Source organism: Neomicrococcus lactis (genome assembly GCF_014200305.1).
GTDB classification, from domain to species: domain Bacteria; phylum Actinomycetota; class Actinomycetes; order Actinomycetales; family Micrococcaceae; genus Neomicrococcus; species Neomicrococcus lactis.
On sequence record NZ_JACHBL010000001.1, the window covers coordinates 2414004 to 2527064 of the forward strand.

General features: G+C 59.0%; 112 protein-coding genes and 1 tRNA gene (2 of these 113 running past the window's edge). 47 read left to right on the forward strand and 66 right to left on the reverse strand.

Annotated elements, in window-relative coordinates; genetic code table 11:
* Positions 1 to 217, forward strand: the final stretch of a protein-coding gene (locus BKA12_RS10915; RefSeq protein ID WP_183643726.1) for a PaaI family thioesterase. The gene continues 275 nt to the left of window position 1, outside the view; the window shows 217 of its 492 coding nt (coding positions 276–492); its start codon lies beyond the left edge, outside the window; it ends in the stop codon at positions 215 to 217.
* On the opposite strand, the gene BKA12_RS10920 is transcribed toward BKA12_RS10915, so the two are convergent.
* Both BKA12_RS10920 and BKA12_RS12560 read right to left on the reverse strand, forming a co-directional pair.
* The gene (locus tag BKA12_RS10920; protein WP_183643729.1) at positions 214 to 405 is read right to left on the reverse strand and encodes a benzoate/H(+) symporter BenE family transporter; all 192 of its coding nucleotides are present in this window, start codon (positions 403 to 405) and stop codon (positions 214 to 216) included. The genes BKA12_RS10915 and BKA12_RS10920 overlap by 4 nt on opposite strands.
* 117 nt (positions 406 to 522) lie before the next feature.
* The gene (locus BKA12_RS12560) at positions 523 to 657 is read right to left on the reverse strand and encodes a hypothetical protein (RefSeq protein ID WP_276510690.1); all 135 of its coding nucleotides are present in this window, start codon (positions 655 to 657) and stop codon (positions 523 to 525) included.
* Between the two features lie 302 nt (positions 658 to 959).
* Between BKA12_RS12560 and BKA12_RS10930 the strand changes: the two genes are divergently transcribed.
* Positions 960 to 1760 carry a TSUP family transporter gene (locus tag BKA12_RS10930; protein ID WP_221228086.1) on the forward strand — a complete coding sequence of 267 codons (801 nt, stop codon included), beginning with the start codon at positions 960 to 962 and terminating at the stop codon, positions 1758 to 1760.
* Here the strand turns inward: BKA12_RS10930 and BKA12_RS10935 are convergent.
* On the reverse strand, positions 1733 to 1969 hold the full coding sequence (locus tag BKA12_RS10935) for a hypothetical protein (protein ID WP_246361680.1): 237 nt from the start codon (positions 1967 to 1969) through the stop codon (positions 1733 to 1735). The genes BKA12_RS10930 and BKA12_RS10935 overlap by 28 nt on opposite strands.
* A 265-nt stretch (positions 1970 to 2234) precedes the next feature.
* Here BKA12_RS10935 and BKA12_RS10940 point away from each other — a divergent pair, with 265 nt between their 5' ends.
* The gene (locus BKA12_RS10940) at positions 2235 to 2825 is read left to right on the forward strand and encodes an NADPH-dependent FMN reductase (protein WP_183643732.1); all 591 of its coding nucleotides are present in this window, start codon (positions 2235 to 2237) and stop codon (positions 2823 to 2825) included.
* A 32-nt stretch (positions 2826 to 2857) separates the two neighbouring features.
* Here BKA12_RS10940 and BKA12_RS10945 read toward each other — a convergent pair whose 3' ends face one another.
* Positions 2858 to 3115, reverse strand: coding sequence for a metal-sensitive transcriptional regulator (locus BKA12_RS10945; protein ID WP_071894686.1), 258 nt, complete (start codon positions 3113 to 3115; stop codon positions 2858 to 2860).
* Positions 3116 to 3278: 163 nt separating this feature from the next.
* On the opposite strand from BKA12_RS10945, the gene BKA12_RS10950 reads away from it, so the two are divergent.
* The 4 genes from BKA12_RS10950 to BKA12_RS10965 all read left to right on the forward strand — a co-directional run bounded on the left by BKA12_RS10950 (position 3279) and on the right by BKA12_RS10965 (position 7090).
* A complete protein-coding gene (locus tag BKA12_RS10950; protein ID WP_183643735.1) occupies positions 3279 to 4715 on the forward strand; it encodes an MBL fold metallo-hydrolase in 1437 nt (478 codons plus the stop codon).
* 55 nt (positions 4716 to 4770) lie between these two features.
* Entirely contained in the window at positions 4771 to 4944 is a 174-nt protein-coding gene (locus BKA12_RS10955) for a hypothetical protein (RefSeq protein WP_183643737.1), read from the forward strand.
* A 116-nt stretch (positions 4945 to 5060) separates the two neighbouring features.
* Complete coding sequence (locus BKA12_RS10960) at positions 5061 to 6305, forward strand: MFS transporter (protein ID WP_338087511.1); 1245 nt, start codon at positions 5061 to 5063, stop codon at positions 6303 to 6305.
* Between the two features lie 110 nt (positions 6306 to 6415).
* Complete coding sequence (locus tag BKA12_RS10965; protein ID WP_183643740.1) at positions 6416 to 7090, forward strand: GNAT family N-acetyltransferase; 675 nt, start codon at positions 6416 to 6418, stop codon at positions 7088 to 7090.
* Positions 7091 to 7108: 18 nt separating this feature from the next.
* Here the strand turns inward: BKA12_RS10965 and BKA12_RS10970 are convergent, their stop codons facing one another.
* The 3 genes from BKA12_RS10970 to BKA12_RS10980 all read right to left on the reverse strand — a co-directional run bounded on the left by BKA12_RS10970 (position 7109) and on the right by BKA12_RS10980 (position 10533).
* Complete coding sequence (locus BKA12_RS10970; RefSeq protein WP_183643743.1) at positions 7109 to 8425, reverse strand: AI-2E family transporter; 1317 nt, start codon at positions 8423 to 8425, stop codon at positions 7109 to 7111.
* Positions 8426 to 8498: 73 nt separating this feature from the next.
* Positions 8499 to 9191, reverse strand: a complete 693-nt coding sequence (locus BKA12_RS10975) for a potassium channel family protein (protein ID WP_183643746.1) — start codon at positions 9189 to 9191, stop codon at positions 8499 to 8501.
* Entirely contained in the window at positions 9184 to 10533 is a 1350-nt protein-coding gene (locus BKA12_RS10980) for a TrkH family potassium uptake protein (protein ID WP_460691944.1), read from the reverse strand. The genes BKA12_RS10975 and BKA12_RS10980 overlap by 8 nt, the downstream gene beginning before the upstream one ends.
* Positions 10534 to 10836: 303 nt before the next feature.
* Here BKA12_RS10980 and BKA12_RS10985 point away from each other — a divergent pair.
* Positions 10837 to 10909: transfer RNA gene (locus BKA12_RS10985), tRNA-Ala, on the forward strand.
* Between the two features lie 95 nt (positions 10910 to 11004).
* Here the strand turns inward: BKA12_RS10985 and BKA12_RS10990 are convergent.
* From BKA12_RS10990 to BKA12_RS12565, 5 genes are all read right to left on the reverse strand, one after another.
* Positions 11005 to 12165: an IS1249 family transposase gene (locus BKA12_RS10990; protein WP_183639812.1), complete on the reverse strand. Its 1161-nt coding sequence runs from the start codon at positions 12163 to 12165 to the stop codon at positions 11005 to 11007.
* Positions 12166 to 12341: 176 nt separating this feature from the next.
* Positions 12342 to 13508, reverse strand: a complete 1167-nt coding sequence (locus BKA12_RS10995) for an IS1249 family transposase (RefSeq protein ID WP_183639878.1) — start codon at positions 13506 to 13508, stop codon at positions 12342 to 12344.
* 84 nt (positions 13509 to 13592) lie between these two features.
* Positions 13593 to 14756: an IS481 family transposase gene (locus BKA12_RS11000; RefSeq protein WP_221228087.1), complete on the reverse strand. Its 1164-nt coding sequence runs from the start codon at positions 14754 to 14756 to the stop codon at positions 13593 to 13595.
* A gap of 241 nt (positions 14757 to 14997) precedes the next feature.
* Entirely contained in the window at positions 14998 to 15522 is a 525-nt protein-coding gene (locus BKA12_RS11005) for a DUF1697 domain-containing protein (RefSeq protein ID WP_183643749.1), read from the reverse strand.
* Positions 15523 to 15870: 348 nt separating this feature from the next.
* Positions 15871 to 17607 carry a hypothetical protein gene (locus BKA12_RS12565; protein ID WP_183643751.1) on the reverse strand — a complete coding sequence of 579 codons (1737 nt, stop codon included), beginning with the start codon at positions 17605 to 17607 and terminating at the stop codon, positions 15871 to 15873.
* 151 nt (positions 17608 to 17758) lie between these two features.
* On the opposite strand from BKA12_RS12565, the gene BKA12_RS11015 reads away from it, so the two are divergent.
* Positions 17759 to 18316 (forward strand): NUDIX domain-containing protein, encoded by a 558-nt coding sequence (locus BKA12_RS11015; RefSeq protein WP_183643754.1) that lies wholly within the window; start codon positions 17759 to 17761, stop codon positions 18314 to 18316.
* Positions 18317 to 18345: 29 nt separating this feature from the next.
* Here the strand turns inward: BKA12_RS11015 and BKA12_RS11020 are convergent, their stop codons facing one another.
* Genes BKA12_RS11020 through BKA12_RS11045 form a run of 6 tightly spaced genes read right to left on the reverse strand, consistent with a single transcriptional unit; the run spans position 18346 to position 22890 of the window.
* Positions 18346 to 18672, reverse strand: a complete 327-nt coding sequence (locus BKA12_RS11020) for a CHY zinc finger protein (protein ID WP_183643757.1) — start codon at positions 18670 to 18672, stop codon at positions 18346 to 18348.
* A complete protein-coding gene (locus BKA12_RS11025; protein WP_183643761.1) occupies positions 18669 to 19292 on the reverse strand; it encodes an energy-coupling factor transporter transmembrane component T family protein in 624 nt (207 codons plus the stop codon). The genes BKA12_RS11020 and BKA12_RS11025 overlap by 4 nt, the downstream gene beginning before the upstream one ends.
* The gene (locus tag BKA12_RS11030; protein WP_183643763.1) at positions 19286 to 19990 is read right to left on the reverse strand and encodes an energy-coupling factor ABC transporter ATP-binding protein; all 705 of its coding nucleotides are present in this window, start codon (positions 19988 to 19990) and stop codon (positions 19286 to 19288) included. The genes BKA12_RS11025 and BKA12_RS11030 overlap by 7 nt, the downstream gene beginning before the upstream one ends.
* Positions 19987 to 21141, reverse strand: a complete 1155-nt coding sequence (locus BKA12_RS11035; RefSeq protein ID WP_183643766.1) for a thiolase family protein — start codon at positions 21139 to 21141, stop codon at positions 19987 to 19989. Before BKA12_RS11035 ends, BKA12_RS11030 begins: the two co-directional genes overlap by 4 nt.
* On the reverse strand, positions 21131 to 22264 hold the full coding sequence (locus tag BKA12_RS11040; protein WP_183643769.1) for a class I adenylate-forming enzyme family protein: 1134 nt from the start codon (positions 22262 to 22264) through the stop codon (positions 21131 to 21133). The genes BKA12_RS11035 and BKA12_RS11040 overlap by 11 nt, the downstream gene beginning before the upstream one ends.
* Positions 22264 to 22890: a biotin transporter BioY gene (locus BKA12_RS11045; RefSeq protein ID WP_183643773.1), complete on the reverse strand. Its 627-nt coding sequence runs from the start codon at positions 22888 to 22890 to the stop codon at positions 22264 to 22266. Before BKA12_RS11045 ends, BKA12_RS11040 begins: the two co-directional genes overlap by 1 nt.
* Before the next feature lie 225 nt (positions 22891 to 23115).
* On the opposite strand from BKA12_RS11045, the gene BKA12_RS11050 reads away from it, so the two are divergent.
* Entirely contained in the window at positions 23116 to 23613 is a 498-nt protein-coding gene (locus tag BKA12_RS11050) for a DinB family protein (RefSeq protein ID WP_183643776.1), read from the forward strand.
* Positions 23614 to 23632: 19 nt separating this feature from the next.
* Here BKA12_RS11050 and BKA12_RS11055 read toward each other — a convergent pair whose 3' ends face one another.
* Both BKA12_RS11055 and BKA12_RS11060 read right to left on the reverse strand, forming a co-directional pair.
* Positions 23633 to 25645 (reverse strand): heavy metal translocating P-type ATPase, encoded by a 2013-nt coding sequence (locus BKA12_RS11055; RefSeq protein WP_420826516.1) that lies wholly within the window; start codon positions 25643 to 25645, stop codon positions 23633 to 23635.
* Between the two features lie 232 nt (positions 25646 to 25877).
* On the reverse strand, positions 25878 to 26468 hold the full coding sequence (locus tag BKA12_RS11060; RefSeq protein ID WP_183643782.1) for a TetR/AcrR family transcriptional regulator: 591 nt from the start codon (positions 26466 to 26468) through the stop codon (positions 25878 to 25880).
* Positions 26469 to 26597: 129 nt separating this feature from the next.
* Here BKA12_RS11060 and BKA12_RS11065 point away from each other — a divergent pair, with 129 nt between their 5' ends.
* Both BKA12_RS11065 and BKA12_RS11070 read left to right on the forward strand, forming a co-directional pair.
* Positions 26598 to 27614, forward strand: coding sequence for an NADP-dependent oxidoreductase (locus tag BKA12_RS11065; RefSeq protein ID WP_183643785.1), 1017 nt, complete (start codon positions 26598 to 26600; stop codon positions 27612 to 27614).
* Between the two features lie 296 nt (positions 27615 to 27910).
* Complete coding sequence (locus BKA12_RS11070; RefSeq protein WP_183643787.1) at positions 27911 to 29071, forward strand: NAD(P)-dependent malic enzyme; 1161 nt, start codon at positions 27911 to 27913, stop codon at positions 29069 to 29071.
* Positions 29072 to 29175: 104 nt separating this feature from the next.
* Here the strand turns inward: BKA12_RS11070 and BKA12_RS11075 are convergent, their stop codons facing one another.
* Positions 29176 to 29853: a class I SAM-dependent methyltransferase gene (locus BKA12_RS11075; RefSeq protein WP_183643790.1), complete on the reverse strand. Its 678-nt coding sequence runs from the start codon at positions 29851 to 29853 to the stop codon at positions 29176 to 29178.
* Positions 29854 to 30090: 237 nt separating this feature from the next.
* Here BKA12_RS11075 and BKA12_RS11080 point away from each other — a divergent pair, with 237 nt between their 5' ends.
* Both BKA12_RS11080 and BKA12_RS11085 read left to right on the forward strand, forming a co-directional pair.
* Positions 30091 to 31149, forward strand: coding sequence for a ferredoxin reductase (locus BKA12_RS11080; RefSeq protein WP_183643793.1), 1059 nt, complete (start codon positions 30091 to 30093; stop codon positions 31147 to 31149).
* A gap of 12 nt (positions 31150 to 31161) precedes the next feature.
* Complete coding sequence (locus tag BKA12_RS11085; protein ID WP_183643796.1) at positions 31162 to 32355, forward strand: fatty acid desaturase family protein; 1194 nt, start codon at positions 31162 to 31164, stop codon at positions 32353 to 32355.
* A gap of 3 nt (positions 32356 to 32358) precedes the next feature.
* On the opposite strand, the gene BKA12_RS11090 is transcribed toward BKA12_RS11085, so the two are convergent.
* Positions 32359 to 32655: a hypothetical protein gene (locus tag BKA12_RS11090; protein WP_183643799.1), complete on the reverse strand. Its 297-nt coding sequence runs from the start codon at positions 32653 to 32655 to the stop codon at positions 32359 to 32361.
* 319 nt (positions 32656 to 32974) lie between these two features.
* Between BKA12_RS11090 and BKA12_RS11095 the strand changes: the two genes are divergently transcribed.
* Positions 32975 to 33829, forward strand: coding sequence for a DUF308 domain-containing protein (locus BKA12_RS11095; RefSeq protein ID WP_246361682.1), 855 nt, complete (start codon positions 32975 to 32977; stop codon positions 33827 to 33829).
* 73 nt (positions 33830 to 33902) lie between these two features.
* Here BKA12_RS11095 and BKA12_RS11100 read toward each other — a convergent pair whose 3' ends face one another.
* Positions 33903 to 34514 carry a HutD/Ves family protein gene (locus BKA12_RS11100; RefSeq protein ID WP_183643803.1) on the reverse strand — a complete coding sequence of 204 codons (612 nt, stop codon included), beginning with the start codon at positions 34512 to 34514 and terminating at the stop codon, positions 33903 to 33905.
* 83 nt (positions 34515 to 34597) lie between these two features.
* Between BKA12_RS11100 and BKA12_RS11105 the strand changes: the two genes are divergently transcribed.
* Positions 34598 to 35443, forward strand: coding sequence for an SDR family NAD(P)-dependent oxidoreductase (locus BKA12_RS11105; protein WP_183643805.1), 846 nt, complete (start codon positions 34598 to 34600; stop codon positions 35441 to 35443).
* A gap of 15 nt (positions 35444 to 35458) precedes the next feature.
* On the opposite strand, the gene BKA12_RS11110 is transcribed toward BKA12_RS11105, so the two are convergent.
* The 5 genes from BKA12_RS11110 to BKA12_RS11130 form a co-directional block, all read right to left on the reverse strand.
* Positions 35459 to 35929, reverse strand: coding sequence for an SRPBCC family protein (locus tag BKA12_RS11110; RefSeq protein WP_183643808.1), 471 nt, complete (start codon positions 35927 to 35929; stop codon positions 35459 to 35461).
* 26 nt (positions 35930 to 35955) lie between these two features.
* Entirely contained in the window at positions 35956 to 36963 is a 1008-nt protein-coding gene (locus BKA12_RS11115; protein ID WP_183643812.1) for an SH3 domain-containing protein, read from the reverse strand.
* Between the two features lie 336 nt (positions 36964 to 37299).
* Positions 37300 to 37566, reverse strand: a complete 267-nt coding sequence (locus BKA12_RS11120; protein ID WP_183643814.1) for a GlsB/YeaQ/YmgE family stress response membrane protein — start codon at positions 37564 to 37566, stop codon at positions 37300 to 37302.
* A gap of 279 nt (positions 37567 to 37845) precedes the next feature.
* Entirely contained in the window at positions 37846 to 39366 is a 1521-nt protein-coding gene (putP, locus tag BKA12_RS11125) for a sodium/proline symporter PutP (RefSeq protein WP_183643817.1), read from the reverse strand.
* 64 nt (positions 39367 to 39430) lie between these two features.
* Positions 39431 to 40828, reverse strand: coding sequence for an MFS transporter (locus tag BKA12_RS11130; RefSeq protein WP_183643820.1), 1398 nt, complete (start codon positions 40826 to 40828; stop codon positions 39431 to 39433).
* Between the two features lie 93 nt (positions 40829 to 40921).
* Here BKA12_RS11130 and BKA12_RS11135 point away from each other — a divergent pair, with 93 nt between their 5' ends.
* The gene (locus BKA12_RS11135) at positions 40922 to 41518 is read left to right on the forward strand and encodes an acyl-CoA thioesterase (RefSeq protein ID WP_183643823.1); all 597 of its coding nucleotides are present in this window, start codon (positions 40922 to 40924) and stop codon (positions 41516 to 41518) included.
* Positions 41519 to 41536: 18 nt separating this feature from the next.
* On the opposite strand, the gene BKA12_RS11140 is transcribed toward BKA12_RS11135, so the two are convergent.
* Positions 41537 to 42304 (reverse strand): hypothetical protein, encoded by a 768-nt coding sequence (locus tag BKA12_RS11140; RefSeq protein WP_183643826.1) that lies wholly within the window; start codon positions 42302 to 42304, stop codon positions 41537 to 41539.
* 87 nt (positions 42305 to 42391) lie between these two features.
* Between BKA12_RS11140 and BKA12_RS11145 the strand changes: the two genes are divergently transcribed.
* Both BKA12_RS11145 and BKA12_RS11150 read left to right on the forward strand, forming a co-directional pair.
* Positions 42392 to 44194 carry an FMN-binding glutamate synthase family protein gene (locus BKA12_RS11145; RefSeq protein ID WP_183643828.1) on the forward strand — a complete coding sequence of 601 codons (1803 nt, stop codon included), beginning with the start codon at positions 42392 to 42394 and terminating at the stop codon, positions 44192 to 44194.
* A gap of 90 nt (positions 44195 to 44284) precedes the next feature.
* The gene (locus BKA12_RS11150; RefSeq protein WP_183643830.1) at positions 44285 to 45514 is read left to right on the forward strand and encodes a glycerophosphodiester phosphodiesterase family protein; all 1230 of its coding nucleotides are present in this window, start codon (positions 44285 to 44287) and stop codon (positions 45512 to 45514) included.
* 204 nt (positions 45515 to 45718) lie between these two features.
* Here the strand turns inward: BKA12_RS11150 and pcaDC are convergent, their stop codons facing one another.
* From pcaDC to BKA12_RS11190, 7 genes are all read right to left on the reverse strand, one after another.
* Positions 45719 to 47155: a bifunctional 3-oxoadipate enol-lactonase/4-carboxymuconolactone decarboxylase PcaDC gene (gene pcaDC, locus BKA12_RS12765; protein ID WP_476703744.1), complete on the reverse strand. Its 1437-nt coding sequence runs from the start codon at positions 47153 to 47155 to the stop codon at positions 45719 to 45721.
* A complete protein-coding gene (locus BKA12_RS11165) occupies positions 47140 to 48579 on the reverse strand; it encodes a lyase family protein (RefSeq protein ID WP_183643833.1) in 1440 nt (479 codons plus the stop codon). Before BKA12_RS11165 ends, pcaDC begins: the two co-directional genes overlap by 16 nt.
* 94 nt (positions 48580 to 48673) lie before the next feature.
* Positions 48674 to 49255, reverse strand: a complete 582-nt coding sequence (gene pcaG, locus BKA12_RS11170; protein WP_183643836.1) for a protocatechuate 3,4-dioxygenase subunit alpha — start codon at positions 49253 to 49255, stop codon at positions 48674 to 48676.
* On the reverse strand, positions 49256 to 50095 hold the full coding sequence (gene pcaH, locus BKA12_RS11175; RefSeq protein ID WP_183643839.1) for a protocatechuate 3,4-dioxygenase subunit beta: 840 nt from the start codon (positions 50093 to 50095) through the stop codon (positions 49256 to 49258).
* A 43-nt stretch (positions 50096 to 50138) separates the two neighbouring features.
* Complete coding sequence (locus tag BKA12_RS11180; protein ID WP_183643842.1) at positions 50139 to 51350, reverse strand: 4-hydroxybenzoate 3-monooxygenase; 1212 nt, start codon at positions 51348 to 51350, stop codon at positions 50139 to 50141.
* 142 nt (positions 51351 to 51492) lie between these two features.
* Positions 51493 to 52266 carry an IclR family transcriptional regulator gene (locus BKA12_RS11185; RefSeq protein WP_183643845.1) on the reverse strand — a complete coding sequence of 258 codons (774 nt, stop codon included), beginning with the start codon at positions 52264 to 52266 and terminating at the stop codon, positions 51493 to 51495.
* Positions 52267 to 52300: 34 nt separating this feature from the next.
* Positions 52301 to 53374 carry an enoyl-CoA hydratase/isomerase family protein gene (locus tag BKA12_RS11190; protein WP_183643848.1) on the reverse strand — a complete coding sequence of 358 codons (1074 nt, stop codon included), beginning with the start codon at positions 53372 to 53374 and terminating at the stop codon, positions 52301 to 52303.
* Positions 53375 to 54000: 626 nt separating this feature from the next.
* Here BKA12_RS11190 and BKA12_RS11195 point away from each other — a divergent pair.
* From BKA12_RS11195 to BKA12_RS11215, 5 genes are all read left to right on the forward strand, one after another.
* Entirely contained in the window at positions 54001 to 54192 is a 192-nt protein-coding gene (locus tag BKA12_RS11195; RefSeq protein ID WP_183643851.1) for a hypothetical protein, read from the forward strand.
* 512 nt (positions 54193 to 54704) lie between these two features.
* Complete coding sequence (locus tag BKA12_RS11200; RefSeq protein ID WP_183643853.1) at positions 54705 to 55916, forward strand: thiolase family protein; 1212 nt, start codon at positions 54705 to 54707, stop codon at positions 55914 to 55916.
* Between the two features lie 57 nt (positions 55917 to 55973).
* Positions 55974 to 56663, forward strand: a complete 690-nt coding sequence (locus BKA12_RS11205; protein WP_183643856.1) for a 3-oxoacid CoA-transferase subunit A — start codon at positions 55974 to 55976, stop codon at positions 56661 to 56663.
* A complete protein-coding gene (locus BKA12_RS11210; RefSeq protein ID WP_183643858.1) occupies positions 56663 to 57319 on the forward strand; it encodes a 3-oxoacid CoA-transferase subunit B in 657 nt (218 codons plus the stop codon). Before BKA12_RS11205 ends, BKA12_RS11210 begins: the two co-directional genes overlap by 1 nt.
* Before the next feature lie 105 nt (positions 57320 to 57424).
* Positions 57425 to 58300, forward strand: a complete 876-nt coding sequence (locus tag BKA12_RS11215) for an IclR family transcriptional regulator domain-containing protein (protein WP_183643861.1) — start codon at positions 57425 to 57427, stop codon at positions 58298 to 58300.
* Between the two features lie 8 nt (positions 58301 to 58308).
* Here the strand turns inward: BKA12_RS11215 and BKA12_RS11220 are convergent, their stop codons facing one another.
* Positions 58309 to 59271, reverse strand: coding sequence for a LysR family transcriptional regulator (locus BKA12_RS11220; RefSeq protein ID WP_183643864.1), 963 nt, complete (start codon positions 59269 to 59271; stop codon positions 58309 to 58311).
* A 30-nt stretch (positions 59272 to 59301) separates the two neighbouring features.
* Positions 59302 to 59670, reverse strand: coding sequence for a DNA primase (locus BKA12_RS11225; protein WP_183643867.1), 369 nt, complete (start codon positions 59668 to 59670; stop codon positions 59302 to 59304).
* A gap of 162 nt (positions 59671 to 59832) precedes the next feature.
* On the opposite strand from BKA12_RS11225, the gene BKA12_RS11230 reads away from it, so the two are divergent.
* Positions 59833 to 60312 (forward strand): hypothetical protein, encoded by a 480-nt coding sequence (locus tag BKA12_RS11230; protein ID WP_246361684.1) that lies wholly within the window; start codon positions 59833 to 59835, stop codon positions 60310 to 60312.
* 39 nt (positions 60313 to 60351) lie between these two features.
* On the opposite strand, the gene BKA12_RS11235 is transcribed toward BKA12_RS11230, so the two are convergent.
* From BKA12_RS11235 to BKA12_RS11245, 3 genes are all read right to left on the reverse strand, one after another.
* Complete coding sequence (locus tag BKA12_RS11235) at positions 60352 to 61371, reverse strand: LLM class flavin-dependent oxidoreductase (protein ID WP_183643871.1); 1020 nt, start codon at positions 61369 to 61371, stop codon at positions 60352 to 60354.
* 197 nt (positions 61372 to 61568) lie between these two features.
* The gene (locus BKA12_RS11240; RefSeq protein WP_183643874.1) at positions 61569 to 61772 is read right to left on the reverse strand and encodes a cold-shock protein; all 204 of its coding nucleotides are present in this window, start codon (positions 61770 to 61772) and stop codon (positions 61569 to 61571) included.
* Positions 61773 to 62053: 281 nt separating this feature from the next.
* Entirely contained in the window at positions 62054 to 62827 is a 774-nt protein-coding gene (locus BKA12_RS11245; protein ID WP_183643877.1) for a TetR/AcrR family transcriptional regulator, read from the reverse strand.
* 134 nt (positions 62828 to 62961) lie between these two features.
* Between BKA12_RS11245 and BKA12_RS11250 the strand changes: the two genes are divergently transcribed.
* Positions 62962 to 63231, forward strand: a complete 270-nt coding sequence (locus tag BKA12_RS11250) for a ferritin-like domain-containing protein (protein ID WP_338087513.1) — start codon at positions 62962 to 62964, stop codon at positions 63229 to 63231.
* A 394-nt stretch (positions 63232 to 63625) separates the two neighbouring features.
* Positions 63626 to 65674, forward strand: coding sequence for an SH3 domain-containing protein (locus BKA12_RS11255; RefSeq protein WP_183643879.1), 2049 nt, complete (start codon positions 63626 to 63628; stop codon positions 65672 to 65674).
* Between the two features lie 86 nt (positions 65675 to 65760).
* Here the strand turns inward: BKA12_RS11255 and BKA12_RS11260 are convergent, their stop codons facing one another.
* Positions 65761 to 66222: a MarR family winged helix-turn-helix transcriptional regulator gene (locus BKA12_RS11260; protein ID WP_183643882.1), complete on the reverse strand. Its 462-nt coding sequence runs from the start codon at positions 66220 to 66222 to the stop codon at positions 65761 to 65763.
* 160 nt (positions 66223 to 66382) lie between these two features.
* Here BKA12_RS11260 and BKA12_RS11265 point away from each other — a divergent pair, with 160 nt between their 5' ends.
* The 11 genes from BKA12_RS11265 to BKA12_RS11315 all read left to right on the forward strand — a co-directional run bounded on the left by BKA12_RS11265 (position 66383) and on the right by BKA12_RS11315 (position 78520).
* On the forward strand, positions 66383 to 67309 hold the full coding sequence (locus tag BKA12_RS11265) for an SDR family NAD(P)-dependent oxidoreductase (RefSeq protein WP_183643886.1): 927 nt from the start codon (positions 66383 to 66385) through the stop codon (positions 67307 to 67309).
* A gap of 1 nt (position 67310) precedes the next feature.
* The gene (locus tag BKA12_RS11270) at positions 67311 to 68204 is read left to right on the forward strand and encodes an amidohydrolase family protein (protein WP_183643889.1); all 894 of its coding nucleotides are present in this window, start codon (positions 67311 to 67313) and stop codon (positions 68202 to 68204) included.
* Positions 68201 to 69376, forward strand: a complete 1176-nt coding sequence (locus tag BKA12_RS11275) for an acyl-CoA dehydrogenase family protein (RefSeq protein ID WP_183643892.1) — start codon at positions 68201 to 68203, stop codon at positions 69374 to 69376. Before BKA12_RS11270 ends, BKA12_RS11275 begins: the two co-directional genes overlap by 4 nt.
* 45 nt (positions 69377 to 69421) lie before the next feature.
* Positions 69422 to 69877: a MaoC family dehydratase gene (locus BKA12_RS11280; RefSeq protein WP_183643895.1), complete on the forward strand. Its 456-nt coding sequence runs from the start codon at positions 69422 to 69424 to the stop codon at positions 69875 to 69877.
* Positions 69878 to 70043: 166 nt separating this feature from the next.
* Positions 70044 to 71042: an ABC transporter substrate-binding protein gene (locus BKA12_RS11285; RefSeq protein WP_183643898.1), complete on the forward strand. Its 999-nt coding sequence runs from the start codon at positions 70044 to 70046 to the stop codon at positions 71040 to 71042.
* 249 nt (positions 71043 to 71291) lie between these two features.
* The gene (locus BKA12_RS11290; RefSeq protein ID WP_183643901.1) at positions 71292 to 72842 is read left to right on the forward strand and encodes an acyl-CoA synthetase; all 1551 of its coding nucleotides are present in this window, start codon (positions 71292 to 71294) and stop codon (positions 72840 to 72842) included.
* A 210-nt stretch (positions 72843 to 73052) separates the two neighbouring features.
* Complete coding sequence (locus BKA12_RS11295; protein ID WP_183643904.1) at positions 73053 to 73970, forward strand: ABC transporter permease; 918 nt, start codon at positions 73053 to 73055, stop codon at positions 73968 to 73970.
* Entirely contained in the window at positions 73970 to 74743 is a 774-nt protein-coding gene (locus BKA12_RS11300; protein WP_183643907.1) for an ABC transporter permease, read from the forward strand. The genes BKA12_RS11295 and BKA12_RS11300 overlap by 1 nt, the downstream gene beginning before the upstream one ends.
* Positions 74733 to 75677 carry an ABC transporter ATP-binding protein gene (locus BKA12_RS11305; RefSeq protein WP_183643911.1) on the forward strand — a complete coding sequence of 315 codons (945 nt, stop codon included), beginning with the start codon at positions 74733 to 74735 and terminating at the stop codon, positions 75675 to 75677. The genes BKA12_RS11300 and BKA12_RS11305 overlap by 11 nt, the downstream gene beginning before the upstream one ends.
* Before the next feature lie 247 nt (positions 75678 to 75924).
* Positions 75925 to 77349 carry a vanillate/3-O-methylgallate O-demethylase gene (gene ligM, locus BKA12_RS11310; protein WP_183643914.1) on the forward strand — a complete coding sequence of 475 codons (1425 nt, stop codon included), beginning with the start codon at positions 75925 to 75927 and terminating at the stop codon, positions 77347 to 77349.
* 169 nt (positions 77350 to 77518) lie between these two features.
* Positions 77519 to 78520: an ABC transporter substrate-binding protein gene (locus BKA12_RS11315; RefSeq protein ID WP_183643917.1), complete on the forward strand. Its 1002-nt coding sequence runs from the start codon at positions 77519 to 77521 to the stop codon at positions 78518 to 78520.
* Between the two features lie 78 nt (positions 78521 to 78598).
* Here BKA12_RS11315 and BKA12_RS11320 read toward each other — a convergent pair whose 3' ends face one another.
* From BKA12_RS11320 to BKA12_RS11330, 3 genes are all read right to left on the reverse strand, one after another.
* A complete protein-coding gene (locus tag BKA12_RS11320) occupies positions 78599 to 79852 on the reverse strand; it encodes an IS30 family transposase (RefSeq protein WP_338087527.1) in 1254 nt (417 codons plus the stop codon).
* Positions 79853 to 80303: 451 nt separating this feature from the next.
* Positions 80304 to 81152: a methylenetetrahydrofolate reductase gene (locus BKA12_RS11325; RefSeq protein ID WP_183643920.1), complete on the reverse strand. Its 849-nt coding sequence runs from the start codon at positions 81150 to 81152 to the stop codon at positions 80304 to 80306.
* Between the two features lie 74 nt (positions 81153 to 81226).
* On the reverse strand, positions 81227 to 81883 hold the full coding sequence (locus BKA12_RS11330; protein WP_183643923.1) for a PadR family transcriptional regulator: 657 nt from the start codon (positions 81881 to 81883) through the stop codon (positions 81227 to 81229).
* A gap of 262 nt (positions 81884 to 82145) precedes the next feature.
* Here BKA12_RS11330 and purU point away from each other — a divergent pair, with 262 nt between their 5' ends.
* Positions 82146 to 83039 (forward strand): formyltetrahydrofolate deformylase, encoded by an 894-nt coding sequence (gene purU, locus BKA12_RS11335; RefSeq protein ID WP_420826527.1) that lies wholly within the window; start codon positions 82146 to 82148, stop codon positions 83037 to 83039.
* 120 nt (positions 83040 to 83159) lie between these two features.
* Here purU and glsA read toward each other — a convergent pair whose 3' ends face one another.
* The 6 genes from glsA to BKA12_RS11365 form a co-directional block, all read right to left on the reverse strand.
* Complete coding sequence (glsA, locus tag BKA12_RS11340; protein WP_183643926.1) at positions 83160 to 84977, reverse strand: glutaminase A; 1818 nt, start codon at positions 84975 to 84977, stop codon at positions 83160 to 83162.
* A gap of 42 nt (positions 84978 to 85019) precedes the next feature.
* Positions 85020 to 85769: a MerR family transcriptional regulator gene (locus BKA12_RS11345; RefSeq protein WP_183643930.1), complete on the reverse strand. Its 750-nt coding sequence runs from the start codon at positions 85767 to 85769 to the stop codon at positions 85020 to 85022.
* A 57-nt stretch (positions 85770 to 85826) separates the two neighbouring features.
* Positions 85827 to 86438: a DNA-3-methyladenine glycosylase I gene (locus tag BKA12_RS11350; protein WP_183643933.1), complete on the reverse strand. Its 612-nt coding sequence runs from the start codon at positions 86436 to 86438 to the stop codon at positions 85827 to 85829.
* Positions 86416 to 87159: an alpha-ketoglutarate-dependent dioxygenase AlkB family protein gene (locus BKA12_RS11355; RefSeq protein ID WP_338087514.1), complete on the reverse strand. Its 744-nt coding sequence runs from the start codon at positions 87157 to 87159 to the stop codon at positions 86416 to 86418. Before BKA12_RS11355 ends, BKA12_RS11350 begins: the two co-directional genes overlap by 23 nt.
* Before the next feature lie 58 nt (positions 87160 to 87217).
* Positions 87218 to 88537, reverse strand: coding sequence for an AI-2E family transporter (locus BKA12_RS11360; RefSeq protein WP_338087515.1), 1320 nt, complete (start codon positions 88535 to 88537; stop codon positions 87218 to 87220).
* A 179-nt stretch (positions 88538 to 88716) separates the two neighbouring features.
* Positions 88717 to 90120: an aldehyde dehydrogenase family protein gene (locus tag BKA12_RS11365; protein WP_183643936.1), complete on the reverse strand. Its 1404-nt coding sequence runs from the start codon at positions 90118 to 90120 to the stop codon at positions 88717 to 88719.
* Positions 90121 to 90285: 165 nt separating this feature from the next.
* Between BKA12_RS11365 and BKA12_RS11370 the strand changes: the two genes are divergently transcribed.
* Both BKA12_RS11370 and BKA12_RS11375 read left to right on the forward strand, forming a co-directional pair.
* Positions 90286 to 90945, forward strand: coding sequence for an SDR family oxidoreductase (locus tag BKA12_RS11370; protein ID WP_183643941.1), 660 nt, complete (start codon positions 90286 to 90288; stop codon positions 90943 to 90945).
* A gap of 312 nt (positions 90946 to 91257) precedes the next feature.
* On the forward strand, positions 91258 to 92037 hold the full coding sequence (locus BKA12_RS11375; protein ID WP_183643944.1) for an alpha/beta fold hydrolase: 780 nt from the start codon (positions 91258 to 91260) through the stop codon (positions 92035 to 92037).
* Positions 92038 to 92141: 104 nt separating this feature from the next.
* On the opposite strand, the gene BKA12_RS11380 is transcribed toward BKA12_RS11375, so the two are convergent.
* The 4 genes from BKA12_RS11380 to BKA12_RS11395 all read right to left on the reverse strand — a co-directional run bounded on the left by BKA12_RS11380 (position 92142) and on the right by BKA12_RS11395 (position 96784).
* Positions 92142 to 93419: an acyl-CoA dehydrogenase family protein gene (locus tag BKA12_RS11380; RefSeq protein ID WP_183643947.1), complete on the reverse strand. Its 1278-nt coding sequence runs from the start codon at positions 93417 to 93419 to the stop codon at positions 92142 to 92144.
* 127 nt (positions 93420 to 93546) lie between these two features.
* Complete coding sequence (locus BKA12_RS11385; RefSeq protein WP_183643950.1) at positions 93547 to 94221, reverse strand: TetR/AcrR family transcriptional regulator; 675 nt, start codon at positions 94219 to 94221, stop codon at positions 93547 to 93549.
* Complete coding sequence (locus BKA12_RS11390) at positions 94218 to 95777, reverse strand: MDR family MFS transporter (protein ID WP_338087516.1); 1560 nt, start codon at positions 95775 to 95777, stop codon at positions 94218 to 94220. Before BKA12_RS11390 ends, BKA12_RS11385 begins: the two co-directional genes overlap by 4 nt.
* Positions 95778 to 95806: 29 nt before the next feature.
* Positions 95807 to 96784 (reverse strand): PhzF family phenazine biosynthesis protein, encoded by a 978-nt coding sequence (locus BKA12_RS11395; RefSeq protein WP_183643952.1) that lies wholly within the window; start codon positions 96782 to 96784, stop codon positions 95807 to 95809.
* A 121-nt stretch (positions 96785 to 96905) separates the two neighbouring features.
* Here BKA12_RS11395 and BKA12_RS11400 point away from each other — a divergent pair, with 121 nt between their 5' ends.
* The gene (locus BKA12_RS11400) at positions 96906 to 97988 is read left to right on the forward strand and encodes a mechanosensitive ion channel family protein (protein ID WP_183643953.1); all 1083 of its coding nucleotides are present in this window, start codon (positions 96906 to 96908) and stop codon (positions 97986 to 97988) included.
* A gap of 68 nt (positions 97989 to 98056) precedes the next feature.
* Here the strand turns inward: BKA12_RS11400 and BKA12_RS11405 are convergent, their stop codons facing one another.
* The 7 genes from BKA12_RS11405 to BKA12_RS11435 all read right to left on the reverse strand — a co-directional run bounded on the left by BKA12_RS11405 (position 98057) and on the right by BKA12_RS11435 (position 104248).
* Positions 98057 to 98815: an ATP-binding cassette domain-containing protein gene (locus tag BKA12_RS11405; protein WP_183643955.1), complete on the reverse strand. Its 759-nt coding sequence runs from the start codon at positions 98813 to 98815 to the stop codon at positions 98057 to 98059.
* The gene (locus tag BKA12_RS11410) at positions 98812 to 99840 is read right to left on the reverse strand and encodes an iron chelate uptake ABC transporter family permease subunit (RefSeq protein ID WP_183643958.1); all 1029 of its coding nucleotides are present in this window, start codon (positions 99838 to 99840) and stop codon (positions 98812 to 98814) included. The genes BKA12_RS11405 and BKA12_RS11410 overlap by 4 nt, the downstream gene beginning before the upstream one ends.
* Before the next feature lie 22 nt (positions 99841 to 99862).
* Complete coding sequence (locus BKA12_RS11415) at positions 99863 to 100927, reverse strand: ABC transporter permease (RefSeq protein ID WP_183643961.1); 1065 nt, start codon at positions 100925 to 100927, stop codon at positions 99863 to 99865.
* 4 nt (positions 100928 to 100931) lie between these two features.
* Positions 100932 to 101933 (reverse strand): siderophore ABC transporter substrate-binding protein, encoded by a 1002-nt coding sequence (locus BKA12_RS11420; protein ID WP_246361686.1) that lies wholly within the window; start codon positions 101931 to 101933, stop codon positions 100932 to 100934.
* A gap of 209 nt (positions 101934 to 102142) precedes the next feature.
* Positions 102143 to 102937 (reverse strand): SDR family NAD(P)-dependent oxidoreductase, encoded by a 795-nt coding sequence (locus BKA12_RS11425; protein ID WP_183643965.1) that lies wholly within the window; start codon positions 102935 to 102937, stop codon positions 102143 to 102145.
* 9 nt (positions 102938 to 102946) lie between these two features.
* Positions 102947 to 103753 (reverse strand): MBL fold metallo-hydrolase, encoded by an 807-nt coding sequence (locus BKA12_RS11430; protein WP_183643968.1) that lies wholly within the window; start codon positions 103751 to 103753, stop codon positions 102947 to 102949.
* Positions 103754 to 103780: 27 nt separating this feature from the next.
* The gene (locus BKA12_RS11435) at positions 103781 to 104248 is read right to left on the reverse strand and encodes a MarR family winged helix-turn-helix transcriptional regulator (RefSeq protein ID WP_338087517.1); all 468 of its coding nucleotides are present in this window, start codon (positions 104246 to 104248) and stop codon (positions 103781 to 103783) included.
* A gap of 109 nt (positions 104249 to 104357) precedes the next feature.
* On the opposite strand from BKA12_RS11435, the gene BKA12_RS11440 reads away from it, so the two are divergent.
* Together BKA12_RS11440 and BKA12_RS11445 are read left to right on the forward strand one after the other, a co-directional pair.
* Positions 104358 to 106220 (forward strand): ABC transporter ATP-binding protein, encoded by a 1863-nt coding sequence (locus BKA12_RS11440; protein ID WP_183643971.1) that lies wholly within the window; start codon positions 104358 to 104360, stop codon positions 106218 to 106220.
* 107 nt (positions 106221 to 106327) lie between these two features.
* On the forward strand, positions 106328 to 106921 hold the full coding sequence (locus BKA12_RS11445) for an NAD(P)H-dependent oxidoreductase (RefSeq protein ID WP_183643975.1): 594 nt from the start codon (positions 106328 to 106330) through the stop codon (positions 106919 to 106921).
* Positions 106922 to 107119: 198 nt separating this feature from the next.
* Here the strand turns inward: BKA12_RS11445 and BKA12_RS11450 are convergent, their stop codons facing one another.
* Positions 107120 to 107386 carry a hypothetical protein gene (locus tag BKA12_RS11450; protein WP_183643978.1) on the reverse strand — a complete coding sequence of 89 codons (267 nt, stop codon included), beginning with the start codon at positions 107384 to 107386 and terminating at the stop codon, positions 107120 to 107122.
* Between the two features lie 124 nt (positions 107387 to 107510).
* Between BKA12_RS11450 and BKA12_RS11455 the strand changes: the two genes are divergently transcribed.
* From BKA12_RS11455 to BKA12_RS11465, 3 genes are all read left to right on the forward strand, one after another.
* Positions 107511 to 108617: a glutathione S-transferase family protein gene (locus BKA12_RS11455; protein ID WP_183643980.1), complete on the forward strand. Its 1107-nt coding sequence runs from the start codon at positions 107511 to 107513 to the stop codon at positions 108615 to 108617.
* A gap of 249 nt (positions 108618 to 108866) precedes the next feature.
* Positions 108867 to 109901: a ribonuclease H family protein gene (locus tag BKA12_RS11460; RefSeq protein WP_183643982.1), complete on the forward strand. Its 1035-nt coding sequence runs from the start codon at positions 108867 to 108869 to the stop codon at positions 109899 to 109901.
* 4 nt (positions 109902 to 109905) lie between these two features.
* On the forward strand, positions 109906 to 111018 hold the full coding sequence (locus BKA12_RS11465; protein ID WP_183643984.1) for a serine hydrolase domain-containing protein: 1113 nt from the start codon (positions 109906 to 109908) through the stop codon (positions 111016 to 111018).
* On the opposite strand, the gene BKA12_RS11470 is transcribed toward BKA12_RS11465, so the two are convergent.
* The 3 genes in view from BKA12_RS11470 to BKA12_RS11480 are tightly spaced (at most 9 nt apart) and all read right to left on the reverse strand, a layout consistent with a single transcriptional unit that may run on beyond the window.
* A complete protein-coding gene (locus BKA12_RS11470) occupies positions 111008 to 111970 on the reverse strand; it encodes an FAD:protein FMN transferase (protein WP_183643986.1) in 963 nt (320 codons plus the stop codon). The two genes, BKA12_RS11465 and BKA12_RS11470, sit on opposite strands and share 11 nt — an antisense overlap.
* Before the next feature lie 9 nt (positions 111971 to 111979).
* Positions 111980 to 112573, reverse strand: coding sequence for an FMN-binding protein (locus tag BKA12_RS11475; protein ID WP_183643988.1), 594 nt, complete (start codon positions 112571 to 112573; stop codon positions 111980 to 111982).
* Positions 112570 to 113061: the final stretch of a ferredoxin reductase family protein gene (locus BKA12_RS11480; protein ID WP_183643990.1), read on the reverse strand. It continues 978 nt past the right edge of the window; only the last 492 of its 1470 coding nucleotides appear in the window; its start codon lies off the right edge, out of view — the gene reads right to left on this strand; the stop codon is at positions 112570 to 112572. Before BKA12_RS11480 ends, BKA12_RS11475 begins: the two co-directional genes overlap by 4 nt.

A 113061-nucleotide genomic window follows, 5' to 3' on the forward strand; every position in this document is an offset into this window, starting at 1 on the left:
GCAGACCACTCTTCCGCAAGGCAGCGGCTATACCTCGATCGAAATCAAGGTCAGTTACTTGCGCGGCGTGACCGCGGAAAGCGGCGAGCTGACCGTGACCGGTGTGGTGACGAAGCCCGGAAGCCGAGTCGCGTTCGCAGAGGGTCACGTGACGGACGGTGCGGGCAAGGTCGTGGCGACCGCAACCGGGTCCTGCCTGGTCTTCCCGATCGGTTAGTCGGCTGGCGCGTAATCGGCAGGCTCCAGCAGACGCGAAATCGCGTAACAGATGACGAGACCCCAGAACGCCGGGTGAATGTTCCAGATGCTGAGCCCGGAGATCGTCACGACGAACGTGGTGAGCGCGCCGAGCGTGAAGCGCGTGGAGAACGCGGTGACGAAGGCTTGCAGGAGCGCCCGGAGCATTTCGAGGCCTCCGAACGATCAGCATGGCTTTCATGACACGGCGCACCTGGCCGGACAACTCGCGCAGCAAAATCAGGATGCCGGACGTGAAGAACGCACCGACGATTTCCGGGAAGCTCAAGTGCTGGACTGGCCTTCCTTGGCGAGTACGTAGTTGTAGACAGCCTCTTCGCCTGCGCCACCATCGGTGCGTGGCTTCGGGTCAAGCATGAGCTCAGGCTTCACGGTGCCGCGCAAGAGCCACTCGGGCATGTTTGGCGCGTACTGCGAGTACAAGCGCGGTTGGCCGCACTGCCCACCGCGAACCTCGTGACGCGACTCGGAGAATCCATCGCCAACTTCTCTCAGCGGGCTGAGCGCTTGGCGGGGGAATCACCTTTGATGAGGTCAAACTCGGAAACCGCTCCATTTCCTCGACCTCGATTATGGTTGTCCCGCGGCGATGCTGAGCACGTGGAATCTGAGCAGCCTCTGCCCACTCCGCCTAGCTGGTAAAATACTCCCGGGGGTATATTTCACGCCGTTAACGTACCCCCTCTAAAGAGGGAGAAGCCGTGTTCATTGCCATTGTTGGCGGGCTATTCGTTGGTCTCTTGATGGGGGCCTTGGGCGGTGGTGGCGCCATTCTTGCCATCCCGCTGTTGACGTTTGGTTTGGGCATGCCAGTGCACGACGCCGCCGTGGCCTCCCTCGTGATTGTGGGCTTAGGCGCGCTCTCTGGAGTCTTTACCCATGCCCGCTACAAGCACGTGTGGTTCCAAGAAGGAATCCTGTTTGGCGTCTTCGGCATTGGCGGTGCGTTCCTCGGGACCTTGATGGCAAAAGGCATTGATAGCGCGCTCTTGCTCTCGCTGTTCTCCATCTTGCTAGTGGTGGTTGCGGGAACCATGATCCGCAAAGCCCTCAAGCCATCCACCAAACCGCCTACCCTCAACCGTTTGTTCGCGCGCGTGGACGGCAAGCTGGTCATCAATTTCCGAGGGGTTATTTACCTTGTCATCACCGCCACCATTGTGGGTTTCTTGACCGGATTCTTCGGAGTGGGCGGCGGCTTTGCGATTGTTCCGGCGCTCATGTTGGTCTTCGGCCTCGCAATGCCGGTGGCCGTGGGTACCTCGCTGCTGGTCATCTTCCTCAACAGCGTCACGGCGTTCATACTGCACGGCGAAGCGGCTATGCACCTGGACTGGGTTGTCGTGAGTGTCTTCACGCTGCTCGCGATGAGCGGCTCCGTGGTCGGCGGCAAGTTCGCGCACCACATTCCGAAGAAGGTTCTTCAGCTCAGCTTCGCGAGCCTGCTGATTGTTATCTCGATCTACACGGCTATTCAGAGCGTTCCGCAGCTTCTTTCGTGACGCTGGGATTGCTGGCGGCGCCAGGATCGATAGGGCACGTTGCCGCCCACGGCAGATACAGTACGACGACGCTGGGCCCGGCCCTCCCGCTCAGCACGTTCCATACGAAGCACCTTGGAGAACGAGGCCATCACGAGGTACGCAACAATCGTCACGGGCAGCGCGAAGATCAGGGTGGCGTATTCCATGGTGGTCACGCCGCCAGCCACGAGCAGGGCTATAACTTGAGTGTTTGCGACGCCTTTTGAGGTTGCTTGGAGCCGGTGAAACCGCCCCTCCGTCCACCGTCTTCCACCCCACTGTGCGGCCAATTTTCTACAACTTTTTCGAGATTCCTCGTCGAAAAGTGTTCTCACATGGGGGCGGAGCTGTGGTGAAATGGCCTCACTTCGGGGCGGAGCTGTGGTGAAATGGCCTCGCATCATTCACTAGGCTGGGACGAGTTGTTATTGGCGTCACATCCAGGAGGAAACCATGACGGAAACTCAGGCCACCACCGTCCGCGTCATCATCGCGAGTACGCGCCCTGTGCGCGTGGGTCCGCAGATCGCGGAAGAGGTCGTGAAGATCATCGGCGAAAACCGGCAGGTCAACGTGGAAGTGACGGACCTCAAGGAGCTGAATCTGCCGTTCTTGGACGAGCCTGAGATGCCGGCGCTCGGCAACTACGTGCACGAGCATACGAAAAATTGGAGCGGCCTCATAAAGGCGAGCGACGCCGTCGTCATTGTCACCGCCGAATATAACTGGGGCTACCCCGCAAGCCTCAAAAATGCCATCGACTATCTCTATTCAGAATGGCGCAAGAAGCCAATTCTGCTGGTGAGCTACGGTGCGAAGGGCGGCGCGAAGGCTGCCGAGCAGTTGCGTCAGGTGCTGGGCCGCATTCGGGCGAACGTGCTGGAGGTGGGAATTCAGATTCCGCTCAATAGCGAGGTTGACTACGGCAAAGATCATTTACTGAACGACGCCGCAGCTGTTGTCGGCGCGCACGCTCAGGACATTACGGCCGCCGTGGGCGAGCTGGTAGCTGCTGCTCAAGGGCAGGCTGAAGACAAAGCCTAAGTTCAGGCATGACGCCTGGTCGGGCGCGAAGCCTAGGCCAGGCTCATGAACATCTTTTCGAGATCCTTAGGGTCTACATCCGAATTCTCATCCGTCAAGCATTGCTGAAGTCCGCTGGCAATAATCGCAAAGCCGGCGCGATCCACGGCCTTCGATACGGCGGATAGCTGCGTAATGACGTCTTGGCATTCGCGGCCCTCTTCGAGCATGCGAATCACTGCGCCCATTTGACCTTGTGCGCGCTTGAGTCGGTTGATGATCGGCTTCATGTCTTCGGTATTGAGTTCCATGACTCTCCTTTGTTGCGCACGCTGTTGCGTTGCGCGGTAGTGCGCTGATTCAAGATTCAACTATACCCCCCGGGGTAACTTGACGTATACCCATGGGGGTATTTACTATGGAATCAACGGATACCCCCTCAGGTATTTCAACGACAGAGAACGGGGACAAGGAATGCTTCTTGAACGAATCTACGAAGAAGGCCTAGCTCAGGCCAGCTACCTTGTGGGCTGTCAGCGCCAAGGCAAAGCATTGGTAGTTGACCCACGACGCGACATCCAGGTCTATCTGGACCTCGCCGCCAAGCACGGCCTGACCATCACTCACGTGACGGAAACTCACATTCACGCGGACTTCTTGTCCGGATCTCGCGAACTCGCGGCAGCTACCGGAGCTGAGCTCTTGGTCTCCGGCGAAGGCGGAGCGGACTGGCAGTACGGCTTCGACGCTACGCGCTTAATGCACCAGGACACCTTCGCGCTGGGCAACATCACCGTCCAAGCACTGCACACCCCGGGGCACACGCCCGAGCACTTGTCCTACTTGATCACAGACGGCGCCGTCACGGATCAGCCAGGCTACTTGCTCTCGGGTGACTTCGTCTTCGCTGGCGATGTGGGACGCCCCGACCTCCTCGATGAGGCCGCTGGGGGAGTGAACACACGCTTCGGCGGCGCACAGGCCCTCTTCCAGAGCCTCAAGAACGTCTTCTTGGCGCTACCGGATCACGTCCAGGTTCACCCGGGCCACGGCGCCGGCAGCCCGTGCGGCAAGGCGCTTGGCGCTATCCCGTCCAGCACGGTTGGCTACGAACGCTTGTATGCGTGGTGGGCACCGTTCATGAAGGACGACGACGCCGCAGCCTTCACCGACGCTCTGCTTGCGGGGCAGCCGGATGCACACGCGTACTTTGCTCGCATGAAGCGCCAGAACAAGCAGGGTCCTGCGATCCTCGGTGAGCTTGCCGAAATGCGCGAGCTCACGGATACGCAAGTGACCGATGAACTGGCTGCTGATCAGGCGATCTTCATCGACACGCGTTCGCAGGCCGAAGTGCATGAGGGAACCGTTGTTGGTTCGCTCAACGTGCCAGCCGGAAACTCAGCAAGCAACTATGCCGCGTGGGTGATTGATCCTGACGAAGAGGATCGTGACCTCATTGTCCTGGCTCCGTCGCAAGTGGCGGCCGAGACCTTCCGGGACGCACTGCTTCGTGTAGGAATCGACGGCGCGAATGCATGGACCACGAGCATTGACGGGCTCGAGCAGTACATCCCGGAAATGATCACTCCAGAAGAGTTCATTGAAGCCCGCGAGTCCGGAGGCGGCGAGCTCGCTGAGTTGCCGTTGATCGATGTGCGCTCCAAGAACGAGTTTGCTGAAGGCACCATCCCAGGAGCTCAACAGCTCTCGGGCGGATCCGCCATGTGGCGACTCGACGAATTGCCAGCAAAGCGCATCATCACCTTCTGCCAGTCCGGAGTGCGTAACTCCGTGGTGGCAAGTGGATTGCGCCGGGCCGGCTACAGCGTGGTGGAACTTGAAGGCAGCTATGCCGGATGGTTCGCCGCTCAACAGCGAATTCAGCAACGCACTCCGCATCACGCGTAGTCATCACCAAATTTCCTCATTACCACAACAAAAATCATCGTAGGGAGAAACCAATATGTGCAGAGCAGTATCTTGCAAGAAGTGCGGAAAGACCACTTGGGCTGGCTGTGGCCAGCACGTGGATGACGTCATGCGCCACATCCCCAAGAGCGACCGTTGCCCAGGGCACGACAACGACCCGAAGGAACCTTCGCAGGGCGGCTTCTTCTCGAAGCTCTTTGGCCGCTAAACCAAGCGGAGCACTTCAACTACATCGCCACTAAGTGGCCAGTGAGGCCGGGAGAGATTAGTCACCTCTCCCGGCCTCACTGTGTTCATTAGCGCTGAAAAATTCTAGGATGGCGCGTGACCCAAAATCCTGAGCCTTCCTCCAGCACGCCTCTCACCAACACCGCTAGCCATGCCGTGGTGGAGCCGAAGCTCTATGGTTCGAAACTGTTCTGGGCTGTAGTAGCCCTCGCGATGGGTGGCTTCGGAATCGGCGCCACGGAATTCACCATCATGGGTCTGGTGCAAGAAGGCTCGAAGGACCTCGGCGTCTCACTGCCGGCTATGGGTGTTTTGATTAGTGCGTATGCGCTCGGCGTCGTCGTCGGCGCACCCATCCTGACCGCCATGCTCGCGAAAGCCCCGCGCAAAACCGCAGTCATCTGGCTCATGGTGGCCTTCACAGTCTTCAACTCTCTTTCCTTCTTCGCTCCCACCTACGAACTCATCGTGGCCGCGCGCTTCCTTTCCGGTCTTCCGCACGGCGCCTACTTCGGGCTAGCTGCAATCCTGGCTGCATCCTTCGTGGCTCCCACTAAGCGTGGCTCGGCCATCGCGTGGGTCATGATGGGGCTGTCCGTCGCGAACGTGGTGGGCGTCCCGTTCATCACGTGGCTGGGACAGAACTTTGGATGGCGCTGGATGTTTGCCTCCGTTGCTTTCGTGGGTGCGCTGACGTTGCTCTTGATCATCCTCTTGGTGCCGAACGTACCGGCTTTGAAGAACGCTTCCGTTCGTACCGAACTCTCCGCGCTCAAGAACGGCCAGGTCTGGATGGCGATCGCCACCGGAGTGGTGGGCTTCGGCGGCTTCTTCGCGATGTACTCCTACATCTCGCCGATTGCTACGGATGTCGCCGGGATCTCGCTCAAGACCGTTCCTGTTCTGCTGGCGCTCTACGGCGTGGGCATGGTTATTGGTAACTGGGTGGGCGGCAAGCTCTCCGATATCTCGGTCATCCGCACCATCGTGTGGTGCTGCATCGTGATGATTGCGTTGCAGCTCGGGTTTGGACTCACAGCGCACATCACGTGGTTGGTGTTCATCTGGGTGCCGCTGCTGGGCATCGCCGGTTCCGCCTTGGTGCCTTCGCTCCAGGCGCTGTTGATGGACTCCGCACCGAAGGCTCAAGCGTTGGCCGCGAGCCTCAACCACTCGAGCTTGAACACCGCAAACGCCCTTGGTGCTCTTCTTGGCGCAGCTGTTTTGGACGCCGGGTTTGGGCTCCGCGCACCGATGTTCTTGGGCGCCGCGCTCGCAGTCCTCGGACTCATCTTGGCCCTGCTGACCGCCATGCGTCAGCGCAAGATCGACGCCGCCTAACCTTCGATAACGCTGTCCATACCAAAGGCTAAGCTCCTAGCCTTTGGTATGGAGCAACTTTTCTGACGCGAAGCTACTCTTCGGAGGGGCAGGCAGGGCACACTGAGTAGATGTTCTCTCGTCGCGTCACTGACCACTGGATTCCCCAAAATATCGAGGGTCTTCCCCTCGAGCAGACGCCTTTTGGCGAAGCCGTGGTTCATGAAAGTCTCGAGCTTCCGGACAAGCGACCTGTTGAGCTGCTTCGTCCCGAATCAGGCCCCAGCATCCTGACGTTTCGGCCTGAATACAGGGACAGACTCGCTGACATCACGCTTCACGAAGCGGACTACGTTTTCTACATAGCGCTCGCAGATCAGGCCGCCTACTCCAGCCAGATGCCGCTGGCAGAGACACGAAAACTCACCGCCGAGGACGCGGTAGCCTTTGGCCGGTTTCAGCAATTGAACACCGAAGACGATCTCGACGAAGCGGAAGTATCCCTGGACGATCTGCTCGTGTACGGGACATTTCGAGGCGACCGGCTCGTCTCCGTCGCTAGCATGTACACCTGGCCCGCGAGCAAGGAAGGATCCGTGATTGCGGACATCGGAGTCATCACGGATCCGAATTTCCGCGGTCAAGGTCTGGGCGCACTCACCGTCCGAGGGCTGAGCCTGGAAGCGCTGAGCCTTGGACTCGAACCGCAGTATCGCTGCAACCTTGAGAACGCCGGCTCTCAGCGAGTCGCAGAATCAGCAGGCTTCACGCTCTATGCCCAGTGGCAAGCACTGGATCTCAGCTGACCCCAGAGTAACCGGAGGCTAGCCTTGGCGGCGAGCTGCGGCGTCGTCGTTTTTGATCTCATCCGCCTTCACGCCGGTGCCGCCCATTTGAGCGAGCATCAGCAAATCTGCGTTGGAGCGCGGGCGGGAATCCTGCGGCTTCGAGGAAATGAGGGCGTTGACCCAGCGGGCGCTCGGGTCCGCATCGACGAGGAGGGCCTTCAAGAGTAACGTGGCTGGAAGCGCGATGAGCGCGCCGAGCCAGCCCAAAATGATGACCCAGAACATGAGGGACAAGAAGGAAACCGTTGGCGTGACGCCCACGGATTCGCCCGTGAATTTGGGCTGAATGATGGACTGCACCGTGAAGTTCAAGACGCTGTAGGAGATGACAACAGCGAGCGCCGGAATCCAGCCGCCGTCCAAGAGCGCCAAAAGCGCTGGCGGCACCAGGCCAATGACAAAGCCGATGTTCGGAATGTAGTTGGTGATGAACGCGAGCACGCCCCATACCCACACCAAGTGCACGCCGATGATGCCCAGCACCATCACATCCAGCACGGCCACAATGAGACCGAAGATGGTGGTGACCACCCAGTAGCGTCGGACGCCGTGGGCGAAGTCAATGAGGGCGCCGGCGATGTGCGGGCGGTCCTCGGCAACGCGGGTGAGTCGGCGGATGATGCTCGCCGAATCCATCGAGAAGAAGAAGACTCCCATGATCAGGGTTGCGAGCATCGAGAGGATGCCGGTGACGTTGCTCAGGATCGGCGTCACGAGGCTCATGAGGTTACCGGCCGTGATGCCCTGAACACTGGACTCGATCATTCCGCTGGAAATGCCAATGCTTTCCAACCACGCGTAAGACTCATTAACGAGGCGCGTGAATTGCGCGTTGTACTGGGGGAGTTCGCGGATCAGCTCCGTCACGGACCACACCGCAAGCGTTACGAATAAGGCCAGTACTAACAGCACCACCACGAGCGCGAGCGCTGCGGCGATGTGTCGCTGAATCTTGGCGGCGAGCCAGCGCTGCAGCGGATACACCACAATGAGCAGGTTCAAACCGAGGAAGACCGGCGCGATGATGTCCTTCGCGCCCTGCACGCCCACCAGGATCATCAAGAGCGCTGCCGCGCCAATGACGATGCTTAAGTAGCGCGGGATGCCCGGAATCGGCTTGGGTGCGTCAATCGGAACCACTGGCCCGTCATCCGGATCCCGGAAAATCACGTCCCGCACGGTCAGCTCTTTCGAATCTGTACCGTTGGAATCTAACCCGTGCGTTACTGCAACGGTCTCTGGTACCGGTGCTGCGTCGTCGTACTGGATATCAGTTCGTGAATTCTCACTCACACGCGCCCTCGTTCTTCTAGTCCCCCCAACAATGACTTCATTCTAAAACGCTGGGAGCAATCTAGATCACACGTTAGGCGCTGGGTCGGAAGCTCTCCACGTTGCGGCGCGGGCCCTGGACCAGGATCTCATCCTCGGCTTCGATGATGGTCTGCGGGGTAGCGGACTCCCACTTGCCATCAGCCGGACGAATGGCCGTGATGGTGATGCCGTGCGTCTTCCGCAGCTCGAGCACGCTCAGCGGGCGGTGCAACGCGAATTCCGGTGCGCGCGTGCGGACCAACACGAAGTCCTGACCCAAATCGATGTAGTCAATGATGCCGCCGGAAATGAGGTGAGCTACGCGTCGGCCCATGTCGTTCTCCGGGCGCACCACGTGGCTGACGCCGAGCTGGCCCAGGATCTCCGCGTGCGGCTCGCTAATAGCCTTCGCCCAGATGGCGGGCTTGTTGAACTTGAGCAGTCGGGACGCGGTCAGGATGCTCGCTTCGATGTCCGAGCCGATGCCCACAATGGCGACATCGAACTCGTGGACGCCGAGCTGGCGCAGCACTTCTTCGCGCGTGGAATCGGCGCGCACCACGTGGGTGAGGATGCCGTTGAAGCTCTGCACGGTGTCTTCGCGGGCGTCGATGCCCAAGACCTCGATGCCGAGGGATTCCAGCTCTACCGCGAGGGCGCCGCCGAAACGGCCCAAGCCAATGACGGCCACCGTGCGCAGGGCGCGCGTTTCCGATGAACCAAAGAATTTGCGTGAGTTAGCCAATGAGCGGCCTTTCCTTCGGGTATTCGTAGAGCGGATGGCGCGTCTTCAGTGCCAGCGCGGAAGCAATAGTCACAGGACCCACACGACCAGCGAACATCAGCACAATCAAAATGTACTGCGCCGCGGGCGGTAGCGCTGCGGTGATGCCGGTGCTCATGCCCACGGTGGCGAACGCGGAGACCACCTCGAAGAGGATGCGATCCTGACCGAGGTCTGACATCAGCATGATGGCCATGGTGGAGCCCACCACCAAGCCCAGTGAGAGCAGCACAATGGTGAGCGCTTCGCGGTGCAGGGAGCGGGAGATGCGTTTGCCGAAGATGTTCACGGCGGTGCCGCCACGGATCTCGGTGAGCATGATGAAGAACAGGATGGCGAACGTGGTGATCTTCAGACCACCGGCGGTACCGGCGGGGCCGGCGCCGATGAACATGAGGATGTCCATGCCCAGCCAGGAGACCGGGTGCATTTGGCCCACGTCGATCGAGTTGAAGCCCGCGGTACGGGTGACGGTGGATTGGAAGAAGCCCGCGAGAATTTTCTCGCCGTCGCTGAGCGGGCCGAGAGTCTCGGCGTTGTTCCATTCCAGGACGGAGATGAACACGGTGCCGCCCACCAGGAGGACCACGGTGCCGATCAGCACGAGCTTGGTGTGGATGCTGAAGGATTTTGGCTTGCGGTAGCGGCGGCGCAGCTCCATGATCACGGGGAAGCCGAGGCCGCCGAGGATCACGCCGATGCTCAAGGGGATGACGATCCAGGGATCGCCTACGAAGCCGATGATGCTGTCCGTGTAGAGCGCGAAACCGGCGTTGTTGAACGCTGAAATCGAGTGGAAAACGCCGAACCAGATTGCCTTATCAGGCGCGTACCCGTACCCGAAGGCAAAACGAAGAGCCAGTACGACGGCGATCGCGGCTTCCGTCACGGCGCTAATCAACAGGACATTCACGATGACGCGCTTGGTCTCGCCGAGGCCTTGCGCTTTAGTTTCCTGCGCGGTGATCAGGCGGGAGCGAAGGCCCAGTTTGCGGGTGATCACGAGGCCGATCAGCGCGCCGAAGGACATGACGCCGAAGCCGCCGATCTGAATCAGCGCGATGATGACCGCGTGCCCAAACGGCGTCCAGTACGTGGGGGTGTCCACAGTGATCAAGCCCGTCACGCAGGTGGCGGACGTGGCAGTGAACAGGGCGTCGAGGAAGCTCGCGGCGCCATCGCCCACGCGAGCCGCCGGAGTCATCAGCAGTAGCGTGCCCACCACGATGGTGGTCAAGAAGCCGATAGCGATGATCTGAGCCGGAGTCTGCGGCTGGAGACGACGAAGGCGCTGGCCAATCACCGAACTTCTGCCGGTGGTATGTGAGTAGGGGCTGCGGTAGCCGGACCGCAGGTTGTCTACAGCGTCCGCCACGGGGGAGAAGACGGCCCGAAGTTTGCGTTTTAGACGCGCTCTGAAGAACACAATTTTGTAGCATACTCCCGATTTTCAAACGCGCGTTACAGCCCCTTCTTTTGATAGCTGCAGACGTGTACTGTTCTGGGACCTAGCCACGCGCGTTTGGCCGATTTGGAGCCGATTTGGACTCGTGCGGATGTTTGGAGTAAATTAGATAAGCGTTCCTGAACGATTCAGTTTGGGTGCGGGGGTATGGCGCAGTTGGTAGCGCGTCTGCATGGCATGCAGAAGGTCAGGGGTTCGAATCCCCTTACCTCCACAATTGTAATGTCCTGGGACATCGTTCTGAACGATGTCCCAGGACATTTTTGGGGTTATAGGACATAAATGTGTGTCTGGGTCGGGCGTGTCTTTTTAGGAGGCGCGGCCGGCCCATCCTTTTCGGTGCCAGAGTCCTTCGTTTGCGTTGAGTCCTGTTCCGAGTTCTGCGGGTCCGATGTGTTCCTCGATTTCTTGCGTGTAGGCGACGGGCTCGTAGTGTTCTTTTTTGATGAGTTGGTGGGCTGGTGCTGGGTTCTGGGAGTGCTTGTAGAGGAACCATTCCACGGCTCGTTTAGCGTGCTCAGGGGTCAGTCCGCGATGGTTGCGTAGAAGATTGCGTAGCTGCGCGTTGATGCCTCCTTCGATCCTGTTCGTTGTTGATGAGGCGTTCCGTGAGCGGTGCTCGTCTTTGAGATAGGTGAACAGGACTTCTTGTTGGCTGGCGCGCTCGAGGAGTTGGTAGGCCTTGCGTAGCCGGTCGTGTGTGAACCACCAGCGCTGGTGCGGCCTCACGCTTTGCGGCAGCGAACCACGGTGGTGCGAACGGTAGGTTTTCTCGTTCAGCATCTGGTGATGTTTTCCGTGCCACTGGTTGAGTGCAAGTAGCCATGCACGCGCTTGATCCTGGCTCGTGATCCGTGTCAGGGCAAGGGAAATAGCCCGTAGTTCGCGGCCCGCGGTCGTGCGGGGGCGCATCGTGATCAGCACGCGCACGTTGCGTTGAATATGCACCAGGCAGCGTTGAACAGGGGTCTCGGGCCAGCAATGTTTCAGCGCGGATGCCAGCCCGGAACCACCATCAATCACGACCAAATCTGGTGCGGGGAAACGAGTTAGGAGCTGTTCCCACGCCACGCGTTTTTCCGTGTCACACCATTGATAACCGATGACGTGTTCGCCAGCGATCGCGATCAAGCAACACCAGGAACCGAGATAGATGCCGTCGAGCTGGACTTCCGGATAGATCTCTCCGGTGACCTCGATCGCGGGAGTAATGTTCCAGCACCAGTGTGTGGAGCGACGAAACGAGCGTGGATCCACGCCCTGAGCGACTTGGGATTGAGTCTTGTTTCCCAGCAGCCATTCCAGGAATCGGGAGAGCTCGTGGCGTCGACGCACGTCGACGCGTTGTATCCGTTCAGAACTACTCGCGCCACACGATTTACAGCGATACCTGGTAGCTCCAGCACTCGTGGAACCGTTCCTTTTCAGCCCGCCACCACACAGGACGCATAAACGCTCGTTGTCAACCACGCTTCCCGAATAAACAACGAAAAGTATGCCAACACCCGTTTAGCCGCGCCGATAAAGGCAACCAAGCCCCATCAGACACACTTTAATGTCCTATAACCCCATTTTTGTTTAACTTGTGGCCTGGTGGGTGCTGGGTTTTGGGTTATAGGCCAAAATGTGTGTAAATGTCTGGCGTGTCATTGGTGGCGTCGGCCTCCCCATCCGTTTTGTAGGCCGTTTCCGTCTTCCCAGCTGAAGTGGTTGTCGTAGGTTGGTGGCGTGTCAGTTTCTTCGTTGACTGCTTGTTTTCTTGGTGGGTTGAAATGCTCTGGCGACACTAGGGTCCATGGTTCTCGTGGGAATTCGGTGAGTGAGTCTAGGAGCCAGTCCACCGCGGTTCGTGCGTGGGCCTCGGGTAGCCCGCGATGAAACCGTAAGAGGTCTTTGATGGCCTTGTTAGGGCCACCCTCTAGTGGGGAGGTCGTGCGGTGAACTTTCTGCCCCGAGTCTGGTTGAAGGGTGGTTTCTAACCACGTGAACAAACACTTGTCCTTGATCAAGCGTCGGTAAATGTTCCGGGCTCTGCGGAGGCGTTGATGCGTGTACCACCACTGGCTGGTTTGGGGAACGCTCGAGGGTCGTTCCTGCCCGGTCCGCGCGTAGGTGCGGTGGCGTAAGAACTCGTCCCATCTCGCTTCCCATCGCGCGTATTCACGCACCCACGAGGCGGCTTCTTCCTGGGTGCGTACTTTCATCAGCGCGCTCGTGAGAGCGGCAAGCTCTTTCCCGGCAGGTAAACGTGGCTGGTAGGTGAGTTCACGGCGGATGTTCCGAAAGATATGGAAATAGCAGCGCTGTACCCTCGTGCTCGGCCATGAATCCTTCAACGCAGATCTGAGCCCGGTACCACCGTCAATGATCGCGATTTTTGGTGCTGGGATGCGTTCGAGTAATGCCTGCCACGCGATCTTTTTCTCGGTATCGCACCACTGCCAATCAATCACGTGCTGACCGTTGAATGCGATCAGCACGCACCACCCGTTGAAATACGTGCCATCAAGCATGATCTGATGATGAATCTGTCCCGTCGCGGCCGGTGGCGGTACCCGAACATTCCAGCACCAACTGGTGTCGCGTCGAAAAGAGCGGCTCGAAGACCCAAAATCGGATTGAGAGCGGGAGCTCAAGATCCAGGACATGAACGCAGCCAATTCGGCCTTACGGGATACATCAGAACGAGTTCGAGTCGTTGACGCCCCACAGTCCAGACAACGCCACCGCGTTCGGCCGGCCGTCGTTTTCCCGTTTTTGACCAACACACGATCACATACACCACAACGTGGCCGATTCGAAGCAACAGGCACCCCATATGCTCCCAAAGCATATGCACACCCGTCTTGCCCTACTCACACAAGGGAAGCAAGCCTATTCGTTACACACTTTCTGGCCTATAACCCTTGGTAGTTCTTGTTGGGGTCGATTTCGAACTGTTTGAGTATTTCTCCGGTTTTTGTGTCGATGACGGTGATGTCGGCGTTGTCGATGAGCATTCGTATTTTGTGGCCGCGGTAGGCCACTCCCATTCCGAGGTGTCGTAGTTTGCCGTCGTAGCGGATGGTGAGTTTTCCGAATTTGTCGACTTTGTCTGTTCTGACTCTGTATTCGTTTTGTGGCAGCGGTTGTGGGGTTGCTTTGGGGCGTGCTTGGTAGGCGTGGATGGGTGGTTTGCGTCCGGCGCCTTTGTGGGGTCGCAGGGTGCTGTAGATGGTTTGGAAGTGTGTGAGTTGTGTGTTGAGTTCTGCGATGGTGTGGGCGGGTTTTTGGCGGGTGAGCCATTGTTTGAGGGTGCGGTGGAATCGTTCGATTTTGCCTTGTGTTTGGGGGTGGCCGGGTTTGCCGTTGATTTGTTTGATGTCCCATTTTTGGAGTGTTTTCTCGAAGAGGTTTTTTGCGGGTTCGATTCCTCGGGTGAAGTTCGTGAGTCGGGTGGTGTAAACGAGTCCGTTGTCGGTGAGCATGGATTGGGGTCGGCCGTGTTCGTGGGTGGTGTTTTCGAATTGGGTGACGACGTTTCTGCCTGTCACGCGCTTGTAGGCGGTGATGCTCAGGAGGTAGCGGGAGTGGTCGTCGAGGAAGTTGAGGATCTCGACGTCGGTGTTATCTGCGAGTCTGCAGTGGGTGAAGTCTGATTGCCACAGTTGGTTGGGTTGTTCTGCTTGGAAGCGTGTGTAGGAGGATTTCGGGCGTTTTTTGGGGTTATCGGTGACGAGTCCTTGGGTGCGAAGGATGCGGTGGATGGTGGATTTTGCGGGGACGTAGAGGTTTTCGTTGGCGAGGTGGGTGGCGATGGTTTCGGGGCCAGCGTCGAGGCCTTGTTGGGTGAGGTGTTCTCGGAGTTCTTTGATGCGTTCGCGGATGGGTTCTGGGGTGCGGTTGGGGGTTGTTTTGGGTCGTTTCGAGCGGGGTTGGAAAGCTGTTTGTCCTTCGCGGACGTAGCGGCTGAGGAGTTCTTTGACCCATCGTTGTGAAACGTTGAATTGCTGGGCTGCGGCTCGGGTGGACATCGAGCCTTGTTTGACGGCCAGGATGATGGCTTTGTTCCGGGTGCTCACGGTTTATCTTCGTGAACGATGTCCTAGGACATGGGTGTGAATCGCCCGGAAGTGAACGATGTCCCAGGTCTTTAGGTGAACGATCACTCGCCACCGATAAAAGCCCCGGAAAGAGAAACGTTCGGGGTGAAGGATGTCCCAGGAGATGGGGTGAACGATGTGGTGAGACTCAACACCCTTACCTCCACAAAAAGAAAGTCCCGGTAACAAGTTTCGACTTGTCACCGGGACTTTTCGTTTATTAGCTGTCGCTGAATTTCTTGACGAGCCTTCCCACCGTGCTGGCCGTCCGTGAAGTGACAGGAACGCCAAGGTGTTCTTCCAAGAGGCCGGTGACGTTACCGACGCTGCTGTTGGGCTTCCAGGTCAAACTCCAGGCGTGATTCCTTGAGATGCTGCGGACTTCCACGAGGTTGTTCTTGCTCCGTAGCGGGAGAGCGATCTGTGGCTCCTCGGGTGCATCAAAGAAGGACGCCATGACGCGGTACACGTTTCCGGCTGGATCAACTTGTGGTGCCTGGGCGGCGAATTCTGCCATCTCCTCGAGTGTGAGGACGGAAAAGCTCTGCAGATAGCCGGACTCCGCGAGACGTGTTTTCACTAAGTTCTTCGTTGACTCTAAGTCCGTGGTTTCGAAAACCACGGTGCCGTTGGTCTGAAAGTTGGTCGCGACTTCTGGGCCGCCGAAGGCATCGAGGAGTTCGCCGCTCGACGGGCTGCCTTTTTGGCCGAGGTTGAGGTTTCTAAAAAGTGCCACGTACTTCATTATTAGCTCCCCTTTACTGTGCTCTGCGCCTATGGCAGAGGTTACCCTCAGCCTCATAACACGTCACTCTTAGTATGCAGTAGCCGATTCCGACGACTTGCGCCGCTGTGGAAGCTCTTCGACCAACTGGGCGGCAGTTTGCGCGTTACCGCTGCGATCACCGAACTTCTGAATCTAGCGCCGAAGAAGTGCGTACCTCTGCCGATTCAGGGTCTGGACGATGCCCAGCGGGCAATTGTGGCTGAGAAGATCAAAGCCATAGGAAGCATTAATTAAGCCTGAGTCTCCGCAAGGTCTCAGATAGGACATCAAACGAAATGCCGAGCAACAGCCTGCTTTTAATGCCACTTATTTCGTGATTGCTAAATGAACGGTAAAGGGGATGTCGGACTTCTCAAGTTCGTCGATTACCTGACTACTAGGGCCAACCTGATTTGTATGGTCACTTGGGTAGAAATGCCAATGTGCGCCCTTGATCTGCCTCGTACCTCGGAGGTAAGCATCGGACGCTATTTGTTTCCGAATCATTGGTGTCAAGCTCACATATCCGACTTTCGACTCGTGAGCAACGCCGTCGCTTAGGGAGTCAACGATTCTGGCGTTGCGGTTACACGCATCAATGCATCCTGTTGTAGAAAATCGAACCTGATTCTGCACTTTCTGTCCTTGATGTTGAAGGAATGTGCTAAGCGCCCTTTCACCGGCCAAACCTCCACTCAAGAACACCGAAGCAGTGCCACTAATATGGCCAGGTCTCTTCATCCCCGAACTAATGCTGTCGGGACTCATTCGTGCGCTTGTTAGGAGTTTTAGTAGCCCATCCTCGTCAGCTCCGGCCCCCACAAGGTAATCCCAGTCTCTCCATAGGCTTCTTGCGACTGCCATTTTGAGATGATTGGGAACGTTCTTCAGCGATTGAACCAGCCCACCAACTTTCTCGGAGTGATTGGGATAAAGGGAGACAAACTTCTGGACCCTTGAAGGCACCGTTGTCGAATCTCCAGCAACTGGTAGAAGGCCCGCAATGCTAAAACCGGCGCCAACCCAGTCAGAGCGGATAGCTAAGGCCACAGCGTCGCGTGAATCAGCAGCGCTACCTACGATCCAACCAACTCCGGGAATGAAACTTGCTCCGCCGGCAATGAGATTCCCGGCAAGCCATGCAATGGATTCGGACGGCCACGCCTCTCCGGCAAGAGCCCCCTTCGCGAATTCGCCAGCGTAATCCCATGCAGAAACTTCAACATCCTCGAAGAGGGGATCAAGCCCCTTGGCAACGCGGTTTTCCTTTTCAAAGCCGTCATTGAAGCCGTCTGCATCGGTATCCCATACAGTTGGGTCCGTGCCAACAAGTGTCACTTCCTGAAGATCACTCAGACCATCTGAATCGCTGTCACTCGCGTGAGGATCTGAGCTGCTGTCAGCCTCTTGGGAGTCGTTCAGTCCGTCGTCATCAGTGTCGAGCACATGGGGATTGGAATATCCGGTGTACACCGCGGCGGATGATTCGCTCTCGAGCAGCTCCCCGGCTTCGTCGCTGTCGATCAAGCCGTCCGAATCGCTATCCGAAATCATGGGGTTAGTGAAGTACTTTTCGCCGCTCTGGACGGACCAGCCGTATACCTCGGCGTTATCCTGGAGGCCATCGTCGTCGGAGTCATTGTCCGTAGGGTTAGAAAGCCCGGTATAGGCAGTGGCTCCGTCTGATGCAGCTACGAGATCGCCAGCCTCTTCGCGGTCGGAGAGCCCGTCGTCATCTGAATCCGTTTTGAAGGGGTCAGTGGAGTAGACGCTTCCGTCGCTCACTTTCCAACCGGACAACTCTGCTTGGTCAGGGATACCGTCCGAATCGGAATCGAGGTCCGGATCAAGTATGGACAACCACTCGGAGGCAGAATTGGTCGGCTGCTCTGTCCGGAAAAATCCCGGCAAGACGCTCATACCAACTACAAGAGCAACTACCACCAACACCGAAATCAGCAGGAACCACAGTTGCTTTGGTCGAAGAAAAAATCTGGATGACTTCGAAGCTGATGAGGAAGCGTTCGAGATCTCGAAGGCATTCTTCTCGCGGCGATGTGGCATGGGCGGGCGTACCCCCTTGGGCGAAGCAAACACAGGAAGTTAACCGGAGAGATTCTTCGAAGTGTCGGCGAAACGGTACTGGTGGATACGAACTTACCGCCAAGTTGCTTTGTTGACAGTAGAGCCGTCAACAAACTGAGAAGATGAACGGGTGATTTCCGAAGATCTGATCAGCCGACTGTCCGCACTTCCAGCTTCAGTAGACCGCGACAAATACATCGCCTTCGTTGAAGCGCACGGCGACGCCGCGGTCCGCAGAGAAGGCGGCCCCCAACACATCACGGGCTCGTGCTTCGTGTTCTCGCCAGACTTGGACAAGGTGCTGCTGTGCTTCCATCGCAAGGGCCAGTTCTGGGTGCAGTTCGGCGGGCACATAGAGGACGACGACGCCACGGTTGCGGACACGGCCCAGCGTGAGGCCCGCGAGGAGTCGGGTATTGCAACGCTGACCTTGGCAACTGACAAAATTTTGGACCTCGACCGCCATGATCTCCACGGCGGGTTCAAATGCGCGGCTCACTGGGACGTCGGATTCGTGGCGCTCGCGGACCCCGCAACGGACATTGAGGTCAGCGACGAGAGCGAAGACGTGCAGTGGTTCCCGGTCAATGAACTTCCGGAGAACCTCGCGAACGGCTTCGAGAACCGTCTTGCCAACATCCGAGCTCGAGCCATCGACGCCGGAATTTCAGCGAAGCAACAGGCCTAAACAAGACCTAAACAAGGCCCAGACAAGTCCTAGCCCTGGAAATACAGCTCCGTATGCAACTTGCATCCGGGGTTGAATGCCGCGGCGCACTGGGGGCATGAATCCACGCCGAGGTATTCGTTGATGCCGAGTTCGTAGCCGCACACTCCACACAGCACCGCGCGTTCGTCTCGAGAAGACACAGGCCACTGCTGTGCTTCGTGGTCGGCAGTTTCCGCGTGGCATAAGTGGCACGGGTAGTACTCGCCGCAACACACGAACTTGATGGCTATGACGTCCAGCGCAGTCCTGTAGTGGACGCAGCGCGTCTGATCGTCCACAGTCGGACCAAAAACAGCAGGCTTGGAAACACTCATCGCACACCCCTCGCGGTCAGCGCATCGCCGAGTTCATCGGCGTGCTTGAGCGCCACAATCAAAAACGGCACCACGAACGTGCGCGGGCTCATCCGGGCGCCGCGAGCGCGTTGGGCATCGCGCACTTCGTTGGCTTTTCCGGCGAGCACCGGGATGATACTGATGGTCACGGTGAGCAATAGGGCGATCCGCTGCGAGTCAATGCCCACGCGGTCCAGAGGCCGCAGCCCACGCTCGATCGCATCCAGCAGAGCCGTCACTCGCGTGGTGAGCGCCAGCAACGCGGCCAGCACAATGGCTGATGTCACGCGCGCGGTGTTCGCCACGGCAGGCTCCGGCCCCATGAAAATCAGCTGGCTGATCAGCGTAATCGCGATAACCCAGCGCACCCCGTACACCTGATTCCACAGCTCCTTGAGTCCAGCAGAGAGCCCAGCAAACCTCGGTCCCAGTCCGGCCACGAGATACCCGAGAATCGCGGCACCGGTGGCCACACCCGCGGCCCAATACGTGGATGGCAAGAGCGAAACGGCGAGCACTACCACCACAATCAGCAGCAGCTTTCTGCCCGCCGGCATCCGGTGTAGCCACCCGTTCCCGGGTTTATACAGCGTCAGCATGCCAGCAGTTCTTCGTACCGAGCGATGACCGCGGCCGGTTCACCCACAGCGTCCACGCGGCCGCCGGCGAACACTACGGCTTGGTCGCAGCGTTCGGCGAGCGCGAGGTCGTGGGTGACCAGGACCAATCGGTGCCCGGAGTCTTCGAAGAGGTGGTCTGCCACGCGCCGGGAGTTGCGGGCGTCGAGGTAGGCGGTGGGCTCGTCCGCGATGACGAGTTCGGGGTTGCGCACGAACGCTCCGCAGAGTGCGAGCAGCTGCTTTTGCCCGCCGGAAAGGTCGTGGGAGGAGCGCTCGGCGAGGGCGGTGAGCCCGAATCGTTCCAGCGCCGTGTCCACTTTTTCCTTCACTGCGGCCGGGGGCAAGCGGTCCGCGCGCAGTGAGAAGGCGACGTCTTCAGCGACGGTGGGCATGATGATTTGCGCGTCCGGGTTGCTGAAGACCACTGCAATACGACGACGCAGCTCCGCGGCTTTGCGATTCGGGTCCACGCCCAGCACGCTCAGCTCTCCCGAGGTCCGGTGAATCAATCCGCTGATCAACCGGGCAAACGTGGATTTACCAGAACCGTTTTCGCCGATCACGGCAATGGTTCGCGCGTTCAGATCGAGGGAAATATCGCGCAGGACATCGGTGTCTCCCAGACGGACGCCGACTCCAGCAAGATGAATGGCGTTTGCGCTTTCAACGGTGCTCATCGGACTACCTCCACTACTGCTGCGATGCCCATGCCGCCACCGATCGACGCCGCGGCAACCCCCAAAGTCCCGGCGGGAGCACCGGAACGGACCAGTCGGCTGAAAAGTCGCACCACTGCAACGGCTCCGCTGGCACCCCACGGGTGTCCCAAGGCAAGAGCGCCGCCGTCGGCGGAGAGTCTAGAATCGTCCTCATCAATCCCGATCCTGTCGATCACGGCCAGACTCTGTGCGGCAAAAGCTTCCACGATCTCCAACGCGTCGATGTCCGCGAGCTCCACTCCGGCTGATCGCAAAGCCGACTGAATCGCTCCCGCCGCACCAATTCCAAGAAGCGCGGGATCGCAGCCCACCACCGCGGACGCGCGGATCGCGAGACCCGGAGCATTGATGGATCGAGCATAAGAAGCAGGGGCAATCACCACGGCGGCAGAGCCGTCGCCAATGCGCGTGGCGGTCCCGGCCGTCAGCGTGCCACCCGGAAACAACGCCGGTAGGCGCGGGAGGAGACGCTCGGCGGCACCGATGGCGTCGTCGTATTTCAAGCCAGCCATCGGAACCAACTCAGCGTCGAAGCAGCCCGCATCCCGAGCGGCCCGGGCGCGAGCGTGGCTACGGGCGGCGTGCGCGTCTTGGCGCTCGCGAGAAATGCCGTCCAGCGCCGCGAGGTTCTCGGCGGCCTGGGTCATGCTGGGATCGGAAAAACCGGTGGGGGCGAAAGGTGCGCGGTCATAGGCAACGCCATTCACCGAACGGACCGGCGCAGTGGACGGGCTTTCGACGCCACCGGCCACGCGAATGCGCTCGTCGCCCGCGCGGATGGCGGCGGCAGCGTCAACGATGGCGGCCAGGCCGCTGCCGCACTGTCGGTCAACGGTGGCGCCGGGAACTTCGTGTCCGAGGCCCGCGGCGAGGGCGGCGATGCGGCCCGGGTTTCCGCCAGGTCCCATGCAATTGCCCAGCACCACGTCAGCTACGGTGATGGGGGAGCCGCTCACGTTTTCGGCATCGAGCAGGGCGGCCTGAATGACGGGTGCGGCCAAGTCTTCGACGCGCAAGCCTGCCAACGTGCGACCCCGCGTGCCGATAGGGCTGCGTCGGGCGGCGATGATGAACGGCGCATCTTCTAGAGTGCCGTGATTAGGAGCCAAGGTGTGCAGCCTCTCCTGCTAGTACTGAGCGCAACACTTCGGCGCGAGCTGGTTTGCCGGACGCGGTGCGCGGAATCTGACCGCGGAACCAGCGTTTGGGTCGGTGGGCCGTGGCCAGCCGGGCGGAGGCAAGCTCACGAATCCTAGCAAGTGCTGGGGTTTCGCCGCACTCAGGCTCGAGCTCCAGCATCGTGGCAACCAGGGCGCCGACGCGCTCGCGGGGCAGCCCAAAAACGATCGCATCGCGCACCCCTGGAATCGAACGCAACACGGCCTCGACTTCCTCCGGCACGATGGTCGCCGAAGCGCTCAAGATGGCATCATCGGCACGTCCCAGAAGTCGAATGCGGCCGTCAATAATCTCCGCTCGATCGCCGACCGTCGCCCACGCGCCGTCGCGTCGCAACGGCCCGGCAGAACCCGCGTACCCCAACGCCACGTACGGCGAGCGAACCCACAACTCGTTGCCTTCGCGAATCTCCACCTCAACCCCGGGAAATGCTCGCAAGCCCGGACCCTCGTGAGGGGCGGCACTGGGGTGAGCTCCGTCGTCGTACGCCACGAAGGAAAGCTCTGCGGCACCGTAGTAAGCGGTCACGCGGATGCCGGCCGCCTCGGCGCGCTCGCGCAGGGCAGGATCCAGGTGCGAGCCGCCGATCAGCGCCGCACGCAACCGTGGGGGAGTGCCCGCCTCGAGCGCCGCGCGAAGAGCCTGCGGGGTGCCGTGAAGCGCATCAGTTTCGGGGGTGATGTGGGGGTGCGGAGTGGGCCCGCCGTCCAGCGCGTGCGCGAGGGAAAAGAGCGTGAGGGACGACGACGCAGGGGCGGGAAGTGCCACACTTTCCGTGCCGCTGCCGCCCAGAAATTCAGACACCGCGGCGAACGAGTCCCGCCACGAAGCCGCCGTACGGAGCACGATCCGCGGCGAACCGCTACTGCCCGAGGTCAGCGTGGCCCACGCGGTACCTTCGGGAATCTCCACGCTCGCTGCCGCAGAAACCATGGAATCCCGGTACTCGGCAGACCACCGCGGATCCAACACCAACGGCACATTGCCAGCGGTGCGGACCTCACGAAGCTGCTCGAGTAGACCGGGATGTCCACCGTCTAAAGGAACGATCATTAGACCCGTTCCGCTACCGACGCGTTCTGTGAAGCCCACGTGCGGCGGAAAGCGCGGGGGTAGGCCTTGACGAGTGTCATGACAATAATCGTAGCGATCACGGCCTTGATGAGGTCGCCCGGGATGAAGACGAGGCTAGTGAGGACAGTGTCGCCGATCGGCAGGCGCGTGACGGCGCTCTGGACCGGGATGCCAATGGCGTAGATGGCCAGAATGCCACCCACGATCATCGCGAGGAACGTCCGCCACGTGACCGGCTTGCGGTTACCCGCGTGCACAATCAGTCCGATCACTAACGCGGCCAGAATCCAGCCGAACAAGTAGCCAGCCGACGGGCCAAAGAACACGCCGATGCCGCCGCGGCCGCCCGCCAAAAGCGGCAAGCCGAGGGCGACGAGCGCCATGAAAACGGTCATCGAGAGCGCGCCGAGCCATGGGCCCAAAATGGCGCCGGTGAGCATGACGCCGAGCGTCTGGAACGTGATGGGGACGCCGCCGGCGACACTGAACGAGCCGGGCAGGCCGAGGACGGCAACGATGGCGGCGAAGATCGCCACGCGGGCAAGGCTGGTGGCATCGAGACGTCCGCGTCCCGGCTGCTCTAAGGAGGTGTGTGAAGTAGTCACGGTTGTAGACCTTCTGGGGTGAGGAGAACGAGTGCTTCGCTGAATTCACGGCCACGAAAACGATTTATTGAACGGTGTTCAGCGAATGCATGCAACGATAGCTACCCTGTGACTCATGTCGCAAAACCGGAGCCCAGCGTGAGCCCAGCGTGAGCGGAAGGATGCGCGCACGACTTACGCTGCGTCGTCGTAATGTCAGCGGAATCCGTCCGCCATACTGTCTCCATGAGTAACCCCGATCAAGTGCACGTGTACGCCGCGGATTTTGAGACGCAGATCCTCGCGTTCATCGATCAGCACCGAGCCATGCTTCTGGCTGCTCTTGAGGGGCTGACGGAAGAGGAAGCGCATCGGCGCCTGGTTCCGTCCAAGACGACGCTTCTGGGATTGCTCAAGCATGCGATTTTCGTGGAACGGGTGTGGTTTCAAGAGGCTCGAACGGGGATGTCCCGGGCGGATTTGGGGATTGGTAAGTCGCCGGATGAGTCCTTTGATCTAGAGGACTCGGACACGATTGAGTCTGTTGCGCGGGAGTATCTGGAAACCTGTCAGGCATCGCGGGAGGCTGTTGCGGGCGTCAGCGCCTCGACCGTCTGGTGCGGCAACCGGCGTGGACCGCTCACAGTGCGGTGGATCCAGGTGCACGTCCTACGCGAACTCGCTCAGCATTGCGGGCACGCAGAGATTTTGAGGGAGCAGATCTTGGCGGTGCGAGAATCGTGAGCCCGGCCGCCGAACACCTTTACTTGGCCAGCGTCTCCGGATTCAAATCCAGTCGGCGCAACAGTTGCGCGTTCAACGCCACCACCAGTGTGGACACGGACATCAAGATGGCGCCCACGCTCATGGGCAGCATGAACCCGATCGGCGCCAGGATGCCCGCGGCCAGCGGTACGGAGATGAGGTTGTAACCGGCGGCCCACCAGAGGTTTTGCTTCATCTTCTTGTAGCTGGCGCGTGAGAGTTCCACGATGGACAGCACGGCTCGAGGATCGGAAGACGCCAGGATGACACCCGCAGATCCGATCGCCACATCCGTGCCTGCACCAATCGCGATGCCGACATCGGCTTGGGCAAGGGCGGGAGCGTCGTTCACGCCGTCACCCACCATCGCCACCTTGCGGCCCTCGGCCTGTAGTTCGGCAACCTTCGCGGCCTTGTCCTCGGGACGAACGCCCGCGAAAACTCGGTCGATTCCCAGATCGCGCGCCACGGATTCGGCGACCGCCTGAGCGTCGCCGGTAATCATGACCACCTTGGTGCCCTGCTTGTGCAGCGCGTCGATCGCGGCGCGGGATTCTGGACGGATTTCATCGGCCAGGCTCAGCGCACCAATCACAGCGCCGTCCGCGAGCACGTGCAAAATGATGGCGCCGTTCTTGCGCCACTCATCGGCAACCGGCAACTCTTGGACGCCGTGCTTCTCGAGCAACAGCGGTCCGCCCACCTCAATCACGGCATTGCCCACGGTGGCGCGAACGCCTTGTGCAGGGGAAGACGTGAAATCGGTGGCTCGAGGAACATCGAGGTGACGATCCGTTGCAGCCCGAACGATCGCCCGAGCCAGCGGGTGCTCGCTGTCAGTTTCGGCGGCCGCGGCGAGTGCCACGAGTGAATCCTCGGTCAGATTCCCGATCTTTGCCGGCGTCGAAGAATCAACGTGAACGGCCGTAACCACGGGCTCGCCCTTGGTCAGCGTTCCGGTCTTATCAAAGATCACGGTATCCACGGAGCGCATGCTTTCAAGCGCCAAACGATCCTTGATGAGAACACCATTGCGGGCGGCACGCTCGGTCGCGATCGACACCACCAGCGGAATGGCCAGACCCAAAGCGTGCGGGCACGCGATCACGAGCACGGTGATGGTGCGGACCACCGCGTCATCCGGCAACCCCACGAGCGTCCACACGATGGCGGTGATGAACGCGGCGACGAGGGCAAACCAGAACAACCACGACGCCGCAGTGTCGGCAATGCGCTGCGCTCGGGACGATGATGCTTGCGCTTCGGCCACGAGCTTCTGAATTCCGGCCAGCGTGGTGCCGTCACCGGTTGCAGTGACTTCCACACGCAAGCCCGAATCCGTCGCGACGGTTCCGGCGATCACAGGGTCACCGACGTTGCGGCGTACGGTTTTCGATTCACCGGTGATCATGGATTCGTCCATGGACGCGGAGCCGTCCACAATTTTTCCATCCGCGGGCACGGAGGATCCGGGACGGATGACGACGACGTCGCCCACGCTTAGTTCCGACGGCGAAATCTTCACAATGTTTTCGCCGTCCACCTTTTCCGCTTCGTCGGGGAGAAGGGCAGCGAGCGAGTCCAGCGCGGAGGTGGTTTGGGCGAGCGATCGCATCTCGATCCAGTGACCCAACAGCATGATCACCACCAGGAGCGCGAGCTCCCACCAGAAGTTCAGTTCGTGATCGAGGATGCCCAGCGAGGCACCCCACGATGCCAAGAAAGCCACCGTGATAGCGAGGGCAATCAGCAGCATCATGCCGGGCTTACGAGCCTTGATCTCATCCACCGCACCGGTCAGGAACGGCTTGCCGCCCCACACGTACATGACGGTTCCGAGGATCGGTGAGACCCAGTGGGTCCACTCGGCGTCAGGAAGCGAATAGCCCAGGATGTGCGCGAAGGACGCGCTAAAAGCGACGGTTGGAATGGCCAGAACCAGCATGATCCAGAACAGGCGGCGGAAGATCGCCACGTGACCGGCATGACCACCGTGACCTGCGTGGCCCATGTGCCCGCTGTGGTTTTCATGTCCAGCATGTTCGCTGTGATCCATATGGTTCATGGACTGGGGCTGGGATTGTGCATGTTGCATCGTGGAATGGTCCATTTTTGAGTGGTCCATGTGGGAATCAGTGGCGTGCGTTGAGTGATCATGCTCCATGGCCAAAGCATATACCCACTAGGGGTATATGAGGAAGGGTAATTCTCATCATGACACAATGTGACGAAGGGCGCCCCAATTAGCTCGAAGGGTTCGTTTCGATGACCCGAAGCGCCGTCTCTAGATTCTGCACCGCGAGGTCCTTGCTGACCCGGACCAGGGCGAACGCCGAGATCACGAGCGCCGTGATGGATTCACTCTTGAGGGAAACATCGGCAGGGGAGATCCCGGGATAATGCGCCGCGACGCCGCGAGAAAAAGCGGACCCCAGCTCGGATCGGTAATCGGCGATGACCTGAGCAACATGAGCGTCTTTGGCGATCGGAGAGCCGGCCGTATTGACCAGGAGACAACCGTTCGAGGCAGTCCGAGGTGTCAACTCGGCGAACGTCTCCCGAAGATCCCGGAGATACGCCTCAAGAGCACCGGGTTCAACAACATCACCTGTCAGTGGCTGAATGCGCGGCCGAACCACTTCGTTCAGGTAGCTCTCCACGGCTGCTTCGAAAAGTCCCAGCTTGGATCCAAAGCTGTTGTAGATGCTGGATCGACTCAGCCCGGTAGCCGCTTCCAGGTCCGGAATTGCTGCGCCCTCGTAGCCTAGGGACCAAAAGACGGCGCGGGCAGCCCTGGCCACGTCGTGACGGTCAAACGATGCTGTGCGTGCCAAGTTTCCTCTTCTCACGGAATGATCCCAGCATAATCTGGAATACTCGTTACAGAAAGATTGTTGACGTAACCGAAGCCAGCGTCGTCGTACTTAATGACCCCGCGCAACGGACTAACGCAAGGAAACCGCATGAGCACCACCACCAGCACGCAAATCCAGCTCGCCTCCCGCCCCACCGGCTGGCCAACGCACGACAATTTCCAGACCGTGCAGCTCACCTACGAGGCCCCGAAGCCGGGTCAGGTGCGCGTGCGCAACGAGTTCGTTTCCGTGGATCCGTACATGCGCGGCCGCATGAACGACGTCCGCAGCTACACCCCGCCATTCCAGCTGGGAGAGCGCATCACGGGCGGCGCTGTGGGCCGCGTCGTTGAATCCGCCGCCGAGGAATTGCCCGTGGGCACCGTAGTCCTTCACCAGCACGGTTGGAGCGACTTCATCCAGGACGACGCCGCCACCTTCCGCGCCATTCCAGAGGTTCCGGGAGTGCCACTTTCGTTGAACCTGCACATTCTGGGCATGACCGGCATGACCGCTTACGTTGGTCTCACGGCGATCGCTGGACTCAAGGAAGGCGACACCGTCTTCGTATCCGGCGCTGCAGGCTCCGTGGGAACCGCCGTGGGCCAGATTGCGAAGCTGCTTGGCGCAAGCCGCGTCATTGGTTCCGCAGGTAGCGCGGAAAAGGTTGCGTTGCTGACGGAGAAATACGGGTACGATGCCGCTTTCAACTACAAGGACGGCGACGTTCGCGGACAGCTCGCCGAAGCGGCGCCCAACGGCATTGACGTTTTCTTCGACAACGTGGGTGGCGATCACCTCGAAGCTGCGCTCGCAGCGTTCAACGACGGCGGCCGCGCAGCTTTGTGCGGAGCGATCTCGGCTTACAACGAAACTTCTGCAGTGCCGGGCCCGAACAACATGAGCAACATCATCACCCGTGCACTCACGCTCAAAGGCTTCACCTTGGGCTCCTACCTGCACCTCGCGCCTGAATTCCAGGCCAAGATGGGCGAGTGGTTCCCTGCGGGCAAGATCTCCTACGACGAGACCATTGTTGATGGCATCGAGAACACCGTGGACGCGTTCTTGGACATGATGCGCGGTGCGAACACCGGCAAAATGTTGGTGCGCGTCACGAAGTAGCTTGATCGAATAACCGCTCGGTGAAACGGCCGTCGTCAAGTGACTTCTCTTCACAAAATGATGGCGGCCGCAAACTGTGACGCAATAAATATCCGGAATCGGGTTACCGCAAAAGGGTCTTTTATAGTTAGACGGCAGATTGCTGCCATCGCAGTGTGATCTGAATCTAGCGCAAGCTCCGTGCACCCTCGGACTGTTCGCGCACGTCGTTATGGCATTACCGGCCCAATCCGCCGTTGTCTCTTGTTGTTAGCCATAACCTCTTGCCCCCACAATTTCCGAAGGAACATACCCTCATGGCTCAGCCCATCATCATTAATGACGAAGAAATCTTTGAGTATCACCAAGGCGGAAAGCTCAACGCCACCCCCAAAGCCAAGCTCGAAACCAAGCGCGACCTATCCATCGCTTACACCCCGGGCGTAGCGCAGGTTTCCCGCGCCATCGCGAAGGATGAAAGCCTCGCCAAGGAATACACCTGGGCTAGCCGCCTTGTGGCCGTGATTTCCGATGGCTCCGCTGTTTTGGGCCTCGGCAACATTGGACCGCGCGCCTCCTTGCCGGTTATGGAAGGCAAGAGCGTGCTCTTCAAAGAGTTCGGTGACCTGAACTCGATCCCTATTGTCATCAACCAGTCTGATGTTGATCAGATGGTGGAGACCATCATTCAGATTGCACCGTCCTTCGGTGCCATCAACCTCGAAGACATCGCTGCGCCGAAGTGCTTCGAAGTGGAAGAGCGCCTCATCGAGGCACTCGACATCCCTGTGATGCATGACGACCAGCACGGCACCGCCGTCGTAGTCTTGGCCGCCCTCATCAACGCAGCCAAGGTGACCGGCCGCGAGCTGGAAGATGTGAAGATCGTGGTCTCCGGCGCTGGTGCCGCAGGCGTAGCCATCACCAAGACCCTGCTCACCGCGGGCGTCAAGAACATTGTGGTGTGCGATTCCAAGGGCATCATTTCCGCATCCCGCGAGGATCTGCACTCCTCTAAGCAAGAGCTGGTTGAGGTCACGAACCCGAACAACCTCTCCGGCGGAATCGACGTCGCGTTGGTGGGTGCCGACTTGTTCGTCGGTGTTTCCGCAGCGAAGGTTCCGGAAGAGTACATCGCCACGATGGCCGAGAATTCCATGGTCTTCGCGATGGCTAACCCGGACCCAGAAGTGGATCCAGAGGTGGCCGCGAAGTACGCAGCTGTGGTGGCAACGGGCCGCTCTGACTACCCGAACCAGATCAACAACGTCTTGGCCTTCCCGGGCATCTTCAAGGGTGCTCTGGACGCTGGCGCACGCCGTATCACTCCGGAAATGCGCGTAGCAGCCGCTCACGCTATCGCCGAATTGGTGGGCGACGATCTCGCGACGGACCGCATTGTTCCGAACGCACTGGACCCACGCGTTGCTCCAGCTGTGGCCGAAGCCGTGGCTGCTGCATCCAAGGTCAACGCCTAAGTAGCGGCAACTGAGCGCTCGGCCTCGAGCGTTACTCAAGCAAAAGCCCGCCTCCAGGCTGAATCCGTTTCACACGGACCAGCGATGGGGCGGGCTTCGCTTACTTAAGCAACGCGCTTCGCAAGGACCACAGTGTCGTCGAGCCGCGTCGTCGTACCGTCTGGCATTTGAGCGGAACGCTCGCGAAGTTCAACCGTGAGCACTTCCCACTTCGCAGGATCCAAGTTCAGGGCCGCGAGATCGCTTTCCGGGGTGGGGAATTTGGGGCCGTGAGAGTGGCCCGCCTGTCCGTCTCCGTGATGGTGCTCGTCGGCGTGTGCGTGTTCGGACCATGGTGGGGGAGCAGCATGTGCGACGACCAGGATGTGGCCGCCGGGAGCGACGAACTGCGTGGCGCGCTCGAGGATGGCATCGCGTGGAATCTCGATGGGCCACGAGAGCAAGAATGAGGCGGTGACCAGGTCAAAGCGCTCCTCGGTGGACCATTCGGTGAGGTCACCGGCTTCGAAATGGAAGCGCTCGGCGGGAATTCCGGCGGCAAGTGCGGCCTCGCTGGCGCGCTGGGTAGCGGTGGTGGAAAGGTCTACGCCCGTGACGCTCCAGCCATTCTGGGCGAGCCAGATGGCGTCGCCACCCTCGCCGCAGCCTAGATCCAGGGCGGTGCCGGGAGTCAGGTTTCTTGCGACGTCTTTCAGGACCGCATTGACGCGGCCGGACCAAATCTGGTCCGCGCTCGAATAGCGGTCTTCCCAGAACTCTTGAAGGTCAGATGTTTCTTTCATGCCTCAAGTGTCCGGCATGGATTGTCAAAAGTGCGCAAATCATGAGCATTTTCAGTGAGGAAGCGGCGCGCAATCACGCCAACAGTGCTCGGGACTTGTAGAGCGGCGGTGAAATGGCCTCAGGGATGCTGACTGTTAGCTGGACGTTGCCGGTGCGCCGCCTAGCAGTATCAAGTCTGAGGGATGAATGCCCGTCATGGAGCAAAAAGCATCCTCAAATCGACCTACACTTAGAGAATGAAACGGCTAAGGCCTTTGGCGCAGGCCGCGTCTATTGCAATTCATCCACTCGGCGTCGAGGAACTCTTCGGACTCTTCGATCCAGTGTTTTCGCGTCGCCAATTGCGCGGCGTAGTTACTGAAGTAGTACGCGAGACCCCGCAAAGCGCAACCATCTATTTTCGCCCCGGCTACGGCTGGCGCACTCACAAGGCCGGCCAATGGGCCCGTATCGGCGTAGAAATCAACGGTGTCCGTCACTGGCGCTCCTACTCGATTAGCTCCGCTCCCGGCCAACACCCATCCGTTACCGTGACGGACATCGGCGAAGTGTCTAGCACGCTGGTCCACAACACTCGCGTTGGCGATGTGCTGTTCTTGGCACCGGCTCAAGGCGAATTCACGCTTCCCGAAGAAGCCCGACCACTCCTGATGATGACGGCCGGCAGTGGCATCACACCCGTCATGTCCATGATTCGCACGCTCATTCCGCATCAAAAAACTGCGGACGTGGTGCTGATCCATTCGGCACGCACCGAAGAGGACAGCCTCTTCGTGGACGAATTGCGCGCACTTTCTGCGAAATTCCCCGGCCTTCGGTTGGTGGAAAACTTCACGGCTGAGAGCGGGCGCTTCGATATGAGCACCCCGGCGCAGTTGGATGCAGTCTGTCCAGATTGGCGAACGCGGGCAGCTTACGTCTGCGGACCGGAAGGATTTGTGTCCGACGCCGAAGCCTTGTGGACACGGTCCGGCACCGGAGCGGCGGGGCTCACCATAGAGAGATTTCATACTGACCTCAACGCTGGCGAACCCGGAGCTGGCGGTCTGGTGACGTTCGAACTGTCTGACAAAGAAGTGGAAGCCGACGGCGAATCAACGCTTCTTGAAATCGGCGAGGACGCCGGAATTTTGATGCCTAGCGGTTGCCGCATGGGCATCTGCCACAGCTGTTTGACCCCTTTGCGGGCCGGACAAGTCAGGGATCTGCGCACCGGTGAGGTGCACGGCGAACCCGGAGAATTAATACAGACATGCGTTTCGGCTGCGGCCGGTAGCGTGAATCTAGGCCTCTAAAAAGGAGCAACCATGAACCCACTAGCTACCTTGCAGAAAAAACCAACACCTCCGCGCATCGACACCACGTCCCATGCGCCACAGCGTGACAAGCGTGAATCGCGTCCAGGACTCTTGGCGGATAAGGGCTCACCAGCAGTGCGCCCACCGGCGGCTGCGCACTTGAGCGACGAGCAAGTTGCCGAGCTCTGCAAAGAGCTGGATACCATCAAGAGTGACATCTTGAAGAAGCGCGGCACCGAGGATGCGAAGTACATTCGCCGTGTCATCCGACTTCAGCGATACCTCGAGGTCCTGGGCCGCGGCGCCTTGATCCTCGATGGAAAGAACAAGGCGGTTTGGGTCGCCGCAACGGCAGCTCTGGCTTCTGCCAAGATCATTGAAAACATGGAGATCGGCCACAACGTTCTTCACGGTCAGTGGGACTGGATGCGCGATCCCGACATTCACTCCACCACGTGGCAGTGGGACTTCGCGACCCCAGCTCGCTCTTGGCAGCACACCCACAACGACCTTCACCACCGCTGGACCAATGTCCTCGGCAAGGACAAGGACGTGGGATTCAACCTCTTGCGGATGGATCCTGCTCAAGAGTGGAAGCCCGTCAACCTCCTCAACCCGGTCTTCAACATGGTTCTGGCACCCTTCTTCGAATGGGGAATCGCCATCTATGACTTGGAGATCGACCTCTACTTGGATGGCACCAAGCCCAAGGAGGTCTTCATGGATGACCTCAAAGCATTTGCCAAGTCAGGCGTCAGTCAGATCGCCAAGGACTTCGTGGTGACCCCCGGTCTGGCTCTTGCCACCGGCGCTCATAAGGAAGCGTTCTTGGGTACGGCCACCGCGAACCTCATCCGCAATCTCTGGGCACACTCGGTCATCTTCTGTGGCCACTTCCCGGACGGCACGGAAACGTTCACGGACGAAATGGTGGACGGCGAAGCCCGCGGTGACTGGTATATCCGCCAAATGTTGGGATCCTCCAACATCTCCGGCTCCAAGTTCTTGCACTTCATGACTGGCAATCTGTCTCACCAGGTGGAGCACCACTTGTTCCCAGACTTGCCATCGAGCCGCTACGGCGAGATCGCGCCAAAGGTCAAAGAAATCTGCGAACGTTACGGCCTCCCATACAACACGGGCCCGCTCTACAAGCAGGTTGGATCCGCGTGGGGCAAGGTCTTCCGCTTGGCTCTTCCCTGATCTCTAGCGGGTCAGCAGAAAGCTCACCATGAAGCCTGCATAGAGCGCTAACGCTGTGTAGGCGGTGACTTTCCGGATTTTCGCGGTGCCATTCACTTGGATCAGGGCGAACGTGATGGCCAGCAAGAACCAGCAGGCCGAGTGCGAGTATCGCAAGAGGAATTGCAGTAACGGTCCCGTCGTGGGCCGGTACTCAGGGACGACGAACAGATACAGCACGCCGATCCCGAAGCTCAGCACGGCAGCCACTGCGCTGAGCAGGGTTCGATGTTCTGCCCAAAAGCGCCGGAGCGATTCCATGATTCAAGTATGAATCACTTCGGGATACTTCGGAAGTGACAGCTAGTCCCGAAGTGTATGAAGAGCCGAAACGCATCAGTGAGCGTCAAATGGTGCGCTAGTTGCCAGAGTGATCCATTTCATATCGAGACCAAAGTCCGCTGACTTCGGTTGAATAATCAATCAATCGCGAACATACACAGCGTGCTGACGTTTTTATGACTTTCGGCTGTGGGAAAAATATGCATCCCTGATAGAGTTATAGAGGGTTTGAAGGCATATCATTTAAGATTATCTCCAGGCCCTTCATCTCTCGAAACACTCGTAGCTTGGGGAAATAATGAGCAACACCGTAATTCCCGGCACGGAATCTGCTGATAATACGCAGTCACCCGTTCCACCCGTAAATCAGAAGCCAAAGGCTGCCAAGAACAAGATTGGCCTGATTGCCCTTATCGTAGCCGTTCTCGGTTTTATCTTCTCTTGCATTCCAGGAGTGCTGGGCCTCGGTTGGTTCCTGCTTTTCGTTGGTTTTGTATTGGGTATTGTTGCCCTGTTCCAGCGAGACAAGGCTAAGGGCCTAGGTGTTGCGGCGATCATCGTTTCGATCGTCGGCACCATCGTCGGAATCATTGTTTTCATGGCTGTTATGGCGAATGCAGTGAGCGACGCATTCGGTGGAACCGAATCAAAGGTTTCCTCCCCTGAGTCGAGTGCAGCCGCTGGCGCATCGTCTACTGCTGAGGCTCCTGCAAATGACGCAGGCGAGACCGGAACGCGTGAAAACCCAGCCGCTTTGGGCTCGACTGTCGAGAGCGACGACTGGGCAGTAAAGATCAACTCTGTTTCCTTGGATGCTAATGCGGCGGTTGCGAAGGAAAACCAATTCAATGAGAAGCCGGACAAGGGTTCGGTTTACATCATGATTAACTACACCACCACCTACAAGGGTGACGACGCAGATGGTCAGATGCCCGCAATGGTTGGCGTGGATTACGTAACTGCAGGTGGCGAAACTTTCGATGGCACCGAAAAGATGGTGACTGCTCCAAAGCAGATTGACAGCACCAAGGTTCTCTACAAGGGTGCTTCGACCACGGGTAACACGGTTATCCAGGTACCAACCCCGGTTGACGGCGTCATTGCTGTTCGCCCAGGCATGCTGGCAGACAAGGTCTTTGTTGCTGTGAAGTAACTCTTGTAACCACAAGGAAAGTGGCGGGAAGCGTTTCGATGCGTCCCGCCACTTCTTTTTTGGTCGCTGGAATTTAGGGAAGATCGAAAGACACCACAGCCATGAATCCGCGGCCGGTGACGCGAGGCGAATCGTCTTCACCGCCCACCACGGTGTCGCGGACTTCGAGCCTGTGATCGGCCCCGGCGTAGGACATCGTTGCAGCACCTTGGAGGAGCACCCCAAACTGGGCTGCGAAGAGGTGCTGTTCCATTTTCTTGGACAACTCCACAATGCGGACGCTGGCCCGCGCTACGCCCGTGCGGGCAAAGACATTGAGTGCTAGAACATCGCCCGTCGGCAGGGTCGCTACGGTCGCGGCGCCGCCGGCAAACTTGAGTGGGCGGTACAGCTCCACGGGATGCGTCTCGCCATCAATGGTCAGCTCCAGCAACTCGCCGACGATGACCGTCAACGTGCGCTCAAAGTCCGGATAAGGCGTGAAGTCGCCGGCGCCCTCGATGGATGCCACGCTAAGTCGCCAGTCGAAGTCAGTGGCGCCCGCGCCAGTTGCTTCCAACGTGCCTTCGGGTTGCATTGAACCCGAAGCGATCACGCGAACATCCCCTTGACCCCAGGACTTCTTGGGGCTCGAAGCAAGGGAAATGACGGAGCCTGTGGTCAGTGACGCGGGTGAAGAAGTCATGAGTCGAGCATAGTTCGGAAACTTCCTCTGATAACTGCTCTCCGCGTCTAGATTCGTAGGTTACCTCCGGGTAACTTTAGGGCATGACTACAACTTTGGAGTCCGTTCGCGGGCTGACGGTCCTCATTACGGGCGCCGCGCTGGGAATGGGCAAGATCTATGCGCACAAGGCGGTCCTTGAAGGCGCAAAGCGCGTGATTCTCTGGGACGTCAACGCCGAGAACCTAGAGCAGGCCGCCACCGAACTGCGCACCCTCGCCGCCGGATCCACCAACGAAACCGTCATCGAACCGCAGCTCGTGGACGTTTCGCGAGCCAGCGTCGTCGTACAGGCAGCGCAAGAAGTCCTCGCCAACGGCACCCCGGATGTCCTCATCAACAATGCGGGAATTGTGCGCGGCAAGCCGTTCGCGGAGCACACGCATCAGGACATTGACCTGACCCTGAACATCAACGCGAGCGCCCCCATGCACATCACGCTCGAGTTCCTCGCCGCCATGAGCGAGGGCACGCAACCGCGCCGCATCATGAATATCGCGTCCGCGGCAGCCTTCGTGAGCAATCCGCGCATGAGCGTTTACGCGGCGAGCAAGGCGGCGGCGCTGGGGTGGTCGGATACGTTGCGCCTCGAGCTACAGGCAAGCGAGAGCAATATCGCTGTCACCACCGTTTGCCCGTTCTACACCACCACGGGCATGTTTGATGGCGCTAAGCCGGCCCGCCTCACCAAGCTGCTCTCACCGGAACAAGTCACGGATGCCGCTTGGAAAGCAATGCTCAAGGGCACGCCGATTCTGGTGATTCCAAAGATGACCAACGCGGCGCGAGCACTGCGTGGAACGCTCCCCACGGCCGCGTGGGATTACCTCGCCGAGAACGCATTCGGGGTCTATTCTACGATGAAAGCGTTCAAGGGCCGCACGCCCTAACAGCCCAGCAGAAAATTACTGACGGTAAGCGCGCGCTTGGTCCTCGAGTCCTGGGATCATGCGCGCGTTTCGTTCGAAGTTGGCAGCGAACGGCTTGCCGTTGGTCTCGGCGAACACCTTTGCGCCCAATCCCGTAAGGGTCACGGTCTGCGTGAGTTGCGTGCCAGCAGGCACAGCCTCGAGATCCCAACGAACTGTCATGCCGCCACCGGGCTGCGGCTGACGCCACTCAAAGGCGCGCTCCAACCGGAACTCCGTCACCACGGCTGGGGGAGCGGTAGCGGAGTGCACAGCGCCCATGAACGGTGGCTGCGGGACGAAATCTAAGCGGTCACCGGGCACCAAGCGGCGTCCGGACTTCTCTTGACGCTCCAGCTTGGACACCGCAGGGTTCCACGCCGGAAGGACCTCGGGCGTAGCGATGACTTCCCAGACATCGGCCATCGCAACCGGCAGGGTGACTACAGAAGAATGGGACCAACTCATGTCTCTAGATTACCGTTCCGGCCCTATCAGCACGGCAAACTTTGCGGGATGTAGAACGGAGATGTCAGGACCGCGCCCGCGTTGTCGTAGCCGCGGAATGGGCGGCAAACTCCCAATCCTCGCTCGGCCAGTCCGGCCTTGATTTGCCGTAGCGAATCGGGGCTAAATCCGTACCACTGCATATGCATGAGCACTGTGGAGCCGGCGCGCGCCATGTGCACCGCGTTGTAAATGGTGGCGGTCTTGGATTTGTTCTCCCAGTCGCGGGTATCCACGTCCCAGAACCACTGATACATGCCCTTGAGTGCGTAGGCGGAATTGACCGTAGTGTTCACCGCACCAAATGGTGGCCGCCCTATATTCGTGGCGACACCCGGCGAGCTGAGTTCGCGAAGGATGCCGGAGGTGCTGAGCCTCGTGAGTTCGGCGTGGGTGACGGAGTGGTTAATGACGTAGTGCCCACGCGCCCGTGCGCGGGACGCCAGATCAATACCGTACTTGGACTTGAAGCTGGAAAGGCACGTGCCGGACGGGGCGAGGACCAAGCCAATCCCGTTGTCTCGCGCGTAGATCGTAGCGTTATCGAACGAGGTGAGGGTGGAAGGGCAGTCGTCGAAGGTCAGGACCACCCGCGGGGTGCGGTTTGGTCCGGCGTACTTGTTCACGTACGGCGAGGCGCCAATGTTTTGGATGTACGAAGCGCTGACCCATCCCCAGTGGACGCCGTACTTCACGTGGTACCAGCCGGTGGTGGGGTGTTTGTAGTAGAGATTGACTGTGGTTCCGGCCGGAATGGAGGTCAGGATCGAGTAGTACGCGCTGGGTCCCGAGCGGACATTGAGGTTCGCGGAGGTGGTACCTAGGCTCAAATACGTGGTGGCGCCCGCGGGCAGCGCGGCGGCGAACATCGTGTTGAGGGTGCTAGGGGTCTGCGCGGTGGCGTTCATTGAGGACGATGCCGCAGCTTGAGTTCCGCTCTTCACTTCGGCTGCGGATTGGGCTTGCGCGCCGCTGCTGAGGGCGGTCGTTGCCATCAGCACGCCAGCGAGGCTGGCGGCGCAACGAATTGAAAGGTTTCTCTTAAAGCTGGACATTACTTCCCCCGAATGTCACTTGTCTTTTTGCTTGAAAACTCAATAGTTATACGAGGGATTTTCCATGCGATGCATTAACCCTCCGCTATGAGTGTGCGCTTCTGTGGGGCACTTAGCAAGAGCAAAAGGGTCACGTTTGGGGGAAAGTTTGGTGTCGTTTTGGCAAAGAAAAAGGAGCGCTTTCGCTAATGCGAAAGCGCTCCCGTCGTGCCCAATCCTCTAACCGAGGAGAAACACCATGTTCTTCGTCAAGCCGTTGGCCTGCTTACGCAGTCCTTAGGCGCGGCTGCGGCCCTTGGTTACAAAGCCCCAGATCACAAGAACGATCAAAGAACCAACGATGGCGAGAAGCCACGTGGAGATTGACCAGAACTCGTTGATGTTGACGTTGAAGAGTGCAGAACCGATCCAGCCGCCGAGGATTGCTCCAACGACGCCGAGGATCAAGGTCATGAGCCAGCCGCCGCCCTGGTTGCCGGGCATGATTGCCTTAGCGATGGCTCCTGCGATAAGTCCTAGTACGATCCAACCGATAAAACCCATTGTGTATTGCCTCCCTGACTAACACGTCCACCGAAGTGGACTCTTTTTGGTTTCATCTGGATGCGAGGGGCGAGTGATCATGCCTTGTGGGCAGTGACCGTAGGTCTCGTTCCAGACATATAACAATTTTACACTACTTAATAAATTTGCGCGCAAGTTGATCTTGAGTTGGCACTCACCAAAATAGGGAATAAAGCGGCTTGAAGAATCTTTCAACCAGCTTCCATTCCCGAGATGTAATGTCCAAGTGCCTTTCAAGACGCTCCGACTAGGCGGATCTTAAGCGGAAAAGGTTCCGCCTGCAGAGTGGCGTTTCATCTCATTGAACTCACGCTCAATAACCGGATGATGCTTCTGCGTCAGAAGGGAAACCACCACACCGAAGATGGTTGCAATGACGAAGCCGGGGACGATTTCGTAGAGGGTCTTGCTGAGCGCCTCATTGGTGCCCCAAATGAACACGATGATCGCGCCGCTCACCATGGCTGCCAGTGCACCCCAAGAGGTGAACTTCTTCCAGTAGAGCGAGAGAATGATGACCGGTCCAAAGGCTGCACCGAATCCGGCCCACGCGAAGGAGACCAGCTTCAGGATGCTGGAGGACGGATCAAGCGCCAGAATGCCGGCGATGATTGCCACGACCAGCACGCCAATACGGCCCAAGATCACGTTGGTGCGGTCAGAGGACTTGCGTCCCATGATGCCGTAGAGGTCCTCCACAAGCGCCGAAGAGCAGACGATCAGCTGCGAAGCGATGGTGGACATGATGGCTGCAAGAACAGCGGCGAGTACCAGGCCTGCCACGAAGGGGTGGAAGAGGATCTGGGACATGCGCAAGAACACCGTCTCTGGATCTTCCAGAGTCTCTGGGTACTTGTGGAACCACGCGACACCAATGAGCGCGGTGGCAATGGCGCCAACGGCGGTCAGAACCATCCAGGCAATACCGATGCGGCGTCCGGCCTTGGCGTCCGCAGGTGAGCGAAGGGCCATGAAACGAACGATGATGTGCGGCTGGCCGAAGTAGCCCAAGCCCCAAGCGCAAGCAGAGATGATGCCAAGAGCGGTGCCGCCGAAGAGTAGTGACGTGCGGTGCAGTTCCCTGCTGGGGTCAGCGGCGTTTGCGGCTGCATCGGCAAGGTTGATGTTGTTGATGACTTCGCCTACGCCACCCATGGAGATGACAGCGACCACCGGAACGGCAACAAGAGCGGCCAGCATCAACAGGCCCTGAGCCACGTCAGTCAGCGATGCGCCCAAGAAGCCGCCAAACAAGGTGTAGAGAAGGGTGATGCCAGAAACCAGCACCATGCCCCAGAAGTACGGAGCACTGAAGGTGGACTCAAAGAACTTGCCGCCAGCCACCATGCCGGAAGATACGTAGAAGGTAAAGAACACCAAAATGATGACGCCTGCGATGATGCGTAGCACGCGAGTGGAGTCTTTGAAGCGGTTCTCGAGGAAGCTCGGGACGGTAATGGAGTTGTTGGAAATCTCCGTGTAGGAGCGCAAGCGCGGTGCTACGAACTTCCAGTTGAGCCACGCGCCGATGGTCAGACCGATTGCGATCCAACCTTCTACAAGGCCCGCCAGGTAGATAGCGCCGGGGAGGCCCATGAGCAGCCAGCCGGACATATCCGAAGCGCCGGCGGAGATAGCCGCAACGCCAGGCTTGAGGTCTCGCCCCGCCAACATGTAGTCGTCAAGGTTGCTGGTTTTGCGGTAAGCGTAGTAGCCAATGCCAAGCATGGCTGCGAAGTACAGTCCTACCGCGAGGAGCTGAAAATTTGTATCAGACATGCCTGACACTATGCCAAGAAAGGGCCCTTAATGCTTCCTTTTGGCCAGAAAGATTGCTATTTTTTCACCGTTTTTCTTGGTAGGTGCCCTTTAGATCATGGGTCGAAGCCAGATCGGATGCGCCCGTGACTGCTGTGGCGTCGGCGCCAAGAGTCACGCCCACGCCGCCGTGACCAATCACGGTGTCTTCGCGCTCGTCACTCTCCGGTGGGGCGTCGTTGAGTGGGTGGCGAATTTCGTCGTCGTACATTTTGCCCGCAAGCCAAGCGATCACCGCAATTACAGGGGAAACCACCCCGGCAATAATGAAAATGACCGGAATAGGAATGACATGGGAGAGCGGGCCCGCAAGCGCCATGGAGACTGGCAAGAGTGCGAGCGAAACGAAGAAGTCCAGGCTCGAAACGCGGCCCATCATGTGCGGCGGAACGCGGCGCTGCAAAAGCGTTCCCCAAATGACCTGGCCAATTCCGCCTGTGATTCCCAGCACAACGAACAGTGCGGACATGATCCAGAACTGATAGATGTAGCCCACGGCGGCCAGCGGCAGGGAGCCGAATCCCCACACTGCGAGCATGAGCGTGAGGTAGCGGCGAGGCAAGCGCAGGGACGCGGTGCCGAGTGAACCGATCGCCGCGCCGATGCCGTAAGACGCCAAAAGGAAACCGAACATCGAGGCGTCGCCGAGGAGCTGATCCGTCACCACGAACGGCAAGAGCACCTCGATAGGCCCCATCATCGACAGCACCGATATGACCGCGAAGAGCAACGTCCAGAGCAGCCACGGCGTCTTGACCGTGTAGTTCACGCCTTCCTTGAGGTCCTCGAGGACGGAAGGGCGTGTTTCGTTGGCCGCGAGGTGGGCGTCGTACTCAGCCTTGTGGGGGAGCTGGAACAAGATGATGACCGCGATCAGATGGCAGATCACAATGCCGGCCACCGCAATCGCGGGCGAATAGGCGGCCACAATCATGCCAGCTACGGCTGGACCAGCGGCCTGCTGCAAGACGGGACGGAACGTGCCCTCCATGCCGTTGGCCGCGAGCAAATCCTCGGGCGGAAGCATTTTGGGGAGCAGCGCCGAATACGAAGGGAAGAAGAATGCGGCACCGGCGCCGTGAATGAAGCCGGCGATCGCGAGGTGCCAAATGGCAATTGTTCCCGTGAGCGCGAGTGTGGAAACGGTGGCCATCACCAGGAGCGAGGCGAATTCCACCGCTATGATGATCTTTCGCTTCGAGAGCCGGTCGGCGGCGATGCCGCCCGCGAGCACGAGCAGCACAATGCCGAGGCTCGTGGCGGTCGCGACAACGGAGAGTTCTACCGGTCCGCCGCCCAAAGTTTTCACTTGGTACACCATGGCCACGGCCCACATGCCTTGGCCGAAAACGCTTGCGATCAACGCTGTGACCAGCACTCGGTAATCGTGGTGAGCAAATGGCCGCAGAGCGCGCGGAGCCATGGGGGACCTCCTCTTTCACCTGAAAGTGTGAATGAGTGATTGAGATTTGTCAATCTGTTTCGGGTATCGGGAACTACTCGATACTCTGCGTCTATGCATTTGCTCTTGCGAACCCTCTTGCTCCTGATCACTTCACGCAAGCGATCCAAGGTCTCCGTCTTTGACGAAACCTCGCTGCCACTGCGCGCGCTCGTGACGGATATCGACATCGCGATGATCGTGAACAACGGCATGTACTTGTCTTTGTGCGACCTCGGTCGCTTCGACCTCATGGTTCGCTCCGGCGGCTGGGATGTGATGCGCGACAAGGGCTGGACGCCCGTAGTCCAGGCCGAAACCATCACGTTCCGCAAGTCCATTCGCTTACACCAAAAGTTCACGCTCGAGACCAGGATCATCGGCGTAGATGAGAAATGCATCTACTTCGAGCAGCGCTTCGTCTCCGACGGCGAACTCTACGTTCGCGCCTTCATGGCAACCCGCATCATCAGCAAAAACGGTCCCGTGGAGATGGACGAGATCTTCGAAGCGATGGGCGTTGAAGTTCCTGCTGACTTGGTGCTTCCCGAGTTCTTGCACTCGTGGCGCGAGCAAACAGCATTGCCGTCTGCGCGCAAGCCAGCCCCTCATTCGTGGGCTGACTCGCACCTTGGCAAATACTTGCCGTCGCCGCTGCGCTCGGGCGAATAGCCCCTTCGCTCGCCGGGCTTACGGCACGCGATATTCCACGGTTTCCACACCGAGATCCGCGTAGGTGAGGTTGCCGGAACCTCGGGCGACATCCAGCACGACGACGCCGCGAACCGGCTTGCTCGCCGGTATCTGTCCGGCGGGGAATTCAGAAACCTGCTGGTTTCGCATGCAGGGGCTGGGGAAGGGCGTATCTTCCGCAGGCAGGGCAGCCTTGGTTCCGCCGCCAGGATAGAAGAGCCATGTTCCTTGATGCACCCAGATGGGCTGAGGGCTGGTCTGTTCCGAGAACTGGTTCCAACCGGAAATGCCCAAAATGATGAACTGTCCGTTGACCGGCTTGATGCTGGTGTTGGACGGACACGTGGTGCTTCGCTGGATGGACGAGATCGTGAACGACGCCTTGACCTGCTCCGTTCCGCTGGATCCATCAAGGAACTCGACCGCTTCACCCACCCTATAGATCTCGAGACCGCGAACGCTCTTCTGGCGTGCTGCACTCGTGCGGCTCGGTTTCACGCTTGGTGGGGCGGTGGCCCGTGTGCTCGACGCAACCGACGGCGGCGCGGTAGATGTCACCGGAGCCGGGGCGGTCGCCGTCGTACTGGCCACAGTGGTGTGAATTGCTGTCGCCGAGGCGGTTGAAGGAGTGCCGCTTGGTTGGACCGTGACGAAAGCCGAGGAGGACTCTTGCGGCAACGGATCATTGCGCGCGCCACAACCCGCGAGCATTAACGTCACCATGCTGAGTGCAACCGTCGAAGCCAGAAAAGCTGATTTTTTCATCCCCATGCCCCTTTCAAGAGCAAGTTTGAGCGCCTTCAACCTGTTTATGTTCGGAATTGCAGACTTTTTGACACTACGCTTCAGTACATGGTCCGTTTTTTGATCTTGATCCTGTTGGCAACCCTTGGTTTCGCGACGATTGTGGCGGCCGCCTTCGGCTCCACCGGTTGGCTAGTGCTAGCTGTCGTCATGATCGCACTGTTTGGACTCGCGATCTACGATTCCTTGCAAACTAAGCATGCAATTCTTCGCAACTTCCCCGTGCTGGGCCGCATGCGCTTTTTGCTGGAATCGATTCGCCCTGAAATCCAGCAGTACTTCATTGAGCGCAACTTCGACGGCCGGCCCTTCGACCGCGATACCCGCTCACTCATCTACGCGCGCGCCAAAGGTCAGGACAGCCACAAGGCGTTCGGCACCGAGCGCGATGTGAACCAAGAGGGCTACGAGTTCTTGCTGCACTCCACGGCACCCGTGAGCCCTCTCGAGAAGCCACGCAAGGTCATGATCGGCGGACCAGACTGCACACAGCCCTACGGTGTGGCGCTCATGAACATCTCCTCGATGAGCTTCGGTTCCTTGTCCAAGAATGCCGTGCTCGCGATGAACAAGGGCGCCGCGATGGGCGGGTTTGTTCATGAGACCGGTGAAGGTGGACTCACGAAATACCACTTGGAGCACGGCGCGGACCTGTTCTGGGAAATCGGTTCCGGCTACTTTGGCTGCCGCAATGACGACGGCACGTTCAATCCGGAGAGCTTCGCCGAGAAGGCCGCATACCCGCAGGTCAAGGCCGTCACGCTCAAACTCTCGCAGGGCGCTAAGCCGGGTCTCGGCGGCGTGCTGCCGGGCAAGAAAGTGACCGCGGAGATCGCAGAAGCGCGTGAAGTGCCAATCGGCATCGACTGCATTTCCCCAGCCTCCCACTCCTCCTTCCGCACGCCGCGCGAACTCATGGAGTTCGTAGGCCGCTTGCGCAAGCTCGCTCAGGGCAAGCCGATCGGCTACAAGTTCTGCGTGGGTTCCCGCACGGATGTGTTGGCAATGGTCAAGGCCATGCTGGAAACCGGAATCACGCCGGACTACATCATCATTGACGGCTCCGAAGGCGGCACCGGCGCGGCGCCTCTCGAATACGAAGACCACATGGGCACTCCTTTGACCGAGGGCCTCATGCTGGTGCACAACGCTCTGGTGGGCGCTGGTCTGCGCGATCGCATCCGTTTGGGTGCCGCTGGCAAGGTGGCCACCGGTTCTGACATCGTCAAGCGACTCATCCAGGGCGCCGACTTCACCATGAGCGCTCGCGCCATGATGATGGCCACCGGCTGCATCCAGGCTCAGAAGTGCCACACCAACGAATGCCCTGTGGGTGTTGCCACGCAGGATCCGCGCCTCATGCGCGCGCTCGATGTCACTGACAAGGGCAACCGCGTGCACAACTACCAAAAGCTCACGGTGGCCGAGGCGGAGCAGATTATCGCGTCCATGGGTGTTACCGATATCAAGCACCTCAACACCCGCATGTTGCGCCGCCGCACGGACCATTTGACCACCAAGTCCTACGCTTCCATCTACAACTGGTTGCGTCCGGGCGAGCTCCTCGTGGAGCCACCGCGAGGTTGGGCTGCGGATTGGGAAGAGGCAGACGCGGACCATTTCGGTGAGTTCGCTGCCCTCGGTTACTTGGAACCAATGAACGCGGAGGACGACGACGCCGCTTACGTTAACCCGCAGACCAACGAGATGCCGTCGGTTGCGAGCCGCAACGGCAAGGTGGTTCCTCAGCCACCACGCGATGACACGCGTGAAAAGGCGACCGATGGAGCGACCCTAGTAGTTTCAGGTTCTGGTGCACGGCCCGAAGGGAAGACCGCAGCTCGCAAGTGATGTTTAGAGCGAGTTCATTTAGATTTCGCAAAACGTCCACGTCAGCCTTTCACGATGGTTGGGCCACCCCAATCCATGTGAAAGGAAGAAATGAAAAAGCGATTCTCGCTTGCTCTAACCACCGCCATCACCGCAGGTGCTCTCTCGGTTGGTGCTTTCGCGGCGCCGGCTGCCTTTGCGACTGACTCCTTATTTGGAACTCCTGAGTCTGAGCAGCCTGTGGTGATTGGCCACCGCGGCGCCGCTGGCACCGCGCCTGAGAACACCGTTGCCGCGTTCAAGGACGGCCGCACTTCTGGCGCGGACTTTATTGAAGCCGACGTGCAGCTTTCCGCCGATGGTGTGCCGTTCTTGTTCCACGATGACACCCCCAAGCGCACCACCAATGTGGAAGAGGTGTTCCCGGGCCGCGAAAATGACCCGATTACCTCCTTCACGTGGGCCGAGCTCCAGCAGCTCGATGCAGGATCCTACTTCTCTGAGAAGTTCGCGGGGGAGAAGATCCCACACTTCAACGACATCGCTCGTGTAGCCACCAAGAACACCGGTGTGTTCATGGAGATCAAGTCGCCAAAGAACTCTCCTGGCGTGGAGAAGGTTGTGGCTGACGCGCTCCACAACGACCCTGCGTGGATTAAGCTCGTTGAAGCCGGCAAGGTGGAGATCCTCAGCTTTGATCCGGAATCCAACATGCGCTTCGCTGAGCTCGCTCCGGAGATTCCGCTGCAGCAGCTGTCCTCGACCGTTCCTGATTCCGCAACCTTGGCGCAGATCGCCACCTTTGCTGACTCGGTGGGAACTAGCTACCGCACGCTCGATCAGGCTGGCGTTGACCGCGTGAAGGCGGCTGGACTTGAAATTGGTGTCTACACGGTCAATGACACGGACGCGATGGAAGAGTCCGCGGCGATGGGCGTCCAGCGCATCACGGGCGATTACCCCATTCAGTTCGAGCGCTACCTCGATGGTGTGAAGCCGTTCCCTGCTAGCAGGGGCTTGGTCGTCACGGACTCCGTCAATGACGTTCCCGGCAATGACATTCAGCCTGAAAAGGGCGAACACATCATCATCACCAACACCGGAAAAACTAGGGTGGATGTCTCCGGCTACTATGTGCGCGATGCCGCGAACAACCTGCTGCACATCGGCGAGGGCTACGTCATTGAACCTGGCGCCTCATTGCAGGTGTTCACCGGTCCGGGCACCAACACGGACACCAAGTACTTCAACGGTGAATCCGTCGCCATCCTCAACAACGGCGGCGAAGCAGTGGGTTTCTGGAGCGCTAACCACACGCTCTTGGACACCTTCGCGAACTAGCTAAGTTCAGCTATCGCGTAGCGTCCATCAAAGACGTAGCGTCCAACTCTCAAACAGCAATGGCTGCCTCGCTCCCGTACTGGGGATTGAGGCAGCCATTGCTGTGTGTATCCCGTCTGTGCTCACATTGACGTCATTTGGAACCAGCGAATTGCTCTGAAGCTGGACTCTTTCGACGTCAAGATCGCGCGACCCGGGTGAAGATTAACCTTCGTACTCTTCGAGGACCTTCTTACCGATCTTGAATGCTACGTTGGCGGCAGGAACCGAGCAGTAGATGGCCGTCTGCAAGAAGACTTCCTTGATCTCGTCGGGCGTCATGCCGTTGCGCAGGGCAGCGTGCACGTGCATTTCGAGCTCTTCCCAGTAGCCACCGGCGATCATGGCGGTCAGCGTGACGGCCGAACGGGTGACGCGGGTTAGGCCTGGGCGGGTCCAGATGGTGCCCCACGCGTAGCGGGTGATCATCTCTTGGAACTCGTCCGTGAAGGCATTCGAGGACGCAGACGCGCGGTCCACGTGCTCGTTGCCCAAGACTTCGCGACGAACCACCATGCCGGCGTCGTACGTATCGCCCGGAAGGCGGCCGGAAGCCGAGGCTCCCTCGGAAGCCGCAGCACCCTCGGAAGCGGCGGCCCCAGCAGCGGCAGCTGCGACGCCCATGGTTCCCACGGCTGAGTCCGCGACGGTTGCCTCGGAGACAGCGGAGTCAGCGGATCCAGCGGCAGCATCGGCGGCCGGTGCGGCGGCGTCCGAGTTAGCGTCGGCCTGCTCGCCGAGGAAGAAGTCGATCAGCAACTGGGACGTTGCCTCGGGATCTTCGGCGGGAGCCAAGTGAGCGGCGGATTCGACGACGGCCGAGTGGCCCTGCTGGACTTGGCTCGCGGCGAACTCGGCGTCAGACGGTGGGCACACGGCGTCGTGGCGGCCGGCGATGGCGATGAGCGGATCCGAGATGCGGCCCAGCTGCTCGCGCACGTCATAGCCGGCAAGAGCGCGGGAGACGAAGGCATAGGAGACGCGGTCGGCGTCTTGGAGCGTGTGGAGCAGATCCGTGGAGACGGTGGGGTTCTTCTCAATGAATCCCGGTGCGAACCAGCGCTGGGCAGAACCAACCACCATGGTGGGCGTGCCGGCCTTCTCGACCAAGTCAGCGCGCTCGTTCCACGCTTCAGGAGTGCCGATCTTCGCGGCGGTGCAGATGGGTGCGATGCCGTTGAAGAATCCTGGGAAGGAGATGCCGAGCTGGTAACCCGTGGCACCGCCGACGGAAACGCCTGCGTAGTAGAGACCCTGGGAAGCGTCGAGCTCGTGCTCTGCTTGGAGCTTTTCGACGAGCGTCTTCACGGCTGCCGCGAGTTCCTCAATGCTGAAGCCTTCGGTGACGGGGGTGCCGTCGCCGTGGCCTGGGAGATCCCAGCCCACCACGGTGAAGTGCGGTGCCAGCGCTGGAATAGCAGGACCCCAGAGGGCCTTGACTCCGGTTCCGAGGGACGGACCCACAATCAGTACGGGCTTCCGTGCCTCGTTTTGCGGGACTACGACGGCGAAGTTGTCCTCTTTCGCGGTCGAGGTCTTCTCACTGGTGGTTGCGCTCAGCAAAGTAGCGACAAGTTGAGGCTGGCTCATGATTCCTTCCATTCTGCGAGTCGATCAGAAACGCTGTCGATCAACGAGTCGGCTTGTCCCAAGTAGTTCGCGGGATCAAAAATTCGGTGAAGTTCTTCGGTGGAGAAACGCTCAGCCGGAATAGCCTCGCGCAAGAGTTCGCTCAACGGACGGTGCTCGGTGATGGACTGACGCACCAATTCCTGGATGCGCTTCTTGCCGCCCTCGATGATGGAGGACAAGCGAGACATCACGCGTTCCGAGACCAGCAGGTCGCCCGAGAGCGCTGCGTTGCGGTACATCGCACGTGGGTGCACTTCGAGTCCGTTCGAGAGCTGCGCGAGCTTGTCCACGGAGCCACCGGCCAAACGAATGAGCTCGCGAAGCGAGGACCACTCGGCGTGCCATGAACCGTCGGGACGCTCGTCATCGGCGGTGCCGGCGGACAAGTACAACTGCCCCACATGCTGAGGCGCGGCCAAAGCAGCGGAGCGGATGAGTACCGAGAGCACGGGGTTCTGCTTCTGCGGCATCGCGGACGAACCGCCCTTGCCAGCGGCATGGGGTTCAGAGACCTCGCCGATCTCGGGGCGAGAGAGCATCAAGACGTCGTTGGCTACGTGACCACACGCGGCGATGACATCGCCTAAGGCGGCCGCCAGCTGCGTGATGGGGAGACGGTTGGTGTGCCACGGGATGGCGGTGCGAAGACCCAAGCTCGTCGCCAGCTCGGCCACGAGACCGCGGACGGTAGCCGCAACTTCGGCAGCGTCTGCCCCGTAATGGGCCGCAGCCTCGGCACCTGGGAGAGCTGCGTCGTCGTCATGGCGTAGGAATGAATCCGTCAAGGAAGCGAGCGTACCCACGGCGCCACCCCACTGGAGCGGAAGGGATTCGAGAGCCGCCTGCAAGCGCTGGCCGGCCTCGATGAGACCGCTGAGCCAGTTCGCGGCGCGCAAGCCGAACGTGGTGGGGAGTGCGTGCTGAGTGAGTGAGCGTGCCACGCACAATTGGCGGCGATGCGCAGTGGCGAGCGCGTTCAGGCCGTCGGCGGCGCGCATAAGGTCCGCGAGGATGATGGCGCCGGAGCGGGCGGCCAAGAGCATGAGCGCGGTGTCGATGATGTCCTGGCTGGTGGCGCCCTTGTGGACCACGGACGTGCCGTCAAAGTTCTTGGCGATTTCGCCGCGCAGATCGCCCAGCAATGGAATGAGCGCGTTGGCGCCATCCTGGCCGCGACGGGCCAAATCTTCGAGATCGTAGAGCTCAACGTTCGCGGCGGTGAGGACTGCTTCTTCATCTTCGGTGCTGGTGATTCCGGCGCCGGCGAGAACGGAGACCCATGCGGCCTCGACGTCCAACATCGCCTGGGTGAAAGCGCCGTCGCTCGTGGCGTGAGCTACTGCGGTGCCGGCCCACGAGGGTGAAAGCAAACCGTAATCGGCCGAGAAAGTCATGCAATGAGCCTATCGGGTAGGAAGTTGTACTAGTCAGACATGAAGCCGGGGCCCGCGGTAAAAACCGCGTGCCCCGAGTTCATTTATGTAGCGATTATTCGCCGTTGCGTGGGTACTGCAAGAAGACCGTTTCGTTCTCGCCCTGCAAGTGAATGTCGAAGCGAAGGTCGCCATTCTCTTCACGGGTTGCGATCAACGAATTGCGGCGATCCTCAGGAAGAGACTTCAAGAGCCAGTCATTCTCGAGAGCTGCCGTGTCCTCCGGCAAGTAAATGCGGGTGAACAAGCGGTTCAGCAAACCACGTGCGAAGACCACCAGCATGATGAACGGGGCCTTGCCCTCATCCGTCGCGCCTGGGTTCACGGTCTGGAACGTGTAGTGGCCAACGTTGTCCACTGCCACGCGGCCCCAGCCGGTGAAAGTGAAACCGTCGCGGATCAGCGAGCCGTCCTTCTGCGGGATCTGACCGTTTTCGTCAGCCTGCCAGATTTCCAGCATGGAGTCCGGAACCGGAACGCCATTTCCGTCATACACGGTGCCGTGCAAGCGGATGGAGCCTGGGTGTGCGCGGTCTACAAGCTTGTGGCCATCCTTGAATGGAAGAGCGAAGCCGTAGAACGGGCCAATAGTCTGTCCCGGCGTGGGGACAAGCTTGAGGTCTGGTGCCTGTGCCATTTAGTGTTCGTCCTCTCCGGTTTCCATCCAGGTGCGGTTGCTACCCGTGAGCACGATGTCCCACGAGTAACCCGTGTTCCATTCGTGCGAGGTGACCGAGTGGTCGTACTTCGCGACGAGGCGGTCACGGGCCTTCTGATCAGTAATGGACTGGTAGATCGGATCCAAGCTGAACAGTGGATCGCCCGGGAAGTACATCTGGGTGATCATGCGCTGCGTGAAGTCCGTGCCGAAGAGCGAGAAGTGAATGTGCGCTGGACGCCATGCGTTGTGGTGATTCTTCCACGGGTATGGAGCCGGCTTGATGGTGGTGAACTTGTATTCGCCGTTAGGGCCTGTGATCGCACGGCCAACGCCGGTGAAGTTCGGGTCAATCGGGGCTGGGTGCTGATCGCGCTTGTGCACGTAGCGGCCTGCCGCATTCGCCTGCCACACCTCAATGAGCTGACCAACAACCGGGCGGCCGTCGCCATCGAGGACGCGTCCCTGCACCACGATGCGCTCGCCAATAGGCTCGCCGTTGTGCTGGATGGTCAGGTCAGATTCCAAGATGTGGACATCGCGCTCACCGAAGGCTGGGGACCACAACTCGATGGTCTCCGGGTCAGCGTGGTGCAGATCCTTGGTGGGGTGGCGGAGCAAAGAAGAGCGGTATGGCGCGAAGTTGATGCGCGGCTGCGTCTCTTCCTTGGCCTCACCGGATTCGACCTTGGCTCGGTATTCGCCGTGAAGGTCTGCCATCTCCTGGTCAATTTGCTCTTGCGAGTCAGCCGTAGCTGCGGGGTCAAGCACGTGGCTGTTTTCGAAAGACTCTTCTTGAGGCGTTTCTTGAGCGCTCACAGGCTTCTCCTTTCGGGGGTGCAGGTTGGTTGTTGGTAGTTGATTAGCTCGTGGATCCGTGCGGCCAGCCCGTGTAGGACTCAGCCAAGTATTGGCGGCCGTAGCGGGAACCCGTGATGGTTTCCAGCTCGCCGAGCGCGCGCTTCTTTTCGAACGGGGTGATGTCATTGCGCGTGTGCATCATGGACGTCATCCAGTAGGAGAAGTTCTGAGCCTTCCACACGCGCTTGAGCGCGGTGTCAGAGTAGGCGTCCAGGAGGCCAACGTTCTTGGCGCTTCCGGATCCGTAGAAGGTATCCAAAGCCTCGAACAGCACCTTGACGTCGGCAAACGCCAGGTTCAGGCCCTTGGCTCCGGTCGGCGGGACGGTGTGTCCGGCGTCGCCCACCAGGAACATGTTGCCGTAGCGCAGTGGTTCGCGGACGAAGGAGCGGAACTGAAGAACCGTCTTGTCGAAGATCGGGCCGGTCTTGAGCTGGAAGCCGTCCGGTCCGTCCACGCGGCGCTGTAGTTCGGACCAAATGCGGTCCTCGCTCCAGTTGTCCACGTTCTCTTCGGGATCGCACTGGAAGTACATGCGCTGGACGGTTTCGGAACGCTGCGAGATGAGGGCGAAGCCGTGCTCCGAGTTCGCGTAGATGAGCTCTGGCGCTGATTTTGGAGCCTCACACAAGATGCCGAACCAAGCAAACGGGTAGTGCATCGTGAATTCGCTATACCTGCCTTCCGGCACTTGGCGGCGGCAGAACGAGCGCGAGCCGTCAGCTGCCACCAAGAAGTCTCCGCGGACTTCGTGCGTCACGCCGTCCTTGTCCTGGTAGCGGACGCCGGGGTGATCGCTTTCCACGTCCAGCACTTCGGTGACGTCACATTCGTAGCGAACGTCGCCGCCGTCGCGCTTGCGAGCCGCGGCGAGGTCGAAGAACACTTCGTTCTGCGCATAGAGCGTCACCGTTGCATCTACGAGATCAGGGAAGTGTAGCAAGTGGGATTCGCCGTTGAAGCGCAGATCAATGCCGTCATGCTCGTCGCCGACCGTGAGAACGCGGCCGTCAATGCCGGTATCGGTGAGCATCTTGACAGCCTGCTGTTCCAAGATGCCGGCGCGGTGGGTGTTATAAATAGTGTCGTGATCGCGCTTTTCGATCACTACGTTGTCAATGCCGCGCTGTGCCAACAAGTGGGACAGCATCAGACCAGCGGGACCCCCGCCGACAATGACTACGCGCGACTTCGTCGTCGTGCCTTCACTCAAGAGCGCAACCTTTCCGTGCTTCCATCAGCCCTCGCCGCAAGCGCGGGGGAGCCGTTGGTTCAAGTGTGCGGTTTCGCTTGTGGCATACGCCACGGGTGTCCCATTGAATGAGATTTGTTGCGTTCGTGAACAGTTGGGATTTTCACTGAGTACGACGCCGCAGCTCACCTTCGTCGGGCACGCTCGCTAGGGCTCGGCCGATGCCGCGGGCTGCCGTCCGTAAGGCCGCGATTGCGGTGGGGAGCTGATTGGAATCGCGTGGCACCACGATGCCCATCGCGGCAACGGCGCGGTTCTTGTAGTCCAAGATGGGGACGGCGGCGCCCGTGGTTTCTTCGTCGATGAATCCGTCAAAGGTGGCGTAGCCGTTGCGGCGAATGTGGTCGAGGGAGCGGCGGAAGTCCTTGTGGAACTCCTCGATCTCCTCCGCGTGACGCTTCATGAACTGTTCGGCGACGTTAGGCGCGGAGAACGCGAGCAGCACCATACCCATCGAGGTGCGGTGCAGTGGCATGCGCGCGGCTATGCTCGCGGAGTTCACTGCGTGGCCCGGGCGGGAGAGGCGTTCAAGCACGAGGACTTCGTCATCCACCAGGATGGAGAGCTGCGTGCTGTGCTGCACCACTTGGTTGACGTCTTCCATGTACGGCATGGCGATGGTCTTGAGGTCATTCGCGCTCGCAGAGCGGTTCACGATTTCCCACAGCCCCAGGCCCACGGCGATCTCACCGTTTTCGCGACGCTCGAGCAAACCATGGTTCACCATGGAGTCCACCAGCCGGTATGCGGTGGCACGTGGGACGTCGGCGCGGCGCGCAAGAGAGCTCACTGTGAGTGCTTGTTGTTGCGAGTTGAAAGCGCCCAAGATGCGGACCAGACGATCAAGGACGGAGTCGCCGGACGATGAATTGGCCATGCGTGCAGTGTTCTTTGCGGAGTTTCGGGCGTCTTTAGGCGACGTCAGGTACGTCGTGAGCGACTCGCTCAATCTCTGCAAGGTTGAGGTCTTCAGGTCCCTTGACCGTCCACTGCGGGTTGCGATCCTTATCAACGAGCTGCGCGCGTACGCCTTCGGTGAAGTCCGGGAAGGAAATCACGTACTTGACCATGTTGTATTCGCGCTCGAGGGCTTGCGACAAGTTGTTTCCATCCCGCGCTGCGCGGATGCATTTGAGGGCGCACTCTTGGCTCAAGTACGAATGCGTCTTCATTTCCTCGAGTGCCGCTCGAGGACCTTCGCCTGGCATGTCTTCGAGGGCCGCCATGATGCTCTCGACGTCATCTTGGCTGAAAGCGCGATCAATCCACTGCTGGTTTGCCTCGAGAACTTCGGGGAGAGCCTTACCGGTCTTCGCAGCGGCGGTGGGCGAGGAGCCAAACATGACTTCTAGAGCGGCCAACAAATCGGCGGCGGGGAGGCCGGAGAGATCCGGGAGAGTGGAGATGACGTCGTCGTAATTCTCGGAAGAAATCATCATGTCCGCAAAGCCCGCGTAAATCGCATCCCCGGGGCCCATCGTGGAAGAAGTGAGGCCCAGGTACTCACCGGCGCGGCCCGGCGCGTGGCCGAGCAAGTGGGTGCCGCCGACGTCCGGGGTGAGGCCAATGCGCGTCTCGGGCATCGCGACTTTCGAGCGCTCCGTGACGATACGAATGTTTGCGTGGCCCGCCAATCCCACGCCGCCGCCCATGCACATGCCGTCCATGTACGCGATGACGGGCTTGGGGAAGTTGGCGATGGTGCGGTTCACGTTGTATTCAGCGCTCAAGAACCCGAGCATCTGGTCAGCGGCGCCCTTCGTGAGGGAATCGTAGAAGGAACGTACGTCGCCACCCGCGCAGAAACCGCGGTCGCCGGCGCCTTGGAGAAGAAGGAGTTTGACCTCGGGGTGGTTGGCCCACTCGTCGAGGACTTCGGCGATGGCCTTGATCATTTCCAGGTTCAGCGCGTTGAGCTTTTCGGGGCGATTCAGCGTGAGGACGCCAATGCCTTCCACGATGGCCGTGTTAATCAGAGTGCTCAACGGTGATGCCTTTCGCTGGGTTGCCTGGCTGTATGCCAAGTTTGAGCCGAGTTTGAACGCAGAGTTTGTTCGCTAGGTGTTCGTCGGATGGTCAATTTGCTGTTCGCTTAGTGGACACGAGCGCGTCCCTGCTAAATGATGCGGTCTGTTGCAAAAGTCCATTCAATGGGACGTCTTTGAGAGACGTTACTCGGAATCGGCGTTTTCGGAAAGAGACCCCCCCTATGAAATCCTCTTCGACGTCAATGTGCGCCACTAATGCGCGTTCGGAACTGGCCTCACCACTACTTTGACGTCAATGTGCGCCACTATGGAGCGCTAGCAACTGGCCTAACTGCTATTTTGACGTCAATATGGACCATCTTGGGACGCTCGCGGCTATCCTCATACCACATTGACGTCAAAAAGTGCCACCGAGATCGCATTACTGCGGCGTCTTTTGACGGCAATCTTTAGATAGGAGTCAGCGGCCGTGTGGGCTTGACGGAACTGGTTACTAAGGACGGATCAAATTCCCTGAGATTCACGGCTTCTATCCGCTCGTGATCACTATTGGAATCGGCCAAAAATTCCCCGACGTCAGTTGTTAGCTCTATCACAATGGCGCCCTGCGCGAACTAAAAGAAATGACTTCAACTCTCGTTGCTGCTTCCACGCCGGAACCGAATTCATATTTGGAAGAGGCTAAGAGCTTGCTGTCCGAGCTAGAGCCGGCGAGGAAGGCTGAAGTTCTAGCTGACTTGGCAATCACCGAAGAGCTTCGCCGCTTGCGGGATTTGGTCGACAGGCTGCGGTCGAGCGTTACTTCCTCTATCTAAGCCAACCTGACCATCTAAAACTATTCGCGGCGTGGTTTTTCTATAGCCGTCGAATTTCCGCGCCATGTCCTGTGGCTCGGGTATGCATGCGTGATCAATAGCGATTTGTTTCACGCCTAGCGCTCCGAGTCTCATGACATATGTATTGCTGACGTGCATGGGTGCTCTGCCGAGTTCGTTTCGACGTCAAATTGGACCACCTTGGGACGCTCACGCCTGGCCTCAGACCTACATTGACGTCAATATGAACCAGTTAGATCGCCTTAAGGTGGCGCCTTTTGACGTCAATCTTCAAGGGCGCCCTCCATATGCGGGTTCTAGTTGCGGCAAGTCCTAGGGGTGGCAAGTCCTTGGGGCAGCAAACGGAGAGGACTCGGCGCAGGAAATATTGAGCAGACCGCTTGTGACCCACCTCAATCCACGGTAAAGTTCAACATACGAACAGAAGTTCACTATGTGAACATTCGTAATTACCTAGACGCGGGAATCAGTCCCCGATCGCAGGAGATGCAATGCAGCAGGCCTACCTTTACGACGCCATCAGGACGCCATTCGGAAAGATCGGGGGAGCCCTTTCCGGCCACCGCCCGGATGATCTCGCAGCCCTCGTCATCAAGAAGCTCGTGGAGCGCGCCCCAGGACTCGACGCAACGAAGATTGATGAAGCCATCTTCGGCAACGCCAACGGTGCTGGCGAGGAAAACCGCAACGTAGCCCGCATGGCTTCGCTTCTTGCTGGTCTTCCAACCTCTCTTCCGGGAACCACGGTCAACCGCCTTTGCGGTTCTTCCCTTGACGCAGCGATCTTGGCGTCCCGCCAGATCGAGACCGGCGAAGCTGACCTCATGTTGGTTGGCGGCACGGAATCCATGTCTCGTGCTCCTTGGGTTCTTCCCAAGACCGAGCGTCCGTTCCCGATGCAGAACCTTGAACTCGCCAATACCACGTTGGGCTGGCGCCTGGTCAACCCTGCAATGCCAGGTGAGTGGACCGTCTCCTTGGGTGAAGCCACGGAGCAGTTGCGCGAGAAGCACGGCATCACCCGTGAACAGCAGGACGCATTCTCCGCGAACTCCCACCAGCTCGCCGCAAAGGCGTGGGACGAGGGCAAGTACGACAACCTCGTGGTCTCCGTTCCACCAGCTTCCAAGAAGGGCACCGAGTTCACTCGCGACGAGACCATCCGTGGCGATTCCACGCCAGAGTCTCTCGCCGCTTTGCGCACCGTCTTCCGCTCCGCTGACAACGGCACGGTCACGGCCGGCAACGCATCCCCCATGAGCGACGGCGCCTCGGCCGGTTGGTTGGGTAGCGAACGTGCAGCTGACGTCCTGGGCATCTCGCCGATCGCCAAGATCATTGGCCGTGGAGCCGCTGCGAACGAGCCACAGTTCTTCGGTGAAGCACCGGTTGAGGCCGCCAACAAGGCACTGCGTCACGCAGGTCTTGAGTGGAGCGACATCAGCGCACTCGAGCTGAACGAAGCCTTCGCCGCACAGTCCTTGGCTTGCATCGATCAGTGGGGTACTGACCCAGCGATCGTCAACCAGTGGGGCGGCGCTATTGCTATCGGACACCCCTTGGGCGCGTCCGGCATGCGTATTCTCGGCACTGTGGCACGACGCTTGCAGGAGAGCGGCGAAAAGTACGGCATGGCTGCTATCTGCATCGGTGTGGGCCAGGGCCTCGCCGTCGTAGTGGAAAACCCCAACTCCACCAAGTAATCCCGCGCAACCCCGCGCATCAAGAATTCCCACCTCACTTTAGATAGGAAGGACACCATGGCTCCTCGCTTCGCAGCTGACGCGGCGGATGCCGTCTCCGAAATCACTAGCGGTTCAACCGTGATGATTGGCGGATTCGGTAACGCCGGACAGCCCATGGAACTGATCGACGCACTTTTGGATTGCGGCGCCACGGATCTCACCGTGGTCAACAACAACGCAGGCCAGGCAGACGCTGGCCTCGCACTGCTCATCAAGGAACGCCGCGTGAAGAAGGTTATTTGCTCCTTCCCACGTCAGTCCGACTCGTGGCACTTCGACGCGGCCTACCGCGCTGGCGAGCTCGAGCTTGAACTCGTTCCACAAGGCAATCTCGCCGAGCGCATCCGCGCCGCAGGCGCTGGCATCGGCGGCTTCTTCACGCCAACCGGCTACGGCACGCTCCTCGCCGAAGGCAAGGAAACGCGCGTCATCGACGGCAAGGGCTACGTGCTAGAGTCCCCAATCCACGCTGACTTCGCACTCATCAAGGCACTGCGCTCTGACAAGCTCGGCAACTTGGTCTACCGCAAGACGGCCCGTAACTTCGGACCGATCATGGCAACCGCAGCAAAGAAGACCATTGTTCAGGTCTCCGAGGTCGTGGAAACCGGCGGCTTGGATCCCGAGAACGTGATCACCCCTGGCATTTTCGTTGACACCGTGGTGACATTGAACGGCGCCGCTACTGAAGAAGGAGCCAAGTAATGACTACTTTTGCTTCCACCGACACCACGCTGGACAAGAATGCTTTGGCTCAAGTTGTTGCCGCGGACATCGCCCCGGGCGCGTTCGTGAACTTGGGCATCGGCCAGCCGACCCTCGTCTCCAACTACTTGACCGCCGATCAGGGCGTCACGCTGCACACCGAGAACGGCATGTTGGGCATGGGCCCGCAGGCTACCGGTGACCAGATTGACGAAGACCTCATCAACGCCGGCAAGATTCCTGTGACCGAACTTCCGGGCGCTTCCTACTTCCACCACGCTGATTCGTTCGCGATGATGCGCGGCGGCCACTTGGACGTCTGCGTGTTGGGCGCTTTCCAGGTCTCCCGCGAGGGCGATCTCGCGAACTGGCACACTGGTGCTCCGGACGCCATCCCAGCTGTGGGCGGCGCGATGGACCTCGCCATCGGCGCGAAGGAAACCTGGGTCATGATGACCTTGCTAGCCAAGGACGGTTCATCGAAGCTCGTGGACACCTTGACCTACCCGGTCACCGGCTTGGGTTGCGTCAAGCGCGTCTACACCGAGCAGGCAATCTTCTTGATTGAAGAAGGCCGTGTCGTAGTGCGTTCCACGCATGGCACCACTTTCGAAGAGCTGCAGGAGAAGGTTCCGTTCGCTCTCGAGCGCGCCTAACCGCAGATTGACTGCGAACCGCGCCGCTTCACAAACATGAAACGGCGCGGTTTTGCGTATTCTTGAGTGTCACTTTTGAGCCAGAACAGGAGGGAAGCTGCCGCTATGGTTTCTCAGAATTACGACGACGCAGCTTCCGTCGCGGAGCTATCCTCCGAAACGCCGGGGGTTGAGTCCGCAGCGGGGTCCGAATCAGCGCTCGGCTCCGAATCAGCGCTCGGCTCCGGCGCCGTGCAGTCGTTGGCACGCGGCCTAGAAGTGATCCGTTCCTTCGACGCCGAGCATCCATCGATGACTTTGACCGAGGTTGCGAAGCGCACCGGCTTGTCTCGAGCTACTGCTCGCCGCTTCTTGTTGACGCTTGCCCAGCTGGGATACGTGCGCTTTGACGGCAAGTTCTTTGAACTGACCTCACGCGTTTTGCAGTTGGGGTATTCCTACTTGAGCTCACACACCCTGCCGCAAATGGTGGAGCCGGCGCTCGAGCAGCTCTCCGGTCTACTCAACGAATCGTGCTCCGCATCTGTTTTGGACGATGACGAGATCGTCTACATCGCTCGCGTGCACACACGCCGCATCATGCGCATCGGTATCTCTGTGGGCACTCGATTGCCCGCTTATGCCACCAGCATGGGTCGCGTGATGCTTGCGTATCTACCGGAGGCTGAGCGCGATGCCGCGATTGAGCGCGTCTCCACGAATGCGTTCACGCCTGCCACCATCACCACGCCAGAAGGGCTCAAGAAGGAGCTCGAACTCGTGCGACAGCAGGGCTATTGCGTAGTGAATCAGGAGCTGGAAATTGGTTTGCAGTCCGTTGCTGTGCCGGTATTCGGTGCAGATGGCGACGTGGTCTGTGCACTCAACGTTTCCATGAGCGTGATGCCGCGTGCTCAAGTGGCACCGGACCTCGATGTCATTGTGCCCGCTCTTCAGCAGACGGCTCAGCGCATTGGAGCTGATCTGCGCGCGAAGCGCTGACAGAGGTTTTAGCGTGGTGCTTCAGCGAGCAGTGCCGAGACGCGTTCCACGAAGACGGCCGCTGCATTCTGGACCGAGGGGACACTGGCACGTTCGTTCTCATGAACGTCTCGAGCTGACCGCGCCGGTGGCTTGTTCGTCAATGAGAGAACACTGCGGGAGAGCTTTGCCTCGGGGATGTTGATGGACTGGGTGCCGTTAGGGATGTTCGTGAGCGCCAACTTTGGAACCAGCGCAGCACCGAGTCCTGATGCGACCAGTGAGAGCGTCGAGTTGAAGTCGTCCGAGTAGGCCACCACGCGTGGTTGCATTCCGAGGGACGCAAACAGGTTGGCGATGACTACGGCGTCGGAGGCGCCGGGGTGGTGCATGATCCACGGCATGTCCGCGAGCTGGGCAGGGGAGAGGGCGGTGTTTGCCTCGAAGCCCCATGCCTCTGGAATCACAAACACAAAAGGATCCTCGGCCAACCAGGTGCGCTTGAGTGCGGCTGGCCAAGCCAGTCCACCTTGACCCACTTGGAACACCAAAGCCACGTCCAAGCCATTTTCAGACCGCAGACCGCGCACGCTGTGCGCAGGTTCGCCCACGCTCAACTGCAACTGAATTCCGGAAGCCAGCCAGGCGTCGTCGTGCATGAGGCGGGGAATCAGGTAGGAAGCGAGCGAAGGGAAGATGCCTACGCGCAACTCAACGTGCGAGCTACTGCGCTCCGCAGCGGAGGACGCCGCCACGAGCGACTCGAGTTCCGTCAGAACAATGCGGGCATGACGCGCCATTGCGTCCGCAGCAGGGAGCGGGACGGCGGCGCGGGCGCTACGTTCAAAGAGTTTGACGCCGGACGCTCGCTCGAGCGAACTGATCTGCTGGCTCACCGCTGAGGCCGTGAGATTGAGGCGCGGAGCGGCCGCAGCAAACGAACCGGCGTCGAGGACCTCGAGAAGAATACGGAGCTGATGAGGATTGATCATGGCGACTTTCGATCATAGTCGCCAGTGAGGCTACTCCTCGTCTTCTTCCTCTTCGTCGAACTCGTCATCCTCTTCTTCGTCGTCGTAATCGTCGTCGAAATCCTCATCTTCGTCATCATCGACGTCGTCATCGTCTCCATCATCCAGGCCGGCCTCGACGTCCTCATCGGATTCGTCGTCGCCCCAGTCGGCAACATCTTCTTCGTCGGTGCCGTCGTCCACCATGTCCTCTTCGCCGTCGATGAGGTAGGTGTGCTGGCGCAACGGATCGATGCGGTTCATGGAGTCCGGATCATCTGAGGAACCTTCGGGAGGCGTGCCATCGCGGCCGTCTTCGGGATCCTCGTAATCGTCTTGGAACTGATCATCAAACTCGGTGTCTTCAAATGGATCGCTCACGACTATTCCTCCTTGATGTGCCCTTTTGCGTCCGGCTATGGTTCGCGTCTCAATGCGGCGCTTGTTGTCAGCCTATGCGCTTTTTGCCGTTCGCGGGAGGGGTGTGGAGAACCTTTTAGGGCACAGTTTGGGGGTCATTTCTATCGAGCGTAGAATTCGGCTATGACTCGAGAGTCCTTGCCTACGGAAGCCAAAACGTCCCGCGATTCATATGACTGGTTAGGGATGCGTTTGGTGCTGCCGGCGCTCTGGCTGGGCCTCATTGTGGGAATCTCGCTCATTGAAGCGCCCTTGAAATTCACGGCGCCAGGAATCACCATCCCTCTGGGACTTGGAATCGGCCGTTTGGTCTTCGGGGCCATGAATATCGTGGAGATCGTCATTCTCGCGGCATGGTTCTTCGCAACGTTTGGACGCGGTCTCGCGAGCAGTTACCAGCGCATGGTTTCCGCGGCGGCAGCTGTGCTTCTGGTCAAGGTTGCGTGGATTCGTCCGCAACTCAATCATGAGACGGACTTGGTGTTGAGCGGCGCATCCCAAGGTGGATCCTTGTGGCACTACGCCTACATTGCATGCGACGGCGCCCTGATCCTCTTGTTGATTGCCGCTTTGTGGGCTGGGATCAGGGCGCTTCGTCGCTAGTTGGCTGGCCTAGCTAGTTGTCATAGGTAGATGGCCGCTTTAGTTGGTAGCAGCAATTTCCTGTGCGGAGGTCTTTAGGCCCATGGCCTCAGCAGTGATCTCAATGGATCGCACGCGGTCCTCATGCTCCACGGCGGAGTGCACGGTGATGAGCTCATTCACGCCGGTGGCCGAGACAAAATGATCTAGGTATTCCTTCACGCGTTCGCCCGTGCCGACAGCCAGATAAGTGAGCATGCGAAGGACCTGTTGTCCGGCTGGGGACTCCATGACCATGTCCGCTTCCTCGTCCGTGAACGGCTCGGCGCGGCCGCGGCCCAGCATCTGACGGATCCGCTGACGCTTGCTCTGCTCCAGAATCTCGAAGGCTTTCTCGTCCGTATCGGCGGCAACAATGTTGATGCCCGCGCTCACGTATGGCTCTTGCAAAACTGAGCTTGGGCGGAAGTTGTCCTTGTAGACCTGCACGGCCTGCATGAGGGCATCCGGCGCAAAGTGGCTCGCAAACGAATACGGCAGACCCAACTGTGCCGCCAATTGTGCGCCGAACAAGCTGGAGCCAAGAATGGTCAGCGGAACGTTCGTGCCTTGACCTGGTGTTGCGGCGACGCCCTGGATGACGGACTTGCCCTGCAGGTAGCCCTGAAGTTCTAAGACGTCGTTCGGGAATGCATCTGCGGCGGCAAAGTCGCGGCGCAGTGCGCGGAATGTTGCTTGATCAGAACCGGGCGCGCGGCCTAGGCCAAGGTTGATGCGGCCCGGGAAGAGTTCTTCAAGAGTGCCGAACTGTTCGGCGATCACCAAGGGGGAGTGGTTGGGCAGCATGATGCCGCCGGCGCCGACTTGAATGGTGTTCGTATGGTTTGCCACGTGGCACATGAGCACGCTCGTGGCGCTCGAGGCAATGGTGGACATGTTGTGGTGCTCGGCGTACCAAACGCCCTTGTAACCAAGCTGTTCTGCGCGCTGAGCAACCTCCACAGATTCTTTGAAGGACACTGCGGCGGTGCTGTTGGGGCGAATAATTGCGAGGTCCAGAATGGAAAGTGGTGTGCTCATATCCAGTGACAACTCGCTAAGGCGGCTGCGCATTCCCGGAAATGACGACGACGCTGCCTCGCGTGAGTCGCGGAGCTTGCGGAATCATTCACGGGACAAACGAAGAACCTCCCGTTCGAAGGCGTGAAGCCTAAGAACGAGAGGTTCTCGTGGGGGACGTTAGCGTCCCAATGTTCGAGGATTCGAACTATCTAAAATTAGATAGCCTGAATGTCTACTGCCTGAGGGCCCTTTTGGCCATCGGTGATTTCGAACTCTACGCGCTGTCCTTCTTCAAGAGCGCGGAAGCCCTTGGACTGGATTGCGGAGTAGTGAGCGAAAACGTCTGCTGAGTTATCGTCTGGAGCGATAAAGCCGTAGCCCTTTTCAGCGTTAAACCATTTTACGACGCCAGTTGCCATTTTGATTGTTTCCTTTCGGATGTCCTTGCGGACGTAGGGGTGCAGGTCCCAGGATTGAAGACCTACATGCAGCTACGTGATGTACCGCTAACAGGAAAGGATGACTCTCGAAAGAAAGTCAGGCACTACCAACTGCGGGAACTACTGAAACTACTTAATTGAGATTACGCCACATTCGGAAGAATAGCTATACGGATCTGAGATATTTTGGCGAGTTAACCCAAAGTTCATCTTTGGGATGAAATACGAAAGATGATTGTTTCGTATTTCTAGGCCAAATTCTACTTCTTTTTATCCGATTTCCGAGCTTGTCCAGGCGCGAGGCTCTCCGGGGATTCGAGGTAGTCATCCAGCACTTTAGTGCTGTGACTAGGGGCTGTTCCGTTCGCCTCAAGCTGGTAGGTGTGAATGAGCCCGCGAGTGAGGCTGCGAATTGCATCCGCATAAAGCTTCTCGCCATAGTCGACATCAGAGAGTATGACGAGTCCACTCTGTGTGCCGGAAGTCTCAGCGCTGATTTCCATGGAGACGAGTCCGTGCATGCATGCCCAGGAAGAGATCAAGAAGGTGGACACCTTGTTCTCAGGGATGGGCAGCTGTCCCAGCTCGATCGCACGCCGGACCGCGTCCACGGACGGCTTGGCCAAATCCGCCGAGAACTTCATGTCTGCAACCGGAATGCCGCCCTGAGTCTCGGGAAGCGAATGGTCCAGCTTGAGAGCACCGTCAAAGAGGATGCTGTACAAGTTGGGATTAGCAAGAGCCCAGTTGCGGTACATGAACATAGCTTCGTCCATGTACTTCAGTGGCCGGTCGGGGTCATACTCAATTGTCGAGAAGTCCGCGTGATAGCTCTCGGCTGCCCGGCGATACAAGGCAAAGCGAATGCCGTCCATGCCACCGAAGAGAGTGTAGACAGCCGTGGTGCTGGTGTTGACGGCACTGCAGAGTCGGCGTGCGCTCAAACCATCGACGCCTTCCGTGGCGGTGATGCGCGCAGCCTCGTCCAGCATCTGATTCCTCAAAGATATGTCATGAATGCGGGGTCGAGCCATAGCGGAAAGTATGTCACGGTATGACAACTTATAACACTGGTGCAACGACCGTATCCAGAACTTTTTTTGCTGCGAGTGATTCTTTCTAGATCTCGATTCCCGATCGCCGTAGGCTGTGGACTGGCAACTAAAAGGTGAACTCGAAAAAAGCATTCAATAAGCAAGTGACCCTTGAGATGGAAGCCTCAATCGTCTACCGCCAGATGGCAATCGCGATAAAAGTTCTCAATTTGCCGGGCATTGCCCAGTGGTTTCGTGCGCAATCTGAAGAAGAGATTGTGCACTGCGAAAAGTTCATTAAGCACATGACGGATCGTGACGCTCACCCGACCTTCTTGGCGACTTCCGCCGTCAAGATCAAGGTAGCAGCGGCTCTCGAGGCGAGGGTCCAGCCAGCAGAATAAGTGCCGTCTGGGGAGGAATGCCTCCCGCTAGATTTTTTGCATATATAACTGCATTAAGTACGACGCCGCAGCTCACCCACATGCGTAAGCTGCGGCGTCGTCGTATTTAAGAAATAGGGCGAAACTCTACGGTGGATGTTGAGGGTGAAGATTGACCCATTTGTCAAGGCGAAACCTGAATCACCGGCGAGTTCAAGACGACGCGCCGCCTGTTAATTATTTACTTGCACAAATCGTTACTTTCGTGTTTAACCTTATTGTCGAGGCTTCAAGTAATCCCCAATTTTCTTTGAGGCCTCACACAGGTGATTTCTGGCACCCCAATCCGGTTATCACTTGCACCTAACCGTTCATTGTTCGGCGGGAAACCGCCGACTCCGTGAGGAAGTTCCCCATGGCTGTATACGCCCGTGCCTTTGTTGTGCCAACAACAACGGCGCTTGCAACCGTAATGCTCGTTTCCGGTCAGGCAGCTCAAGCAGCTGCGGCCGTTCCGCTCATCCAGCCAGGAGCTCAGCCCGCTGGCACCCCGACCGCCTTGAATGGCGCGAAGGCTGGCATGGTATCCATGGCAACGACGTCCACTCGCGTGGTCTCACCGCTTGCGTCCGGAACTTACCGCTACTCCTCTGAGTACGGACCTCGTTGCATTCCTGTAGTCGGTGGCTCCACGTGGCACTTGGGCCAGGATCTTCCTGCCGACAGCGGCTCACCAATCTTCGCCGTGGCAGACGGCGTGGTCACCAAGACCAAGAGCGGAACGTCCTCTTCTTCTGGCTACATCGTGGTCAAGCACGAGATCGACGGCCAGGTTTTCTATACCGTTTACGTCCACATGTGGAACGCCAACACGCACGTAGCGGTTGGCCAGGCCGTCCGCGCGGGACAGCAGATCTCCGTAGTGGGAAGCTCCGGCCCCTCCACCGCACCGCACTTGCACTTCGAAGTGTGGAAGGGCGCTTGGTACACGGGCACGCACATCGACTCGGCACAGTGGCTCTTGGAGCGCGGCGTCGACTTGAAGTCGAACGCATCCCGCGTTTACAACACCACCGTTCCTACGAGCTGTGGCTACTCGGCTAACGGAGGACAGAACTTGAAGGCCTCGGCGTCTTCCACGTCCTCGACCCTCGCATACTTGCCATCCGGCACGCTCATGACCGGTATTCCGGGCGAAATGAGCAACGGCTACGTGCGAGTCAGCGCGAAGGGCTTTGTGGGTTGGGTTCCTCACCTCGGCGTACGTCCGTACACCGGCACCAGCGGATTGCCGCCGGCGCCGACTCCACTCGATCCAAACTTCCCGATTAGCCCAGGTGTAGGCGGCGGTTCTACCGCTCCCACGCAGCCAACCGGATCCGTTGCCTCTGGCACGTACCAGACCACCGCGAACGTCAACATGCGCACCGGCGCTGGCACCACCTACGCTGTGCTGGCCACCGTTCCATCCGGAACGAACGTGTCCGTGATCGGTTCTGCCAACGGCTGGTACAAGGTCACCTACAACGGCAAGACCGGCTGGATGATCGACGATTATCTCAAGGCTGTCACTGCTGCACCTGCTCCAACCCCGCAGCCAGTTCCTGGTGTGGATACGCCAGCGCTGGGTACCTACAAGGCCAAAACGGACGTCAACATCCGTTCGGGTGCCGGCATGACCTATGGTGTGGTCAAGGTACTTCCAGTTGGTGCGCAGGTCACGGTCTCGGCATCCTCCAATGGTTGGCTCAAGGTGTCTTACGGCACCACCGCCGGCTGGGTTGCCGCAACCTACCTGGCTGTGGTGTCTGCACCAGCTCCGGCACCGGCTCCAACGCCTGTGACCTCCACCCCGACGCACGTCACCACGGTCAACCTCAACCTTCGCACCGGTCCTTCGACCACGAAGACTGTGATCACCGTGTTGCCAAGCGGCACGAAGGTCTCAGCACTGAGCACCTCCGGCAGCTACACGCAGGTTCAGGTCAACGGCAAGACCGGCTGGGTTGCTACCCAGTACATCAAGTCTTTGACCAGCACTTCGACTCCCGCTCCGGCACCGGCGCCAAGCAGCGGCACCACCATTGAGCTGCAGGACTCTGTGGCCATGAGGACCACCGTGAGCCTGAACATGGTTTCGGCACCTCGCGATGGCGCTTCCCGCGTACGCATCTTGAGCGCGGGCGTGACGGTCATGGTTGACGCCACGAGCGGCAACTACTCGCGTGCCACCTACAACGGCACCACAGGCTGGATCCCAACCTCCCAGCTCAAGGAAGTTCTTGCTCGCACCATGACCGCCACCACGGCAGTCTTCTTCCGCACGGGACCGGGTAACACCTACGCGAAGGTCGGCACCATTCCTGGTGGCGGTTCCGTAGTGGTTGACGGTGAGCAGGGTGGCTGGATGCGCGTGACCTACCAGGGTAAGACCGGCTGGGTTTACCAGACGTTCTTGAAGTAAGCCTTAACAACAAAGAGCCCGACGTTACCTTTGAGGCAGCGGCGGGCTCTTTTGTGCTTTAGGACGGCGTGAAAGTGCCAATGGTTTTAGGCGTTGAAGGACAAGCGGACCATCATCTCGCGGAAAACCACCTGCTCTTCGGGGCTGAGCGGAGCGAGGCTCTCGGCTTGAGCTTCTTGCGTACGCTTGCGCGCTTCTTTGAGGAGCTTGATGCCGTCCGGGGTGGCCGAGATGACCTTTTGGCGGCGATCGCGTTGATCTTGCTCGCGCAGGATGAGGCCGTTGGCCTCGAGGTCATCCACGAGGGAGACGATTTGCGACGGATCCAGTGAAAGCATCTGCGCGAGTTCGCGCTGGGTTGGCTGGAGGTCGCTCGCCGCGAGGTTTAGTACCGAGTAGGAACGTACTTTCAACCCAAGATCAGCAAGTGCGGCGTTGGCCTTGGCGTTGGACACCGAGGTGACGCGGGCGATGAGGAACGTAACTTCTTCCGCAAGCGGACTGCGCGCGAGACGATCTAACTCCGTCTCAACGGGACTCTGTGTCATGCGGCGTGCTCCTTAGGTCTGAAGGCAAGTTCCATCCTAAGAGAGAGCGTCGCTTCGGACTGAATTTTAGTTGATGAAAATAATCGTTGACTTTTTCAATGATATTAGTGCAAAGTGGTTTTAGGCAAGGAATCTACAAGCACAATTATCAAGGAGCAACATGTCTGCACTGTCGGGAAAAGTCGCCATCGTCACGGGCTCGGGTCGAGGACTCGGTCTCGCATACGCTCAGGAATTGGCGCGCCAAGGCGCTGCGGTGATCGTCAATGACGTTGATCAAGCAGTAGCTGACGCTGCCGTTGCAACCATCACGGAGGCAGGTGGCCAGGCTGCCGCCGTCGTGATCCCAGTAGGTACCACCGAAGCTGCACAGGCCCTCGTCAAGGGAGCCCTCGACAACTTTGGACACCTCGATATCCTCGTGACCAACGCCGGAATCCTGCGCGACAAGTCCATCCTCAAGATGACCGACGACGATTTCGACGCAGTCATCAACGTGCACCTGAAGGGCACGTTCACGTGTGTTCGCGAAGCTTTCGCCTACTTCAAGGAAAACGGCGTGGCCGGCCGCATCATCACCATTGGTTCTCCAACGGGCCAGCGAGGCAACTTCGGTCAGACCAACTACGCTGCGGCCAAGGCTGGCATCGTGGGCATGACCCGCACGTGGGCCATCGAAATGAAGAAGGCTGGCGTCACCGCCAACACCGTCATTCCAGTGGCTGCCACCGAGATGACCCGCACGGTTCCTTACTTCCAGAAGGCTGTTGAAGCTCAGGACCGCGGCGAAGCAATGCCAGACTTCTTCCGCAAGGAACTGGGTTTCGGCACCGCTGAAGACGTTGCTGGCTTGATCGCATTCTTGGCATCTGATGCTGCGGCGAACATCACCGGCCAGGCCATCGGTGCCGGCGGAGACCGCTTGCAGTTGTGGTCCCACCCTGAAGCCATTGAGTCTGCTTACAACGACGGCGGCTGGACCGTAGAGGCGCTCACTGCCGGCTACCCATTCGCTGACAAGGCGCAGTCCGTGGGCGAGAAGTTCCCAGAGCTTCCAGCTGAATTGCAGCCAGAGGTTGCCAAGTAGCATGAGCGTTCGTTACGAAAGCGCTGTTGACGTCAGCGCGATTGTTGCACTGGATACCCATGTGCACTTGGAATGCGATAGCCATGGTCACTTGGCCATGCCGGATTCGTTCTTTGAGGCATCGGCAAAGTACTTCAAGGCTGAAGAGCGCACGCCCACTTTGGATCGCATCGCGGGGATCTACCGCGAGCGAAAGATGGCCGCCGTCGTCTTCACCGTGGATGCTCGGACCGCGCTCAAGCACGATCCGAACTCCGTGGATGAGCTTGTGGCGGATGCCCAGCGCAACAACGACGTGATTATTCCGTTTGGCACCGTGGATCCTTTGATGGGTGCGGAGGCGATTTCCGAAGCGCGTCGTCAGCACGAAGAGCTGGGTGTGCGGGGCTTCAAGTTCCACGCATCCCTGCAGGCTTTTGACCCATCAGCCGCCGAGCACTACCCGCTGTGGGAAGCGCTCCAGGAAATCGGACTGCCATGTGTATTCCACACCGGCCAGAACGGAATGGGCGCAGGTCTTCCCGGCGGTGGCGGCATCAAGCTGAAGTATTCGAATCCACTCTTGTTGGATGACGTCGCAGCGGACTTCCCCAACCTGCCGATCATCATGGCGCACCCATCGGTGCCGTGGCAGGAAGAAGCGAACTCGATCGCCACCCATAAAGCGAACGTCTACATTGACCTGTCCGGCTGGAGCCCGAAGTACTTCCCAGAGTCGCTCGTGAAGCTCGCGTCCAACGTGCTCTCCAACAAGCTGCTCTTCGGTACGGACTTCCCGCTCATTACTCCGGATAAGTGGCTGGACGCCTTTGCAGCATTGCCAATCAAGGATGAAGCGCGCGCCAAGATTCTCAAGGACAATGCAGTTCGCTTGCTAGGGCTGGACGCGAAGTGACTGAGTTCTACCCGAGTGATCAGTACGGCTTCTCGAACTTGTTGAGTGAAGCCGAGCTTTCCGTCCTGGGCCGTCTGCGGACAGTTCTAGATGAGAAGGTTCGTCCGGTCATCAATGATTATTGGGAACGCGCTGAATTTCCTACCGAGATTCTGCCGGACCTCATCAATCTGAACCTGATGGATCCGGAAGAGCTCAACGGTGAGGCGCCGTCAGCGTTGTATGGCGGGTTCCGCAACTTTGAACTCGCTCGCTTGGACGCCTCGATCGTCACGCTCTACAACGCGCAGTCTGGACTCTTTCGCACCACTGTGAATCTCGGCGGCGACGCCGAGCAAGTTACGGAGATGGATCCCAAGATTCGTTCGTTCGAGCTCACGGGCGTCTTTGCGCTCACCGAGCCGGACCACGGATCTGACATCGCTCGCGGTTTGGCCACCACGGCTCGCCAAGAAGCGAACGGCGACTGGATCATCAACGGCGAGAAGCGCTGGATCGGTGGCGCGTCCATGGTTCAAGTGCTGGCAACCTTCGCCCGAGATGAAGCGGACGGCCAGGTCAAGTGCTTCTTGGTGCCCACGGACTCCGAGGGCCTCGAGATTTCCAAGATGCACGGCAAGACCGCCTTGCGCATGATGCAGAACGCGGACATCACCTACAACGAAGTCCGGGTCTCTGATGATGCGCGCTTGCGCAACATCAACACGTTCGCGGACGTGGCCGCGTGCTTGCGCAACATGCGTTCCGACGTCGCCTGGATCGCCACGGGTTGCGCGGCCGGTGCCTACGAAGAGGCGCTCAAGTACGTGCTCCATCGCGAACAGTTCGGGCGTCCCATCGCTGGCTTCCAGCTGATCCAAGAAAAGTTGGCAACGATGCTGGCGAATGTCACCGCAAGCCTTGGCGTCGTCGTACGGCTTACCCAGCAACAAGCGGAAGGCGTCTATAAAGACGAAAATTCCGCCCTCGCAAAAATGTTCACGGCACGCATGCTGCGCGAAACCGTAGCTCTCGCCCGCGAAATTATGGGCGGCAACGGCATCTTGCTGGAAAACAATGTGGCTCGCTTCCATGCGGACGCCGAAGCCATCTACTCCTACGAGGGCACGGATGAAATCAACGCCCTCGTAGTAGGCAGAGCCATTACCGGGCTGAGCGCTTTCAACCGGTAATCCCACCAACCTCGATCTACAACAGACCACTAGAAAGGCACCACCATGACGCAGAAAGTCATTTCATACGACGAGCTCAAGGATGCAGCGGGCACGGACCTCGGCTACTCCGAGTGGCGCGCCGTCACCCAGGATCAGGTCAACCTCTTCGCTGACGCAGCGGATGACCACCAGTGGATTCACACGGATCCAGAAAGGGCCAAGGACGGCCCATTTGGCGGCCCTATTGCTCACGGCTACCTCACCCTCAGCCTGCAGATCGCTTTCTGGTCAGAAATGTTTGATGTTGAAGGCGTGACCACCAAGGTGAACTACGGCCTTGAAAAGGTTCGCTTCCCATCCCCAGTGCATGTTGGCAAGCAGATTCGCATGAAGGCCACCATCGCCGAGGTTGAAGAAGTTAAGGGCGGTTACCAGATCGCTGTTGACCAGGTTGTTGAGGTTGAAGGGTCCGAGAAGCCAGCCGTGGTTTCCCGCGGTTTGTACCGTTTCTACGCGTAATATTTCACGCCTTTTGCCTTGAAATTCCGGCCCTTTCGGGGGTCGGTTTTTCTTTGCCAAATATTCGTTGTGTTATTCAACGATTGAAGATACTATCTATTTATCATGTGGCGCAGATCACGTTGGTTCGCGCCATGCACACACTCTCTCTCTCCAAGGGGAAACAATGAAGCGTCTCTCAGCAATCGCCGCCGGCATGGCCGTTGCGGCAATCGCCCTCACGGGTTGTGGCGCGGGCTCGCCATCTGCGGCAACGTCCGGAACGGCATCTTCTGCTGCCGGCTCGAGCGCTGCTGGTCTCGAAGAAGTGACCGTCGGCCTCCTTCCAATCGCACCTTCCGTCGCTGTTGAATACGGCGTCAAGGAAGGCATTTTCGAAAAGCACGGCCTGAAGGTCACCGTTCAGTCCGCAAACGCAGGTGCGGCGATGTTGCCGGCCGTCTCCACTGGCGACATCGACTTCGGCGTGGGCAACCCACTCTCCGTCATGACCGCTGCGGACAAGGGCCTCGACATGCGCATTGTCACCGGCTACTCCAACTCCAAGGCCACTGGCGATGACATCAACGGTGTTGTCACCAAGAAGGATTCCGGCATCAATTCCTTCAAGGATCTTGCCGGTAAGACCACTTCCGTCAATGCACTCAAGACCCAGGGTGACCTCACCATCATGGAGTCCACTGCTCTTGATGGCGGCGACGCAAATGCCTTGAAGTTCTCTGAAATGCCATTCCAGGACATGGAAGCTCAGCTTTCCCGCGGAAACGTTGACGCTGTCTGGCTCCCAGAGCCTTTCCTGTCCCGCGCATTGGCTGACACCAACAACAAGCTCGTGGGCTACCCGAACCAGACTGCTGTTGCAGGTCTTCCAACCATGGTGACCTTCACTTCCGGCAAGATGGCCACCGAGCAGCCAGCTACGGTGAAGAAGTTCCAGGAAGCCATGACTGAGGTTCTCAAGGAAGCTGAGGGCGACCAGACTGGCGCCAAGGCTCTCTTGCCAGAATTCATGAAGATGGATGCCAAGGTTGCTTCCGGTTTGAAGATGGAAACCTGGGATGCCACCTTCCCAGAAGAGCAGCTCAAGAAGCTGGGCGACTTGGCTGCAAAGTACAAGTTCATCTCCCAGGCTCCTGACTTGAGCAAGCTCAAGGCTATTCAGTAGTCGTTAGTTTCGTGAGAAGGCGCCGGCGGTCCTGCTAGTCAGGGCTACCGGCGCCTTCTGCTTTGACAAGGATCTTTTGCGCTATCGCCCCCGATTTTGGCGCCGAGTCGGTGCTGCCGAAATTGAGGAAAAAACCACTCATTATTCGTTGTATTTTTCAATGATTGAAGATACTATCTAAATAATGTGGCGTCGATCACGCGCGAAGATCACCGCGGCAACGGAGAAAAGTCTAGAAAGCGAAGCGCAATGCAGAACAAAGGTCTGGGGAACTGGATTCACCGGCGGCGAGTCAAGAGTGCTGGCCGTCCAGCCGTTACTGGCATGGGACTTTCCTACACGTATGACCAGCTGGCGGGCAGGATTGATCGCCTAGCGACCGCGCTCGAAGAGCGTGGCGTCGCCCCGGGCGACCGCGTTGCTTACCTCGGTAACAACCACCCTGCGTTCCTCGAAGTGCTCTTCGCATCTGGTCTCCTTGGCGCCATTTTCGTGCCGCTGAATACGCGCCTTGCGCCGCCGGAAGTGCAGTTCGCGCTTCAGGACTCCGGATCAACGGTTCTGGTTGTTGACGCCTTCTTGGCTGAGCTCGCGCAGCGCGGTGCCGTTGAGACTTCGGTGGAGCACACGCTCGTAGTTCCTCGTGAAGGCGCCACGGTTGAAGCGGATTTTGAGGATTACGACGCCGCCGTCTCGGCTGCCGCTCCCGCGGTGCGCGATATCCCGGTTTCGTTGGAAGACGCAGCCATCATCTTGTACACGTCTGGCACCACGGGTCGTCCGAAGGGCGCCGTGCTCACGCACGGCAACATGACCTGGAACAGTGTCAACGTGCTGGTCGATTACGACGTCACCTCTGATGCGGTGGGCCTCATGATTGCCCCGTTATTCCATGTAGCATCTTTGGGCATGGGCGCTTTGCCGCTCTTGCTCAAGGGAGCGCATGCAGTCTTGCAGGACCGGTTTGAGCCAGGTGCAGTGCTGAGTGCGATTGAAGAATTCGGCGTTACTTCTTTGTCCGGTGTGCCGACCACGTATCAAATGCTTGCCGAGCATCCTCAATGGGCGGACGCCGACTTGTCCTCGTTGCGCATGCTCACGTGCGGCGGATCCGCTGTCCCTGTGCGCGTCATGGATGCGTATGAAGAGCGAGGCTTATCCTTCTCTGGCGGTTACGGCATGACGGAGACGGCGCCCGGAGCCACGAGCGTGCCACCGCATTACTCTCGCGAGAAGATGGGCAGCGCAGGCTTGTCCCACTTCTTCACGGATGTGCGCGTGGTGGATGCCATGGGCAACGAACTGCCTGCTGGTTCTGTCGGCGAAATCATCATTCAGGGCCCTAACGTCATTCACGAATATTGGAACCGCCCGGATACTGCCGCTGGCATGTTCCAGGATGGCGACTGGTTCAAGTCCGGTGACATGGGGTACTTGGATGATCAGGGCTTCCTCTTCATCTCTGACCGCATCAAGGACATGATCATTTCCGGCGGCGAGAATATTTATCCGGCCGAGGTGGAGCAGATCATCATCGAGCTCGATCAGGTCTCAGCGGTTGCCGTCATTGGACTCCCTGATGAGAAGTGGGGAGAGATCCCTCATGCTGTCATTGCGGTTGCTGAAGGCAAGTCGCTCACTCAAGAGGAAGTCTTGGCGCATTTGGATGGGCGACTGGCTCGTTACAAGATCCCGAAATCGGCGTCGTTCGTTGATGAGATGCCGCGAACGGCTAGCGGCAAGATTCGTAAAGCTGTCCTGCGTGATCAATATGCGAACGCGCGGACGTCGAAGAAATAGCAGTTTTAGCTTGCTAGCCATGAACGAAATAAATGAAAAAATTTCATCTAGTGGTAACCGAGTTTCAGAAAAATCATCTAGGCTCATAGTGAGACGCGGATCACGATGGTGGAACAATGAAGCATCAGCGTCTCCTCGTGATCGCGTACCCAAAGGAGAATCACTTCTCATGTCCCGTCAACACACACCATTGCAAGGAGGTGGAACGTCATGACCGTGGAAAATAACAACCCGTCATCTGAGTCGCCCAGCCCTAGCGCGGCTGCTCAGAGCGCCACGGCATCCTCCGTGGTTCCTCAAGAAGAGGCACGCATTCCCGTTCCCGTTCGAACAGCTACCAAGAAGCGCAAACGCAATTCGCCGCGTCGCTCTCTGTTGGGTCTCGCGGGCGTCTTGACGTTCTTCCTGATCTGGGAAATTACGCCCCGCATCGGCCTGTTGCCGGCAAAGTATTTGCCGCCTGCTTCTGAAGTGTTGGCTGTCTTCATCCAGGACTTGGGAATGGCGAGCTTCTGGAAGTCTGTTGGCGACACGATGCTCGCTTGGGGTATTGGCCTGAGTGTTGCCATTATTGCCGCCACGGCAATCGGCTTGGTGGTGGGCATGAGCCCGTTCTTGCGGAAGTTCACGAACTCCACCGTCGAGTTCTTGCGTCCTATCCCATCCGTAGCCCTCATTCCTATCGCCGTGCTGTTGTTCGGTGTGAAGATCGAGTCCTCATTGATGCTCATCATCTACGCGTCTTTCTGGCAGGTCCTGATCCAGACGCTCTACGGCGTGGCTGACGTGGACAACGTGGCGATGAATACCGCGAAGTCTTATGGATTCTCCTACTTCCAACGCTTGCGCGACGTGGTCTTCCCGACGGTGTGGCCGTTCCTCATGACGGGCATCCGTTTGGCGGCCGCTGTGGCGCTGATTCTTGCCATCACCGCCCAGTTGGTGATTGGTTCTCCAGGTCTTGGTAACGAGATCTCTCGGGCGCAGTCCGGTGGCGCAATCGCCGGCATGTACGCGCTCATCTTGGCCACTGGCCTCCTCGGCGTTCTCATCAACTTGGTGATGCGCTATATCGAAAAGAAGACTCTCGGATGGCACCCATCCGTTCGCGGTGAGGTGGTCGTCTAATGAACGTCCTCAAGCAGATTTTTTACATCCTAGCCTTGCCCCTGATCCTCGTGGGCACGTGGTGGGTCGGAACCAGTGGAGCGAAGAATTTCTTCGTCCCTACGCCCGCACTCCTTGCCGAACGCTTCGCCGCCACGTGGTTTGGCGAGCGCATCATGACGGACGTGCTGCCTTCGATCGGACGCCTCGTCACTGGCCTGCTGATCGCTATCGCTTTGGGCATCATCCTTGGCCTGCTCATTGGTTTGAACAAGTGGCTGCGCGACTTCACGGAGCCAGTCTTCGAGTTCTTCCGCGCCATCCCACCGCCAGTCTTGGTGCCAGTTCTCATGATCATCATGGGCATCAACGACTCCATGAAGGTTGCGGTGATTGTCTTCGGTTGTATCTGGCCGGTCCTGCTGAACACCATTGAAGGTGTGCGCTCGATTGACCCAGTGCAAAACGAGACCACGCGTTCATACGGCATCCACGGATTCGCCCGCATTCGTTACCAGATCCTGCCATCCGCAACTCCGCAGATCATGGCCGGTATTCGCCAGGCGCTTCCGATTGGTCTGATCCTGATGGTGATCTCGGAGATGTTCGCATCTTCCTCAGGCCTTGGCTTCACCATTGTGCAGTTCCAGCGTTCCTTCGCAATCCCAGAAATGTGGTCCGGCATCGTGGTGCTCGGCCTGATCGGTGTTGCGATGTCCTTCATCTTCCAGTTCATCGAGCGCCGCGTCCTGCGTTGGTACCGCGGTCTTAAAGAGGTAGAAAATGCCAGCTAATAACGAAAATCTCAACAACGAAAACCTCAACGTTCCTGGCGATCACATCCAGCAGCCTGCACGTTCTCGAGCGCTTCAGACCACGTCTACTGAGGCAGGCGGACCGGCGGGTCGCACGCTTCCAGATGATGAAACGTTGCTCCGCGTCCGCGGACTCAAGAAGGTTTACCACACGGACGGCGGCGACATTGAAGCTGTCCGCAACCTGACCTTCGACCTCGGCCGCAACGAGCTCGTCTGCTTGGTGGGTCCATCAGGTTCCGGTAAGACCACCTTGCTCAAGTGCATCGCCGGTCTACTTGCTCCAACCGAAGGCGAAGTAGTGCTCGCCGGCAAGAAGATCACGGCTCCGCCCAAGAAGATGGCCGTGGTGTTCCAGGAATACGGCCGTTCACTCTTCCCGTGGTTGCGCGTTGCAGACAACGTCGAGCTTCCTCTGAAGAACGCCGGCGTCCCGAAGGCCGAGCGCACCCGCTTGGTCAATGAGGCACTCGAGGCAGTGGGCTTGGCACACGTGCCGAAGTCCTACCCATGGCAGCTCTCGGGCGGTATGCAGCAGCGTGTGGCCATCGCCCGCGCCGTCGCTTACCAGCCAGAGGTGCTCCTCATGGATGAGCCTTTCGCAGCCGTCGACGCGCAGACGCGTGCCGACCTCGAAGACTTGGTGCGCCGCATTTGGAAGCAGCTCGGCATGACCGTGCTCTTCGTGACGCACGATATCGATGAGTCCGTCTACTTGGGCCAGCGCGTCATCATCCTGTCTTCTTCTCCCACCGTGGTGCAGGAAGACTTGGTCATTGACCTTCCGGCAGAACGCGATCAGCTGGAAACGCGTGCAGATCCTCGCTTCACCGAGCTGCGTCACCATGTGTATGAGCAGATTCAGCTCGCCAAGAAGGGCCACCGCCCGGACGCGGAGAAGGTCAACCGGTAGTAGGTGCATTGACGGGCAGCTCGTCTACGCAGCAAGACGAGCGGCGCCGTCGTCATCAATAAAAATCAACAGAACGCGCAGCGGGATCGTCACGAACGAACCGGCTGCGCGTTCTTTTTCGTTGAATTATTCATCTACCTCTGGACATACCTATGAACATAGGTATATCGTCAAGACTAGTGGCGCGGGTCACATTTTCGAGTGATGTCCGCCGCGAATTGACGATTTAGTCGAAAGGCAAGAATCAATGGCGAACAACTTGCAAGAAGTCCTCGATCAGGCCGGAAATACGGTCGAATTTCTCCGTAACTCCCAAATCGGCGCCTACATCTACCCAGTGGTGGCACCGGAATTCTCCAACTGGCGCTCGGAGCAGCGCGCTTGGCGTGAGACCGCCGTTCTCTTTGACCAGTCCCATCACATGGACAACCTCATCCTCCGCGGCCCGGACGCTATCAAGCTCATCTCTGACACCGCCATCAACTCCGTGGCCAACTTCCCGGTCAACAAGGCCAAGCAGTATGTGCCTGTCACGCCTGCTGGTCACGTGATCGGTGACGGCATCCTCTTCCGCCAGGACGAAGATGAGTACGTGTACGTGGGCCGCGCACCGTCCACCAACTGGCTCTTGTACAACGCTGCAACCGGAGGCTACAACAACCTCGACATTGTCGAAGACCGCCGCTCTCCATCACGCCCTATGGGTAAGCCCGTGTCCCGCGAATACTGGCGTTTCCAGATTCAGGGCCCACGCGCATGGGACATCATCGAGAAGCTCCACGGTGGACCTCTCGAGCAGCTCAAGTTCTTCTCGATGGACTACATGAACATCGCTGGCGAGAAGGTTCGCACTCTTCGTCACGGCATGTCCGGTGCTCCTGGCCTTGAGATCTGGGGTCCATACGCCACGTATGACAAGATCCGCGACGCCGTCTTGGAAGCTGGCGCAGAGTTCGGCATCGCCGCCGTGGGCTCCCGTGCTTACCCATCCAATACGCTCGAATCCGGCTGGATTCCTTCGCCATTGCCAGGCATCTACACGGGTGAAGAGTTGCGCGCTTACCGCGAGTGGCTCCCAGCTACCTCCTACGAGGCCAACAACGCTGTGGCCGGTTCCTTCGTCTCGGATAACATCGAGGATTACTACCTCAACCCGTGGGAGCTTGGCTATGGCTCCTTCGTGAAGTTCGATCACGACTTCATCGGCCGCGACGCCCTCGAGAAGATCGATCCAACCAAGCAGCGCCGCAAGGTCACGCTGGCTTGGGAGAACGAGGACTTCAAGAAGATCCAAGATTCCATCCTCAAGCCGGCCGGCGAGAACTACAAGTACTTCGACTTGCCGTTGGCTAACTACGGTTCTTCGAACTACGACAAGGTCGTGGACGCAGACGGCAACGTCGTGGGCTTCTCGATGTTCACGGGCTACTCCTCCAACGAGCAGCGCGCGCTTTCCCTCGCAACCGTCAACGCGGATGTGCCAGAAGGCGCCGAACTCAAGGTTGTCTGGGGCGAGGAAAACGGCGGCACCAAGAAGACCACCGTTGAGCGTCACCAGCAGATCGAGGTCAGCACCATCGTCTCGCCAGTTCCGTTCTCCACGGTGGCTCGCGAGTCCTACCAGGGCGGCTGGCGCACCGGTTACAAGGACGGCGTAGCCATCTCCGAGTAATACCTATGTCATATCCCCGGAGCTAGTGACTAGCGTCATAGTTAGACGTAGCCTTGGGGTATGCCGGAACGTTGCCGGTTCTCAGTGATGCGAACCGGCAACGTTCTTCCCATTTTCAATCAATTCCAACGACTCTCTCCAAGTAGTCACCAATCACAAAGGAATCTCCATGAAAAAGCTGGCATCTGCGTTAGCGGCAGTGGCGCTCTTAACGCTTACTGCATGCGGAAGTGGATCTCCGTCCGGTTCATCAACCTCCGGTGCTCCATCCTCGGCAGCCTCCGGGGCTGCTGCGGGCCTTGAAAAGTCGAGCATCGAAGTGGGCGTTATCCCCATCGTTGACGTTGCTCCTATCTACCTCGGCGTGCAGGAAGGCCTCTTCAAGAAGGAAGGCCTGGACGTTAAGCTCACACTCGCTCAGGGTGGCGCTGCGATTGTTCCAGCCGTTACCTCCGGCCAGATGGACTTCGGCTTCTCCAACGTCACATCGTTGATCGTTGGCCGCCAGAAGGGGCTCCCGCTCAAGATCGTCGCAGCTGGTCCGCAGACCACTGGCGATGAAAAGAATGACTTCGCTGCTGTGGTGACGAAGGCCGATTCCGGTATCAAGGACATCAAGTGTCTTGAAGGTAAGAAGGTCGGCGTGAACACGCTTGCCAACATCTCTGACTCGACCGTCTCCGAGGCCGTCAAGCAAGCTGGCGGCGATCCGTCCAAGGTTCAGTTCGTGGAAATGGCTTTCCCAGACATGCCTGCCAACTTGGCTAAGGGCAACGTGGACGCCATCGCTGCGGTGGAGCCTTTCGTGACGCTCGCTAAGAATGACGGCGCCGTCCCTGTCTTCTCCAACTACGCGTACCCGGTCAAGGACCTCATGGTTGCCACGTATTTCACGTCTGACCAGTACGTGCAGCAGAACCCTAAGACCGTTGCTGCCTTCACGAAGGCTATGAAGGCTTCGCAGCAGTTCGCTCAGGACAACCCTGACAAGGTTCGCGCAGTGCTTTCCACCTACACAAAGATCGATGCAGCTGTGGCTGCCAAGCTCACCTTCCCGAAGTTCCCGCAAGAAGTGAACAAGGAATCGACGCAGAAGATCGCCGAGATCTCCAAGGAGCGCGGCTTGATTCCTGAGCTCCCAGATATGAACGCGCTGCTTCCAACGGAGTAACGCTTTCGTCAGTACCCCCTTAACGAAGGACGACGACGTAGCTCGGCGGTTTCTATCGGTCGTTGCAACACTAGCGGTCTAGGGTTCTGATAGTAATTCATGTAATCGCTCGGCTGGAGTTTTCCAGTCGAGCGATTTTCTTGGGCGCCCGTTGAGTAGTATCGCCACTTGTTCGAGATCTTCCGGACCGTACTGACTTAGGTCTGTACTCTTTGGAAAATACTGGCGTAGTAGCCCGTTGGTGTTTTCGTTCGAACCACGTTGCCAAGGGCTGTGGGGATCACAGAAATACACGTCCATGTCTGTAGCGGCGCTGAATGACTTGTGTAACGCCATTTCGATTCCTTGATCCCATGTCAGTGAACCGCGTAGGGCTTCAGGTAGCTTCAGCATCGTGTTGATCAGACCGTCGCGCACCGTCTGGGCGGTGTGATCTCTGGGTAAATGCACGAGCATCACGAACCGGGTGGTGCGCTCGACTAGGGTTCCGATCGCGGACAGATTCCCGGCGCCCATGATCAAGTCGCCTTCCCAATGGCCAGGCACCGCACGGTCCTCGACAGTGGCGGGTCGTTCGCTGATGTTAATCATTCCATCGCGGAAACGCGGCTGACGTTCATCAATCTTTTTCTGTGGTTTACGTCGTGCTCTGCCAGAACGTAGCGCTTGCGTGACTTCCCGTTTTAGACCGCCACGAGCCTGCAGATAGATCGATTGATACACCGTTTCCTGACACACCTGCATCTCCAAATCATCAGGGTGATCAGCCACCATCCGACGGCAGACTTGTTCCGGAGACCACCCTAGGCGCAAACCATAAGCAACGTAATCACGCAGCCGTCCTGGGCGCGCAAGTTTTGCTTCCTTCGGTCGTGACCTGCGAGCGACCGCTTGCCGGTGCGCAGTATGAGGATAGTAAGCACCGCCTATAGAGCAGTTCCTGCGGACCTCTCTGCTGATGGTGGACGGTGAACGCTGTAGCTTCACGGCGATTTGACGATATGAATGTCCTGCAACGGTCATCGCGTAGATTTCCTCCCGTTCAGTCATGGACAGGAACCGCGCATCAATCTGTTGCTCCAACGCACGCAAGCTCGGACTGGCACTCGTTTGATGCTGGCCGGCGATATGGGTATAGGTGGTCACCCCACTTTTGTAGTTCACTACACGACCATCGGGATAGACCCTCCCGTTTCCATTCTTGCGAACACCGTTATCCCAGTCCTTGGCCGTGCTGGGATGAATGCCTACCAGTTCGGTAGCCTCACGACGGCTCATGCCTTGGGCTCGTAAACGCACGAACTCTTCGCGTTGACGCGCACCGCGTCTGATAGTTTTCAACCCGGCTTCCGCGGCCCACAGGTAACAAGTAGGGTAAGGAATATTCACTTCGCCAGCCGCTTTACTGACGTTCTGGTGTTTTTCAAAAGCAGCGAAAAACGCAGCTTTTTGTTCCGGCGTGTACTTCGAACGCGACCGACCAATGGAACCCGGACCCGAAGATCCCCACCCATATTTCCTAGCCAACTGGTACGCCGTGGGCAACGATATCCCGATAACTTGGGCAGCGTCCTTAACACGCCCAGTTTGACCAAGGACAACAGCGAAGCGCTGCTTCTCTTCAACAGTGATCCTGGCCCCACGCGATCTTAACGACCTCGTTAAACGGTTCTCGGAAAAAACAGACACGGTCGTTGCAACTCCTGAAAATTCAAGGTGTTGCAACGACCGTTAGAATCCGCCCCCAAGCTGCGTCGTCGTCCTTCAGTATTTAAGTGCTCAATTAGCGGCGGAAATCCTGGATCCATTCCGCGGTCGCGGAGAGGCCGCCAAAAGTGTAAAAGTGCAGCTTGACGTCGCCGGATGCCTCGGTGAGCTCGCTCGCGAGGTCGTTGATGAAGCGGTCTGGGCCGGCCGTGCCCAGCAGGTTGGTGAGGGAGAGGCCGTACTTCTTGGCGATGCCTGCACTCGATGCGACGCCAAAGCGCTGCGCGTAATTGAGGAGGCGTTTGATGCCGGCGGGGCCCGGGACGCCAACGCGGATAGTCAGGTCCACGCCGTGGTTGCGGACGTCGGAAATCCACTGAGTGACCGGGTCGGTATCGAAGCTGAACTGCGTCAGGATGATGCCGTCGAGGCCCTGCTCCTTGAGTGCCCGGTCCTTGCGCTGGAGGTGATCCCAAAGGACGTCGTCGGCGATAACCGGGGTGCCCTCGGGGTAGCCTGCGATGTTCACCTCGGTGATGCCGTATTGCGGGAAGAGGCCGGTCTCGATGAGCGAGAGCGAATCCTCGTAGGGTCCCATAGGAGTTTCCGGGTCGCCGCCAACGGCGAAGACCTTGGTAGGAGCCGCAGCCTCTTTGAGTGCCTGCAGGAAGTCCGTGAGTTCTGACTCGGAGCTGATGCGGCGAGCCGAAATGTGGGGGACTGGATCGAAGCCGAGTCGGCGCACGGAGGCCGCGGCGTTCGTGCGCATGTCAAGATCTTCGTTCCCAAGGAACGTGACGTTGATGCGCGTTCCCTGGGGGATCAGGTGCGCGGCGGCCTCGAGTGCCTCGACATCTTTGCCGGTCATCTCAAGTGAGAAATCGTCAACTAGCTTCTTTGCTGGGGGAGTTGCGGAAGTGCTCATAGGGAGTCCTTTCATCCGGCGCCTGCTGTGACGGGGCGCACATCCACAACACTATCTATGCAGATAGTGAGTGTCTAGACCTTTTCGGGAATCTCATCCGCCGTGCGCAGTGGTTGTGTAGCTTTTCGCGTGGAGACTTTCTTGCCGAACTTCTTCTCGAGCTTTGCGGCTTCTTCCTTTGCCTCCTCCGCCCAGGCGACTTCAGCTAAGGCGCGCGATACGAGGCCGCGGTAGGCAAGCGTCTTGTATCCGGTGATGAGTGCCCATTCATCCTTGTTGCTCGCGCCGAGGCGGTCCATGAGCACCTCGTCAGTCTGAGATTCAAGGGCGGCGATGGTGGCCTGCCACTGATCTACGAGGTTATTGTGGAAGGCAATGTGGTCATCGAGCTGGGTTTGGAGGCCCTGAGGGTCTCCCCACTCCATGTAAGCCGTCTTGAGTGCAAGCGGATCGCGAGTGAGCGAGTAGTCGAATGGGGTCTCGAGCCACGTGCGGAAGTCCTTGATACCGGCTTCGGTGACGATATACAGCTTCTTCTTGCCGCGCGTGCCCCAAGGGATGTCCTTCGAGCTCAAAAGTCCGTCTTCTTCCATGCGGCGAAGTTCCGGATACACCTGTGAATCCGGGGCGTGCCAGACGTGGCCGACGGAGGAATGGAAACCCTTGGAGACGTCATATCCCGTCTTGGGTCGAGCCGTTAGCACGGCGAGCAATGCGTAACGAAGACTCATTGAAAGTTCCTTTCGAGCGTTACCTATCACCTTAGGGTAATTTGTAAACAACGAATGAGATCTAGTTCACGAAAACTATTGATCGACAACTGATGTATCAGATAGTGTGGCAACACGATGCAGGCTATCCGCTGCATCTCGCCGTGGGTCCGAGCTTCTGCCGTGACTCCCAGAGAAAACCATAGAAGGTGAGTAAACCGTGACTGAAGAAAAGTCAGCTCAGCCAGCTATCGCTGCCGAAGCACCAGTTAACGATGCTGAAATTGCAGTGCAGGGTGGCGCCGAAACCAACGGCGAAGCACCTGTTGAGACCATTGTGCTGACGCTGAGCTGCCCCAACACCATCGGCATTGTGCACGCGGTGACTGGGTTCTTGGTTTCCCACAAGTGCAACATCAGCTCGTCTCAGCAGTTTGACGATGAAATGACTGATCGCTTCTTCTTGCGCATTCAGGCACGTTGCGAAAAGCCCATTACGCTCTCCGCTCTTCAGGCGGCTTTTAAGGCAACCGCCGAAGCGTACGACATGGAATACACGCTCGTTGACGCCGACCGTCCCATGAACGTTTTGCTCATGGTCTCCCGTTTTGATCACTGCCTCAACGACTTGCTCTACCGCTTGCGCATGGGCCAGCTCAACATCAATGTCCCAGCCATCGTTTCTAACTGGCCGGACCTCAAGCCGATCGCTGACGCTGCGGGTATTCCTTACATCCACATTCCTGTCACGAAGGACACCAAGCCTGAGGCCGAAGCGCAGCTTCAGAAGGTCATTGAAGACAATGACGTGGAGCTCGTAGTGCTTGCTCGCTACATGCAGGTGCTCAGCAACGAGATGACCACCAAGCTTGCTGGTAAGGCCATCAACATTCACCACTCGTTCTTGCCGGGCTTCAAGGGTGCCAAGCCGTACCACCAGGCATATGATCGCGGCGTGAAGCTCGTGGGCGCCACCGCACACTACGTGACGGCAGACCTCGACGAGGGCCCGATCATCGAACAGCAGGTCTTCCGCGTGGACCACACGCATCAGCCTGAAGACCTGGTTGCTGCCGGCCGCGACGCCGAAGCTCAGGCACTTTCCCGCGCAGTGCGTTGGCACTCCGAGAACCGTGTGATGCTCAACGGTCACCGCACCGTGGTGTTGCAGGGCTAGAAGTAGCCTCATTCGTTGAAAAAGCCGGTGTAGCAGTTGCTACGCCGGCTTTTTCATGCCCCATTGGGTGTCAGCTTTGCAGGTGCCGCGTCGACTCAGCGTCGCTGGCACTGCGACGAATCATCCGCGTAGCCTGATGGCGTTGTCCTTCATGGTCTGCTCAACGCGGGTGTAGGCGTCGCGGGCAATGGCCTTCCACAGTCGCAATGCAGTGTCTGGATGGTCTTTCTCGAGGTCTTCGAGGGCGTGGTGGGTGAGTACTCGAACCTTGGTGGTCTCTAGGGCCGTGACCGTGGTCTGCTGTTGGCCGGAGGCGCCCAGTGCAATCTCGCCAAACGTCATTCCGGGGCCCAAAGTGGCTTGGCGGAATCGGCTGCCATCGGTCGCGCGGCCGGTCAAGGAGACCCGTCCCGAGACGATGAACTGAATTCCGGTGAATGGCTGGCCGATACGCCGGATGACGTGCCCGGCTTCGTACCTGCGGTCTTCAAGGAGCTCCTCAATCTTCTGCACGTCTTCGGGGCTGACTGGTTCGAGGGTTGCGGTGGCAGCAACGTCAACGCTCTGAGGTGAGACGAGCTCGGGGGCGAAGCGTTCCAGGATGTGCGTCTCTGCCCATTCCATGGCCGCCGGATGACCCGGGAAGGACGCGATGGTCATGCTGCATTCGCTCGCGAGCTGAGAAGTGACGGCGCCATCCGGATCGATGAGGCAGATCGACTTCCCTTCGGCCTCGAAATTAGAGACCAGTTGGGTCATCATGCGCAGAGCAACAGGACCAAAGTCGTCGACCTTGCGCAGATCGAGGATCAGAAGCTCCATGTCCTCTTGCTCGTCCGTGATGGTGCGGACCACGGTTTCCGTTTCGGCGAAAAGCAAGTCTCCACCGAGCTCCAGGATGACGCACTTGTCTGCGTGGGCTTCGAGTACCTCGACGGACTCTGTAGTGCGACGCACGCCAGAGAACGAATCCCGGAGCGTGTAGTGCGAGCGGATGCTCGAGCGGCCCGGGCGTCCCGACCGCATGAAGTGCAGGCCCATGTCTCGTGCCAGTCGCGTGCAGGTTTCTACGCCACGAACGCTCGAACCGTGAGCATCAAGTGGGGGAGAGTAGATAGCGATGCCCAACTGGCCAGGCAGCACCGCGATGATGCCGCCGCCCACTCCGGACTTCGCGGGCAAACCCACAGAGGTTGTCCAAGATCCGGCGTCGTCATACATGCCACACGTGGTCATCACGGAAAGGACGTTCTGCACGGTTTCCGGTTCCACCACTTGATTGTGCTCGCGCGGGTGTACGCCGCCGTTCGCCAAAGTCGCCGCCATCAGGGCGAGATCTCGAGCGTTGACCATGATGGAGCATTGGCGGAAGTAGTCCTCAACTACGCCATCTGGATCATCCTCGATGATCTCGAAAGAGCGCAGTAGCTGGGCGAGCGCGCGGTTGCGGAAACCCGTCATGCGTTCACCGTTGAAAACGGACGAGGACAGTTCAAGGTCTCGCCCTGCGAATGACGAGTAGAAGTCCTGAATACGGCTGAAACGAGATCTTGGCCCGCGAGACTTGATGAGCGAGACGGCTGCAATTGCACCGGCGTTGATCATGGGGTTGTCCGGCCGGCCGGTCCCGCGTTGCAAAGAAATCTCGTTGAACGCGTCGCCGGACGGCTCCACATCGATCTTCTGGCCGACGGCTTCAGAGCCGAGATCCTCCAGAGCCAACGCGTAGGTAAACGGCTTGGAGATGGATTGGATGGAGAACAACTCATCCGTATCTCCAGCTTCGTAAACCACGCCGTCCACGGTCGCGAGGCAAATGCCAAACTTCTGTGGATCGGCGACGGCAGTTGCAGGGATCCCTTGGTAGGGCGTGCCCTCGGTGTTCGCCTGCAACTGCTCGTGAAGAGCGTCAAGGTACTGCTGGATGGGTGACTTCACGACATCTGGCCTCTCCACGGATCACGTTGGTCTTGTCCTAGCCTACTGAGCAAGCTCCTTGTCCGCGTAGACGGTCAACGCGTCCCGCACGTACTCGGCGTGCCCGTGGTAGTTCGCCGCGAAGCGCGGATCGGCCACATACATCTCGGCCAGACCCATCACGTAGGCATGAGTGGGCTTCGTGAAGACCGCCAGCCACGCCACGTGCCGAGCGGCAGCGGCTTGCGCTTCCGAGGCATCTGCCGCAACGCCTGCTTCGGCCAACCGCTGGTACTCGAGCGCCATGTCGAGGTGTTCTTGCTGGTGGGCCTTCTGCTGTTCGGGAGACATGGACTTCCACTGTTGGTTTGCGGCGGCGTAGGCGTCCTTGCCCCAGCGTTCATCTACTTCTTCTTGGTAGACGGAGTTGTCGAACCCGTCAAAGTTGTCAGCACTCATAGCGCTCACTCCATTCGTCAATTGGTCAATGGTGAGTTGAACACTGCGAATCTGACGCTGCACCTTTTCTTCCAAGGCAGTCAGTTCGCGAACTCGCGATTGAAGCGCCGAGAGCAGCTCGGTTTCACCCGCGCGGATGGTTTTGATGCGCTCGAGTGAAAAACCCAACCGCCGCAAGACCAGGATGTTTAGCAGCGCGCCGAGAGCGGCGTCGTCGTAGTAGCGCATCCCATTGGCACCTAGCCGCGCCGGCTCCAGCAGCCCGACCGATTGATAGTGCCGCAGGGTGCGACTCGTGGTGCCGGAGATCCTTGCGAGATCCTGGATGCTCCATTCGCGCGATTCCGTGTTCATACCTCTAGTGAAGCGGTTGACGTTGCGTCAACGTCAATATCTTGAGTACGACGGCGCTCACTCGGACCAGATTCCCGAGCTTCCGCGGCGAAAACTCCCCATGACATGGTTGTCGATCAGGCCGACGGCTTCCATCAATGCATACATCGAGATGGGTCCCACGAACGTGAAGCCCTTCTTCTTGAGCGCCTTCGTGAGGGCTTTAGATTCTTCGCTCACGGACTCGATGGCATCGACAGATGCTGGCTTCGGAGTCTCGGCGGGTTTGAAGCTCCAGATGAGCGCCGAGAGCCCTTCTTCGTTTCGCAGTTCTTGAGTGGCTTGAGCGTTGGTGATGGCGGCCTTGATCTTGGCGCGATTGCGAATGATGTCCGCGTTCTGGAGCAGCTCTTCAATCTTGTCTTCGCCGTAGGTGGCGACGGTGTCCACCTCGAAGTTATCGAAGGCTTCGCGGAAGCTTTCGCGCTTGCGAAGGATGGTGGCCCAAGACAGGCCCACTTGGAAACCCTCGAGGACCAAGCGTTCGTAGAGACCTTGCTCGTCAGTGACGGGCATGCCCCATTCTTCGTCGTAGTACTTCTGCAAAAGCGGATCGACGGCAGCCCATGGTGGGCGCGCCTTGCCGTCTTCGCCGATAATCAGTCCGCTATCTGTCCTGGTGAGGGTCATGTGAGGCTCCGATGTTCCGTAGCGTGATGTTGATGCGACCAACCGCCAGATCACAATGCTTGGGGGACGTGTCAGGGATGATCTTCATGACGCCGTGATAGGCGTACCGGGAAGGTCCTCCAAAGACGAAGAGATCCCCGGAATTGAGTTGAACATCCTGGTAGGGGCGGTTTCGATTTTCAGTGTTTCCAAATCGAAACGTACAAGAATCCCCGAGCGAAAAGGAGACCACCGGGTCATTTGTGGATTCTTCCTTGTCCTGATGCATCCCCATCTTGGCTGTGGGTGAATAGTAGTTCAGCAACGCGGAGTCAGCCACGAACCGATTGTCCTCACGCGTGAACCACCGTGCGCTCGCAGTTTCTGGATACTCGGCGTAAGCCTCAGCTGCGGCTTTCGTGCCCACATCAATGAGCCACTGGGGCATCGGCAAAACGGGCTCGCCGTTCACGTCGCTCGCTATGCGCGAGTACGCGTAGTTCTGCCAATGCCAGCCCAAGCTCACCGACTGCACGCTCATGGGCTTCCCATAGATCAGCGGCCGCCGTGGTGGCACGGGACCTGCTGCCCACCGCCGAAATTGATTCACGAGGAACAGCTGCTGTTCAGGGGAGAGCCAGTTCCGGAGCAGGACCGCGCCAGTGGCCACCTCGAGACGTTTTTCGCCCTGTTCGTGGGTCAAAGACTCGGGCAGCGTAAAGAGTTCGGGGGTCTGGTTCACCGCGTCATCCCTTCACTGTTTGCGGCAACTCATCAAGACGTGGTTCGAGCGGGTGAGCTTACTTCGCCTCGGAGATCGGGGTGGCTTCGGGTGCGTCGCTAGTCTCGGAGTCGTGGCGGTCATGAGATTCATGATCCGTGCCGAGCTCGCGGCCCTTCTCGGCTTCAATTTCAGCCTGCGCTTCTTCGACCTTGCGCTGTGCCACGTTCTCTTCATCTCGGCCGGACCAAATCTTGATGACGGCCCAAGCAACTGCCGTGAGCGGCACAGAAATCACCGCGCCAACGAGGCCGCCAAGTACGGTGCCGCCGGTCAAAGCCACCAGGATGATCAACGGGTGAAGGCTCAACGCGTTGCCCATCACCACAGGCTGCAAGAAGTTACCTTCGAGCTGCTGAACCAAGATGACTGCGGCCAAGACAATCAAGGCCACCATGGGGCCGTTGGCTACGAGGGCAACCAAAACGGCGAGAATACCCGCAATCGTGGCACCGACCATCGGGATGAACGCGCCCACAAAGACCAGCACGCCAAGAGGCAATGCCAGCGGAACCTGGAGGATCATGAGGGCAAGCGCAATACCAATGGCATCAACCGCGGCCACCGTAGCAGTGCCACGCATGTATCCGCCGAAGACGGAGACCGTTTTAAGCCCCGAACGGTGCCAGCGACCACGCACGTTCCGAGGCAGCCAGGACAAGAAGAATTCCCACATCTTGTCGCCGTCTTTGAGGAAGAAGAACAAGATCACCAAGAACAGTGCGAGGCCGGTGACGAAGTTGCCGGCTGCAGACAGTCCATTGAGCGCTCCAGCACCGAACTGCGCGCTGAGGAAGAAGTCCTTGATGCTGGTGAAAGCATTATCAATCTGCTCTTGCGGAATTTCAAATGGCAAGTGAGACAAAAGATACTGCAGCTCTTGGACGCCTGCCGTGCCCTTTTCAACTAATTGCGGCCATTCGGCGCGCACGGAGTAGAAGAGAGCGGTGCCAATTCCTCCGAGCACCAATAGTGAACCCACAAAAACCGTGGTTGCTGCCAACGTGGCGTTCATAGCCTTGCGGCACAACCGCACGAGCGGCCACAGTGCACAAGCAACAATCAAACCGATCAAGGTCGGCAAGACCACGAGCGTCAGATTCAGCAGAGCAATGACCACTCCGGTGGTCATGAGCACGATGATCAGCAGCTGAAGAGCGCGCGTGGAAATACGGCCCATGGGGTCTGCCCACATGGACTGGATGCGCTCGCCACGCGTTGGTTTTGTCGCTGGAAAAGCGTCCTCAATCGCTGTAGCGCTCAGTGCAGTCGGAGCCACCTGTGCGCGCTGCTGCTTCTCTCGAGCCGAACGTGAATGTCCCCACAACGAAAATCCCACGAGTTGATTTCTCCCTCACCACGGTCTTGGTCGGTCTTTAACACCCCGTATAACTTATGGTGTAAACGAAAAAGTGCAAAGCCCGTGCGGTCTAGGAATCGATCCTACGCCGCACGGGCTTTTACATATTCATCTCATGGGGGCATTGTTGATCATCCATCAGGATGATCGTGTGCCAACTAGTCCGCTACGTACAACAGACGCTTGTTCACGAACTCGTCCATGCCGAGTGGGCCCAGCTCGCGGCCGTAGCCGGAACGCTTGACGCCACCGAATGGCATGTCGGCAGACTCGGCGGAAGCTGCGTTGACGTTGGTCATGCCGGTCTCCAACTTCTCTGCGAGCTTGCGAGCACGCTCGGCGTCGGTGGAGAACACTGCGCCACCCAAGCCGTAGACGGAGTCGTTCGCGAGGGCGAGTGCTTCCTCGTCAGAGGACACCTTGTAGACAACCGCGATAGGACCGAAGAGCTCTTCGGAGTATGCGCGCATTTCCTTGGTGATGCCGGTCAAAACGGTTGGCTCGAAGTACGCGCCAGCGCCGTCGTGGAGCTTGCCGCCGGCGTGCACGGTTGCACCCTTATCCACGGCGTCCTGGAGCTGAGCGGCGAGACCTTCGGCTGCCTTACGCGAAGACATCGGAGCAAAGGTTCCTTCCTTCTCCTCCATCGGATCGCCCGGGGTCAGACCGGAAGCAAGCTTCGTCAGCTCGCCCACGAACTCGTCGTAGATGTCCTCCATGACGATCATGCGCTTGTTCGAATTGCAGGCCTGGCCCGTGTTCTCGATGCGCACTTCCCAAGCGTCGGCAGCTGCTTGAGCGACGTCGTCGGAATCCAAAATCACATACGGATCCGAGCCGCCCAATTCCAGTACAACCTTCTTGAGGTTGCGGCCAGCAATCTCAGCGACCTTGGCGCCTGCGCGCTCGGAACCGGTGAGGGAAACGCCCTGGATGCGTGGGTCGGCGATGATGTCAGCGACCTGATCGTGGTTCGCGAAGATGTTGACGTAGGCGCCCTTTGGCAGGCCGGCATCTTCCATGAGCTGCTGGATGGCGAGCGCAGACGTGGCGCAAGCTTCAGCGTGCTTCAAAACGATGGTGTTGCCCAACATGAGGTTCGGCGCTGCGAAGCGAGCCACCTGGTAGTACGGGTAGTTCCACGGCATGATGCCCAACAAAGCACCAACTGGGCGCTTCTGGATGATGGCCTTGCCACCGCCGAAGGACTTGATTTCCTGATCGGCTGCGAGGGTTGGGCCCTCGGTGGCGAAGTAGTTGAAGATGTCCGTGCAGAACTCGGCTTCACCCTTGGACTGGGAGAGTGGCTTTCCCATTTCCGTGGTGATGATGGCGGCGAGCTCGTCAGCGCGCTCGGCAAACAGTTCACCGATGCGAGCAACTACCTTGGCGCGCTCCTCGATGGGCACCTCGCGCCATTCCTGGTAGGCGGTGTCGGCCGCTGCAATAGCGTCCTGAACTTCCTGGTCCGTGGCAGTTGGATATTCTTTGACGACCTCCCCGGTGGCAGGGTTGACGACGGTGTAGAAAAGGTCCTGAGCTGCGCTCTTGTTCGCGGACACAAGTACTCCCTTTGTAGCAATTGGTGCAATCCTGCACTCGCGCCACCGCTCCTCAACGAGGACGTATGTGTGAGCGCGATTACAGTCCCCTCAAGCCTAATTCAAAAGTACGCGGAGAGTGATCACTCCTAGAACCCTCTAAGGTCCCGGAACTAGGCTGGGGGCATGAAGGTGACAATATTTGGTGGACATGGAAAGGTCGCCCTGTTGGCGGCCCCGCTGCTCGTGCAGGCTGGCCATGAGGTCCAGTCAATTATTCGCAACCCGGATCATGCGGAAGAAGTCAACGCAACCGGTGCCAGCGCCGTCGTACTAGATATTGAACAAGCGACGACGCCGGAGCTTGCGGAAATCCTAGAAGGTCAGGACGCTGTGGTGTGGTCTGCGGGCGCCGGTGGCGGCGATCCCGAGCGGACCTACGCGGTGGACCGCGATGCGGCGATTCGTTCGATGAACGCAGCGATGGACGCGAAGGTTTCCCGCTATGTCATGGTGAGCTTCTCGCGCGCCAGCACGGATTTCCTCGTGAATCAGGATGACCCGTTCTACCCGTACATGGTGGCCAAGATTGCCGCCGACGATCACTTGCGTGCTTCCGAGCTGGACTGGACCGTTTTGGGCCCTGGCGCGTTGACGCTCGACGAGCCAACGGGCCGCGTGGAACCGGATTACACCGAAGCGAGCGGCTCGCAGTCTTCGCGCGCGAACGTGGCGCTTTCGATTGTTGAGGCCCTGAACGAGCCGAAGACCATTGGTCACACGCTCAATTACCGCGACGGCGAACTGCCGATTCGCGAGTGGTTCTCCGCTCTGACCGCCGAGTAGGCGGTTTTCGAGCAGAAAAACGCGCCGGTCCAGAAATAGAGGCGATAGGGATCTGGAGCCGGCGCGTAGATCCATTGTGGCTTATGGGATAAATATTCAAGTATTTCCGCGCCCACGTGACGGATCGCCAGATCAAAAATTGAATTAAAAAGGTAGCGCCGGCTGGTTGGAGATTCAGGGGGATCATCCGCACCAGCCGGCGCTTTCATCACTCGCACCTTTTGAGGTATCTCCAGTCTAAAAAGCCAACCTTGAGATTGGCTGGGTACTGGTTAGGAGTGTGGTGGGAGCCCTCGGGATACCATGTCCGTTGTGTCTGACGTAGTAAATCCCCATGACGGAACCACCATCCGGTACGACGCCGCTGGCTCCGGCCCCGAAGTCATCCTCCTTCACGGATCCGCGCTTTCGCGCGTAATGTGGCGAGGCCTCGGCTATGTTTCCGGGCTCTCCGACTACCGCACCTTGCGCATTGACCTGCGCGGTCACGGGCGATCCGGAAAGCCGCACGAGCAAGAGGCGTACCGCATGGATCGCTTTGTCGAGGACGTTCTGGCTGTGATGGATGCCGAGTCCGTCGATACGGCCACCGTGATGGGGTATTCGCTGGGTGGACGTTTGGCATTTGCGCTCGCAGAAGCCGCGCCAGATCGCGTCTCTTCACTCGTGAGCCTGGGCGGCAGCCCACGAAAGCAAGATGGTCAGTACGAGCGGGTGTTCTTCAAGGGCTATCTCGAGACGCTCAAAGCCGGTGACATTGATGGCTTCGCGGACAAGACCGGCGTGGATCCGGCAACGCGCGCTGCCTTCGTGGCGAACGATCCGCTAGCGCTGGCAGCTCTGTTTGAATACACCGAGCTCAATGACGTTGGCGTTTCCGATGATGCGCTTGCCCACATGGATATTCCGGCTTTGTTGATGGCGGGCACGCGAGATGAGCCGCGCTTTTCCGAAGCACGCGAGGCCGCCTCGATCATGCCGAACGCTGAGTTCGTGGCACTCGAAGGGCGAACCCACGGTCAAACGTTGTTCCCGAATGACGAGATCCTTAACGCAGTGTTGCCGTTCCTCGATCAAGTCTGGCGACGATGAGGTGACTCGGGGCTCGCGGTTAGTGAACCGTCGTGAATGTTGCGCGATCGTCGTTGCTGAGGCAACGATCGCGCAACATTTGCTACGCATGGGGGTGGGGAGCCTTAAGCGAAGGCTGAGAAGCCCGTGATGTCGCGGCCGATGATAAGCGCCTGAACGGTCTCCGTACCTTCGTAGGTGTGGATCGCCTCGACGTCCGCGAAGTGGCGTGCCGCGCGGTTTTCAATGAGGATGCCGTTGCCGCCCATGAGGTCGCGTGCGTTCTGAGCGATCGAGCGAGCGTTGCGAGTACACGTGAACTTCGCGAGCGAAGCCTGAGCACCGGTGAGCTTGCCCTCTTCTTCCAACTGGGTCATTTGCCATGCCACGAGCTGTGCGGCGACAAGTTCGGACTGCATGCGTGCGAGGCGTTCCTGAACCACTTGGTGCTTCGCGAGTTCCTTGCCGAACTGCTTGCGCTGCTTCGCGTAGCGGACGGCCGTCTCGTAGAGTGCCGTCGCGTGACCAACCGCGGACCAAGCGACACCGAGACGCGTTGCAAAGAGCACCTCGGCGGTGTCCTTAAAGCTCTTGGACTTGGGCAATACCATGTTGTCCGGGACAAAGACCTGGTTCATGCGGACGTGGGCCTGCCAAATGGAACGCAGGCTCAGCTTGCCCGTGATGGTGGTGGCTTCGTAACCTTCAGCCTTCTGATCCACCAAGAAGCCGCGGACGTTGCCTTCTTCGTCGCGTGCCCACACCACGGTGATGGCATCGTGCCCGGTGAGGGCCATGGAGGCGTTGCCGATCCACTTCTTTTCACCGCTGAGCAAGTAGCCGCCTTCGGTGCGGACGGCCTTGGTTTCGAGGCCCACGGAGTCGGAGCCGTGGGTGGGCTCGGTCAGAGCAAAAGCGCCGAGCAGCTTGCCGCTGGCCATCGCTGGGACGATCGTCTTCTGGTGTTCTTCGGAACCGCACATGACCACGGAGCGCAGCGCGAGCCCGCCCTGAACGCCCAGAATCGTGCCGACGGAACCGTCGAAGCGGCTGAGTTCCATGTTGACCAGAGCGGCCGCGGTGCGTGACTGCTTTGGCGCGCCTTCGAGGTTCAGGCCGTCGCGCATGAGGTCGTATTCGCCCAGTTTCACGGCAAGTTCGGTGGGGTATTCGGCGGCTTCCCAGGCATCCGCGATGATGGGGCGCACTTCCTTCCAGCCAAACTCGCGAGCACGTGCCCAGTAGTCGCGGTCCTCGGCGGAAACATTGCGGAAGATGCCGGCCGGGTCTGTGTTGACGTCGGCGACGGCCGATGGATCGCGGGGGTCTGCGAAGGTTCCCCAGAAGTCGTATTCAGGCTCAGTGACGCCGTGTGGGAAGTCGGCGGAAAGGGCTTCGGACATGAAATGCTCCCGAGTAGTCAATGGCAAAGGGGTCCGCGCGGGCGCGCGTAGATTGCCTTAACTATCTCTGGTACTCAGTTTCATGTCAAGGAACTAAGTTTCAAAGTGAGAGGTTACCGAGAGAGTTTTAGGAGAGCGCCTTCCGCACCATCTCGAGGACTTCCTCCGCCGAATACAGCTTGTTCGCATCGGTGCCGGTTCCGCTGGCACCAGGAACGTATGGATCGGTCGCGAGCATGAATCGCGCGAGCACGGCATCGACAGCCGTTGCCAACTCGCCGCGATGATCGTCCGAAAAATCGCGCAACCAACGGCGGAAATGATCGTTGTGAATCGCCACCACCGCGGCGGCGAAACCTACGGACGTGGCCCGAGCTGCGGCGTCGTGGTCCCTCTTTGACGTATCCAAGAAGGTACGGAAGATGCGCTCAAAGCGGTGTGTACTGACGAGCTCGCGGTCTTTGAGTTCTTCAACTTCGCGCACCAGACGGTAGCGGATGGCGGCGGATTCGCGGTCCGCGGTGAAGCGTTCAAAAATTTGGAGTACGACGTCGCGAACTACCGTCAGGCGCTCACCGAGGGTGGCGCTGGGGTCAACTTGCAAGATGAGTTGTTGGGCCATCGCGACGATGGCTTCCTGATCCGAGAAGACCACCGCTTCTTTCGTGCCATAGCGGCGAAAGAAGGTGGAGCGACTCATGCCGAGGGCGGCGGCTAGTTCGTCGACGCTTGTGGCATGGAAACCCTGTCTCTCAAGGAGTTCAAGGGCGGGACGTAAGTGCGGGGTCTCGGACGTGTTCATCTCTGTACTTGTTCTTGGCTTGGCACGTCAGTGCGTTTCCTAAAGAACAAGCACACTACGGCACCCAGCAATCCCGCAATACCTGGGACCAACAAAGATTGGCCAAGGCCGGAGCTGAAAGCGCCGTGGAGGAACTCTGGGACCGCCTGGCCAATGCTGCCTTCGCTGAATCCGCCCGTGTCCGCATTGGCCGTGCCAGCTGTTGACTTCGTGATTTCGTCAGCAATCCGGGACTCCATCGCGAGTGCAATCAGGGCCGAGCCCAGCACGGCACCCAGCTGACGCGTGGTGTTGTAAATGCCGGAACCCGCGCCAGCGTTCGCCTGACCCAGGTCTCGCGTGGCCGTCAGCGAAACCACCGGGAAGACGGTCGATGAGCCGAGGCCCATGAGTGCGGACAGGATGAGCAACTGCCAGAGTGGGGTGTCGGCTTTGAGAATGAGGCCGTACGTCACGATAGCGCCGCCGAAGAGGAGGAAGCCCAGGACGGCGAAGAGTCGCGCATCGATCTTGTTGACGGCTTTGCCGATGACCGGTGCCATGAAGAGGGACATCAGTGCCATCGGGGCGATCATGAGCGCCGACTGCGTGGGGGTGAGGCCGCGCACGGACTGCAGGTAGAGCATGATCGGGAAGGAGAACGCGGTCATCGCGAGGCCCATGCAGGCGATGGCGATGTTGGCGAAAGAGAAGTTCCAATCCTTGAAGAGCTGGAGGGGGAGAAGCGGTTCCTTCTTGTTCACGTTCTGCCACACGATGAACGCGATGAACAGGATGATTCCCGCGCCGATCAGCATAGGAACGGTCACCCAGTCATTGATGCGACCCCAATTGAAGGTGTTGCCTTCCTGGATGCCAAAGACCATGAGGAACATGGCGACGCCAGAGAGCGCAACGCCCAGCCAATCGAAGCTGTGGTTGTGGATTTCTAGGCTCGGGACTTTTTGAATCACGCGCCAGATGCAAATGATGCCAATCGGGATATTGACGAAGAAGACCCATTCCCAGCCGAGGGTGTCCACGAGGACGCCGCCGGCGAGTGGTCCCACGAGTGACGCGATGCCAGCAACGGCGCCCCACAGACCCATGGCCGCACCGCGGCGATGTGGTGGGAAGAGGCGGGTAATAACTGTCATAGATTGCGGCATCATGAGTGCTGCGCCGAGGCCTTGGAAGACGCGGGCAACAATGAGCATGTGGATGTCGGTGGCTAGGCCGCACCAAAGACTCGTGACCGTGAAGACAGCGACGCCGATGAGGAAGATATTCTTCGGGCCGAAGCGGTCGCCCAAGCGGCCGGTGATCAAGAGAGGCACGGCGATGGCCAGCAAGTAGGCGCTGTTGACCCAAACCACTCCGTTGATATCCGCGTTGAGGCCGCGCATGATGGCGGGCATCGCAGTGGAGACAATGGTGGAGTCCACCAGGATGATGAAGAAGCCAATGACCATCGCGAACAGCGCGCCCCAGGCCACCTTAACTTGGCGTTCTTCTTCAGCTAGTTCGGCAGGAGTTGGGGGAGTGCCCTGTCCGGGCACGGAATTTGGCGTCGACACTTTGTAAGCGTACCGGTCAGAGGTGACGCTTAAAGCTTGACTGAGCCCTCGATCACAGTCTGGCAATCGCCGGCTACCCACACGCCGTCGTCCTGTGCGGAAATGCCAATCATGCCCGCGCGGCCCAACCGCGTACCTTGGCGAACCATGTAGCTGCTCGGTGCCAGTCCTGCGTCCGTGAGCCACACGCCGAAGCCGGCATTGAGGGATCCGGTCGCGGGGTCTTCGGGCTGTCCTTCGCCGGAGACAAACGCGCGAACCTCGTAGTCAGCAGGCGCTTTCGCGATCTGGGAATCGAAGGCGAGGTGGTCCGTGTGCGGTTCGAGTGGTTCAAGCTCGGCTCGGGCGCCGGGCTTACGGGGCTTCTCGTGGAGCTTTCGCTGTGCGAGGGCGTCTGCTTCGCTCGAGGCCACGTGCGGGCCGATCACGCCGACTTCAAGTCCTTCAAGATCCTTGTAGTCCGGCTCAATGGCCAGCACTTCGTCCGCGCTGCGCAACATGAGGCCGGCCCACTGCGGTCCGTTGGCGATCCACTGGTGCGCCACGACGCTGTCCGGCGAGATGCCGAGAGCGCTGATGGCCCATTCCAGGACGTCTTCTTCGAGAGGCCCGGTGCGCAAGAGCTGCGGCGCACGGAAAGCTAGGTTGGTCATGCCCGCGTGATCTTGATTGATGCGGACTTCGATGATCCCGCGCTGGCATTCCACGGCGACGTTCGTTGCATTCTGCGGAGTGCCGCCGTTCTTGAGCCACGCGTGGACGGCACCCAAAATCGGGTGGCCCGCGAAGGAGAGCTCGGTGCTGACGGTAAAGATTCTGACTTTGAGATCCGCGGCTGGATCCGTAGGCACATCGATGAACGAGGTTTCGGAAAGGTTGGTCCATTGCGCAAAGAGCTGCATGGATTCCATGCTGATCCCGGTGGAATCGAGGACAACGGCAAGCGGATTGCCGCGCATGGCGTCAGCGCTAAAGACGTCGACTTGTTGGAAGCGGCGGGCTGTCATTGCTTTATCGTGGCACAGGCACTGGGCGCCGGCTTAGTGTAAGTCACAAGGTGACAGGGACTTTTTGTCTTCTCCAAGTCTTGGCTGGGTCTGCTCAGGTGAATATGGAAACCTTGGGTTCATGCATTTCACTCAGATTGACGCGCCTTCGCTTCAAGACGTGCCTGCGGATGTTCGGCCGTGGGTCGCCATCCTGATCGCTCTGGTGCTAGCAACCGTCTTGACGCTGATTTTGCGGCAGGTCTTCAACCGCGTGTTCCGCGACGACGAACTGATCCGCAAGGAAGTGAGCCGCGCTCGCATCCCGTTCTTCTTGACGGTGGCGTTGGCGGGAGCTGCGGTAACCACCACCACGTTGATTGGTCCGTCTGAGGTTCCTTTCGCAGTGACGTTCTTGTTGTGGGGTGCGCTGATTGCGTCTATTGCCTGGCTTCTGGTGGTGCTCCTGTCTTTGACGGAGGCCACGCTGCTCGCCAAATACAAGAAGGACGCCGCCAATAGTGGGAGCCGTCTTTCGCGTATGAAGACGCAGGTCACGCTGATTCGCCGCTTGGTGACGGCGCTGATTTTGCTCATTGGCGTTGCGGCGATTCTGCTGTTGATTCCGCAAGTGCGCGCCGTTGGCGCCGGTCTTCTCGCCTCCGCTGGTTTGGCATCTGTCATCGCCGGTTTGGCGGTGCAGGGGACGTTGAGCAACGTGTTCGCCGGCCTGCAGATTGCATTTACCGAGGCTGTGCGTGTTGATGACACCGTGGTGGTGGAAGCCCAGCAGGGCGTCATCGAGGACATCACTTTGACCTACGTGGTGGTGCGAACGGCCGACGGTCGCCGCCTCATTTTGCCCTCTACCTACTTCACCACCACTCCGTTCGAGAACTGGTCCCGCGGTTCCGCTGAGCTCAACGGAAACATTGTTTTAGATCTGAACTGGTCGGCGCCCGTGGATGAGATCCGCCGCCGGGTCACGCAGCTTCTCGAGTCCACTGACTTGTGGGATGGCCGTTCAAATTCCGTGAATGTCACGGACGCCATTGGCGGCATGCTCAAGCTGACCATCATTGTTTCCGCCCGGAATTCCGGGGATCTGTGGGAGCTCAAGAACTTCATTCGCGAGCGCGTCACGAAGGATTTGCAGCAGAAATTCCCAGAGGCGCTTCCGCACCCGCCGGCGTACCCGTCCGCGAATCCTCCTGCGGCTAAGTAGGGCTTACTTTTATTTTGAGTACGACGGCGATGCTTGCGTCCCGCTGGCCACTTGGAGTTGCGAGCGGCTCAGCGGAAGTAGAGGCCTAACCGGTAGCCGTCGATTTCTTCGACGCGAATGTCGATGTCATAGATGTCGTGGAGTACTTCGGGCTGCATGATCTCTCGTGGCGAACCCTGGTGTACCAGGGCGCCGTCTTTCATGGCGACGATGGTGTCCGCGTAGGACGAGGCGAAGTTGATGTCGTGCAGCACCACAATCACGGTCTTGCCGTGTTGGTCCGCTAGCTGGCGAATGAGGCGCATCATCTCCACAGAGTGCTTCATGTCCAGGTTGTTGAGTGGCTCGTCGAGCAAAAGGTACTGAGTGTCCTGTGCCAACACCATCGCGATAAAGGCCCGCTGACGTTGCCCGCCTGAAAGCTCATCGATGTACTTGTCCGCGAAGACCGCAATGTCCAGCTGTTCCATGGCGGCTTCAACTGCTTCAAGGTCAACGATCGTCGGGCGACCACCCGAGTGAGGGAAGCGGCCGAACGTCACGAGGTCGCGGACGGTCAACCGCATGGTCAGCTGATTCTCTTGACGCAGGATCGCTAGAGTCTTGGCCAAATCTCCCGAAGGTGTGGAGCTGATATCCAGTCCGCCAACCGAGACGCGGCCCGAGTCCATGGGTTCCAGTCGTGACATCAATGCTAAGAGCGTGGATTTCCCGGCGCCGTTAGGGCCGATGAGCGCCGTGACACCGCCGGTGGGGATGGTGAGCGAGACGTCGTTGAGAACCGTGTGTGCCCCGAAAGACTTGGAGACACCGTCAATGGCGATCACTTGAGCGATCCTTTCAAGAGCAAGACGATGAACAAGATGCCGCCCACGAATTCAATAACCAGGCTCAAGGCGCTTGCGAAGCCAAAGACGTTCTCGAGAATAAGCTGGCCAGCAACAAGGGAAATGACGCCGAGCAGGCAGACGATCGGCAAGAGCCACGCGTGTTGGTAGGAGCGGCAAATGAGATAGCCGATCGAGACCACCAGCAGTCCGAAGAAAGTCACTGGCCCTACGAGAGCCGTTGACGTGGCTACCAACGCAGTGCACAAGATGAGAACTCGAGAGACCACCGACTTGTGCGCGACGCCAAGGTTGATGGAGACATCCCGGCCCAAGGCCATGACGTCCAACGTGCTTCTCATGCGCCACGCGAAGAAGCAAGCGATACCGACGATCAAGGTGGCGATTCCCAAGACCGTCGGGTCCACTTGGTTGAAGCTCGCGAAGAACAGGTCCTGCAGGATGATGTATTCGCTGGGATCCATGAGCCTCTGGAGGAGCGCCGAGATTCCGCGGAAGAACGTGCCAAAGACAATGCCGATCAGGAGCGTCAAGTGCAAAGACTTGTTCCCGCCCGTGAAGAGCCAACGGTAAAGAACGCTGGCAAAAACAATCATGAGTCCCAGCTCAATCACGAACTTGAAAGCCTCAGGCGCTGCAACCCAGGCCGAACCACCCAGGGTGAAAACGAGCGACGTCTGCAAGAGCCCGTAGAGGGCATCGAAGCCCATGATGGACGGCGTCAGAATCTTGTTGTTCGTAACTGTCTGAAAGAGCAACGTCGATACGCCGACAGCGACCGCCGCGAGAACCATAGCGCCCACCTTCACGGCACGGCGCGGCAAGATGTAGCCGATATTTCCCTTGAGATCCAAGGTCATGAACAGAACGATCGCGAGAACCGAAAGCATGGCCAGCGCCGTCGTCAGCACTGCGGGCGAAAGTGGCCAGCGGGAGGCGCGCTGCGTCGTCGTACTGGAAAGTGGGACGACGGACCCTGTGCCGGAAGCTTGAGCGCGGGGCATTCGGGTAGTGGCGGGGCTGGATTTAGGCACGAGGGCGCGACGCTTCCTTGCGCTGCGTGCGCAACAACAAGAGGAGGAAAAGGATGGCGCCGACGACCGACATGATCATGCCCACCGGCACTTCGTAAGGGAAGCGAATGGTACGGCTAAGGATGTCGCAGATCAGCACGATTCCCGCGCCGAAGATCGCGGTGAGTGGCACGGCGCGGCGGAGGTTGTCGCCGAAGAAGAGGGAGACGAGGTTCGGCACCACGAGGCCCAGGAACGGAAGTGCGCCAACGGTGGTGACCACGATGGCGGAGATGAGCGCCACGATGATCATGCCCACCCGCATGATGGATTTGTAGTTGAGGCCTAGGTTCGTGGTGAAGTCGGCGCCCATGCCGGCGACCGTGAAGCGATCAGCCGCGAAATAGCCGATCGCCGTCATGATGGCCACGATCCACAGGAGCTCGTAGCGGCCGCGAATGACGCCGGAGAAGTCGCCGATCATCCACGTATTGAGCGTCTGCAAGAGATCGAACTGATACGCGAAGAACGTTGTGACCGAGGCGATCACGCCGCCCAACATGATGCCAACCAACGGGACCAGCAAGGTGTTTCGGGTGGGCAGCCGGTTAATGACCGTGAGGAATAGCCACGTGCCCAAGAGCGCAAAGACGGAGGCGATGCCCATTTTTGCGAAGAGGGATGCGGCGGGAAAGGCCACGGTCGCCACAAGAATGCCCATTGTCGCGGACTCAACCGTGCCCACTACCGAGGGCTCCACAAACTTGTTGCGGGCCATGAGTTGCATGATGAGGCCAGCAACGGCCACCGCCATTCCGGCGAGGACGACGGCGACCGTGCGCGGGAGGCGGGAGACCCAGAAGATTTCCCATGCGGCCGTATCTCCGCGGAGGAGTGCGGGCAGGCTAACGTCCGTGACACCGATGAACATGCTCGCGGCGCCGAGAACCAGGACGCCAACGGTGCCCCACAGCACGGCGAGACGAGTGCGGGTGTCTCCCGATGCCGTTTTTGAAGCGACTGGCCGGGTTCTCGTGGTTGTTAGGCCTCTCGCGGAGGCGACTGCGGGTGAAGCCATGCGGTTAGAGCGCCTTGGCTACTTCGTCGATCATGGACTTGGTGTTGTTCAAGCCGTAGCCCACGTTGTACCAATTGGTGGCGTCTAGCTGGATGATCTTGTTGTTCTTTGCTGCGTCCGTGGACTTCACGAGTTCGTTGTCCAAGACGGCATTAGCTGCGCCAGTGGCAGTGCCCATAGCGGAATCGCGGTCGATCACGAAGAGGTTGGCCGGGTTCTTGTCCTTGATGTATTCGAAGGAGACAGCTTCGCCGTGGGGGCCTTCGGACTTGATGTCGGCCGCGATGGGGAACTTGAGGATGTCGTGGATGATGCCGAAGCGGCTTCCGGCGCCGTAAGCGGTGAGCTCACCAGCCGAACTCATGACCACTAGCGACTTTCCGGCGTCCTTACCCTTCTCGGCAACGTCGGCAATCTTGATGTCGATTTCGTTGAGCTTCGTCTCGACTTCTTGAGTCTTGCCGAAAATCTGGCCAACAGTCTCAGCGTTCTTCTTGAAGGAGTTGAGAGCGTCCTTCTGATCGACGGAGAGGTCGATTGTCGGCGCAATCTTGCTGAGTTCCTTGTAGGAGCCCGCGGTGCGACCGCTAATGATGATGAGATCCGGAGCGCCTTCGGAGATGGCCTCGAAGTCCGGTTCCTTCATGCTGCCGATCTTCTCGGCGTTAGCGAAGTCCTGGAGCGATGCTGGAAGGACGGTTTCTGGTATGCCCGATGCCTTAAGACCCAGCGCCTGCATGGTGTCGAGAACACCCAAGTCAAAGACGTAAACGTTCTGAGGGTTGGTAGGAACCTCGGTGCTTCCTTGCGCGTGGTTCACCGTGATTTTTCCGGAATCGGCGGAGGTTGCTGAGGCCGACTGGCTGGAGTTTGAGCTGTTCGACTCCGTGGAGGTAGCGGCTTGCGGGGCGCCGCACGCGGTGAGTGCTAACAGCGCCGTTGCTGCAAGGGTTGCCATGGAAAGGCGCATCGACTTGCGCGTGACGGCCGAGTGAAGAGAAGTCATGAGAGGCTCCGAACGTTGCGAATGTGTCCGTTGCCCCTCAGTCCCATTAGGGAATGAAAATGTGATCTATTTGAGCAACAACCACGAGGCTATAGGTAAGGCTAACCTCACTGCAAACTCTTGTGACGCACTTCACGTGCGTTACGAAATAAATTTGTTCGCTAATTATTTGGCGCTAGGGGTGGCTAACTGCTGGAGAATGGGCGCGCTTAGCGCCCGCGGCGTGCAATCTTTTCCACGAGCGAGTCCGGCGCCATGCGTGCCAAAGTCGCCGCGGCGCGGTACTTGGTTGACGGAATGCTGACCGACACCCCGGCGTGCGAGGCAGTGAGACCTTCGCGGACCACTTGCTCCGCGGTCAACCAGGACCACTCGGGAATGAACTTGGTGTCCATTTCCATACGCTCATGGAATTCGGTCTTCACGAAGCCAGGGCACAGTGCGAGCACGTGGACGCCGCGATCTTTGTAGAACACGTTGGCCCAACGCGAGAAGTTCACCATGAGTGCCTTCGCGGCCGAATACGTTCCACGAGGTGTGAACGCGGCAACGGAAGCGACGTTGATGATGCGGCCGCCACCCATGTTGGCCATGGCGTTGATGGCGGCGTGCGCGAGACGCAAAGGAACTTCGGTGTGAATCCGCAAGTGTGCGAGTTCGTCTTCCCACGCGTTGTCCGCAAAATTACCGCGCAAGCCATAGCCGGCGTTGTTGATCAGCATCGAAATGGGGCGAGACGCATCTTGAAGGCGCTGAACGACGCGCGCTGCGCCGTCGTCCGTTAAGAGATCCGCCGAAAGAATCTCAACCGGAACCGCGTAGCGCGTGTGAAGCTCGTTGGCGACGCGCTCAAGCCGTGCCTCATCGCGGGCGACGAGAACCAGCGAGTGTCCGCTCGCGGCAAGTTGCTGCGCGAATTCGGCGCCTAATCCGGACGTGGCGCCGGTGATGAGGGCGGTGTATGCGGGCGTATCGAGTTCTGACGTGCGGGGGCGTTCGACCATACTTCGATGTTATCGAGCTTGCTCAGTCAGATAGTGCAACTGGGCGTCGACGGACTTCCGCGCGGCTCCCTTCAGATTCTCGGGAACGTCGCTGTAGACCAAGTTCGTGACCTTATCCAGCGCAGTGGGGTCCGTCGCGGTGAGGCCGAGCTTGTCGAGGGCAGAGGTAATTTGGCCGAGACGATCTGCGCGGTGCTCTTGGTAATAGCGCACCACATCGCCGAGCTTTGCGCCCACGGGGCCGTGGCCCGGGAGCAGCTTTGCGTTTGGATGTGTGGCGAGGCGGTCAAGGGACTTCAAGTACTGCACCAGAGTGCCGTCTGGGTAGTCAAGGATCGTGGTGCCCTGGCCCAAGATGGTGTCGCCGGTCAGGACGCGCGCGTGGTTGCGATCGCCATCTTCAACAATGAAGCATGCGGAATCCGCTGTGTGGCCAGGGGTGTGGAGAACCTTGACGGTTGTCCCGGCGGCCTCGATGATCTCGCGGTCTTCTAGTGGTTCGGCGGCGCGGCAGTGTTCCTGAAGGAAAGCGCGGACGGGTGCGCCGGTGCGGATCTGGACATCATCGATGGCCTCGGTGTGGTCCGGGTGATGATGCGTGATGAGAATGAGCTCGATGCGGCCGAGCTCGGTGATCTGGTGAAGGTGCTCACGGAGTGAAGGTCCGGGATCGACGATGATCCAGCTGTCGCCGTCATTGCCGCTGAGCGCGTAGGTGTTTGTTCCCGTCAGGGTCATGGGGCCGGGGTTGTTCGCCCGCAACAGCTTGATCCTCGTTGCGGTAGTAGAAACCGCGCTGTGACTTGCATCGCTCATAGGCACACTATAGCGATAGCGGTCTTTTCAGCTGGCCGACAACTTGCGCAGGATGCTCGAGAGTTGCTCTCGCTCATCCGCGGAGAGCACTTGGAAAAACTCTTCCGATTGGTCGCGGCGAACGGAGCTCACCTTGTTGATGAGCTCGTTTCCCTCGGCGGTGAGTGCAAGCAAGATGGCGCGGCGATCTGTGGGATCGGGGGAGCGGGTGATGAGTCCCTTGGCTTCGAGCTGATCCACAACATCCGTCGCCGAACGCGGGGTAATTCGCAAAGAATCGGCGACGTCGCGAAGTCGAGGGCAGCCGTCGTCGTGCCGCGACACCATCGAAAGGGTCCGCCATTGGTGGGGTGTGAGGTCGAAAGGCGCAAGGCTTTCAGTCCAGCCGCGCCTCAAGTTGCGGAAAACACCGTGCATGAGCTCGCCAAGAACTGGCTCCTCGTGGAGATGAAGAGTGTTCCTCGTTGATGAGTTTGGGTAAATGAGATCTTGCACAGCTCTAGTGTACCAATTTGCGCGATAACCACAATGTGCGGTAACCTCACTATGTCGTTTACGCAGGAATCTGTATCTTCGCGTGACAGATTTGAATAGGGGGTCCCTTATGGATCACAATCTCCAGACTTCGCCCGCCGGAAACGGCGCGGGCAGCGGTAATAGCGGTGGCGGGCGTGGAGCCGGCCGCATCAAGCCAGCCGACAAAAACCAAATTTCTCGTTACCCCGTCTCTTTTTCACGGGTCGCGTCCTTGTTCTCACCGCATAAGGTGAGCATCGCCGTCGTCATTCTTCTGATCACCATGTCCTCAGCAATTTCGCTCGCGCAACCGTTCCTGGTTCGCGGCGTGATTGACGATGCTTTGCCGCATCAAAATGTGCAGCTGCTCGTGTGGCTCACACTGGCGATGGTGGGAATTGCGGCGCTGACAAGCGTGCTTGGCGTTTTTCAGACGTGGCGCGCCACCGTGATGGGCCAGCGCGTGATGCATGCGCTGCGCGTCAAACTCTTCACTCACATGCAGAAACAGTCGCTGGGATTCTTCACCCGAACGCGTGGTGGCGAGGTGCAAAGCCGACTCATCAACGATATTTCCGGCATGCAATCCGTAGTGACCACGACGGCCACCGGTATTGCATCCAACGTGACGACGGTCGTGGGAACGGCGATCGCGATGATCGCTCTTTCGCCGCAACTCAGCCTGCTTTCGCTCATCGTGTTGCCGCCGTCTATCTACCTTTCGCGCAAGGTCGCGCTGTTGCGCCGTGACATCACGGAGGAGCAGCAGATTGAAGTTGCTGCGCTTCATGCTCAGGTCGAGGAGAGCTTGTCCGTTTCTGGCGCTCGCCTTTCTAAGACTTTGGGCACTGCGCCGCGCGACGCTGCGAACTTCGCGCAACGTTCCGAGAGCCTCGTGGGCCTGGAAGTGCGCTCGCAGTTGGCCGGCCGCTGGCGCATGGCCACGATGAGCATTGTGTTTGCCGCTATTCCGGCCGCGATCTACTTGGTGGCAGGCTTGCCCGTCACTCGTGATGGCATGACGATCGGTACCTTGGTGGCATTCACTGGCCTGCAGGCCGCGATCTTCCGGCCCATCATGGGGCTCTTGAATGTGGGTGTGCAGTGGGTGAGCGCCATGGCGTTCTTCTCCCGCATCTTTGAATACCTTGATCTGACCCCGGACATTCCTGAGCCCGCGAAGCCCGTTTATGCTGACCCGGAGACGGCTCGCGGCGAGGTTCGTTTTGAGAACGTATCCTTCGCATACCCGCGCTCGAAGAAGGGTGAGGCTTCCGGGAAGGGTCAGGCTTCCGGCGATTCTGCCGAGGCTTACACGCTTCAGGGCGTGAATCTGGTGTTGACGCCAGGAACTACGACGGCGGTCATCGGTGCAACCGGTTCTGGTAAATCCACCCTGGGTTCGCTGGTGCCGCGACTGAATGAAGTCACTCAGGGACGCTTGCTGATCGACGGTGTGGATGTCCGCGATATTTCCGGACAGAATCTCTCGAGCCTGGTGGGTGTTGTTTCGCAGGAAACGTACCTCTTGCACACGAGCATTCGGGCGAACCTGTTGCTCGCCAAACCGGATGCCAGTGAAGTTGAGTTGTGGGAAGCTCTCACCGCGGCACGCGTGGCCGACACGGTTCGCGGTTTGCCTGACGGTTTGGACACTGTGGTGGGCGCTCGCGGACACCGATTCTCCGGTGGAGAGCAGCAGCGTTTGGCCATTGCGCGCACCATCTTGCGCAACCCTCGCATCCTGATTCTTGATGAAGCAACGTCTGCGCTGGACAACTCGACCGAGGCCGAAGTGCAGGCTGCGATTGATCACTTGGCGGTTGGCCGAACCACGCTCACGATTGCTCACCGACTATCGACGATCCAGAACGCGGACGTGGTGGTGCGCCTCGACGGCGGTCGGATTGTGGAGCAGGGCAGCCCGGCTCAGGTGCTCGCTGCGGCCTAAGTGTGGCGTTGGCAACAGCTCGGAATAACTTCTGAATGTATTCAGTTGCATATACCAACAGCGCAATTTGCGACAGTGATCAGCAGAGAGTCAATAGGAGACTTACCGTGAACAAGATTGCCATCGTCACCGGATCCACCCGACCAGGCCGCAACAACCTCGGTGTTGCTCAGTGGGTTCTTGAACAAGCTCAGCAGCGGGGGGATGCTCAGTATGAGCTCGTCGACATTGCGTCCTTCAACCTCCCAGTTCTCGACGAGGCCTACCCGGCCGCGTACCAGAACTACCAGAACGACCACACGAAGGCTTGGGCTGCAAAGCTCGCCGAGTTCGATGGCTATGTCTTTGTGACGCCTGAGTACAATCACTCGGTGTCGCCAGCTCTGGCCAACGCTTTGTCCTTCGTCAACGCTGAGCTCAACAACAAGGCCGCTGGCCTCGTGGGCTACGGATCGGCCATGGGCGCTCGCGCTATCGAGCACCTCCGCGCCATTCTCTCCGAGCTCCAGGTTGCTCACGTTCAGAAGACCGGCCTGTTCAGCCTCTTCACCGACTTCAAGGATTTCTCATCCTTCGAGCCAACCGAAGCAGGCGCAGCATCCATTGCGCCGATGCTGGATCAGCTCGCCGTGTGGACTGCGGCTATGAAGTCCGTTCGCGTTGAAGCCGAAGTTTCTGACGAAGATTCCATCAACGCCTAACGTTGAGCGGCACATAAAACTTGCTCTTGAGCCATCGTTCTGAAGCATATTGACGGTTGCTCGAGGCAAGATCAAGGGCGTGGTTCGTTTCCCCCCGAACCACGCCCTTACTTCTACCTACGGTTTTGTCGCCTGAACCTGTCTTGAGTTCACGTGCACGTCAACTTCATTGAGCGGCCAAAGCCTCCGTTGATTGATTTAGTGATCCGCGTGCGAAGACTCCGGTGTGCCGGTGACAACCGCCATCTCCACAGCTGCCTTGTCCAGCTTCACGGTCCGCTCAACCTTCATGGCCTTGAGATCAATAATCTTGAGCTCCTTCTTGGTCGCGTCCGTGACATACGCCTTGGATCCGTCCGGGCTGGACACCGATGGCGCGGCGCCATTCGACATAGTTCCCGGTGCCTTGGATGCGGGGCCGCAGGCAGAGAGCGCGAGCGTGGAGGCCAAAGCGATGCTGGCCATGGACAAGAGAGAGTATCGATTTTTAACACTTTTACATTCATTGCCATGAAAATCGTTTGCAACAACAGATATGCGGAGAGTCCTCCGGTGTTCGCTGCGACCCCACGATGAGTAGGCTGATTCCATGACTTCTTCAGAGTTCTCCACCAAAGGCAGCTACGTCACCGGCGGCGAGTTCAACCGCGACACCAACTACATCGAGGACCGGATTGTTGCCGATCCTGACGCAATCCGCGCCTTGCCCACGGCGCAATCGTCAACCATCGGGCAGCTCGGCGCTGGCCTGACCGAAGGCGCCGAAGCGTGGCCTGTTGAGCCCGGGCGCTATCGCCTCGTGGCCGCCCGCGCTTGTCCATGGGCTAACCGCACGCTCATTGTGCGCCGGCTTTTGGGCCTCGAAGACGTCATCTCTGTCGGTCTTCCCGGCCCCACTCACGACGTCCGTTCATGGACCTTCGACCTCGACGAAAACGGCAAGGATCCCGTCCTCGGAACCGAGCGCCTCCAGGAAAACTACTTCAAGCGCTACCCGGATTACCCCCGGGGTATCACGGTTCCGGCCATGGTAGATATCCCGAGCGGCGGCGTCGTAACCAATAATTACCCCCAAATCACGCTGGACTTCTCCACGGAATGGAAGGAATTCCACCGCGAAGGCGCACCGGATCTGCTGCCCGCTCACTTGATGGATGAGATGTGGCCCGTGATCAAGCGGGTTTTCACGGAGGTCAATAATGGCGTGTACCGCGCCGGTTTCGCGGGCACGCAATCCGCGTACGACGACGCCTACTCACGTCTGTGGGTCGCCATGGATTGGTTGGAGGATCGGCTTCGGCGCCAACGTTTCCTGATGGGCGAGACCATCACGGAAGCTGACGTGCGCCTGTTCACCACGCTGGTGCGTTTTGATCCCGTGTATCACGGCCACTTCAAGTGCAACCGCAACAAGCTCGCGGACATGCCGAACCTCTGGGGTTATGCGCGCGAGCTGTTCCAGACGCCGGGCTTCGGAGACACCGTGGACTTCGACCAGATCAAGAAGCACTATTACGTGGTTCACGAAGACATTAATCCCACGCAGATTGTGCCCGTGGGGCCGGACCTCAGCAACTGGTTGGAGCCGCACGGCCGCGAGAAGTTTGGGGGCTCACCGTTTGGCGACGGGACCGCGCCTGAGCCTCCTCGCGAGGACGAACTCGTGGTTCCGGAGCACAATCCGCTGTACAGCTAGCTGTCTATTGACTCCGTGGGGTGTTTTAGGGGTCTTCCCGGAAAACGAATTGCCAAGTTAACGCCGTCTTGGGGCTCAGAACAACGTTAACTTGGCAACTCGATTCGAGATTCAGCCGTGGCGAGCATGTGCTCGAGATTCAGCCGTGGCGAGCACGCACTCGATATTCTCGCCGACAGCTGGACACATCTCTTGGGACAAGAAAGCGCCTCAAACTAACTGTCCTAACTCCATGACAGTATGGAAATTATGGCAATTGTTGCAGCAGCGGACGGCTCGTCCTTAGGTAATCCCGGCGCTATGGGCTGGGCTTGGTATGTCGATGACAATACGTGGCAGGCCGGTGGCGCCAAGCGCGGAACGAACAACATCGGTGAGCTGACCGCAGTTTTGGAGCTCTTCAAGGCCACGAAGCATCGCGCCGAGGAGCCGCTCCAGATCCTCTGCGATTCCCAGTACGTCATCAACTGCGTGACCAAATGGATGCCGGGCTGGAAGAAGCGCGGTTGGGTCAAGGCTGACAAGAAGCCCGTACTCAACGTGGATCTGCTCAAGCAGATTGATGCCGAGCTCGTAGGCCGCACCTACAGTTTCGAATGGGTGCGCGGACACGCAGGCCACCCGCTCAACGAGGCCGCTGACGAGCGCGCGCGGGCTGCCGCGACTTCTTACCAGAACGGCTCCGCGCCGGATGAGGGCCCCGGTTTTCCTGGCGCTGGCAATTCAGAATCCAGTACGACGGCGCAGCGTGGCTCCTCGAGCGCCGCACATAACGAATCTGTGGCCGCTTCTCAGGATAGCGAGAGTGATGTCCCTGCTTCCGCGTCTGCGTCGGCCATAGAACAGTCCGCTGAACAAGATGACCAGATGGACTTGTTGAGCCTGCTTTCGGACGATGATCCTGAGGAAACTCAAGCAAGTCAGGCCGCCGAAAGCGTGGTTGATGCTGTCTGGAAGCTTGAGCGCGAACTTCTCAATGCGTATGTTGAAGCTTCCACTATGGACAGTGAACCCGATATAGTTCATTTATTAGATGAAATGTTTACAGGTGTAAGGGCGGATGGCGTACTCGTCGAGGATTCATCAACGCCCATGACACCTGTTCAGAACTCCTCGATGGAACGCTTGGACGGCGTAGAGCTCCTGAGCAATGTGGTTCGCCTGAACTACGTTCTCGATGCTCGGCGCGACAGCGGTTTTGGCGAGCTTGTAGTTGGTTCCACCTGGTTGCAACGAGGCAAGAGCTGGAAACTGGCGTTCCGTCAGGAAACCGGAAGGAACTAATTGCATGGCCGTCGCTTCAGGATTTGAACCGCTTGAAGAACTTCTTCAAGGATTCGTCGAAGCGACGCCGGGTTATTCCGCCCAGCTGTGTGTGATCCAAGGTGGTCACACCATCGTGGACATTGCCGTGGGGGACATTTCGCCCGAGCAACTCTCCGGCGTTTTCTCGTGTTCTAAAGGCGCTGCCGCCTCAGTCATTGCTTTGCTGCTGCAGCGCGGCCAATTGCGGCTCAACGCACCCGTTGCCGAGTATTGGCCCGAGTTCGCGGCGGCTGGCAAAGAGAACGTCACTGTTCATGAGCTTTTGAGTCACCGTGCGGGTCTCATGGGAATCGATGGTGGCGCACCTATGGCCGAGTACTTGGACTCGAGCGTGGTCGCCCAGAAACTCGCAAACATGCCGCGCATGTGGGCCGGAAACTCGCTCTTTGCCTACCACTCGCTCACCATGGGCGTTTTTATGGAGGAGCTGGTTCGCCGGGTCACGGGGGAGCGGCTGCAAGAGATCTACGAACGGGAAGTTCGCGCGGTCCACGAACTGGACTTCTATCTGGGATTGCCGGCAGAACTTGAAAACCGGTTCGTTCCCGTGCGCCACCCGCTGAACGCTATGCCTGAAGTCTTTGTAGATCCCTTTGGATTGCAGGGCGTCGGCGCGAATTCTGTCACTGGTTTCCTCGACAACGAGGGACAGCAAACCTTTGATCTCTTCTCTGTCCCCAACGTGCGCGCTATCCGGGAAAGCGGATTCTCCGCCGTGGGTGGTGTGGCCAACGCGCGGGGGCTAGCCTCTTTGTACGAGGCGTTCCCCAACATGATTCAGCCGGAAACACTCGCTGAGATGACTACCCTCGCCACCTCTGGATTGGACGTTTCAAACGGCGAACCTGGCGCCTTTGCCACTGTTTTCACCAAGCCACGACTGGGAAATGACTTTGGTTCGTGGCGGGCCTTTGGACACAACGGCCTCAACGGATCCGTGGGGTATGCGGACCCTAGCTACCAGCTGGCAGTCGGGTACTTGCCGCTCCATGCTGAAGGCGTGGGCACCGGATCGCGGTCGGACCAGATCTCAAAGCTCTTGCGTCAACTGATCCTGCGGAACGCTAGTACATAACCGATTGTTCGAACCGCTCACGATGACGAGTGGTGCGCGGCCAATTGTTGCTGGCGACCAGTGAGCCGTCGCTGAGTACCGCCAAGGCTTCGTAGCCAGGGAACTCGGAAAGCAAGGAAAACGCGATCCGTCCGCCAGCGGCCACTGCAGTGGCGAGAGCATCTGCCGTGACAATGTCGGGACCCATCACGGACACCTGGATAATCGGTGCCGGTGAATCCGTCTGTGAGTCATCCAATGATTGATCCGGGCCAGCTGGGATTGAAGCTGAACGGTTCCGAAGGTCCGGGTGTGTCAGAGGACCCGGTTGTGAGTCAGCCCGGGACCAGATGTGGTGACCACGTTCGGCAATACCTGAAGTAGCCAATGCGGTCTGAAAGCCTGGCGTCCCTGTGGCATCGATTGTCGCGAGAAGCTGCGAAGAGTCATGAGGGTCAACAATTCCTAAAGCCCACGGCGTTCCAAAGAACGGCGTGCGGGCTCGAGGATCATGGGCTGACGGGTGGGAAGGTGCAGGCGAACCCGACACCAAGATGTCCCCGCCTGCATTGATAGACCAATGTGGAATCCCCACCGTGTCCAGCACGTTTCCGGCTTCCCGGATAGTCCAGGCCTTCACGACACCGTTGAGATCGAGATCCCCGCTGGGAGAATACGGTGAGAAGTGGCCATGAGTGAGGTACGAAAACTCGGACGCCAACGCATAGACCTCGCGGAACGTGGCGCTTGCATCGGGAAGCAAGACCTCGCCACGATTCACGCGTGAGAGTTCAGAGGAGGACAGGAACGGTGAAAACCGCTCCTCGGCGTCCATGAACACTCGGGCGGCGGTCTCCGTAGCAACCGCCACCTCAGAGGAATCAATCGGTGCGGAAATCGAAATGACTGTACCCATGGCTTCGAAGGTTCGAGTGCTGAGGCGAGCTGCGTCGTCGTCCTGGAAAGTATTCACGAATGTGTCCTAAAAATTGGCTTTATCGAGGGCGGACTGGAGCGAGGAGAGGTAAGCCTCGGAGGTGTAGGTCGCGCCGCTGACGGACTGGACGTCGGTGGACTGTGAGGAGAGGACTTCGGAGCGCAGGGTGGGGATGGAGCGCTGCGAAATCATCGTGGAGCGACCGTCGTTGTCCGGTGCGGCAAGCGTGGTGACGTCGGTGATCTTGCCATCGGCGATGGTTACGGAGACCTGCACATCGCCCCAGCGGGTGCTGTAGGCGGTGCCCTTGAACGTGCCGTCGGAGGCTGAAGAGGATCCTGAAGAGGAACCCGAAGTCGACCCCGAAGAAGAAGACGTTCCGGAAGATGAGCTTCCAGTAGATGAGTCAGACGAATCCGAAGAGTCAGACGAATCGGTCGAGCTCGAGGATCCCGAGTTCCGCGTCTTGGTCGATGAAGACGAGGACGAAGAAGAACCGGAGCTAGACGTTGTGGAGTGGATGGACGTCGCGGCGGTGGGGTCGAGGGCGTTGCTCGAGGTGTACACCCCAGAGAAGATGCCGCCCGTGATCACCGAGATGGTGGCAAGGCCAGAGAAGATCAGATTGCGCGCTTTCACCAGGAGAACCTTTCGGAGTGGAGGGATTCTTGTTTGAGGCCGGCGGCTTGTGCGTCGGCGAGAACGGCATCCGTCCAGGCGCTAGGGCCGCAGACGTAGACATCGGACTGGGACAAATGTGGGGCGTAGCTTTCCAGCGTGTAGCCGGCGAGCGCGTGATCTGCTGGTAGCCAGCTCGCGCGGTCCAGCTTCGCGGCGCGTTCTAGAGAGAGGGAGTAGCGGTCGGAGGCCTGGACACGGTGGCCCACGAGCTCGAACAACACGGCGCCGCGGTTCCAGCACCATTCGCGGATCTCGTCTCGCAGGATGAGGGAGTCTTCGTCGGAAGCTCGGATGATCACGGTGCATTCGCCGGGAGCAAAGTCCGCGGTTTCCACGAGGGAGCGGATGGGGCCAATTCCGGCGCCGGCTCCTGCCAGGACCAACTTGGGCTGCGTACGGGCGGCTTCGGTGAAGAGGCCGTAAGGGCCCGCGAAGTAGACGCGCGT

What these genes read in the sequence shown, in the direction of transcription:
- BKA12_RS10920 (WP_183643729.1), bottom strand. Translation starts at nt 405, where the DNA reads ATGCTCCGGGCGCTCCTGCAAGCCTTCGTCACCGCGTTCTCCACGCGC.
- BKA12_RS12560 (WP_276510690.1), bottom strand. Translation starts at nt 657, where the DNA reads ATGCCCGAGTGGCTCTTGCGCGGCACCGTGAAGCCTGAGCTCATGCTT.
- BKA12_RS10940 (WP_183643732.1), top strand. Translation starts at nt 2,235, where the DNA reads ATGACGGAAACTCAGGCCACCACCGTCCGCGTCATCATCGCGAGTACG.
- BKA12_RS10945 (WP_071894686.1), bottom strand. Translation starts at nt 3,115, where the DNA reads ATGGAACTCAATACCGAAGACATGAAGCCGATCATCAACCGACTCAAG.
- BKA12_RS10950 (WP_183643735.1), top strand. Translation starts at nt 3,279, where the DNA reads ATGCTTCTTGAACGAATCTACGAAGAAGGCCTAGCTCAGGCCAGCTAC.
- BKA12_RS10955 (WP_183643737.1), top strand. Translation starts at nt 4,771, where the DNA reads ATGTGCAGAGCAGTATCTTGCAAGAAGTGCGGAAAGACCACTTGGGCT.
- BKA12_RS10965 (WP_183643740.1), top strand. Translation starts at nt 6,416, where the DNA reads ATGTTCTCTCGTCGCGTCACTGACCACTGGATTCCCCAAAATATCGAG.
- BKA12_RS11005 (WP_183643749.1), bottom strand. Translation starts at nt 15,522, where the DNA reads ATGAAGTACGTGGCACTTTTTAGAAACCTCAACCTCGGCCAAAAAGGC.
- BKA12_RS12565 (WP_183643751.1), bottom strand. Translation starts at nt 17,607, where the DNA reads ATGCCACATCGCCGCGAGAAGAATGCCTTCGAGATCTCGAACGCTTCC.
- BKA12_RS11020 (WP_183643757.1), bottom strand. Translation starts at nt 18,672, where the DNA reads ATGAGTGTTTCCAAGCCTGCTGTTTTTGGTCCGACTGTGGACGATCAG.
- BKA12_RS11025 (WP_183643761.1), bottom strand. Translation starts at nt 19,292, where the DNA reads ATGCTGACGCTGTATAAACCCGGGAACGGGTGGCTACACCGGATGCCG.
- BKA12_RS11030 (WP_183643763.1), bottom strand. Translation starts at nt 19,990, where the DNA reads ATGAGCACCGTTGAAAGCGCAAACGCCATTCATCTTGCTGGAGTCGGC.
- BKA12_RS11040 (WP_183643769.1), bottom strand. Translation starts at nt 22,264, where the DNA reads ATGATCGTTCCTTTAGACGGTGGACATCCCGGTCTACTCGAGCAGCTT.
- BKA12_RS11050 (WP_183643776.1), top strand. Translation starts at nt 23,116, where the DNA reads ATGAGTAACCCCGATCAAGTGCACGTGTACGCCGCGGATTTTGAGACG.
- BKA12_RS11055 (WP_420826516.1), bottom strand. Translation starts at nt 25,645, where the DNA reads ATGGGCCACGCAGGTCACGGTGGTCATGCCGGTCACGTGGCGATCTTC.
- BKA12_RS11065 (WP_183643785.1), top strand. Translation starts at nt 26,598, where the DNA reads ATGAGCACCACCACCAGCACGCAAATCCAGCTCGCCTCCCGCCCCACC.
- BKA12_RS11070 (WP_183643787.1), top strand. Translation starts at nt 27,911, where the DNA reads ATGGCTCAGCCCATCATCATTAATGACGAAGAAATCTTTGAGTATCAC.
- BKA12_RS11075 (WP_183643790.1), bottom strand. Translation starts at nt 29,853, where the DNA reads ATGAAAGAAACATCTGACCTTCAAGAGTTCTGGGAAGACCGCTATTCG.
- BKA12_RS11080 (WP_183643793.1), top strand. Translation starts at nt 30,091, where the DNA reads ATGAAACGGCTAAGGCCTTTGGCGCAGGCCGCGTCTATTGCAATTCAT.
- BKA12_RS11085 (WP_183643796.1), top strand. Translation starts at nt 31,162, where the DNA reads ATGAACCCACTAGCTACCTTGCAGAAAAAACCAACACCTCCGCGCATC.
- BKA12_RS11090 (WP_183643799.1), bottom strand. Translation starts at nt 32,655, where the DNA reads ATGGAATCGCTCCGGCGCTTTTGGGCAGAACATCGAACCCTGCTCAGC.
- BKA12_RS11095 (WP_246361682.1), top strand. Translation starts at nt 32,975, where the DNA reads ATGAGCAACACCGTAATTCCCGGCACGGAATCTGCTGATAATACGCAG.
- BKA12_RS11100 (WP_183643803.1), bottom strand. Translation starts at nt 34,514, where the DNA reads ATGACTTCTTCACCCGCGTCACTGACCACAGGCTCCGTCATTTCCCTT.
- BKA12_RS11105 (WP_183643805.1), top strand. Translation starts at nt 34,598, where the DNA reads ATGACTACAACTTTGGAGTCCGTTCGCGGGCTGACGGTCCTCATTACG.
- BKA12_RS11110 (WP_183643808.1), bottom strand. Translation starts at nt 35,929, where the DNA reads ATGAGTTGGTCCCATTCTTCTGTAGTCACCCTGCCGGTTGCGATGGCC.
- BKA12_RS11115 (WP_183643812.1), bottom strand. Translation starts at nt 36,963, where the DNA reads ATGGCAACGACCGCCCTCAGCAGCGGCGCGCAAGCCCAATCCGCAGCC.
- BKA12_RS11120 (WP_183643814.1), bottom strand. Translation starts at nt 37,566, where the DNA reads ATGGGTTTTATCGGTTGGATCGTACTAGGACTTATCGCAGGAGCCATC.
- putP (WP_183643817.1), bottom strand. Translation starts at nt 39,366, where the DNA reads ATGTCTGATACAAATTTTCAGCTCCTCGCGGTAGGACTGTACTTCGCA.
- BKA12_RS11130 (WP_183643820.1), bottom strand. Translation starts at nt 40,828, where the DNA reads ATGGCTCCGCGCGCTCTGCGGCCATTTGCTCACCACGATTACCGAGTG.
- BKA12_RS11135 (WP_183643823.1), top strand. Translation starts at nt 40,922, where the DNA reads ATGCATTTGCTCTTGCGAACCCTCTTGCTCCTGATCACTTCACGCAAG.
- BKA12_RS11140 (WP_183643826.1), bottom strand. Translation starts at nt 42,304, where the DNA reads ATGAAAAAATCAGCTTTTCTGGCTTCGACGGTTGCACTCAGCATGGTG.
- BKA12_RS11145 (WP_183643828.1), top strand. Translation starts at nt 42,392, where the DNA reads ATGGTCCGTTTTTTGATCTTGATCCTGTTGGCAACCCTTGGTTTCGCG.
- BKA12_RS11150 (WP_183643830.1), top strand. Translation starts at nt 44,285, where the DNA reads ATGAAAAAGCGATTCTCGCTTGCTCTAACCACCGCCATCACCGCAGGT.
- pcaDC (WP_476703744.1), bottom strand. Translation starts at nt 47,155, where the DNA reads ATGGAAGGAATCATGAGCCAGCCTCAACTTGTCGCTACTTTGCTGAGC.
- BKA12_RS11165 (WP_183643833.1), bottom strand. Translation starts at nt 48,579, where the DNA reads ATGACTTTCTCGGCCGATTACGGTTTGCTTTCACCCTCGTGGGCCGGC.
- pcaG (WP_183643836.1), bottom strand. Translation starts at nt 49,255, where the DNA reads ATGGCACAGGCACCAGACCTCAAGCTTGTCCCCACGCCGGGACAGACT.
- BKA12_RS11185 (WP_183643845.1), bottom strand. Translation starts at nt 52,266, where the DNA reads ATGGCCAATTCATCGTCCGGCGACTCCGTCCTTGATCGTCTGGTCCGC.
- BKA12_RS11195 (WP_183643851.1), top strand. Translation starts at nt 54,001, where the DNA reads ATGACTTCAACTCTCGTTGCTGCTTCCACGCCGGAACCGAATTCATAT.
- BKA12_RS11200 (WP_183643853.1), top strand. Translation starts at nt 54,705, where the DNA reads ATGCAGCAGGCCTACCTTTACGACGCCATCAGGACGCCATTCGGAAAG.
- BKA12_RS11205 (WP_183643856.1), top strand. Translation starts at nt 55,974, where the DNA reads ATGGCTCCTCGCTTCGCAGCTGACGCGGCGGATGCCGTCTCCGAAATC.
- BKA12_RS11210 (WP_183643858.1), top strand. Translation starts at nt 56,663, where the DNA reads ATGACTACTTTTGCTTCCACCGACACCACGCTGGACAAGAATGCTTTG.
- BKA12_RS11215 (WP_183643861.1), top strand. Translation starts at nt 57,425, where the DNA reads ATGGTTTCTCAGAATTACGACGACGCAGCTTCCGTCGCGGAGCTATCC.
- BKA12_RS11220 (WP_183643864.1), bottom strand. Translation starts at nt 59,271, where the DNA reads ATGATCAATCCTCATCAGCTCCGTATTCTTCTCGAGGTCCTCGACGCC.
- BKA12_RS11230 (WP_246361684.1), top strand. Translation starts at nt 59,833, where the DNA reads ATGACTCGAGAGTCCTTGCCTACGGAAGCCAAAACGTCCCGCGATTCA.
- BKA12_RS11235 (WP_183643871.1), bottom strand. Translation starts at nt 61,371, where the DNA reads ATGAGCACACCACTTTCCATTCTGGACCTCGCAATTATTCGCCCCAAC.
- BKA12_RS11240 (WP_183643874.1), bottom strand. Translation starts at nt 61,772, where the DNA reads ATGGCAACTGGCGTCGTAAAATGGTTTAACGCTGAAAAGGGCTACGGC.
- BKA12_RS11245 (WP_183643877.1), bottom strand. Translation starts at nt 62,827, where the DNA reads ATGGCTCGACCCCGCATTCATGACATATCTTTGAGGAATCAGATGCTG.
- BKA12_RS11255 (WP_183643879.1), top strand. Translation starts at nt 63,626, where the DNA reads ATGGCTGTATACGCCCGTGCCTTTGTTGTGCCAACAACAACGGCGCTT.
- BKA12_RS11260 (WP_183643882.1), bottom strand. Translation starts at nt 66,222, where the DNA reads ATGACACAGAGTCCCGTTGAGACGGAGTTAGATCGTCTCGCGCGCAGT.
- BKA12_RS11265 (WP_183643886.1), top strand. Translation starts at nt 66,383, where the DNA reads ATGTCTGCACTGTCGGGAAAAGTCGCCATCGTCACGGGCTCGGGTCGA.
- BKA12_RS11270 (WP_183643889.1), top strand. Translation starts at nt 67,311, where the DNA reads ATGAGCGTTCGTTACGAAAGCGCTGTTGACGTCAGCGCGATTGTTGCA.
- BKA12_RS11280 (WP_183643895.1), top strand. Translation starts at nt 69,422, where the DNA reads ATGACGCAGAAAGTCATTTCATACGACGAGCTCAAGGATGCAGCGGGC.
- BKA12_RS11285 (WP_183643898.1), top strand. Translation starts at nt 70,044, where the DNA reads ATGAAGCGTCTCTCAGCAATCGCCGCCGGCATGGCCGTTGCGGCAATC.
- BKA12_RS11290 (WP_183643901.1), top strand. Translation starts at nt 71,292, where the DNA reads ATGCAGAACAAAGGTCTGGGGAACTGGATTCACCGGCGGCGAGTCAAG.
- BKA12_RS11295 (WP_183643904.1), top strand. Translation starts at nt 73,053, where the DNA reads ATGACCGTGGAAAATAACAACCCGTCATCTGAGTCGCCCAGCCCTAGC.
- BKA12_RS11300 (WP_183643907.1), top strand. Translation starts at nt 73,970, where the DNA reads ATGAACGTCCTCAAGCAGATTTTTTACATCCTAGCCTTGCCCCTGATC.
- BKA12_RS11305 (WP_183643911.1), top strand. Translation starts at nt 74,733, where the DNA reads ATGCCAGCTAATAACGAAAATCTCAACAACGAAAACCTCAACGTTCCT.
- ligM (WP_183643914.1), top strand. Translation starts at nt 75,925, where the DNA reads ATGGCGAACAACTTGCAAGAAGTCCTCGATCAGGCCGGAAATACGGTC.
- BKA12_RS11315 (WP_183643917.1), top strand. Translation starts at nt 77,519, where the DNA reads ATGAAAAAGCTGGCATCTGCGTTAGCGGCAGTGGCGCTCTTAACGCTT.
- BKA12_RS11325 (WP_183643920.1), bottom strand. Translation starts at nt 81,152, where the DNA reads ATGAGCACTTCCGCAACTCCCCCAGCAAAGAAGCTAGTTGACGATTTC.
- BKA12_RS11330 (WP_183643923.1), bottom strand. Translation starts at nt 81,883, where the DNA reads ATGAGTCTTCGTTACGCATTGCTCGCCGTGCTAACGGCTCGACCCAAG.
- BKA12_RS11345 (WP_183643930.1), bottom strand. Translation starts at nt 85,769, where the DNA reads ATGAACACGGAATCGCGCGAATGGAGCATCCAGGATCTCGCAAGGATC.
- BKA12_RS11350 (WP_183643933.1), bottom strand. Translation starts at nt 86,438, where the DNA reads ATGACCCTCACCAGGACAGATAGCGGACTGATTATCGGCGAAGACGGC.
- BKA12_RS11370 (WP_183643941.1), top strand. Translation starts at nt 90,286, where the DNA reads ATGAAGGTGACAATATTTGGTGGACATGGAAAGGTCGCCCTGTTGGCG.
- BKA12_RS11380 (WP_183643947.1), bottom strand. Translation starts at nt 93,419, where the DNA reads ATGTCCGAAGCCCTTTCCGCCGACTTCCCACACGGCGTCACTGAGCCT.
- BKA12_RS11385 (WP_183643950.1), bottom strand. Translation starts at nt 94,221, where the DNA reads ATGAACACGTCCGAGACCCCGCACTTACGTCCCGCCCTTGAACTCCTT.
- BKA12_RS11395 (WP_183643952.1), bottom strand. Translation starts at nt 96,784, where the DNA reads ATGACAGCCCGCCGCTTCCAACAAGTCGACGTCTTTAGCGCTGACGCC.
- BKA12_RS11400 (WP_183643953.1), top strand. Translation starts at nt 96,906, where the DNA reads ATGCATTTCACTCAGATTGACGCGCCTTCGCTTCAAGACGTGCCTGCG.
- BKA12_RS11410 (WP_183643958.1), bottom strand. Translation starts at nt 99,840, where the DNA reads ATGCCCCGCGCTCAAGCTTCCGGCACAGGGTCCGTCGTCCCACTTTCC.
- BKA12_RS11415 (WP_183643961.1), bottom strand. Translation starts at nt 100,927, where the DNA reads ATGGCTTCACCCGCAGTCGCCTCCGCGAGAGGCCTAACAACCACGAGA.
- BKA12_RS11420 (WP_246361686.1), bottom strand. Translation starts at nt 101,933, where the DNA reads ATGACTTCTCTTCACTCGGCCGTCACGCGCAAGTCGATGCGCCTTTCC.
- BKA12_RS11425 (WP_183643965.1), bottom strand. Translation starts at nt 102,937, where the DNA reads ATGGTCGAACGCCCCCGCACGTCAGAACTCGATACGCCCGCATACACC.
- BKA12_RS11430 (WP_183643968.1), bottom strand. Translation starts at nt 103,753, where the DNA reads ATGAGCGATGCAAGTCACAGCGCGGTTTCTACTACCGCAACGAGGATC.
- BKA12_RS11440 (WP_183643971.1), top strand. Translation starts at nt 104,358, where the DNA reads ATGGATCACAATCTCCAGACTTCGCCCGCCGGAAACGGCGCGGGCAGC.
- BKA12_RS11450 (WP_183643978.1), bottom strand. Translation starts at nt 107,386, where the DNA reads ATGGCCAGCATCGCTTTGGCCTCCACGCTCGCGCTCTCTGCCTGCGGC.
- BKA12_RS11455 (WP_183643980.1), top strand. Translation starts at nt 107,511, where the DNA reads ATGACTTCTTCAGAGTTCTCCACCAAAGGCAGCTACGTCACCGGCGGC.
- BKA12_RS11460 (WP_183643982.1), top strand. Translation starts at nt 108,867, where the DNA reads ATGGCAATTGTTGCAGCAGCGGACGGCTCGTCCTTAGGTAATCCCGGC.
- BKA12_RS11465 (WP_183643984.1), top strand. Translation starts at nt 109,906, where the DNA reads ATGGCCGTCGCTTCAGGATTTGAACCGCTTGAAGAACTTCTTCAAGGA.